The 112,132-nt window shown below is 57.7% G+C and carries 107 protein-coding genes, 2 tRNA genes, 1 pseudogene and 1 riboswitch (1 of these 111 only partly in view); of the genes and pseudogenes, 53 read left to right on the forward strand and 57 right to left on the reverse strand.

Annotated elements, in window-relative coordinates; genetic code table 11:
• Positions 1-405, forward strand: the 3' portion of a protein-coding gene (kdsB, locus tag L362_RS19465; RefSeq protein WP_023343686.1) for a 3-deoxy-manno-octulosonate cytidylyltransferase. Its footprint begins 342 nt before the window's first position; the window shows 405 of its 747 coding nt (coding positions 343-747); the start codon falls outside the window, past its left edge; its stop codon occupies positions 403-405.
• A gap of 142 nt (positions 406-547) precedes the next feature.
• Positions 548-1,441, forward strand: a complete 894-nt coding sequence (locus tag L362_RS19460; protein WP_008499958.1) for a YcbJ family phosphotransferase — start codon at positions 548-550, stop codon at positions 1,439-1,441.
• On the opposite strand, the gene elyC is transcribed toward L362_RS19460, so the two are convergent.
• On the reverse strand, positions 1,418-2,197 hold the full coding sequence (gene elyC / locus L362_RS19455) for an envelope biogenesis factor ElyC (RefSeq protein WP_023343687.1): 780 nt from the start codon (positions 2,195-2,197) through the stop codon (positions 1,418-1,420). The two genes, L362_RS19460 and elyC, sit on opposite strands and share 24 nt — an antisense overlap.
• Positions 2,198-2,321: 124 nt before the next feature.
• Here elyC and cmoM point away from each other — a divergent pair, with 124 nt between their 5' ends.
• From cmoM to L362_RS19420, 7 genes are all read left to right on the forward strand, one after another.
• On the forward strand, positions 2,322-3,101 hold the full coding sequence (gene cmoM / locus L362_RS19450; RefSeq protein WP_008499956.1) for a tRNA uridine 5-oxyacetic acid(34) methyltransferase CmoM: 780 nt from the start codon (positions 2,322-2,324) through the stop codon (positions 3,099-3,101).
• Between the two features lie 3 nt (positions 3,102-3,104).
• Entirely contained in the window at positions 3,105-4,427 is a 1,323-nt protein-coding gene (gene mukF, locus L362_RS19445; RefSeq protein WP_008499955.1) for a chromosome partition protein MukF, read from the forward strand.
• Positions 4,408-5,112 (forward strand): chromosome partition protein MukE, encoded by a 705-nt coding sequence (gene mukE, locus L362_RS19440; protein ID WP_008499954.1) that lies wholly within the window; start codon positions 4,408-4,410, stop codon positions 5,110-5,112. The genes mukF and mukE overlap by 20 nt, the downstream gene beginning before the upstream one ends.
• Positions 5,112-9,563 (forward strand): chromosome partition protein MukB, encoded by a 4,452-nt coding sequence (gene mukB, locus L362_RS19435; protein ID WP_023343688.1) that lies wholly within the window; start codon positions 5,112-5,114, stop codon positions 9,561-9,563. The genes mukE and mukB overlap by 1 nt, the downstream gene beginning before the upstream one ends.
• A gap of 178 nt (positions 9,564-9,741) precedes the next feature.
• A complete protein-coding gene (ldtD, locus tag L362_RS19430; protein ID WP_023343689.1) occupies positions 9,742-11,565 on the forward strand; it encodes a L,D-transpeptidase in 1,824 nt (607 codons plus the stop codon).
• A gap of 174 nt (positions 11,566-11,739) precedes the next feature.
• Complete coding sequence (locus L362_RS19425; RefSeq protein ID WP_008499951.1) at positions 11,740-12,291, forward strand: peptidoglycan L,D-endopeptidase MepK; 552 nt, start codon at positions 11,740-11,742, stop codon at positions 12,289-12,291.
• Positions 12,292-12,311: 20 nt separating this feature from the next.
• A complete protein-coding gene (locus L362_RS19420; RefSeq protein ID WP_008499950.1) occupies positions 12,312-12,959 on the forward strand; it encodes an MBL fold metallo-hydrolase in 648 nt (215 codons plus the stop codon).
• Positions 12,960-13,007: 48 nt separating this feature from the next.
• On the opposite strand, the gene L362_RS19415 is transcribed toward L362_RS19420, so the two are convergent.
• The 4 genes from L362_RS19415 to pncB form a co-directional block, all read right to left on the reverse strand.
• Positions 13,008-14,198, reverse strand: coding sequence for an amino acid aminotransferase (locus L362_RS19415; RefSeq protein ID WP_023343690.1), 1,191 nt, complete (start codon positions 14,196-14,198; stop codon positions 13,008-13,010).
• Positions 14,199-14,382: 184 nt separating this feature from the next.
• Positions 14,383-15,441 (reverse strand): porin OmpF, encoded by a 1,059-nt coding sequence (gene ompF / locus L362_RS19410; protein ID WP_023343691.1) that lies wholly within the window; start codon positions 15,439-15,441, stop codon positions 14,383-14,385.
• Positions 15,442-16,047: 606 nt separating this feature from the next.
• On the reverse strand, positions 16,048-17,448 hold the full coding sequence (gene asnS / locus L362_RS19405; RefSeq protein WP_021240867.1) for an asparagine--tRNA ligase: 1,401 nt from the start codon (positions 17,446-17,448) through the stop codon (positions 16,048-16,050).
• A 166-nt stretch (positions 17,449-17,614) separates the two neighbouring features.
• Entirely contained in the window at positions 17,615-18,817 is a 1,203-nt protein-coding gene (gene pncB / locus L362_RS19400; RefSeq protein ID WP_023343692.1) for a nicotinate phosphoribosyltransferase, read from the reverse strand.
• Positions 18,818-19,071: 254 nt separating this feature from the next.
• Between pncB and pepN the strand changes: the two genes are divergently transcribed.
• A complete protein-coding gene (pepN, locus tag L362_RS19395) occupies positions 19,072-21,684 on the forward strand; it encodes an aminopeptidase N (RefSeq protein WP_023343693.1) in 2,613 nt (870 codons plus the stop codon).
• A 50-nt stretch (positions 21,685-21,734) separates the two neighbouring features.
• Here the strand turns inward: pepN and ssuB are convergent, their stop codons facing one another.
• The 5 genes from ssuB to ssuE are packed head-to-tail and all read right to left on the reverse strand — an operon-like array spanning position 21,735 to position 25,975.
• Positions 21,735-22,505 (reverse strand): aliphatic sulfonates ABC transporter ATP-binding protein, encoded by a 771-nt coding sequence (gene ssuB, locus L362_RS19390; protein WP_008499944.1) that lies wholly within the window; start codon positions 22,503-22,505, stop codon positions 21,735-21,737.
• Positions 22,502-23,293, reverse strand: a complete 792-nt coding sequence (gene ssuC / locus L362_RS19385) for an aliphatic sulfonate ABC transporter permease SsuC (protein ID WP_023343694.1) — start codon at positions 23,291-23,293, stop codon at positions 22,502-22,504. The genes ssuB and ssuC overlap by 4 nt, the downstream gene beginning before the upstream one ends.
• Positions 23,294-23,302: 9 nt before the next feature.
• Positions 23,303-24,448 (reverse strand): FMNH2-dependent alkanesulfonate monooxygenase, encoded by a 1,146-nt coding sequence (gene ssuD, locus L362_RS19380; protein WP_023343695.1) that lies wholly within the window; start codon positions 24,446-24,448, stop codon positions 23,303-23,305.
• A complete protein-coding gene (locus L362_RS19375; protein WP_023343696.1) occupies positions 24,445-25,407 on the reverse strand; it encodes a sulfonate ABC transporter substrate-binding protein in 963 nt (320 codons plus the stop codon). The genes ssuD and L362_RS19375 overlap by 4 nt, the downstream gene beginning before the upstream one ends.
• Positions 25,400-25,975: an NADPH-dependent FMN reductase gene (gene ssuE / locus L362_RS19370; RefSeq protein WP_008499940.1), complete on the reverse strand. Its 576-nt coding sequence runs from the start codon at positions 25,973-25,975 to the stop codon at positions 25,400-25,402. Before ssuE ends, L362_RS19375 begins: the two co-directional genes overlap by 8 nt.
• 249 nt (positions 25,976-26,224) lie before the next feature.
• Between ssuE and pyrD the strand changes: the two genes are divergently transcribed.
• Positions 26,225-27,235, forward strand: coding sequence for a quinone-dependent dihydroorotate dehydrogenase (gene pyrD, locus L362_RS19365; protein ID WP_008499939.1), 1,011 nt, complete (start codon positions 26,225-26,227; stop codon positions 27,233-27,235).
• Between the two features lie 166 nt (positions 27,236-27,401).
• Positions 27,402-27,944 (forward strand): cell division protein ZapC, encoded by a 543-nt coding sequence (gene zapC, locus L362_RS19360; RefSeq protein ID WP_021240861.1) that lies wholly within the window; start codon positions 27,402-27,404, stop codon positions 27,942-27,944.
• On the opposite strand, the gene L362_RS19355 is transcribed toward zapC, so the two are convergent.
• The gene (locus L362_RS19355) at positions 27,941-29,050 is read right to left on the reverse strand and encodes a YcbX family protein (protein WP_008499937.1); all 1,110 of its coding nucleotides are present in this window, start codon (positions 29,048-29,050) and stop codon (positions 27,941-27,943) included. The two genes, zapC and L362_RS19355, sit on opposite strands and share 4 nt — an antisense overlap.
• A 98-nt stretch (positions 29,051-29,148) precedes the next feature.
• On the opposite strand from L362_RS19355, the gene rlmKL reads away from it, so the two are divergent.
• The 6 genes from rlmKL (at position 29,149) to rmf (ending at position 37,075) form a co-directional block, all read left to right on the forward strand.
• Positions 29,149-31,257 carry a bifunctional 23S rRNA (guanine(2069)-N(7))-methyltransferase RlmK/23S rRNA (guanine(2445)-N(2))-methyltransferase RlmL gene (gene rlmKL, locus L362_RS19350; RefSeq protein WP_021240859.1) on the forward strand — a complete coding sequence of 703 codons (2,109 nt, stop codon included), beginning with the start codon at positions 29,149-29,151 and terminating at the stop codon, positions 31,255-31,257.
• A gap of 12 nt (positions 31,258-31,269) precedes the next feature.
• Positions 31,270-33,177: an ABC transporter ATP-binding protein gene (locus L362_RS19345; protein ID WP_008499935.1), complete on the forward strand. Its 1,908-nt coding sequence runs from the start codon at positions 31,270-31,272 to the stop codon at positions 33,175-33,177.
• 13 nt (positions 33,178-33,190) lie between these two features.
• A complete protein-coding gene (gene pqiA / locus L362_RS19340; protein WP_008499934.1) occupies positions 33,191-34,444 on the forward strand; it encodes a membrane integrity-associated transporter subunit PqiA in 1,254 nt (417 codons plus the stop codon).
• Between the two features lie 4 nt (positions 34,445-34,448).
• A complete protein-coding gene (gene pqiB, locus L362_RS19335; RefSeq protein WP_008499933.1) occupies positions 34,449-36,089 on the forward strand; it encodes an intermembrane transport protein PqiB in 1,641 nt (546 codons plus the stop codon).
• A complete protein-coding gene (gene pqiC / locus L362_RS19330) occupies positions 36,086-36,652 on the forward strand; it encodes a membrane integrity-associated transporter subunit PqiC (protein ID WP_008499932.1) in 567 nt (188 codons plus the stop codon). Before pqiB ends, pqiC begins: the two co-directional genes overlap by 4 nt.
• 255 nt (positions 36,653-36,907) lie before the next feature.
• Positions 36,908-37,075: a ribosome modulation factor gene (rmf, locus tag L362_RS0122705; protein WP_013097261.1), complete on the forward strand. Its 168-nt coding sequence runs from the start codon at positions 36,908-36,910 to the stop codon at positions 37,073-37,075.
• 70 nt (positions 37,076-37,145) lie between these two features.
• Here the strand turns inward: rmf and fabA are convergent, their stop codons facing one another.
• Both fabA and L362_RS19320 read right to left on the reverse strand, forming a co-directional pair.
• A complete protein-coding gene (fabA, locus tag L362_RS19325) occupies positions 37,146-37,664 on the reverse strand; it encodes a 3-hydroxyacyl-[acyl-carrier-protein] dehydratase FabA (protein ID WP_008499931.1) in 519 nt (172 codons plus the stop codon).
• 68 nt (positions 37,665-37,732) lie between these two features.
• A complete protein-coding gene (locus L362_RS19320) occupies positions 37,733-39,493 on the reverse strand; it encodes an AAA family ATPase (RefSeq protein WP_023343697.1) in 1,761 nt (586 codons plus the stop codon).
• A 186-nt stretch (positions 39,494-39,679) separates the two neighbouring features.
• Between L362_RS19320 and matP the strand changes: the two genes are divergently transcribed.
• On the forward strand, positions 39,680-40,132 hold the full coding sequence (gene matP / locus L362_RS19315; RefSeq protein WP_008499929.1) for a macrodomain Ter protein MatP: 453 nt from the start codon (positions 39,680-39,682) through the stop codon (positions 40,130-40,132).
• A 65-nt stretch (positions 40,133-40,197) separates the two neighbouring features.
• Here matP and ompA read toward each other — a convergent pair whose 3' ends face one another.
• The gene (gene ompA / locus L362_RS19310; RefSeq protein WP_008499928.1) at positions 40,198-41,253 is read right to left on the reverse strand and encodes a porin OmpA; all 1,056 of its coding nucleotides are present in this window, start codon (positions 41,251-41,253) and stop codon (positions 40,198-40,200) included.
• A 354-nt stretch (positions 41,254-41,607) separates the two neighbouring features.
• Complete coding sequence (gene sulA / locus L362_RS19305; RefSeq protein ID WP_032637628.1) at positions 41,608-42,117, reverse strand: SOS-induced cell division inhibitor SulA; 510 nt, start codon at positions 42,115-42,117, stop codon at positions 41,608-41,610.
• Between the two features lie 217 nt (positions 42,118-42,334).
• Here sulA and L362_RS19300 point away from each other — a divergent pair, with 217 nt between their 5' ends.
• Complete coding sequence (locus L362_RS19300; protein WP_023343699.1) at positions 42,335-42,961, forward strand: TfoX/Sxy family DNA transformation protein; 627 nt, start codon at positions 42,335-42,337, stop codon at positions 42,959-42,961.
• Here the strand turns inward: L362_RS19300 and yccS are convergent.
• Positions 42,918-45,080 (reverse strand): YccS family putative transporter, encoded by a 2,163-nt coding sequence (gene yccS, locus L362_RS19295; protein ID WP_023343700.1) that lies wholly within the window; start codon positions 45,078-45,080, stop codon positions 42,918-42,920. The genes L362_RS19300 and yccS overlap by 44 nt on opposite strands.
• A 19-nt stretch (positions 45,081-45,099) precedes the next feature.
• Positions 45,100-45,546, reverse strand: a complete 447-nt coding sequence (locus L362_RS19290; protein ID WP_023343701.1) for a YccF domain-containing protein — start codon at positions 45,544-45,546, stop codon at positions 45,100-45,102.
• Between the two features lie 123 nt (positions 45,547-45,669).
• On the opposite strand from L362_RS19290, the gene helD reads away from it, so the two are divergent.
• Positions 45,670-47,724, forward strand: coding sequence for a DNA helicase IV (helD, locus tag L362_RS19285; RefSeq protein WP_023343702.1), 2,055 nt, complete (start codon positions 45,670-45,672; stop codon positions 47,722-47,724).
• 59 nt (positions 47,725-47,783) lie between these two features.
• On the opposite strand, the gene mgsA is transcribed toward helD, so the two are convergent.
• Both mgsA and L362_RS19275 read right to left on the reverse strand, forming a co-directional pair.
• Positions 47,784-48,242, reverse strand: a complete 459-nt coding sequence (mgsA, locus tag L362_RS19280) for a methylglyoxal synthase (RefSeq protein ID WP_008499922.1) — start codon at positions 48,240-48,242, stop codon at positions 47,784-47,786.
• Between the two features lie 80 nt (positions 48,243-48,322).
• Complete coding sequence (locus L362_RS19275) at positions 48,323-48,985, reverse strand: curli synthesis inhibitor (protein ID WP_008499921.1); 663 nt, start codon at positions 48,983-48,985, stop codon at positions 48,323-48,325.
• A 173-nt stretch (positions 48,986-49,158) separates the two neighbouring features.
• On the opposite strand from L362_RS19275, the gene L362_RS19270 reads away from it, so the two are divergent.
• Complete coding sequence (locus L362_RS19270; protein ID WP_008499920.1) at positions 49,159-49,572, forward strand: CoA-binding protein; 414 nt, start codon at positions 49,159-49,161, stop codon at positions 49,570-49,572.
• Between the two features lie 36 nt (positions 49,573-49,608).
• Here the strand turns inward: L362_RS19270 and hspQ are convergent, their stop codons facing one another.
• Together hspQ and rlmI are read right to left on the reverse strand one after the other, a co-directional pair.
• A complete protein-coding gene (gene hspQ, locus L362_RS19265; RefSeq protein ID WP_008499919.1) occupies positions 49,609-49,926 on the reverse strand; it encodes a heat shock protein HspQ in 318 nt (105 codons plus the stop codon).
• A 60-nt stretch (positions 49,927-49,986) separates the two neighbouring features.
• Entirely contained in the window at positions 49,987-51,177 is a 1,191-nt protein-coding gene (rlmI, locus tag L362_RS19260) for a 23S rRNA (cytosine(1962)-C(5))-methyltransferase RlmI (RefSeq protein ID WP_023343703.1), read from the reverse strand.
• Positions 51,178-51,350: 173 nt separating this feature from the next.
• Between rlmI and L362_RS19255 the strand changes: the two genes are divergently transcribed.
• Genes L362_RS19255 through yccX form a run of 3 tightly spaced genes read left to right on the forward strand, consistent with a single transcriptional unit; the run spans position 51,351 to position 53,000 of the window.
• A complete protein-coding gene (locus L362_RS19255) occupies positions 51,351-51,908 on the forward strand; it encodes a kinase inhibitor (protein WP_023343704.1) in 558 nt (185 codons plus the stop codon).
• Positions 51,909-51,918: 10 nt separating this feature from the next.
• Positions 51,919-52,707, forward strand: coding sequence for an AraC family transcriptional regulator (locus tag L362_RS19250; protein WP_021240851.1), 789 nt, complete (start codon positions 51,919-51,921; stop codon positions 52,705-52,707).
• A gap of 11 nt (positions 52,708-52,718) precedes the next feature.
• On the forward strand, positions 52,719-53,000 hold the full coding sequence (yccX, locus tag L362_RS19245; RefSeq protein ID WP_008499914.1) for an acylphosphatase: 282 nt from the start codon (positions 52,719-52,721) through the stop codon (positions 52,998-53,000).
• Here yccX and tusE read toward each other — a convergent pair.
• The 6 genes from tusE to L362_RS19215 all read right to left on the reverse strand — a co-directional run bounded on the left by tusE (position 52,997) and on the right by L362_RS19215 (position 59,231).
• Entirely contained in the window at positions 52,997-53,326 is a 330-nt protein-coding gene (gene tusE, locus L362_RS19240) for a sulfurtransferase TusE (protein ID WP_008499913.1), read from the reverse strand. The genes yccX and tusE overlap by 4 nt on opposite strands.
• A 68-nt stretch (positions 53,327-53,394) precedes the next feature.
• Positions 53,395-53,946 carry a LuxR C-terminal-related transcriptional regulator gene (locus L362_RS19235; RefSeq protein ID WP_008499912.1) on the reverse strand — a complete coding sequence of 184 codons (552 nt, stop codon included), beginning with the start codon at positions 53,944-53,946 and terminating at the stop codon, positions 53,395-53,397.
• A 10-nt stretch (positions 53,947-53,956) separates the two neighbouring features.
• The gene (locus L362_RS19230) at positions 53,957-55,114 is read right to left on the reverse strand and encodes a CfaE/CblD family pilus tip adhesin (RefSeq protein ID WP_023343705.1); all 1,158 of its coding nucleotides are present in this window, start codon (positions 55,112-55,114) and stop codon (positions 53,957-53,959) included.
• A 1-nt stretch (position 55,115) separates the two neighbouring features.
• Positions 55,116-57,833, reverse strand: a complete 2,718-nt coding sequence (locus L362_RS19225) for a TcfC E-set like domain-containing protein (protein ID WP_023343706.1) — start codon at positions 57,831-57,833, stop codon at positions 55,116-55,118.
• 72 nt (positions 57,834-57,905) lie between these two features.
• Positions 57,906-58,412, reverse strand: coding sequence for a CS1 type fimbrial major subunit (locus L362_RS19220; RefSeq protein WP_021240847.1), 507 nt, complete (start codon positions 58,410-58,412; stop codon positions 57,906-57,908).
• 75 nt (positions 58,413-58,487) lie between these two features.
• Entirely contained in the window at positions 58,488-59,231 is a 744-nt protein-coding gene (locus L362_RS19215) for a hypothetical protein (RefSeq protein ID WP_023292856.1), read from the reverse strand.
• A gap of 308 nt (positions 59,232-59,539) precedes the next feature.
• Between L362_RS19215 and L362_RS19210 the strand changes: the two genes are divergently transcribed.
• Entirely contained in the window at positions 59,540-60,292 is a 753-nt protein-coding gene (locus tag L362_RS19210; RefSeq protein ID WP_008499907.1) for a winged helix-turn-helix domain-containing protein, read from the forward strand.
• Complete coding sequence (locus tag L362_RS19205; protein ID WP_008499906.1) at positions 60,289-60,765, forward strand: hypothetical protein; 477 nt, start codon at positions 60,289-60,291, stop codon at positions 60,763-60,765. Before L362_RS19210 ends, L362_RS19205 begins: the two co-directional genes overlap by 4 nt.
• 56 nt (positions 60,766-60,821) lie before the next feature.
• On the opposite strand, the gene yccA is transcribed toward L362_RS19205, so the two are convergent.
• Complete coding sequence (gene yccA, locus L362_RS19200; protein WP_021240844.1) at positions 60,822-61,481, reverse strand: FtsH protease modulator YccA; 660 nt, start codon at positions 61,479-61,481, stop codon at positions 60,822-60,824.
• 270 nt (positions 61,482-61,751) lie between these two features.
• Here yccA and L362_RS19195 point away from each other — a divergent pair, with 270 nt between their 5' ends.
• From L362_RS19195 to L362_RS19185, 3 genes are all read left to right on the forward strand, one after another.
• Positions 61,752-63,380 (forward strand): ABC transporter substrate-binding protein, encoded by a 1,629-nt coding sequence (locus L362_RS19195; RefSeq protein WP_023343707.1) that lies wholly within the window; start codon positions 61,752-61,754, stop codon positions 63,378-63,380.
• Positions 63,381-63,510: 130 nt separating this feature from the next.
• A tRNA-Ser gene (locus L362_RS19190) sits at positions 63,511-63,598 on the forward strand.
• Between the two features lie 290 nt (positions 63,599-63,888).
• The gene (locus L362_RS19185; RefSeq protein WP_023343708.1) at positions 63,889-64,146 is read left to right on the forward strand and encodes a YjhX family toxin; all 258 of its coding nucleotides are present in this window, start codon (positions 63,889-63,891) and stop codon (positions 64,144-64,146) included.
• Between the two features lie 106 nt (positions 64,147-64,252).
• On the opposite strand, the gene L362_RS19180 is transcribed toward L362_RS19185, so the two are convergent.
• The 5 genes from L362_RS19180 to L362_RS19160 all read right to left on the reverse strand — a co-directional run bounded on the left by L362_RS19180 (position 64,253) and on the right by L362_RS19160 (position 69,294).
• Positions 64,253-65,089 (reverse strand): alpha/beta fold hydrolase, encoded by an 837-nt coding sequence (locus L362_RS19180; protein ID WP_023343709.1) that lies wholly within the window; start codon positions 65,087-65,089, stop codon positions 64,253-64,255.
• 155 nt (positions 65,090-65,244) lie between these two features.
• Entirely contained in the window at positions 65,245-65,463 is a 219-nt protein-coding gene (locus L362_RS19175; protein ID WP_008499867.1) for an acyl carrier protein, read from the reverse strand.
• 17 nt (positions 65,464-65,480) lie between these two features.
• Complete coding sequence (locus tag L362_RS19170) at positions 65,481-66,914, reverse strand: AMP-binding protein (RefSeq protein WP_023343710.1); 1,434 nt, start codon at positions 66,912-66,914, stop codon at positions 65,481-65,483.
• A complete protein-coding gene (locus tag L362_RS19165) occupies positions 66,911-68,029 on the reverse strand; it encodes an MBOAT family O-acyltransferase (RefSeq protein ID WP_023343711.1) in 1,119 nt (372 codons plus the stop codon). Before L362_RS19165 ends, L362_RS19170 begins: the two co-directional genes overlap by 4 nt.
• A 128-nt stretch (positions 68,030-68,157) precedes the next feature.
• Entirely contained in the window at positions 68,158-69,294 is a 1,137-nt protein-coding gene (locus L362_RS19160; protein ID WP_032637971.1) for a D-alanyl-lipoteichoic acid biosynthesis protein DltD, read from the reverse strand.
• A 279-nt stretch (positions 69,295-69,573) separates the two neighbouring features.
• Here L362_RS19160 and L362_RS19155 point away from each other — a divergent pair.
• Positions 69,574-69,661 (forward strand) — tRNA-Ser (locus L362_RS19155).
• A gap of 44 nt (positions 69,662-69,705) precedes the next feature.
• On the opposite strand, the gene L362_RS19150 is transcribed toward L362_RS19155, so the two are convergent.
• The 3 genes from L362_RS19150 to hpxO are packed head-to-tail and all read right to left on the reverse strand — an operon-like array spanning position 69,706 to position 72,859.
• Positions 69,706-70,641, reverse strand: a complete 936-nt coding sequence (locus L362_RS19150) for a PDR/VanB family oxidoreductase (RefSeq protein ID WP_023343713.1) — start codon at positions 70,639-70,641, stop codon at positions 69,706-69,708.
• Between the two features lie 11 nt (positions 70,642-70,652).
• Positions 70,653-71,687: a molybdenum cofactor-independent xanthine hydroxylase subunit HpxD gene (gene hpxD / locus L362_RS19145; RefSeq protein ID WP_023343714.1), complete on the reverse strand. Its 1,035-nt coding sequence runs from the start codon at positions 71,685-71,687 to the stop codon at positions 70,653-70,655.
• A gap of 17 nt (positions 71,688-71,704) precedes the next feature.
• Entirely contained in the window at positions 71,705-72,859 is a 1,155-nt protein-coding gene (gene hpxO, locus L362_RS19140) for an FAD-dependent urate hydroxylase HpxO (protein ID WP_021240834.1), read from the reverse strand.
• Between the two features lie 239 nt (positions 72,860-73,098).
• On the opposite strand from hpxO, the gene uraD reads away from it, so the two are divergent.
• A complete protein-coding gene (uraD, locus tag L362_RS19135) occupies positions 73,099-73,599 on the forward strand; it encodes a 2-oxo-4-hydroxy-4-carboxy-5-ureidoimidazoline decarboxylase (RefSeq protein ID WP_023343715.1) in 501 nt (166 codons plus the stop codon).
• Positions 73,596-73,919: a hydroxyisourate hydrolase gene (uraH, locus tag L362_RS19130; protein ID WP_008499857.1), complete on the forward strand. Its 324-nt coding sequence runs from the start codon at positions 73,596-73,598 to the stop codon at positions 73,917-73,919. The genes uraD and uraH overlap by 4 nt, the downstream gene beginning before the upstream one ends.
• On the opposite strand, the gene guaD is transcribed toward uraH, so the two are convergent.
• Entirely contained in the window at positions 73,899-75,215 is a 1,317-nt protein-coding gene (guaD, locus tag L362_RS19125) for a guanine deaminase (RefSeq protein WP_023343716.1), read from the reverse strand. The two genes, uraH and guaD, sit on opposite strands and share 21 nt — an antisense overlap.
• Positions 75,216-75,317: 102 nt before the next feature.
• Positions 75,318-76,814, reverse strand: coding sequence for an NCS1 family nucleobase:cation symporter-1 (locus L362_RS19120; protein WP_023343717.1), 1,497 nt, complete (start codon positions 76,812-76,814; stop codon positions 75,318-75,320).
• Positions 76,815-76,957: 143 nt separating this feature from the next.
• On the opposite strand from L362_RS19120, the gene L362_RS19115 reads away from it, so the two are divergent.
• The 3 genes and pseudogenes from L362_RS19115 to puuE all read left to right on the forward strand — a co-directional run bounded on the left by L362_RS19115 (position 76,958) and on the right by puuE (position 79,362).
• Positions 76,958-77,674, forward strand: coding sequence for a GntR family transcriptional regulator (locus L362_RS19115; RefSeq protein WP_023343718.1), 717 nt, complete (start codon positions 76,958-76,960; stop codon positions 77,672-77,674).
• Positions 77,674-78,545: pseudogene (gene hpxA, locus L362_RS19110) on the forward strand (allantoin racemase). The gene L362_RS19115 and the pseudogene hpxA overlap by 1 nt, the downstream one beginning before the upstream one ends.
• The gene (gene puuE, locus L362_RS19105) at positions 78,430-79,362 is read left to right on the forward strand and encodes an allantoinase PuuE (RefSeq protein ID WP_023343720.1); all 933 of its coding nucleotides are present in this window, start codon (positions 78,430-78,432) and stop codon (positions 79,360-79,362) included. Before hpxA ends, puuE begins: the two are co-directional and overlap by 116 nt.
• A 115-nt stretch (positions 79,363-79,477) precedes the next feature.
• On the opposite strand, the gene hpxZ is transcribed toward puuE, so the two are convergent.
• Genes hpxZ through hpxW form a run of 4 tightly spaced genes read right to left on the reverse strand, consistent with a single transcriptional unit; the run spans position 79,478 to position 83,037 of the window.
• Positions 79,478-79,864, reverse strand: coding sequence for an oxalurate catabolism protein HpxZ (gene hpxZ, locus L362_RS19100; RefSeq protein ID WP_008499851.1), 387 nt, complete (start codon positions 79,862-79,864; stop codon positions 79,478-79,480).
• Positions 79,861-81,258, reverse strand: coding sequence for an AtzE family amidohydrolase (locus tag L362_RS19095; protein ID WP_023343721.1), 1,398 nt, complete (start codon positions 81,256-81,258; stop codon positions 79,861-79,863). The genes hpxZ and L362_RS19095 overlap by 4 nt, the downstream gene beginning before the upstream one ends.
• Positions 81,255-81,443, reverse strand: a complete 189-nt coding sequence (gene hpxX, locus L362_RS19090; protein ID WP_008499849.1) for an oxalurate catabolism protein HpxX — start codon at positions 81,441-81,443, stop codon at positions 81,255-81,257. Before hpxX ends, L362_RS19095 begins: the two co-directional genes overlap by 4 nt.
• A 10-nt stretch (positions 81,444-81,453) precedes the next feature.
• A complete protein-coding gene (hpxW, locus tag L362_RS19085) occupies positions 81,454-83,037 on the reverse strand; it encodes an oxamate amidohydrolase (RefSeq protein WP_023343722.1) in 1,584 nt (527 codons plus the stop codon).
• A gap of 142 nt (positions 83,038-83,179) precedes the next feature.
• Here hpxW and hpxU point away from each other — a divergent pair, with 142 nt between their 5' ends.
• The 7 genes from hpxU (at position 83,180) to hpxK (ending at position 89,518) form a co-directional block, all read left to right on the forward strand.
• Entirely contained in the window at positions 83,180-84,019 is an 840-nt protein-coding gene (gene hpxU, locus L362_RS19080) for a MurR/RpiR family transcriptional regulator HpxU (RefSeq protein ID WP_023343723.1), read from the forward strand.
• 191 nt (positions 84,020-84,210) lie between these two features.
• Positions 84,211-84,993: a transporter substrate-binding domain-containing protein gene (locus L362_RS19075; RefSeq protein WP_008499846.1), complete on the forward strand. Its 783-nt coding sequence runs from the start codon at positions 84,211-84,213 to the stop codon at positions 84,991-84,993.
• Between the two features lie 4 nt (positions 84,994-84,997).
• On the forward strand, positions 84,998-85,663 hold the full coding sequence (locus L362_RS19070; protein WP_023343724.1) for an amino acid ABC transporter permease: 666 nt from the start codon (positions 84,998-85,000) through the stop codon (positions 85,661-85,663).
• Positions 85,663-86,319: an amino acid ABC transporter permease gene (locus L362_RS19065; RefSeq protein ID WP_071530936.1), complete on the forward strand. Its 657-nt coding sequence runs from the start codon at positions 85,663-85,665 to the stop codon at positions 86,317-86,319. The genes L362_RS19070 and L362_RS19065 overlap by 1 nt, the downstream gene beginning before the upstream one ends.
• Entirely contained in the window at positions 86,300-87,037 is a 738-nt protein-coding gene (locus L362_RS19060) for an amino acid ABC transporter ATP-binding protein (RefSeq protein WP_008499843.1), read from the forward strand. Before L362_RS19065 ends, L362_RS19060 begins: the two co-directional genes overlap by 20 nt.
• Positions 87,038-87,050: 13 nt before the next feature.
• The gene (locus tag L362_RS19055) at positions 87,051-88,292 is read left to right on the forward strand and encodes a pyridoxal-phosphate-dependent aminotransferase family protein (protein ID WP_023343726.1); all 1,242 of its coding nucleotides are present in this window, start codon (positions 87,051-87,053) and stop codon (positions 88,290-88,292) included.
• Positions 88,289-89,518, forward strand: coding sequence for an allantoate amidohydrolase (gene hpxK, locus L362_RS19050; RefSeq protein ID WP_023343727.1), 1,230 nt, complete (start codon positions 88,289-88,291; stop codon positions 89,516-89,518). The genes L362_RS19055 and hpxK overlap by 4 nt, the downstream gene beginning before the upstream one ends.
• Positions 89,519-89,602: 84 nt before the next feature.
• On the opposite strand, the gene L362_RS19045 is transcribed toward hpxK, so the two are convergent.
• Positions 89,603-90,604 carry a magnesium transporter gene (locus L362_RS19045; RefSeq protein ID WP_023292830.1) on the reverse strand — a complete coding sequence of 334 codons (1,002 nt, stop codon included), beginning with the start codon at positions 90,602-90,604 and terminating at the stop codon, positions 89,603-89,605.
• 60 nt (positions 90,605-90,664) lie between these two features.
• Positions 90,665-90,834: riboswitch (M-box (ykoK) riboswitch) on the reverse strand.
• 159 nt (positions 90,835-90,993) lie between these two features.
• On the opposite strand from L362_RS19045, the gene L362_RS19040 reads away from it, so the two are divergent.
• A complete protein-coding gene (locus tag L362_RS19040; RefSeq protein ID WP_023343728.1) occupies positions 90,994-91,497 on the forward strand; it encodes a DedA family protein in 504 nt (167 codons plus the stop codon).
• A gap of 1 nt (position 91,498) precedes the next feature.
• Here the strand turns inward: L362_RS19040 and L362_RS19035 are convergent, their stop codons facing one another.
• The gene (locus L362_RS19035) at positions 91,499-92,248 is read right to left on the reverse strand and encodes an SDR family oxidoreductase (protein WP_023343729.1); all 750 of its coding nucleotides are present in this window, start codon (positions 92,246-92,248) and stop codon (positions 91,499-91,501) included.
• Positions 92,249-92,348: 100 nt separating this feature from the next.
• On the opposite strand from L362_RS19035, the gene L362_RS19030 reads away from it, so the two are divergent.
• Positions 92,349-92,708, forward strand: coding sequence for a winged helix-turn-helix transcriptional regulator (locus L362_RS19030; protein ID WP_008499836.1), 360 nt, complete (start codon positions 92,349-92,351; stop codon positions 92,706-92,708).
• 1 nt (position 92,709) lies between these two features.
• Here L362_RS19030 and L362_RS19025 read toward each other — a convergent pair whose 3' ends face one another.
• Both L362_RS19025 and L362_RS19020 read right to left on the reverse strand, forming a co-directional pair.
• The gene (locus tag L362_RS19025) at positions 92,710-93,504 is read right to left on the reverse strand and encodes an SDR family NAD(P)-dependent oxidoreductase (RefSeq protein WP_023343730.1); all 795 of its coding nucleotides are present in this window, start codon (positions 93,502-93,504) and stop codon (positions 92,710-92,712) included.
• A 126-nt stretch (positions 93,505-93,630) separates the two neighbouring features.
• Positions 93,631-94,074, reverse strand: a complete 444-nt coding sequence (locus tag L362_RS19020) for a winged helix-turn-helix transcriptional regulator (protein ID WP_008499834.1) — start codon at positions 94,072-94,074, stop codon at positions 93,631-93,633.
• 152 nt (positions 94,075-94,226) lie between these two features.
• Here L362_RS19020 and agp point away from each other — a divergent pair, with 152 nt between their 5' ends.
• Positions 94,227-95,468, forward strand: a complete 1,242-nt coding sequence (gene agp, locus L362_RS19015) for a bifunctional glucose-1-phosphatase/inositol phosphatase (protein WP_023343731.1) — start codon at positions 94,227-94,229, stop codon at positions 95,466-95,468.
• 35 nt (positions 95,469-95,503) lie between these two features.
• On the opposite strand, the gene L362_RS19010 is transcribed toward agp, so the two are convergent.
• Entirely contained in the window at positions 95,504-95,731 is a 228-nt protein-coding gene (locus L362_RS19010) for a YccJ family protein (protein WP_008499832.1), read from the reverse strand.
• Between the two features lie 20 nt (positions 95,732-95,751).
• Positions 95,752-96,348, reverse strand: coding sequence for an NAD(P)H:quinone oxidoreductase (gene wrbA, locus L362_RS19005; protein WP_008499831.1), 597 nt, complete (start codon positions 96,346-96,348; stop codon positions 95,752-95,754).
• A gap of 391 nt (positions 96,349-96,739) precedes the next feature.
• On the opposite strand from wrbA, the gene L362_RS19000 reads away from it, so the two are divergent.
• The 4 genes from L362_RS19000 (at position 96,740) to L362_RS18985 (ending at position 98,805) form a co-directional block, all read left to right on the forward strand.
• On the forward strand, positions 96,740-96,910 hold the full coding sequence (locus L362_RS19000) for a con-10 family general stress protein (protein ID WP_013097201.1): 171 nt from the start codon (positions 96,740-96,742) through the stop codon (positions 96,908-96,910).
• A gap of 118 nt (positions 96,911-97,028) precedes the next feature.
• Positions 97,029-97,946 carry a DMT family transporter gene (locus L362_RS18995; RefSeq protein ID WP_023343732.1) on the forward strand — a complete coding sequence of 306 codons (918 nt, stop codon included), beginning with the start codon at positions 97,029-97,031 and terminating at the stop codon, positions 97,944-97,946.
• A 61-nt stretch (positions 97,947-98,007) separates the two neighbouring features.
• Positions 98,008-98,277, forward strand: a complete 270-nt coding sequence (locus L362_RS18990) for a type II toxin-antitoxin system TacA family antitoxin (RefSeq protein ID WP_008499829.1) — start codon at positions 98,008-98,010, stop codon at positions 98,275-98,277.
• Between the two features lie 6 nt (positions 98,278-98,283).
• Complete coding sequence (locus tag L362_RS18985) at positions 98,284-98,805, forward strand: GNAT family N-acetyltransferase (RefSeq protein ID WP_021240810.1); 522 nt, start codon at positions 98,284-98,286, stop codon at positions 98,803-98,805.
• A 73-nt stretch (positions 98,806-98,878) separates the two neighbouring features.
• Here the strand turns inward: L362_RS18985 and rutG are convergent, their stop codons facing one another.
• Genes rutG through rutA form a run of 7 tightly spaced genes read right to left on the reverse strand, consistent with a single transcriptional unit; the run spans position 98,879 to position 104,313 of the window.
• On the reverse strand, positions 98,879-100,201 hold the full coding sequence (gene rutG, locus L362_RS18980; RefSeq protein WP_023343733.1) for a pyrimidine utilization transport protein G: 1,323 nt from the start codon (positions 100,199-100,201) through the stop codon (positions 98,879-98,881).
• A 21-nt stretch (positions 100,202-100,222) separates the two neighbouring features.
• A complete protein-coding gene (gene rutF / locus L362_RS18975; protein ID WP_023292823.1) occupies positions 100,223-100,717 on the reverse strand; it encodes an NADH-dependent FMN reductase RutF in 495 nt (164 codons plus the stop codon).
• Positions 100,718-100,726: 9 nt separating this feature from the next.
• On the reverse strand, positions 100,727-101,317 hold the full coding sequence (locus L362_RS18970; RefSeq protein ID WP_023343734.1) for a malonic semialdehyde reductase: 591 nt from the start codon (positions 101,315-101,317) through the stop codon (positions 100,727-100,729).
• 9 nt (positions 101,318-101,326) lie between these two features.
• On the reverse strand, positions 101,327-102,127 hold the full coding sequence (gene rutD, locus L362_RS18965) for a pyrimidine utilization protein D (protein ID WP_023343735.1): 801 nt from the start codon (positions 102,125-102,127) through the stop codon (positions 101,327-101,329).
• Between the two features lie 7 nt (positions 102,128-102,134).
• Positions 102,135-102,521, reverse strand: a complete 387-nt coding sequence (gene rutC / locus L362_RS18960; RefSeq protein ID WP_008499822.1) for a pyrimidine utilization protein C — start codon at positions 102,519-102,521, stop codon at positions 102,135-102,137.
• Positions 102,522-102,532: 11 nt separating this feature from the next.
• Positions 102,533-103,222, reverse strand: coding sequence for a pyrimidine utilization protein B (rutB, locus tag L362_RS18955; RefSeq protein WP_021240806.1), 690 nt, complete (start codon positions 103,220-103,222; stop codon positions 102,533-102,535).
• The gene (gene rutA, locus L362_RS18950) at positions 103,222-104,313 is read right to left on the reverse strand and encodes a pyrimidine utilization protein A (RefSeq protein WP_021240805.1); all 1,092 of its coding nucleotides are present in this window, start codon (positions 104,311-104,313) and stop codon (positions 103,222-103,224) included. The genes rutB and rutA overlap by 1 nt, the downstream gene beginning before the upstream one ends.
• A gap of 245 nt (positions 104,314-104,558) precedes the next feature.
• Here rutA and rutR point away from each other — a divergent pair, with 245 nt between their 5' ends.
• A complete protein-coding gene (gene rutR / locus L362_RS18945) occupies positions 104,559-105,197 on the forward strand; it encodes an HTH-type transcriptional regulator RutR (RefSeq protein ID WP_008499819.1) in 639 nt (212 codons plus the stop codon).
• On the opposite strand, the gene L362_RS18940 is transcribed toward rutR, so the two are convergent.
• Both L362_RS18940 and putA read right to left on the reverse strand, forming a co-directional pair.
• Positions 105,194-105,589: a lysozyme inhibitor LprI family protein gene (locus tag L362_RS18940; RefSeq protein ID WP_021240804.1), complete on the reverse strand. Its 396-nt coding sequence runs from the start codon at positions 105,587-105,589 to the stop codon at positions 105,194-105,196. The two genes, rutR and L362_RS18940, sit on opposite strands and share 4 nt — an antisense overlap.
• 101 nt (positions 105,590-105,690) lie before the next feature.
• Positions 105,691-109,653 carry a trifunctional transcriptional regulator/proline dehydrogenase/L-glutamate gamma-semialdehyde dehydrogenase gene (gene putA, locus L362_RS18935; protein ID WP_023343736.1) on the reverse strand — a complete coding sequence of 1,321 codons (3,963 nt, stop codon included), beginning with the start codon at positions 109,651-109,653 and terminating at the stop codon, positions 105,691-105,693.
• A gap of 423 nt (positions 109,654-110,076) precedes the next feature.
• Between putA and putP the strand changes: the two genes are divergently transcribed.
• Complete coding sequence (gene putP, locus L362_RS18930) at positions 110,077-111,585, forward strand: sodium/proline symporter PutP (RefSeq protein WP_008499815.1); 1,509 nt, start codon at positions 110,077-110,079, stop codon at positions 111,583-111,585.
• Positions 111,586-111,701: 116 nt separating this feature from the next.
• Positions 111,702-112,121 carry a DUF3574 domain-containing protein gene (locus L362_RS18925; protein WP_008499814.1) on the forward strand — a complete coding sequence of 140 codons (420 nt, stop codon included), beginning with the start codon at positions 111,702-111,704 and terminating at the stop codon, positions 112,119-112,121.
• The last annotated feature ends 11 nt before the right edge of the window (positions 112,122-112,132 follow it).

Below are 112,132 nucleotides of genomic sequence, written 5' to 3' on the forward strand. Positions count from 1 at the left end.
AACCTGGCGCAGCGTCAGGTCGGAATGGCCACGCTGGCGGTACCCATTCATCATGCAGAAGAAGCTTTCAACCCGAATGCGGTGAAGGTCGTCATGGATGCGGAAGGCTATGCGCTCTATTTCTCCCGTGCCACGATCCCGTGGGATCGCGATCGCTTTGCGCTTTCTAAAGAGACCATCGGTGATACCTTCCTGCGTCATATTGGGATCTACGGCTATCGCGCCGGCTTTATTCGCCGCTATGTGGCCTGGGCGCCGAGCCCGCTGGAGCATATCGAAATGCTGGAGCAGCTCCGCGTGCTCTGGTACGGCGAGAAAATTCACGTTGCCGTTGCTGAGGAAGTTCCCGGCACGGGCGTAGACACCCCTGAAGATCTTGAGCGCGTCCGCGCCGAATTGCGTTAATCTTACCGGCATCTCTCCGCAGGGAGAGATGCACTCTCCGGTTTATTTTTCACTTTCTTTTTCCTGATTGATCTCTTCCGGGTGACATCTTCATTAAGGACGCTCATTATAAAAGCAGTAGTCTTAATGGGGGTAATCTCATATGGAACAGCTGCGTGCCGAACTTAGCCATCTGCTGGGTGAAAAGTTAAGCCGGGTCGAATGCGTGAGTGAAAAAGCCGATACCGCGCTCTGGTCGTTGTACGACAGTGAGGGTAACCCAATGCCGCTGATGGCACGGAGTTTCACGTCACCCGGCGTTGCCAGGCAGCTTGCATGGAAAATGTCGATGCTGGCGCGGGAGGGAACCGTGCGTATGCCGACGGTGTACGGCGTGATGACCCATGAGGAACACCCCGGCCCGGACGTACTGCTGATTGAACGTTTACGTGGTGTACCCGTTGAAGCGCCCGCGCGAACGCCGGAACGCTGGGAACAGCTAAAAGACCAGATTGTCGAGGCGCTGCTGGCGTGGCACCGTCAGGATAGCCGCGGACTTGTTGGGCCGGTCGACAGCACTCAGGAAAATCTCTGGCCGCTGTGGTATCGCCAGCGGGTTGAAGTGCTGTGGGGAACGCTTAACCAGTTCAACAATACCGGTTTAACCATGCAGGACAAACGTATTCTCTTTCGCACCCGGGAGTGTTTACCGGCGCTGTTCGAAGGTTTTAACGATAACTGTGTGTTGATCCACGGTAACTTCACCCTGCGGAGTATGCTAAAAGACCCCCGCAGCGATCAGCTTCTGGCGATGGTAGGGCCGGGGATCATGCTCTGGGCTCCGCGCGAATATGAGCTGTTCAGGCTCAGCGACAGCGGGGCGGCGGAAGGTTTACTGTGGCATTACCTTCAACGCGCCCCCGTTGCGGAAGCGTTTCTCTGGCGGCGCTGGCTCTACCTGCTCTGGGACGAAGTTGCGCAGCTGGTTAATACCGGACGCTTTAATCGCGCAAACTTCGATCTGGCGACCAAATCACTCTTGCCCTGGCTCGCCTGAGGAACCTTTCAGCCACTGCCAGAGGCGTCCGAGCATCTCATAACCAACGCGATCGCTATGCATCAGCCACATCGGGGAGGGGATTACCCGCTCCCACGGATTAAGCGGCGCGTCGATGGCCATCTGGTTCGCCGGTGCGGGAAGCGGGTGCAGGCCCTGTTTTTCAAAGAAAATCATCGCGCGTGGCAGGTGCGAGGCGGAGGTCACCAGTAAGAACGGGGCATCGCCAATCGCCTGCTTCACTGCGGCAGCTTCTTCTTCAGTATCTTTCGGGCTGTCCAGCGTGATGATTGAGGAGCGCGGTACGCCGAGTGATTCCGCGACCCGGGCGCCCGCTTCCGCCGTACTCACCGGGTTCGTTTTGGCCGCCGCGCCGGTGAAGATCATTTTTGATCCCGGATTCGCCAGCCAGAGGCGAATGCCTTCGTTTAGCCGCGGCAGGCTGTTGTTGATCAGGTTTGAGCTGGGGGCCCAGTCAGGATCCCAGGTATATCCGCCGCCCAGCACCACGATGTACGCCGCTTTCTGATTTCCCTGCCATGTCGGGTACCTGTTTTCGATGGGGCGTAACAGACCATCAGCCACCGGCTGCAGGCTCAGCAGCAGCAGGACCAACCAGCCGAACGTGATCAGCGTTTTGCCACTCTTCTGAAAGCGACTGAACCACACCAGCGCCAGCCCCAGCGCGATGATGATGAGCAGCAGCGGAAGGGGAAGCATCATCCCTCCAATGTATTTCTTAAGGGTAAAAAGCATCCTTTTTGGTTCCTTTTTTGACCATATAGCAGGTGATTGACGGTGATATTACACCAGAGAGGTTCATTCTCCGCGCGGGTGTGACAAAATAGCGGTTTTGCAGTTAGCGAGTGGAACTCTCCCAATGCGGGATCGCAATTTTGATGACATCGCGGAAAAGTTTTCGCGCAACATTTATGGCACCACGAAAGGGCAGCTCCGTCAGACGATCCTCTGGCAGGATCTGGACACCATTCTGGCTACCTTTGGTGGTCAAACGTTGCGCGTGCTGGATGCCGGAGGCGGTGAAGGGCAGACGGCCATAAAAATGGCGGAACGCGGTCATCACGTCACGCTTTGCGATCTTTCTGCTGAAATGGTCGCCCGCGCGACGCGTGCGGCAGAAGAGAAAGGTGTGAGCGACAACATGCATTTTATACAATGCGCCGCTCAGGACATCGCACAGCATTTGGAAACCCAGGTTGATCTGATATTGTTTCATGCGGTGCTGGAGTGGGTTGCCGATCCGCTAAGCGTGTTACAAACCCTGTGGTCGATGTTGCGCCCGGGCGGCACGCTGTCGTTGATGTTCTACAATGCTAACGGCTTCCTGATGCACAACATGGTTGCGGGAAACTTCGACTATGTTCAGGTCGGGATGCCCAAAAAGAAAAAACGCACGCTTTCCCCGGACTATCCGCGCGATCCACAGCAGGTCTATGGCTGGCTGGAAGCGATTGGCTGGCAGATTGTCGGGAAGACGGGCGTCAGGGTGTTTCATGATTATCTGCGTGAAAAACACAAACAGCGTGACTGTTTTGACACCTTAACAGAATTGGAAACGCGGTATTGCCGCCAGGAGCCTTTTGTCAGCCTTGGCCGCTATATTCACGTCACCGCGCACAAGCCGCAGATGCAAGGATAACCTATGAGTGAATTTTCCCAGACAGTCCCCGAACTGGTTGCCTGGGCCAGGAAAAACGATTTCTCCATCTCGCTGCCGGTAGACAGACTCTCTTTCCTGCTGGCGGTCGCCACGCTGAACGGCGAGCGGCTGGATGGGGAAATGAGCGAGGGTGAACTGGTGGACGCGTTCCGCCATGTCAGTGATGCGTTTGAGCAAACCAGCGAAACCATTAGCGTGCGTGCCAACAACGCAATCAACGATATGGTGCGTCAACGTCTGCTGAACCGCTTTACCAGCGAGCAGGCGGAAGGAAACGCCATCTATCGCCTGACGCCACTGGGCATCGGCATCACCGATTACTACATTCGCCAGCGCGAATTTTCCACGCTGCGTCTGTCCATGCAGCTGTCGATCGTGGCCGGTGAGCTTAAGCGCGCCGCCGATGCGGCAGATGAAGACGGTGACGAATTCCACTGGCACCGAAACGTCTATGCACCGCTGAAATACTCGGTGGCGGAAATCTTCGACAGTATCGATCTGACCCAGCGCCTGATGGACGAACAGCAGCAGCAGGTCAAAGACGATATCGCACAGCTGCTGAATAAAGACTGGCGTGCAGCCATCTCCAGCTGTGAACTTCTGCTGTCAGAAACCTCCGGTACGCTGCGTGAGCTGCAGGATACGCTGGAAGCCGCAGGGGATAAGCTGCAGGCGAACCTGCTGCGCATCCAGGACGCGACGCTGGCACACGACGATCTGCACTTTATCGATCGTTTAGTGTTCGACCTGCAGAGCAAACTGGACCGCATCATCAGCTGGGGCCAGCAGTCGATCGACCTGTGGATTGGCTACGACCGACACGTGCATAAATTTATTCGTACCGCGATCGATATGGATAAAAACCGCGTCTTTGCCCAGCGTCTGCGCCAGTCGGTGCAGACCTATTTCGATGCGCCATGGGCGCTGACCTACGCCAATGCCGATCGTCTGCTGGATATGCGCGACGAAGAGATGGCATTGCGTGATGAAGAGGTAACCGGTGAGCTGCCGCCGGATCTGGAATACGAAGAATTTAACGAAATTCGCGAGCAGCTTGCGGCGATGATCGAAGAACAGCTCGCGGTCTACAAAACCAGACAAGCTCCGCTGGATCTGGGGCTCGTGGTGCGCGACTATCTGGCGCAATATCCTCGCGCGCGCCACTTCGACGTTGCCCGCATTGTGGTAGACCAGGCTGTTCGCCTGGGTATCGCGCAAGCCGATTTCACCGGACTGCCGCCGAAGTGGCAGCCAATTAACGATTACGGAGCCAAGGTACAGGCGCATGTCATTGACAAATATTGAACAAGTGATGCCGGTTAAGCTGGCACAGGCGCTGGCGAATCCGTTATTTCCGGCGCTGGACAGCCAGCTGCGTGCCGGTCGTCACATTGGCTTAGACGAGCTGGATAATCACGCCTTTTTGATGGACTTCCAGGAGTACCTGGAAGAGTTTTACGCCCGCTACAACGTGGAGCTTATCCGCGCGCCGGAAGGGTTTTTCTACCTGCGCCCGCGCTCCACGACGCTGATTCCGCGTTCCGTGCTCTCCGAGCTGGATATGATGGTCGGCAAAATTCTCTGCTACCTCTACCTCAGCCCGGAACGTCTGGCGAATGAAGGGATCTTCACCCAGCAGGAACTTTACGACGAGCTGTTGACGCTGGCAGATGAGAGCAAGCTGCTCAAGCTGGTGAACAACCGCTCCACGGGGTCGGATCTCGACCGTCAGAAACTACAGGAAAAAGTCCGCTCTTCCCTGAACCGTCTGCGTCGTCTGGGGATGGTCTGGTTTATGGGTCACGACAGCAGCAAATTCCGCATTACGGAATCTGTCTTCCGCTTCGGCGCCGACGTGCGTGCGGGCGATGACGCGCGTGAAGCGCAGCTTCGCATGATCCGCGACGGTGAAGCGATGCCGGTGGAAAACCATTTGCAGCTCAATGATGAGCATGAAGAGAATCTGCCGGATAGCGGGGAGGAAGAGTAATGATTGAACGCGGTAAATTTCGCTCACTGACGCTGATTAACTGGAACGGCTTCTTTGCCCGAACGTTCGATCTGGATGAGCTGGTCACGACGCTCTCCGGCGGTAACGGGGCGGGTAAATCCACCACCATGGCGGCCTTTGTCACGGCGCTGATCCCTGACCTGACGCTGCTTCACTTCCGTAACACCACCGAAGCGGGGGCCACAAGCGGTTCCCGTGATAAAGGTCTGCACGGGAAGCTGAAGGCCGGCGTCTGTTATTCGGTTCTGGACGTCATTAACTCCCGCCATCAGCGCGTGGTGGTGGGCGTGCGCCTGCAGCAGGTTGCCGGTCGCGACCGTAAAGTCGACATTAAACCGTTCGCCATCCAGGGGCTGCCAACGTCTGTACAGCCGACGGCGCTGCTGACGGAAACCCTGAACGAGCGCCAGGCGCGCGTGCTGACGCTGCAGGAGCTGAAAGATAAGCTCGAAGCGATCGAAGGCGTGCAGTTCAAACAGTTCAACTCGATTACAGACTACCACTCGCTGATGTTCGATCTCGGCGTGGTGGCGCGTCGTCTGCGTACCGCATCAGACCGTAGCAAATACTACCGCCTGATCGAAGCGTCCCTGTACGGCGGTATCTCCAGCGCCATTACCCGCTCCCTGCGCGACTACCTCCTGCCGGAAAACAGCGGGGTGCGTAAGGCCTTCCAGGACATGGAGGCGGCGCTGCGTGAAAACCGCATGACGCTGGAAGCGATTCGCGTGACCCAGTCTGACCGCGATCTGTTTAAACACCTGATCAGCGAAGCCACTAACTACGTGGCGGCGGACTACATGCGCCACGCCAACGAGCGCCGCGTCCACCTCGATCAGGCATTAGAATACCGCCGCGAGCTGTTTACCTCCCGCAAACAGCTGGTGGCCGAGCAGTACAAGCACGTCGAAATGGCGCGCGAGCTCGGTGAGCACAACGGTGCTGAAGGTGACCTGGAAGCCGATTACCAGGCCGCCAGCGATCACCTGAACCTGGTGCAGACCGCGCTGCGTCAGCAGGAGAAAATCGAGCGCTATGAAGCGGACCTCGACGAGCTGCAAATTCGTCTTGAAGAGCAAAATGAAGTGGTGGCCGAAGCCGCCGAGATGCAGGAAGAGAACGAAGCCCGCGCCGAAGCGGCCGAGCTGGAAGTGGATGAGCTGAAAAGCCAGCTTGCCGATTACCAGCAGGCGCTGGACGTGCAGCAGACGCGTGCGATCCAGTACACCCAGGCACTGCAGGCCTTACAGCGCGCGAAAGAGCTGTGCCATCTGCCTGACCTGACGCCGGAAAGCGCCGACGAGTGGCTGGATACCTTCCAGGCCAAAGAGCAGGAAGCCACTGAGAAACTGCTGTCCCTCGAACAGAAAATGAGCGTCGCCCAAACGGCGCACAGCCAGTTTGAGCAGGCCTATCAGCTGGTTGTGGCGATTAACGGCCCGCTGGCGCGTAACGAAGCCTGGGACGTTGCCCGCGAGCTGCTGCGTGACGGCGTGAACCAGCGCCATCTGGCCGAGCAGGTTCAGCCGCTGCGTATGCGTCTGAACGAGCTGGAACAGCGCCTGCGCGAGCAGCAGGAGGCCGAGCGTCTGCTGGCCGAATTCTGCAAGCGTCAGGGCAAACATTACGATTTTGACGAGCTTGAGGCCCTGCATCAGGAGCTCGAGGCGCGTATCGCTGCGCTTTCAGACACAGTCTCCAGCGCCAGTGAACAGCGTATGACCCTGCGTCAGGAGCTGGAACAGCTGCAGTCCCGTTCGCAAGCGCTTCTGCAGCGTGCACCGGTCTGGCTGGCGGCCCAGAGCAGCCTTAACCAGCTCAGCGAACAGTGCGGCGAGCAGTTTGAATCCAGTCAGGAAGTGACCGAATACCTGCAGCAGCTGCTGGAGCGCGAGCGCGAAGCCATTGTTGAGCGTGATGAAGTCGGCACGCGCAAGCGTGAAGTCGACGAAGAAATTGAGCGCTTAAGCCAGCCGGGCGGTGCGGAAGACCCGCGTCTCAATGCCCTGGCGGAGCGTTTTGGTGGCGTACTGCTGTCTGAGATTTACGACGATGTCGGCCTGGACGATGCGCCTTACTTCTCGGCACTGTATGGCCCGTCGCGTAACGCGATCGTGGTGCCGGATTTGTCGCTGATTTCTGAGCAGCTTGCCGGTCTGGAAGATTGCCCGGAAGATCTCTACCTGATCGAAGGGGATCCGCAGTCGTTCGATGACAGCGTGTTCAGCGTCGACGAGCTGGAAAAAGCGGTGGTGGTGAAAATCGCCGACCGTCAGTGGCGCTATTCCCGCTTCCCGGAACTGCCGCTGTTTGGCCGCGCCGCGCGTGAAAGCCGCATCGAAAGCCTGCACGCCGAGCGTGAGACGCTGTCTGAACGTTTTGCGACGCTGTCGTTTGACGTGCAGAAAACCCAGCGCCTTCATCAGGCGTTTAGCCGCTTTATCGGCAGCCATCTGGCCGTGGCCTTCGAAGCCGACCCGGAAGCCGAAATTCGCAAGCTCAATACTCGCCGTGGCGAGCTGGAGCGGGCGATTGCCAGTCATGAAAGCGACAACCAGCAGAGTCGCGTCCAGTTCGAGCAGGCGAAAGAGGGCGTCGCGGCCCTTAACCGTATTCTGCCGCGCCTGAATCTGCTGGCAGACGACACGCTGGCCGACCGCGTGGATGAGATCCAGGAGCGTCTGGATGAAGCGCAGGAAGCCGCGCGCTTCGTGCAGCAGCACGGCAATCAGCTGGCGAAGCTGGAGCCGGTTGTCTCTGTCCTGCAGAGTGACCCGGAACAGTTCGAGCAGTTAAAAGAAGACTATGCCTGGTCGCAGCAGGTGCAGCGCGAAGCGCGTCAGCAGGCGTTTGCCCTGACGGAAGTGGTGCAGCGTCGCGCCCATTTCGGCTACTCCGATTCGGCGGAAATGCTGAGCGGTAACAGCGATCTGAATGAAAAGCTGCGTCAGCGCCTTGAGCAGGCGGAAGCGGAGCGTACCCGCGCCCGCGAAGCGATGCGCAGCCACTCCACTCAGCTGAACCAGTACAACCAGGTGCTGGCCTCGCTGAAAAGCTCCTTCGACACCAAGAAAGAGCTGTTAAACGACCTGCAGAAAGAGCTTCAGGACATCGGCGTTCGTGCCGACAGCGGGGCGGAAGAGCGCGCGCGCATTCGTCGTGACGAGCTGCATGCTCAGCTCAGCAACAACCGCGCGCGTCGCAATCAGCTGGAAAAAGCGCTCACCTTCTGCGAAGCAGAAATGGATAACCTGACCCGTCGCCTGCGCAAGCTGGAGCGCGACTACTTTGAGATGCGCGAGCAGGTCGTGACCGCGAAGGCGGGCTGGTGCGCGGTAATGCGCATGGTGAAAGACAATAACGTTGAGCGTCGTCTGCACCGTCGCGAGCTGGCGTATCTCTCTGCCGATGAGCTGCGTTCCATGTCGGATAAGGCGCTGGGTGCGCTGCGTCTGGCGGTGGCGGATAACGAACACCTGCGCGATGTCCTGCGTATGTCAGAAGATCCGAAACGCCCTGAACGTAAAATCCAGTTCTTCGTGGCGGTTTACCAGCACCTGCGCGAGCGTATTCGTCAGGACATTATCCGTACCGACGATCCGGTCGAAGCCATTGAGCAGATGGAAATCGAGCTGGGGCGCCTGACGGAAGAGCTGACTTCTCGCGAGCAGAAGCTGGCGATCAGCTCCCGCAGCGTGGCGAATATCATCCGCAAAACCATTCAGCGCGAGCAGAACCGTATCCGCCAGCTGAACCAGGGTCTGCAGAACGTGTCGTTTGGCCAGGTGAACAGCGTGCGCCTCAACGTCAACGTGCGTGAAGCCCACGCGACGCTGCTGGAAGTGCTGTCTGAGCAGCACGAGCAGCACCAGGATCTGTTCAACAGCAACCGTCTGACTTTCTCCGAAGCGCTGGCGAAACTGTATCAGCGCCTGAACCCGCAGATTGATATGGGACAGCGTACGCCGCAAACCATCGGGGAAGAGCTGCTGGATTACCGTAACTACCTGGAAATGGAGGTAGAGGTAAACCGTGGCTCCGACGGCTGGCTGCGTGCGGAATCCGGGGCGCTCTCTACCGGTGAAGCGATCGGTACCGGGATGTCAATTCTGGTGATGGTGGTACAGAGTTGGGAAGACGAAGCGCGCCGCCTGCGCGGCAAAGATATCTCCCCATGCCGACTGCTGTTCCTGGATGAGGCGGCGCGTCTTGATGCGCGCTCCATTGCCACGCTGTTTGAGCTCTGCGAACGTCTCGATATGCAGCTTATCATTGCCGCACCGGAGAACATCAGCCCTGAAAAAGGGACAACCTACAAGCTGGTGCGTAAAGTGTTCCAGAACAGCGAGCACGTTCACGTTGTCGGGCTGCGAGGCTTTGCGCCGCAGCCGCCGGAGTCACTGCCGGAAACCACGGCGGACGCTTCCTGAAGTGTCTTCTGACCCGAAGCGGCGCTCTGGCGCCGCTTTTTTTTTAAACTTAACTTGTGCTTAGGGCTGCGTTATCTTTAAACTTCTTTACATAAGGTAAGGCAACAGCTTAGCCGTCTACCTATAATGAAAGAAAGCCCCAACGTGATGGGCATGTCGTGAAAACAGGGGGCAAGGGATGTTGCTTAAGAAAAAATGTGGTCGTCAGCTGTCGGCGCTAAGTTTATGTCTGGCAGTGATGTTTGCTCCACTGTTAACCGCCCAGGCCGACGAGCCTGAAATTGTGCCAACTGACAGCTCGGCAACGACGGGCGCGCAGCCTACGTCGTTGTCCCAGCCGCTGGAGCAATCTCCGGCGACGGCGATCATGGCCGGTATTAAGCCGCTGCCGGAAGGCATCGACGCCGAATCGCTCAGCCAGCAGCTGCAGTCGGGGCTGCCGTCAGGCTACACGCCTGTCTATCTCAATCAGCTCACGCTGCTTTATGCTGCCCGCGATATGAAACCGATGTGGGAAAACCGCGATGCCGTGCGCGCCTTCCAGCAACAGCTGGCGGAGGTCGCAATTGCAGGGTTTCAGCCGCAGTTTACAAAGTGGGTTGAGCTGTTAACCGATCCTGCCGTAACAGGGCAGGCGAGAGATGTGGTGCTTTCCGATGCCATGATGGGTTACCTGCAGTTCGTGGCGGGTATTCCGGTCAATGGCAACCGCTGGCTTTACAGCGATAAGCCGTATAAGCTCGCGACGCCAGCGCTGTCGGTGATTAACCAGTGGCAGTTAGCCCTCGATAATGGCGAACTGCCGCGCTTTATTGCCAGCCTCGCACCGGCGCATCCACAATACGCCACGCTTCACCAGTCTCTCCTCGCGCTGGTGGGCGACTCGCGCCCATGGCCGCAGATGCGCGGCACCGCGACGCTGCGTCCGGGGCAGTGGAGTAGCGATGTGCCTGCTCTGCGCGAGATCCTGACGCGCTCGGGTCTTCTTGAAGGCGGGCCACATATCGCCCTGCCAGGCGACGATCCGCAAAACGCGGCGGTCAGCCCGTCAGCGCCCGTGAAAGAGAAAAAAGCGATTGCCGTCAGCAATAAACCCGCAGCATACGATCGCGAGCTGGTTGCGGCAGTGAAGCAATTCCAGGCCGCTCAGGGGCTGGGAGCCGATGGCGTCATTGGCCAGACGACGCGAGACTGGCTGAACGTATCGCCTGCGCAGCGGGCAGGGGTGCTGGCGCTCAATATCCAGCGTTTGCGCCTGCTGCCGGGAACCCTCTCTACCGGCATTATGGTTAACATTCCGGCGTATTCCCTGGTCTATTACCAGGACGGTAGCGAAAAACTGGCGTCGCGCGTGATTGTCGGGCGTCCGGATCGCAAAACACCGATGATGAGCAGCGCGCTCAATAACGTAGTCGTTAACCCGCCGTGGAACGTGCCGCCGACGCTGGCGCGTAAAGACATTCTGCCGAAGGTCTGGAACGATCCGGGTTATCTGGAACGTCATGGCTATACGGTGATGCGTGGATGGAACAGTAAAGAGGCTATCGATCCTTATATGGTCGACTGGTCGACAATCACGGCGTCAAACCTGCCGTTCCGTTTCCAGCAGGCACCGGGGGCGCATAACTCTTTAGGGCGTTACAAATTCAATATGCCGAGTTCTGACGCTATCTATCTGCACGATACGCCGAACCACAACCTGTTCCAGAAAGATACGCGCGCGCTGAGTTCTGGCTGCGTGCGCGTGAACAAAGCCTCGGAGCTGGCCAATATGCTGCTGCAGGATGCAGGGTGGAACGATACGCGCATTTCGGATGCCCTGAAACAAGGGGATACGCGTTACGTTAATATTCGGCACAATATTCCGGTCAATCTTTACTATATGACGGCGTTTGTGGGCGAAGACGGGCGGACTCAGTACCGTACAGATATTTACAATTATGATCTCACCGCGCGATCCGGCGCACAAATTTTGCCAAAAGCGGAACAATTAATCAGGTAAATGAAGCAGTTCGGGAAAAATGATTGTCGTAAGTTAGGGTGAATAAGGGGCTATATCGCTGCAAGCCGCGTATTCACTGGGGTTGGGCGCCTTGACGTACTCGGTTTTGCCAGTTAAGGTGCCCTTCGTGCGCTAAGCATATTACGATTTCTTTTACCTGTAGACCTGATTATCATGGACAAATTTGACGCTAATCGCCGCAAACTGCTGGCGTTAGGTGGTGTTGCGCTTGGCGCAGCGGCCATCTTGCCGACGCCAGCATTTGCCACCCTCTCGACACCTCGTCCGCGAGTTTTAACGCTCAACAATCTTCATACCGGTGAGTCGCTAAAAGCGGAGTTCTTCGATGGCAGAGGCTATATTCAGGATGAATTAGCAAGACTTAACCATTTTTTCCGTGATTTCCGCGCGAATAAAATAAAAGCCATCGATCCAGGACTGTTTGATCAGCTTTACCGCCTTCAGGGCCTGCTGGGCACCAGCAAGCCGGTGCAGCTTATTTCTGGTTATCGCTCTGTTGATACCAATAATGAACTGCGTGCCCACAGTCGTGGGGTAGCGAAAAAAAGCTATCACACGAAGGGACAGGCAATGGATTTCCATATTGAGGGCGTTTCGTTAGCCAATATTCGCAAAGCTGCGTTATCTATGCGCGCAGGTGGTGTAGGATATTACCCCAGCAGCAACTTTGTGCATATTGATACCGGTCCGGTTCGGCACTGGTAATAACGAAACACAGGAGCAGTATGAACTATCGTATTATTCCGGTTACCGCGTTCTCCCAGAATTGTTCACTCATCTGGTGCGAACAGACTAAACTGGCCGCGCTTGTCGATCCCGGCGGTGACGCTGAGAAGATCAAGCAGGAAGTCGCCGACAGCGGCGTGACGCTTATGCAGATTTTACTGACGCATGGTCACCTCGACCATGTGGGCGCAGCGGCTGAACTGGCTGAACACTACGGCGTGCCGATTGTCGGTCCGGAAAAAGAAGATGAGTTCTGGCTACAGGGGTTACCCGCCCAAAGCCGCATGTTTGGCCTGGATGAGTGTCAGCCCCTGACGCCCGATCGCTGGCTGAACGAAGGAGAGCGCGTTAGCATAGGGAATGTGACTTTACAGGTGTTGCATTGTCCTGGGCATACGCCAGGCCATATCGTCTTCTTTGATGACCAGTCTCGTCTGCTGATCTCCGGCGATGTGATTTTCAAAGGTGGCGTAGGACGCAGCGATTTTCCGCGCGGCGATCACGGGCAGCTGATTCAGTCGATAAAACAGAAGTTATTGCCGCTGGGTGATGATGTGACGTTTATCCCTGGGCACGGTCCGATGTCGACGCTGGGCTATGAACGGCTCCATAATCCGTTCCTTCAGGATGAGATGCCTGTCTGGTAACCCGAATAAAAAAAGCCTGCATAATGCAGGCTTTTTTATGGGCGCAAATTACAGTACGGCGACAATAGCTTCGCACAGCGGCGCCATGTTGTCAGGCGTCATGCCTGCAACGTTCACGCGGCCAGACGCCACGGCGTACACGCCGAATTCTTCACGCAGACGCAGAACCTGCTCTTTGGTCAGGCCGCTGAACGAGAACATGCCGTTCTGTTTGATGATAAAGCTGAAGTCGCGGTCCGCGCCTTTCTCCGCCAGGGTGTTCACAAACAGCAGGCGCATGCGCTGAATACGCTGACGCATATCGTTCAGCTCTTGTTCCCAGATGGCGCGCAGCGCATCGTTGCTCAGGATAGTCGCAACAACAGAGGCACCGTGTGCCGGCGGGTTAGAGTAGTTAGCGCGGATAACGGATTTCATCTGGCTGAACGCGCGATCGACGGTCTCATCGTTAGTCGCAACCAGCGTACAGGCACCTACACGCTCATTGTACAGACCAAAGTTCTTGGAGTAGGAGCTTGCAACGATCAGCTCCTGATGCACCGCGGCGAACGCGCGCAGGCCTTCGGCATCTTCTTCCAGACCACGGGCGAAGCCCTGGTAGGCAAAGTCAAACAGCGGCAGCCAGCCTTTTTCTACGGACAGCTTCGCCAGATGTTCCCACTGCTCAAGCGTTGGATCGATACCGGTTGGGTTGTGGCAGCAGCCGTGGAACAGCACCACGTCACCCGCCTGCGCTTCGCTCAGGCTTGCCAGCAGGCCGTCAAAGTCCAGAGAGTGGTTTGCTGCGTCGTAGTAGGCGTATTCACGCACTTCCAGACCCGCAGAGTTAAATACGCTCTTGTGGTTCGGCCAGCTTGGATTGCTTACCCAGACACGCTTCACAGAGGTGTTTTTCGCAAGGAAATCCGCCGCCACGCGCAGCGCGCCGGTACCGCCCGGGGTCTGTGCCGTACGGGCACGTTTGTCACTCACAATTGCACTGCCTTTACCGAACAGCAGCTCCTGGGTGCAGCGACCAAATTCAGGGATACCATCAATACCGAGGTAGTTTTTGGTGGTTTCGTTTTCCAGCAGATACTGCTCAGCTTTCTTAACGCTGGTCAGTACCGGAGTTTTGCCGGTTTCATCTTTATATACACCAATACCCAGGTTGATTTTGCCAGGGCGGTCGTCGGCACGAAACAGATCGGCCAGGCCCAGAATCGGGTCGGCAGGAGCGGCGGTAATGTTCTCAAACATGACGAAGTTCCATTGTGATTACAGAAGTGAAATCCGCTATCAGGTTAACGGTAGATTTACAAAATGCCAACCGTTTGCGACGAAAAGCGTGCGGCTTTTCAAAAGTCGCCATTATTTTCTGTCAGGCATAAAAAAACAGGGCCGAAGCCCTGTTCATTAAGCATATAACAAAGTGGTGTACTGATTAGAACTGGTAGACGAGACCCAGTGCTACAGTGTCATCGTTGTTGATGCCCAGTTTGTTGTCATCTTTCAGCTGGTTGATCTGGTAGTCAACATAGGTGGACATGTTTTTGTTGAAGTAGTAAGTCGCGCCAACTTCGATGTAGTTGATGAAATCTTCATCACCAATGCCTTCTACGTCTTTCGCTTTAGATTTGTAGTAAGCGATGGATGGACGCAGACCGAAGTCGAACTGATACTGAGCGACAACAGAGAAGTCCTGAGATTTGTTAGCGAAACCGTTGCTGCTCAAACGCGCGGCGTTGTGCATTTCGCCGTACAGCGCTGCCAGGTAGATGTTGTTTGCGTCATACTTCAGGCCAGTTGCCCACTGCTCAGCTTTATCGCCTTTACCCCAGTCCAGTTTTTGCTGGCTGTTGGTACGGTCAGCTGCGCCGTATGCACCCACAACGCCAAAGCCTTCGAAATCATAGCTGACTGAGGTTGCCCAGCCGTCACCGTTAGAACGTACTGCATCATCACGGTCATTTTTGCCCAGGTACTGAACGCCAAAGTTCAGACCGTCAACCAGGCCGAAGAAGCCGCTGTTACGGTAAGTCGCCAGACCACCATTACGGCTGGAGAAGAAGTTATCGCTCTTGCCAGTGTCGCCACCCCATTCTGGCAGCATATCGGTGATGCCGATTGCATCGTACACCAGGCCATAGTTACGACCGTAGTCGAAGGAGCCTGCATCACCGAATTTCAGACCTGCGAACGCCAGACGGGTTTTATTACCGCTCTGAGCATCGGCGCCTTCGGAGTTGTTACCCTGGAAGTTGTATTCCCACTGGCCATAACCGGTCAGCTGGTCGTTGATTTTCGTTTCGCCTTTGAAGCCCAGACGAGCGTAAGTCTGGTCGCCATCGTTGCCAGCATAGTCAGAGAAGTAATGCAGACCAACCGCTTTCCCGTAAAGATCCAGTTTATTAGAGTCTTTGTTATAGATTTCTGCAGCGTTGGCTGCACCGGCTACCAGCAGGGCAGGGATTACCACTGCCAGAATATTGCGCTTCATCATTATTTATTACCCTCATTGGTTTTTTTATGACACTCGCCACTGCCGTCAATAAATTCTGTCAATAAATATTTCCGGAACTATTGATGAGAGTTTGGTGTCTTTATGTATCTGACAGGCATCTTTCCATTCGCCGAAGCGTTTCGCTAGCCTGAAAGTGCTACAAATCTCAAGATTGAGTAACCAAAAGAAAATATATGTAACCAAATGTGTATTTTTGGGAACTTTGTGAACCACCTCAAACTTCAGAACGCCTTGGTGAATTAAGCGACAGCATCTATCCTATATATATGAATTCCTTATGATTAATTTGGATAAAGGCAATTCATATAAACAGACGATAAACGACTCGTTTTTTCTTATGACGCCGAAAAGCCTTCTGGATGGCTGTAAAATTGATTGAAATTTGTGCTATTGCTTGAGGATGTAATAAGCTCAATAAGAATGGGGTTTATTTTTTGTGGCTGGATATTTCGCGGAAACAAAACGTAACAGGTAGTGGTTGTGACGGGGTGAAGGTTTGAAGATGCTGACTTTACGCTGACGAAAAATGACAATACAGGATAAAATAATGGCCAGCACAGGCTGGCCATTTTAGTCTTTTACCGATTAGAAGCTGGCGTTACGTGGCGTACGTGGGAACGGAATCACGTCACGAACGTTCTGCACACCGGTCACGTAGGCGATCAGACGCTCAAAGCCCAGACCAAAACCGGCGTGCGGTACGGTACCGTAACGACGCAGATCGCGGTACCAGCTGTAGTCCGCAGGGTTAAGACCCATCTCTTCCATACGCGCGTCCAGCACGTCCAGACGCTCTTCACGCTGAGAGCCACCGATGATTTCACCGATGCCCGGCGCCAGGACGTCCATCGCTGCCACGGTTTTACCGTCTTCGTTAAGGCGCATATAGAAGGCCTTAATGTCTTTCGGGTAGTTTTTAACGACAACCGGCGCTTTGAAATGCTTCTCGGCCAGATAGCGCTCGTGCTCAGACGCCAGGTCTACGCCCCAGTAAACCGGGTTCTCGAACTTCTCACCGCATTTCTCGAGGATCGCCACCGCGTCGGTGTAGTCCACCTGCGCAAAATCGGCAGAGACGAAGCGCTCCAGGCGGGCTACCGCGTCGCTGTCTACGCGCTCGGCGAAGAATTTCATGTCGTCCGGACGCTCTTCCAGCACCGCTTTGAAGACATACTTCAGCATCGCTTCCGCCAGACCTGCAACATCGTCCAGGTTGGCGAACGCCACTTCAGGCTCCAGCATCCAGAATTCCGCCAGGTGACGGCTGGTGTTGGAGTTTTCGGCACGGAAGGTAGGGCCAAAGGTGTAGATTTTAGACAGCGCGCAGGCGTACGTTTCGCCGTTGAGCTGACCGGATACGGTCAGGAAGGCCTCTTTACCAAAGAAGTCTTTGTCATAGTCCACTTTACCTTCCGGGGTGCGCGGCAGGTTTTCGAGATCCAGCGTTGAGACGCGGAACATCTCACCGGCGCCTTCCGTATCGGACGCGGTGATCAGCGGGGTAGACACCCAGAAATAACCCTGCTCATCGAAGAAACGATGCAGCGCCTGCGCCAGCGTATGACGTACGCGAGCAACCGCACCAATCAGGTTGGTACGTGGACGAAGGTGCGCCACTTCACGCAGATACTCAATGCTGTGACGTTTAGCCGCCATCGGATAGGTATCCGGATCTTCAACCCAGCCGGTGACTTCAATGGCAGAAGCCTGAATTTCGAAACTCTGACCCTGGCCCGGGGATGCCACGACCACGCCGGTGACAATAACGGAACAGCCCGTCGTCAGGTGCAGAACGTCATCATTGTAATTGGGCAGAGAATTATTAATGACGGCCTGTACAGGATCAAAGCAGGAACCGTCATAGACGGCAAGGAAGGAGATGCCAGCTTTAGAATCTCGGCGGGTACGCACCCATCCGCGCACGGTGACTTCTGAGTCAACGGCGACACGGCCCTGGAGTACGTCGGCTACAGGCACAACGCTCATAATATTCTCTCTGTTAATAGTCGGAAAAAATAAACACTTGTCCACCCTTATGGGGGGATATCTATGTTACCTGCCATCCGCTATCAGACAAGTAAATTTCGCGGTCAAAAGGGAAGAATTGAGAAATAAATAAGAAGAGGGGAGCCATGAAGGCTCCCTTAAGCGCTTAACTGGCTTTTTTGATCTGGGGAAGATCGAAGGCTTTGCGCAACGCGCGGACAAACGCCTTGTCATGGCAGATGGTTTTGCCCGGGCTGTCGGAGAGTTTCGCCACCGGTTTGCCGTTACATTCCACCAGCTTTATCACGATATTCAGAGGTTTTACCTGAGGAATGTCGCAGGTTAACCGGGTACCGATCCCGAAGCTCAGGTTCACTCTGGCGTTGAAATGGCGATAGAGTTCGACGGCTTTCGCCAGATCGAGATTATCGGAGAAGACCAGCACCTTGCTCATCGGGTCAATGCCCAGTTTCTCGTAATGGGCAATCGCCTTCTCACCCCACTCAACCGGATCTCCGGAATCGTGGCGCAACCCCTGATAACGCTCCGCAAATTCAGGTCCAAAGTCGCGCAGGAAGGCATCCATCGTAATACAGTCCGTGAGGGCAATTCCGAGTTGACTCGGGTACTCCTCAAGCCATGCGGCCAGCGCTGCGCGCTGGCTGTTAGCCAGGTCAGGGCTAATTTGCTGATGCGCCTGGAACCACTCGTGCGCCTGGGTACCCATTGGCGTCAGATTGAGGCGACGGGCCAGATCGTAGTTACTGGTGCCCACGAACCACGGCTCCTGCTGCAGACGTTTAACGATGGCTTCCTGAACGTCACGCGAAAAACGGCGGCGGGTGCCAAAGTCCATCAGGCGGAAGCGGGACATGTCCAGCCCTGCGGTCAGCGTGGAGAAGTCAGCGAGTTTCTTTTCCAGCGAGGCCACCGCCTGCGCTACGCCCGTTTCCGGGGAACGGTAGCGGTGAGCCAGTTCACTGATTACCGCCAGAAGCGGCACTTCCCACATGATCACTTCCCGCCACGGACCTGCAAGGCGAATATCCAGCTTGCCGTTATCGTTAACCACGGTGACCTGCTCCGGCTTATAGCGGAAGTCGCGCAGCCAGTTCAGGTAGTCGGCTTTGAAGAAAGGCAGGCCAGAAAGCCACTGATATTCCTCGTCCTGCAGCGTCAGATGCTGCATAGCATTGACCTGTTCACGAATGGCGTCTGCGTAGATACCGAGCAAGTCGTCGCCACGGCAGCGGAATTCCGCCGCGACATGAACGTCATAGTAATGGTGGAAAACGGCTTGCTGCATGTGCAGTTTATACGCGTCGGTATCCAGCAACGTATGCAGAACTGGAGAAGCGAATTGAGTCATAGGTGCGCAGTAGCATCCTCTCACAGGAGCGTTTAGTACAATAAACAACTCCGGAGTATACCTTGTTTAGTGATTTATTGAACCCCGATCACAACATAAGCGCGTTTTATGGTCGAGGGCATTTTGTGCCCCGTGTTATACAAATGTAGCAAAAAAAGGTGTTGACCCTGAAAAGATGAACATTCTGCATAGCGCGTTTTGCGCAACAGGAATATATTGAAACGTTACTCGACAAACGATGCATAAGGTTTTCTATGACACAACAGCCACAAGCCAAATACCGCCACGACTACCGTGCGCCGGATTATCTGATTAGCGAAATCGATCTGACTTTTGACCTGGATGCCACTAAAACCGTTGTCACGGCGGTGAGTCAGGTGACGCGCCACAGCGCAACTGCTGTGCCGCTGCGTCTGGATGGCGAAGACCTGACGCTGGTCTCCCTGCATATTAATGATGAAGCCTGGTCAGACTATAAAGAAGAAAACAACCAGCTGGTCATCGACAACCTGCCGGAACAGTTTACGCTGCGCATCGTGAATGAAATCAGCCCGGCCGCCAACACCGCGCTGGAAGGGCTTTATCAGTCAGGCGTGGCGCTGTGTACCCAGTGTGAAGCGGAAGGGTTCCGCCACATTACCTGGTATCTCGACCGCCCGGACGTCCTCGCGCGCTTCACCACCAAAATCATCGCAGATAAAACCCTGTATCCCTTCCTGCTCTCCAACGGCAACCGCGTAGGCGAAGGCGAGCTGGAGAATGGCCGTCACTGGGTTCAGTGGCAGGATCCGTTCCCGAAACCGTGCTACCTGTTTGCGCTGGTGGCAGGGGACTTCGACGTGCTGCGCGACACCTTCAAAACGAGCTCAGGCCGCGAAGTGGCGCTGGAGCTGTTTGTTGACCGTGGTAACCTGGACCGCGCGCCGTGGGCGATGACCTCGCTCATCAACTCCATGAAGTGGGACGAAGAGCGCTTTGGCCTCGAATATGACCTCGACATCTATATGATCGTTGCCGTTGATTTCTTCAACATGGGCGCAATGGAGAACAAAGGCCTGAACGTCTTTAACTCCAAATACGTGCTGGCGCGCACCGATACCGCCACCGATAAAGATTATCTCGATATCGAACGCGTCATCGGCCACGAATATTTCCACAACTGGACCGGTAACCGCGTCACCTGCCGCGACTGGTTCCAGCTGAGCCTGAAAGAGGGCCTGACCGTCTTCCGTGACCAGGAGTTCAGCTCCGATCTGGGTTCACGCGCGGTGAACCGCATCAATAACGTGCGTACCATGCGCGGCCTGCAGTTCGCGGAAGATGCCAGCCCAATGGCGCACCCGATCCGTCCGGATAAAGTCATCGAAATGAACAACTTCTACACCCTGACGGTGTATGAGAAAGGCGCTGAAATTATCCGCATGATCCACACCCTGCTGGGTGAAGAGAACTTCCAGAAAGGGATGCAGCTCTACTTCGAGCGCCATGACGGCAGTGCGGCCACCTGCGACGATTTTGTGCAGGCAATGGAAGATGCTTCTAATGTTGATCTTTCCCACTTCCGCCGCTGGTACAGCCAGGCCGGTACGCCAGTTGTTACCGTCAAAGACGACTACAATCCGGAAACCGAGCAGTACACGCTGACCATCAGCCAGCGCACGCCGCCGACGGCAGAGCAGGAAGAGAAATACCCGCTGCATATTCCGTTCAGCATTGAGCTGTACGATAACGAGGGCAAAGTCATTCCATTGCAGAAGGGCGGCCACCCGGTACACCACGTGCTGAACGTGACCCAGGCCGAGCAGACCTTTATCTTCGATAACGTCTACTTCCAGCCGGTGCCTGCGCTGCTGTGTGAGTTCTCCGCGCCGGTGAAGCTGGAGTACAAGTGGAGCGATCAGCAGCTGACGTTCCTGATGCGTCACGCCCGCAACGACTTCTCCCGCTGGGATGCGGCGCAAAGCCTGCTGGCGACCTACATCAAGATCAACGTAAACCGTCACCAGCAGGGTCAGCCGCTGTCGCTGCCTGTTCACGTGGCTGACGCGTTCCGCGCGATCCTGCTGGATGAGAAGATTGACCCGGCGCTGGCCGCTGAAATTCTGACCCTGCCGTCAGCAACGGAAATCGCGGAGTTGTTCGAGATTATCGATCCGATCGCGATCGTGGCGGTGCGTGAAGCGCTGACCCGTACGCTGGCTGCTGAACTGGCTGACGAGTTCCTCGCCATTTATAACGCCAACAAGCTTGACGCTTATCGCGTTGAGCACGCGGACATTGGTAAACGTTCTCTGCGTAACACCTGCCTGCGCTATCTGGCGTTTGGTGAAACCGAGCTGGCGAACACCCTGGTGAGCAAGCAGTATCACGAGGCGGATAACATGACCGACGCGCTGGCCGCGCTGGGCGCAAGCGTTGCCGCCGAACTGCCGTGCCGCGATGCGCTGATGCAGGAGTATGACGACAAGTGGCATCAGGATGGTCTGGTAATGGATAAGTGGTTCATCCTGCAGGCGACCAGCCCGGCGGCCGATGCGCTCAGCAAGGTGCGCAGCCTGCTGAAGCATCGTTCCTTTACCCTGAGCAACCCAAACCGCGTACGCTCGCTGATTGGCGCGTTTGCCAGCAGCAACCCCGCCGCGTTCCACGCCGAAGACGGCAGCGGTTATCAGTTCATGGTGGAAATGCTGACCGAGCTGAACAGCCGTAACCCGCAGGTGGCGTCGCGTCTGATAGAGCCGCTAATCCGTCTGAAACGCTACGATGAGAAGCGTCAGGCGAAGATGCGTGCCGCGCTTGAGCAGCTGAAAGGGCTGGAAAACCTGTCTGGCGATCTGTACGAGAAGATTGCTAAAGCGTTAGCGTAATAAAAGTTTACCCTCCCTCTCCCTGTGGGAGAGGGCCGGGGGTGAGGGCATCAGGCATTAGCCTTAGCTCGCTGTAACTCCGTGCCCCCGCGTTTCATCACCCGATCCAGCACTTCTGCCTCCAGCTCCGCCAGTCTTGCCGAGCCCACGCGACGAGGCCGGGGAAGATCCACCGTCAGATCCAGACCGATTTTTCCTTCCTCTATTAACAGCACCCGATCGGCCATTGCGACGGCTTCGCTCACGTCATGCGTCACCAGCAGTACCGTAAAGCCGTGCGTCTGCCAGAGGGAACCAATCAAATCCTGCATTTCGATTCGCGTCAGGGCGTCGAGCGCGCCCAGTGGTTCATCGAGCAAGAGCAGGCCCGGACGGTGAATCAACGCCCGCGCCAGCGCAACGCGCTGCTTCTGTCCACCCGAGAGTGCGGCAGGCCATTCATCGGCGCGATTTTCCAGCCCAACGGCGGCCAGCGCCTGGCGGGCTTCATCCCGCCAGTTACCCTTAAGACCGAGCCCGACATTGTCGATAACCGATTTCCACGGCAGCAGGCGTGCATCCTGGAACATCATGCGGGTATCATCCTGAATATTCGAAAGCGGCGTCGTTCCTGCCAGAATGTCGCCGCCGTTGGGGGCTTCCAGTCCGGCCAGCAGCCGTAGCAGCGTACTCTTGCCGCCGCCGCTGCGCCCGACTACGGCCACAAACTGTCCGGCGGGAATATGCAAATCCAGCCCGTTAAGAATGGTGTTATCGCCGTAGCGTTTGGTGACACCGTTCAGCAGTAACGGGGTCCCCTGATTCAGTCGTGCAGTATTCATGCTTTCGCCTCCTGAAGAGTGTAGGCCGGGTTCCAGCGCAGCCAACTGCGCTCCAGCCACTGGGCGCTAACGTCAGCGAGTTTGCCGAGCAGGGCATAAAGAATAATGGCAACCACTACCACGTCCGTTTGCAGGAATTCGCGGGCATTCATCGCCAGATACCCGATGCCGGAGTTGGCCGATATAGTTTCCGCCACAATCAGGGTCAGCCACATCAGGCCGAGCGCAAAGCGCACCCCGACCATGATGGAGGGCAGGGCGCCCGGCAGGATCACGTGAGTAAAGAGAGAAAAACCCGACAAGCCGTAGCTTCGTGCCATCTCCACCAGACCACGATCGATATTGCGGATGCCGTGCCAGGTGTTGATGTAGATCGGGAACAGCGTGCCCAGCGCCACGAGGAAGATCTTGGCGCTTTCATCAATCCCAAACCATAAAATCACCAGCGGGATCAGCGCCAGATGCGGCACGTTCCGCAGCATCTGAATGGAGGTATCCAGCAGCCGCTCGCCCCAGCGTGAAAGGCCGCTCACCAAGCCCAGAACCAGCCCGATACTGCCGCCGATGGAAAACCCAATCACCGCGCGCCAGGAGCTGATTGCCAGATGCTGCCACAGCTCGCCGCTGACGCTCAGCGACCAGAACGCTTCGATAACGCCCTCGGGAGAGGGCAAAATGCGGCTCGACAGCCAGCCGGTGGACGACGCGAGCTGCCAGAGAGCCACGATGCCGACGGGCAAAAACCACGGTGCGGCGCGCAGCAGCCATTTTTGTGAAGTGGCAGACATGGTCACTCCTTAGCTCTGTGCGGCTTTGCGTGGAATAAACTCGTTTGCCACGGCTTCGTCCTGCAGCTGGAGCTGCTGCGGCTGCGGAACCTCCGGAATGGCGACATCAAGATGCGGGAACAACAGCTCGCCGACCTTGTACGCCTCTTCCAGGTGCGGATAACCGGAGAGAATAAAGCTGTCGATGCCCAGTTCGGCGTATTCATTGATGCGCGCGGCCACGGTCGGGCCGTCGCCGACCAGCGCCGTACCCGCACCGCCGCGCACCAGGCCGACGCCCGCCCACAGGTTCGGGCTGATCTCCAGATTCTCGCGCTTGCCGTTGTGCAGGGACGCCATCCGGTGCTGCCCGACGGAGTCGGTTTTGGCAAACGCGGCCTGCGCCTTTGCGATGGTCTCGTCGTCCAGATGGGAAATCAGGCGGTCAGCGGCCTGCCAGGCTTCTTCATTGGTTTCGCGCACAATCACGTGCAGGCGGATACCGAAGCGCACCTTGCGGCCATGGGCGGCCGCTTTCGCGCGAACCTGAGCGATTTTTTCTTTCACCAGCTCAGGCGGTTCGCCCCAGGTCAGATAGAGGTCGACCTGCTCCGCCGCCAGATCCTGGGCTACATCCGACGACCCGCCAAAATAGAGCGGCGGGCGCGGCTGCTGCACCGGCGGGAAGTAGAGCTTCGCGTCGCGAACGTGAATATGCTTACCTTCAAAGGTGACGGTTTCCCCTTCCAGCAGGCGTCGCCAGACGCGGGTGAACTCGGCGGAGGCCTCATAGCGTTCGGTATGGTCGAGGAACACGCCGTCGCCCGCCAGCTCCTGCGGATCGCTGCCCGTCACCAGGTTAAACAGGGCGCGGCCGTTGGACAGCCTGTCCAGCGTGGCCGCCTGACGTGCCGCCACGGTAGGGGAGACGACGCTCGGGCGTAACGCGACAAGGAACTTCAGGCGCTGTGTAACCGGGATCATCGACGCGGCGACCAGCCAGGCATCTTCACATGAGCGTCCGGTTGGGATCAGCACGCCGGTGAAGCCGATTCGGTCCGCCGCCTGTGCAATCTGCTGCAGGTAGCCATGGTCAACCGGGCGTGAACCCTCTTCTGTGCCAAGATAGTGTCCATCACCGTGGGTGGGTAAAAACCAGAAAAGATTCAGACTCATGATTTAGCTCCTTCTTTGCCTGCGGGTTGCCAGATGCGTTCGCGAATAGTGACCTGTTTTGGAACCAGGCGGTTTTGATAGAAGAGGTCAGCCGTTTGTTGCTGAAGTGCGGCGACGTGTGCGTCCACCGGCGTAATGGTGGTCGGCGGACGGTGGTTGAGATAGCTCGCGATCACCGGCTCAGGTAAGCCCATGGTTTTCGCCAGCAGGGCAATGCTCTCCTGACGTTGGCTCTGAGTCAGGGCATCGGCCTGGGTAAAGGTATCCAGCACGCCCTGAATAAATGCGCCGTTCTTTTCCGCATAAGGGCGCGCGGCCAGATAGAACGAGCCGGTCTGCTTCAGCGTGGTACCGTCTTTCAGCACGCGAACGCCGCCCTGCAGTAATGCGGCGGAGTAGTACGGATCCCAGATGGCCCAGGCATCAACGTTCTTCTGCTGGAACGCGGCGCGCGCGTCAGCGGGAGTCAGGTAAACAGGCTGAATGTCAGTGAACTTGAGCCCGGCCTCTTGCAGGGCACGCAGCAACAGGTTGTGTGAGCTGGAACCTTTCTGGAATGCGACCTTATGGCCTTTGAGATCGGCGACACTTTTGATATCGCTGTTTTCAGGCACCAGGATCACCTCGGCCTTCGGTTTGGGCGGCTCAACGCCTACATAGACGAGGTCCGCTCCCGCCGCCTGGGCAAATATCGGCGGAATATCGCCCGTGCTGCCGAGGTCGATACTGCCTACGTTAAGGGCCTCCAGCATCTGCGGGCCGGCCGGGAACTCCACCCAGGAGAATTTGGTGTCCGGGAAGCGTTTTTCCAGAAGCTGGTGGCTTTTTGCCAGCACCATGCTGACGCTGCCTTTCTGATACCCGATGCGTAAACTTTCCGGAGCCGTTTCTGCGGCATGGGCCAGCGAGGTAAGCGCCATCAAACCGGCCAGTCCGATGCGGGTTAACGTTTTAAACATGTGCGACTCCTTGAGGCTGACCAAACGCCGGGGCCTGGATATCTCTTCGGTGAAGGGCATGCCAGAACGTTTCCAGAGCGTTATCGAGGCGGGTTTGCAGGTTAGGCGTAAAGTGGGGTTTGTGTTGATAGTCGATGACCTGCGAGTCATCGGCGAAAACGCCGTGGAGGATCTCCTGCGCTTTCAACGCGTTCAGCACCGGCTTCAGGGCATAATCCACGGCCAGTAAATGGGCAACCGTACCGCCCGTTGCCAGCGGCAGCACCACCTTGCCGTCCAGCGCGCGTTCCGGAAGCAGATCGAGCAGGGTTTTCAGGGCCCCGGAAAAGGAGGCCTTATAGATGGGCGTTGCTACGATCAGGCCGTCCGCGCCGTTAAGTTGCTCAATGAGGGTTTTCAGCGCGGGGCTGTCGAAACGGGCGTAGAGCAAATCTTCAGGTTCGAAGTTATGCAGGTTCCAGTGGCACACTTCCACATCCAGAGCATTCAGTTTTTCACGGGCATATTCCAGCAGGGCGCTGGAGCGCGAAGGGAATCGTGGACTTCCGGCCAGGGTAATGACGCGCATACTTTCTCCTTATAACTAATTGTTTGCTTTTATCTAACATTCATAACAATTTTAAGGAGTGTGACACCGCGCGTTTATTCCACTAAATGATTTATCTGCAATTAAAATGCAAAAAAGTGCATAACAAATGGACGGGGAGGTAAACGATTGCGTTTTACGCGGTTTTTTTTGCCGCAGGTCAATTCCCTTTCGCGATGGGATCGCCCATAATCCCCTCCCGGTTTGCACACCGGGAATCCAGGAGAGTTCATGTACTACCCCTTCGTTCGTAAAGCCCTTTTCCAGCTCGACCCTGAGCGCGCTCATGAATTTACATTCCAGCAATTACGTCGTATTACCGGCACGCCTCTGGCCGCGCTGGTGCGCCAGCATGTGCCGGTAAAACCTGTGCAGTGCATGGGGCTGACTTTTAAAAATCCGCTGGGTCTGGCGGCCGGTCTGGACAAAAATGGCGAGTGCATTGATGCCCTGGGCGCGATGGGCTTTGGCTCCATTGAAATCGGTACCGTCACCCCGCGCCCGCAGCCGGGAAATGACAAACCGCGCCTGTTCCGACTGGTGGAAGCCGAAGGGCTGATCAACCGCATGGGCTTCAATAACCACGGTGTTGATCACCTGGTCGAGAACGTAAAAAAAGCCCACTTTGACGGAATACTGGGCATCAATATCGGCAAAAATAAAGACACGCCGGTCGAGCAGGGTAAAGATGACTATCTGATTTGTATGGAAAAAGTCTACGCCTATGCCGGTTATATTGCGGTGAATATTTCCTCACCCAATACCCCGGGCCTGCGATCCTTACAATATGGTGAAGCGCTGGACGATCTTCTGAGTGCCATTAAAAATAAGCAAAATGAACTCCAGGCGATCCACCACAAATATGTTCCGGTCGCGGTTAAGATCGCCCCGGATCTTTCTGCCGAAGAATTGATCCAGGTTGCCGACAGTTTGGTTCGCCATAATATTGATGGTGTAATTGCGACCAATACCACGCTCGATCGTTCCCTCGTGCAGGGAATGAAAAACTGTGACGAAGCGGGTGGGTTAAGTGGCCGTCCGGTGCAATTAAAAAGCACCGAAATTATTCGTGCCCTGTCTGCGGAATTAAATGGCCGCCTGCCGATTATTGGCGTCGGCGGCATTGACTCCGTGATTGCTGCGCGTGAGAAGATGGCGGCGGGTGCGTCACTGGTGCAAATCTATTCCGGCTTTATTTTTAAAGGACCGCCGCTGATTAAAGAAATCGTTACGCATATCTAATCTTTTCTCGTAATCAGACAACCGGGGCTTTATTTCCAGCCCTGGTTGTTTTATATTCCGTCACTGTTGCTTATTTAGACATTATAGTCTTTTATTAATGGTGTTATAAACGAAGCGGCAAACAGGACATTTTTAGTACAGGACGTTTCGGGGACGGGAGAGAAACATGCGAATTAAACCTGACGATAACTGGCGCTGGTATTTTTGCGACGAGCATGACCGAATGATGCTCGACTTAGCCAATGGCATGTTGTTTCGCTCTCGTTTTGCCCGCCGAATGTTAACCCCGGACGCTTTTTCCCCGTCAGGCTTTTGCGTTGATGACGCTGCGCTTTATTTCTCCTTTGAGGAAAAATGTCGCGATCTGATGCTCTCGAAAGAGCAGCGCGCCGAGCTGGTATTAAATGCGCTGGTGGCTATCCGTTTCCTGAAGCCGCAAATGCCAAAGAGCTGGCATTTCCTGCCGCACGGCATGAACTGGACCCCGGCAACGGGCGATGCGGCCAGCGTCAACCTGAGCGATACCGCAGAAGAGGTGAGCCTGCTGGTGGTAGAGCCAGGCGAAAATGCCGCGCTCTGCCTGCTGGCCCAGCCTGGCGTGACGATTGCCGGGCGGACGATGCAGCTCGGGGATGCCATTAAGGTCATGAACGACAGGCTGAAGCCCCAGCTTCGCGTGGATGCCTTCAGCCTCGAGCAGGCGGTTTAAGCTTCCAGCTGTACGGACGTTTTCGGGACGCAGCTACAGCACAGAATTGTGCCGTCATTTCCAATTGCCGACTTTTTCAACGCACTCACTTCGCCATCCACCAGTCTGATACGACAGCATCCGCAAATGCCCGCGCGGCAGGAATAGGGTATGCGGATCCCCGCTTGTTCCAGCTGCTCAAGCAGTACCTGCTGGTTGTTACCCCGGATGACGTTGCCCTGCCAGTGAATATCTACCGCAGAGGCGACGTTCGTCTCAACGTCGACAAACTCCTCCTCCTGACCCGAGCCGTACACTCTCGCTGGCCCACGAGCAAGAATTTCGACCTCATCGCCGACGCGGATCGCGCCGCTGGAGCGTGGGATCAGGTTCTGGCCGAAATCGACATCGCCATTATCCTGCGCGGTGCGGAATGATTGCAGGGTTTTCAACGGTTCGCCGGAAGGATGCTTCTGGCCTTTCTCCGGGCTCACCGTCGTGAAAATGCAGCGGCTGCACGGCTTCACAACGTCAAAAATGACGCTGCCGATGCGGATCACTTTCCAGGTATCTTCATCCCAGGCATCCGCGCCGGTGACGACCAAATTCGGTCGAAACTGTTCCATCTGCACGCTGGCTTTGCAGCGGCCTTGTAAATCACGCAGCGAGGCTTCGTTCGTCAGCAGGAACGGGAAGCCATCGGCGAAGGAGAGGGGAACGGCGTCGTGGCGCTTTACGCGACGCGTCAGTTCAGGCCCAACCCAGCGCAGCTGCACGTCGCGGGAGAAGAAGCCGCTCAGCCAGCGGTTAATCTCATCCGGGGCGATGCGCGCGGTAAAATGGTTTCCCCACACTTCCGTTGGCGCATCGACGGGCGCAAAATCAGCGAAGCGAATCACCGCGCTGGAACCGTCCGGCGCGGTAAGATGCAAACCGTCGTGAAGCGGGGAAGGGGTAAAGCGAACCATCTGAGGGAACTGGCGTGCGGTAATAAACGTACCGTCAGGCTCGGTGACCATAAAAATTCGATCGAAGGCGAATCCGCTCATGTCGGCCAGCGCGTGAGAGACGCCGATGCCGCGCATGGATTTCACCGGATGAATAAAAAGCCTGGATAACGTCGCCACTGCACACTCCCTCGAATGAAAATAAGCCTTCAACTTTATGACATACACGCCATATTAGCTATAATGCGCGACAATTTTCTAAGAGTAAAAGTGACGATATGAATTCTCTGTTTGCCAGTACGGCCCGTGGGCTGGAAGAGCTGTTAAAAACTGAACTGGAAAGCCTGGGCGCACAAGAGTGTCAGGTGGTTCAGGGTGGTGTCCATTTTGAGGGCGACACGCGGCTTATTTACCAGAGCCTGATGTGGAGCCGCCTGGCGTCGCGCATCATGCTGCCGATGAAGGAGTGCAAGGTTTATAGCGACCTTGACCTCTACACCGGCGTACAGATGATCGACTGGACAGAGATCTTCACCCCGAATGCCACCTTTGCGGTGCATTTCAACGGCGTGAACGACGAGATCCGCAACAGCCAGTACGGTGCCCTGCGCGTAAAAGACGCCATTGTGGACTGCTTTACGCGTAAAAATAAGGAACGTCCGAACGTCGATCGTGAAAACCCGGATCTGCGTATTAACGTCTGGCTGAACGGCGACACGGCGAGTATCTCTCTCGATCTGAGCGGTGCGGGCCTGCACCTGCGCGGCTACCGCGATCGCACCGGTATGGCGCCGATCAAAGAAACGCTGGCTGCCGCCATCGTAATGCGCTCCGGCTGGCAGCCGGGCACGCCGCTGCTCGACCCGATGTGCGGTTCCGGTACCCTGCTGATTGAAGCGGCCATGCTGGCCACCGACCGCGCCCCGGGGCTGCACCGCGGCCAGTGGGGCTTCAAAGGCTGGGCGCAGCACGATGAAGCGCTCTGGAAAGAAGTCAAAGATGACGCGCAGACCCGCGCACGTAAGGGGCTGGCGGAATATACCTCTCATTTCTACGGCTCCGATAGCGACCCTCGCGTCATTGAGCGCGCGCGCAGCAACGCCCGCCGTGCCGGTATCGGCGAGCTGGTCACCTTCGAAGTGAAAGACGTGGCGAACCTGACCAACCCGCTGCCAAAAGGCCCGTACGGTACGGTGATCAGCAACCCGCCATACGGCGAACGTCTCGACAGCGAACCGGCGTTGATTGCCCTGCACAGCCTGCTGGGCCGCAACATGAAGGACCACTTCGGCGGCTGGAACCTGTCTCTGTTCAGCGCCTCGCCGGAACTGCTGAGCTGCCTGCAGCTGCGCGCCGACCGCCAGTTTAAGGCGAAAAACGGCCCGCTGGACTGCGTGCAGAAAAACTACCATCTGGCGGAGAAGGCGGCCGACAGTAAGCCGTCCGGCGTGGCGGAAGATTACGCTAACCGTCTGCGCAAGAACCTGAAGAAATTTGAGAAGTGGGCGAAGCAGGAGGGCATTGAATGCTACCGCCTGTATGATGCCGACCTGCCGGAGTACAACGTGGCGGTTGACCGCTACGCGGACTGGGTGGTGATTCAGGAATATGCGCCGCCGAAAACCATTGATGCGCAAAAAGCGCGTCAGCGCATGCTGGACGTTATTGCCGCCACCATCGCCGTGCTGGGTATTGCGCCAAACAAGCTGGTGCTGAAAACCCGCGAACGTCAGAAAGGTAAAAATCAGTACCAGAAGATGGGCGAGAAGGGCGACTTTATCGAAGTGGGCGAATATAACGCCCGCCTGTGGGTCAACCTGACCGACTATCTGGATACCGGCCTGTTCCTCGACCACCGTATCGCCCGCCGCATGCTGGGCCAGATGAGCAAGGGCAAGGACTTCCTGAATCTCTTCTCCTATACCGGCAGCGCCAGCGTGCATGCTGGTCTGGGCGGCGCGCGCAGCACCACCACGGTGGACATGTCCCGCACCTATCTGGAGTGGGCGGAGCGCAACCTGCGTCTTAACGGCTTAACCGGGCGTCAGCATCGCCTGATGCAGGCTGACGTGCTGGGCTGGCTGCGCGACACCGACGAGCAGTTCGACCTGATCTTTATCGATCCGCCGACCTTCTCCAACTCCAAGCGTATGGAAGATAGCTTTGACGTTCAACGCGATCACCTGCGCCTGATGACCGACCTGAAGCGCCTGCTGCGTAAAGGCGGCACCATTATGTTCTCGAACAACAAACGCGGCTTCCGTATGGATCATGACGGCTTAGCAGCCCTGGGACTGAAAGCACAAGAAATCAGCCAAAAAACGCTGTCTCAGGACTTTGCCCGTAACCGTCAAATCCATAACTGCTGGTTGATTACCGCGGTCTGAAAGGAAAAATAAATGTCTTTAATTAGTATGCACGGCGCGTGGCTCTCTTTCAGCGACTCACCGCTTCTCGACAATGCAGAGCTGCACATCGAAGATAACGAGCGCGTCTGTCTGGTGGGCCGTAACGGCGCGGGTAAATCCACGCTGATGAAAATCCTTAACCGCGAACAGGGCCTGGATGACGGGCGCATTGTTTACGAACAGGATCTGATTGTCTCCCGCCTGCAGCAGGATCCACCGCGTCACGTGACCGGCAGCGTGTACGATTTCGTGGCGGAAGGGATCTCCGAGCAGGCTGAATACCTGAAGCGCTATCACGAGATTTCGCATCTGGTGATGACCGATCCGAGCGACAAAAACCTCAACGAACTGGCAAAAGTGCAGGAGATGCTCGATCACCACGGTCTGTGGCAGCTTGAAAACCGCATTAATGAAGTGCTGGCGCAGCTCGGGCTGGAACCCGACATGGAGCTGTCGGCGCTCTCCGGCGGCTGGCTGCGTAAAGCGGCTCTTGGCCGCGCGCTGGTTAGCGGGCCGAAGGTGCTGCTGCTGGACGAACCGACGAACCACCTGGATATCGAGGCGATCGACTGGCTGGAAGGCTTCCTGAAAACCTTCAGCGGCACCATCATCTTTATCTCGCACGACCGTTCGTTTATTCGCAATATGGCGACGCGTATTGTCGACCTCGACCGCGGCAAGCTGGTGACCTATCCCGGCGATTACGACACCTATCTGCTGGAGAAAGAAGAAAACCTGCGCGTGGAAGAGCTGCAGAATGCGGAGTTTGACCGCAAGCTGGCGCAGGAAGAAGTCTGGATCCGCCAGGGCATCAAAGCCCGCCGTACCCGTAACGAAGGCCGCGTGCGCGCCCTGAAGGCGATGCGTCGCGAGCGCAGCGAACGCCGTGAAGTGATGGGCAGCGCCAAAATGCAGGTGGAAGAGGCGTCCCGTTCCGGCAAGATTGTCTTTGAAATGGAAAACGTTAACTATCAGGTTGACGGTAAAGTGCTGGTGAAAGACTTCTCGGCACAGGTTCAGCGCGGCGACAAAATCGCCCTGATTGGCCCGAACGGCTGCGGTAAAACCACGCTGCTGAAACTGATGCTCGGCCAGCTGCAGGCCGACAGCGGCCGCATTCACTGCGGGACCAAGCTGGAGGTCGCCTACTTCGACCAGCATCGCGCGGAGCTGGATCCGGACCGTACGGTGATGGACAACCTCGCCGAAGGCAAGCAGGAAGTGATGGTGAACGGCAAGCCGCGCCACGTGCTGGGTTACCTGCAGGATTTCCTGTTCCATCCGAAGCGCGCCATGACGCCGGTGCGCGCGCTGTCGGGCGGTGAGCGCAACCGTCTTCTGCTGGCGCGCCTGTTCCTGAAGCCAAGCAACCTGCTGATCCTCGATGAACCGACCAACGATCTGGATGTCGAAACGCTGGAACTGCTGGAAGAGCTGATTGACGGTTATCAGGGTACCGTGATGCTGGTCAGCCACGATCGTCAGTTCGTTGACAACACCGTGACCGAGTGCTGGATCTTCGAAGGTGAAGGGCGAATTGGTCAATATGTCGGCGGTTATCACGATGCAAAAGGGCAGCAGGCACAGTCGCTGGCGACGAAGCAGTCAAAGTCCAAAATAAGTTCTGAACCTGCTGTAACAAAAGCAGAAACTGTCAAGAAAACCTCGGCTAAACTAAGCTATAACCTGCAGCGCGAACTGGAGGGGCTGCCGCAGCGTCTTGAAGAGCTGGAGGCTGCGCTTGAGGATCTGCAAAAACAGGTTGCTGATGCGTCATTCTTTACCCAATCGCATGACTATACTCAGAAAGTATTGGCTGAAATGTCCGCGGCTGAAAAAGCCCTGGAAGACGCCTTTGAGCGCTGGGAGTACCTTGAGTCTCTGAAAAACGGCGCATAAACAGGGATAACATATGTGTGACCAGCACCATGCCGACAGGCATATTTTATGCTCGCAATGCGATATGCTCGTGGCGTTGCCAGAGCTTGGTCACGGACATAAAGCCCTGTGTCCACGCTGTGGCGCGACGTTGACAACCGAGTGGGACGCGCCGCGGCAGCGTCCCACTGCTTACGCGCTGGCAGCACTGTTCATGCTGCTGCTCTCTAATCTCTTCCCCTTCATCTATATGAAGGTGGGGGGGATCACCAGTCAGGTGGATCTGCTTGAAATCCCGGGCGTGATGTTCTCGGAAGATTACGCCAGCCTGGGGACCTTCTTTCTCCTGTTTGTCCAGATAGTCCCGGCTTTTTGCCTGGTCGTCATCCTTTTGCTGGTGAACCGCGTCAGGATGCCGGCACCGCTGAAAATCCGACTTGCGCGTATTCTGTTTCAGCTCAAAAGCTGGGGGATGGCGGAGATCTTTCTGGCGGGGATCCTGGTCAGTTTCGTGAAGCTGATGGCGTACGGCGACGTGGGGATTGGCAGCAGCTTTATTCCCTGGTGTCTGTACTGCGTCCTGCAGCTGCGCGCTTTCCAGTGCGTGGACAGACGCTGGGCGTGGGATGATATCGCCCCGGCACCGACGCTTGCGCAGACGGTGAAGGTCGGCGTGCCCGGCATTCGTCAGGGGCTGCGTTCCTGCCCGTGCTGCACCGCCGTGCTGCCCGCCGATCTCGACGTTTGTCCGCGCTGCGAAACAAAGGGGCACGTACGCCGTAAAAATAGCCTGCAGTGGACGATGGCGCTGCTGGTCACGTCCGTCATGCTGTATCTGCCAGCCAATATTCTGCCAATCATGATCACCGATTTGCTCGGCGACAAAATGCCCTCGACGATCCTGGCCGGGGTGATACTGCTCTGGGGTGAAGGTTCCTATCCGGTCGCTGGCGTCATCTTTATCGCCAGTATTATGGTGCCCACCTTAAAAATGATCGCCATCGCCTGGCTCTGTTGGGATGCGAAAGGTCATGGGAAACGCGACAGCGAACGCATGCACCTGATTTATGAAGTGGTCGAGTTTGTCGGACGCTGGTCAATGATTGACGTGTTTGTCATCGCCGTTCTCTCTGCGCTGGTGCGGATGGGCGGTTTGATGAGTATTTATCCTGCGATGGGGGCTTTAATGTTTGCACTGGTCGTGATCATGACCATGTTTGCGGCCATGACCTTCGACCCTCGTTTATCGTGGGATCGTGAGCCTGAATCAAGCCATGAGGAAGAGTAAGAGCATGGAAAATAAGAGTGGAGAGGCGAAAGTGCAGAAGGTCAAAAACTGGTCTCCGGTGTGGATTTTTCCCATCGTGACTGCGCTGATCGGTGCCTGGATCCTGTTTTATCATTACAGCCATCAGGGGCCGGAAGTGACGCTGATAACCACCAATGCCGAGGGGATTGAGGGCGGTAAAACGACCATCAAAAGCCGTAGCGTGGATGTGGGCGTGGTGGAAAGCGCAACCCTGACCGACGATTTAACCCATGTGGAAATTAAGGCGCGCCTGAATGCCGGCATGGAAAAACTGCTGCACGGCGATTCCGTTTTCTGGGTCGTTAAGCCGCAGGTGGGGCGTGAAGGGATCAGCGGCCTGGGGACGCTGCTCTCGGGTGCCTACATTGAGCTGCAGCCGGGCGCTAAGGGTAACCAGCCGGCCCAATACCAGCTTCTGGATTCACCGCCGCTAGCACCGCCTGATGCCAAGGGCATCCGCGTGATCCTCGACAGCAAAAAAGCGGGTCAGCTCACGGCGGGCGACCCGGTTCTGTTCCGCGGCTACCGCGTCGGTTCGGTTGAGAAAAGCACGTTTGATCCACAGAAACGCGCGATCAGCTATCAGCTCTTCATTAATGCGCCAAACGATCGCCTGGTCACCAGCAACGTCCGCTTCTGGAAAGACAGCGGGATCGCGGTAGATCTGACTTCGGCAGGCATGCGCGTTGAAATGGGTTCGCTGACCACGCTGTTTGGTGGCGGCGTGAGCTTTGACGTGCCGGAGGGCCTGGATTTAGGGCAGCCGGTCGCAGAGAACACCGCTTTCCGTCTCTTTGACGATCAAAAAAGCATTCAGGATGCGCTCTATACCGATCACGTTGACTTCCTGATGTTCTTTAAAGACTCCGTTCGCGGCCTGCAGCCGGGGGCGCCTGTTGAGTTCCGCGGCATTCGTCTCGGTACGGTTGGGCAAGTGCCGTTCTTCGTTCCGGGCCTTCAGCAGGTGCTGGATGATGATTACCGCATTCCGGTACTGATCCGCATTGAACCAGAGCGTCTGCTTAATCAGATTGGTGAAAATCAGGATATCGCGACTCATATCACCCAGCTGATGGAACGCGGTCTGCGCGGGTCGCTGAAAACCGGCAACCTGGTAACCGGTGCGCTGTATGTGGATATGGACTTCTACCCGAAAGCACCGCCGATTACCGGTATCCGTGAATTCGGTGGCTACAAGATCATCCCAACGGTGAGCAGCGGTCTGGCGCAGATCCAGCAGCGTCTGATGGAGACGCTGGATAAGATCAACAATCTGCCACTGAATCCGATGATTGAAGCGGCAACAAACTCGCTGAGCGAAAGCCAGGCAACGATGCGCCGTCTGCAAACCACGCTGGATAACATCAACAAGATTACGGCGAGCCAGAGCATGCAGCAGCTGCCGCAGGACATGCAGAAAACGCTGCGTGAGCTGAACCGCAGTATGCAGGGCTTCCAGCCGGGATCAGCGGCCTATAACAAGATGGTGGCAGATATGCAGCGTCTTGATCAGGTCCTGCGTGAACTGCAGCCGGTGCTGAAAACGCTCAACGAGAAGAGCAATGCGCTGGTGTTCGAAGCGAAAGATAAAAAGGATCCTGAGCCGAAGAGGGCAAAAGAATGAAAAAATGGCTATTGATGGTTGGCGCTCTGCTGTTAACGGCGTGCAGTTCAGGGGGAGATAATAAAAGCTATTATCAGCTGCCTGTGGCAACCCACAGCGGTGGGCAAAGCACGGCCAGTCAGGGAAACCGCCAGCTGTGGGTTGAGCAAGTCGCCGTGCCGGATTATCTGGCAGGAAACGGCGTGGTCTATCAGACCAGCGACGTGAAATACGTGATTGCAACCAACAACCTGTGGGCCAGCCCGCTGGATCAGCAGCTGCGCAACACGCTGGTGGCCAATCTGGGCAGCCAGCTTCCGGGGTGGGTAGTCGCATCGCAGCCGCTGGGTAACGATCAGGATACGCTGAACGTCACCGTAACGGGCTTCCACGGCCGTTATGACGGTGCGGTGGTCATCAGCGGGGAGTGGTTGCTGAACCATCAGGGGCAGCTGATTAAGCGTCCTTTCCATCTGGAGCTGAAGCAGCAGAAAGATGGCTATGACGAAATGGTGAAAGTCCTGGCTCAGGGATGGGCGCAGGAGTCGGCCAGTATCGCGAGAGAGATTTCCCGGCTGCCATAAGTAAAATTCATCATCAGAAACCGCAATCGGTCTGTCGCTGATTGCGGTTTTTTTTCGTTTTCAACTCAGGTTGTTACTTGTGCCACGTCACAATTTTTGTACAAATGAACTTCCAGCTAGCTCACAAATATGACACCCGTATGAATTTTGAACATTGACGATGCGACTAATTCGGGGTATTCGTTATCTGTGCCTGTGCAGATAGTGCAGACACTGTTTTCTTTCCACCAGACAAAAGAATGAGGGAAACGAGGCATGAAGAGACAGAAACGAGATCGCCTGGAACGGGCTCATCAACGTGGTTATCAGGCCGGCATCGCTGGACGTTCTAAAGAAATGTGTCCTTATCAGACGATAAATCAAAGGTCACAATGGCTTGGAGGCTGGCGAGAAGCCATCGGCGACAGGGCACTCATAGCCTGATAACGTCTCTTTCAAAAAAGAAACCTCCGCAATGCGGAGGTTTCGCCTTTCTGGAGGTGCGAAAGCACGATCAGAACGCGGACGTGTCCTGGAACAGGCCAACCTTCAGGTCGCTTGCGCTATAGATCAGACGACCGTCTACCAGCACTTCGCCATCTGCCAGGCCCATAATCAGGCGGCGGTTAACGATGCGCTTGAAGTGAATACGATAGGTCACTTTCTTCGCCGTAGGCAGAACCTGGCCGGTGAATTTTACTTCGCCTACGCCCAGCGCGCGGCCTTTACCTTCACCACCCAGCCAGCCCAGATAGAAGCCAACCAGCTGCCACATGGCATCCAGACCCAGACAGCCAGGCATTACCGGATCGCCAATAAAGTGGCAGCCGAAGAACCACAGGTCCGGGTTGATATCGAGTTCTGCTTCTACGTAACCCTTATCGAAGTTGCCGCCGGTTTCGGTCATTTTCACGACACGGTCCATCATCAGCATGTTCGGGGCCGGTAACTGTGGGCCTTTCGCGCCAAACAGTTCACCGCGACCAGAGGCAAGAAGATCTTCTTTTGTATAGGATTCGCGTTTATCTACCATGTTCTCAGTAAGCCTTATTTTAGTGAAGGACGCAGGATAGCTAACACGTGTACGCTGAACAAGTCCGATCAGTTCGAACTAAACCAGCCCAGCCAGCGTAACGGCCATGGATAACGGTGACGAGCATCCTGCTGTGTTGCCTGAGCAATGCGCTCCTGGATAGTCTGCATCAGGGTGGTTTGCCCTTCGCCATCCCATACCAGGTTTGTCAGTAAGGGTAGTGCATCCTCAATCCCTTCGATGGCCCAGATAGCGAACTGCTCTTGTTCAACCGCATCCAGAATCTCCTGGCTGAGGCTTAAATGGCGTGCGTTGGGAGCCGGAATAATCACACCCTGCTTGCCGTTTAAACCGCGCTGCTGACAGATAGAGAAGAAGCCTTCAATTTTTTCGTTGAGGCCACCCACAGGCTGCGCACGACCGAATTGATCCACCGAACCGGTGATCGCGATGTTCTGATTGATGGGCACTTCCGCCAGGGCGCTGATTAAGGCACACAGTTCAGCCATAGAGGCGCTATCGCCATCCACTTCGCTGTAGGACTGCTCAAACGTCAGCGAGGCGGAGAAGGGGATCTGCTGCTCAAGCTGCAGTTCAGACATCAAAAACGCCTGCATGATCATCATGCCTTTGGCGTGAATGTTTCCGCCCAGCTCGGCTTTGCGTTCGATGTCGGTAAACTCGCCATCGCCAATATGCACAACGCAGCTAATACGGGACGGCTCCCCGAACGCGCGCGGATGGCCAGGGAATTCAATCACCGACAGGGCGTTGATCTGTCCGACGCGTTCGCCTTCGGTTTCCACCAGAATTTGTTCCAGCAGAATTTCATCCTGCATACGGTCAGCAAGATAGCCTTCCCGCCACTCACGCTGAGCCAGCATCTGGGTGAGCTGCTCCCCGGTGAACGCACCGCTACCGCTCACCACGCCCACTTCACGCAGCTGTTTGCCGATCCAGAGCGGGCAGAGTGGCAGCGTTTCCTGGTCACCGGTATAACGCACCGCTTCGCGGATCAGGCCTGGCCATGCGTCAGCCGCAGGCGTTGGCAGTGCAAAACGTTCAGCAACGGCCATCACCCACTGGCACCACTGCGCCATATCGTCGGCATCGGCAATCTGGATATTGTCTTCGTATTCGCTATACACCGCCTGTTCAGCCAGTTCAGGCTCCATTTCCTGGAAGTCTGCCAGCGATTCACGGTCGCCCGTCAGCACGACGGTTAATGACAGCGGCATAGACGGAACCGAGACAGGCAGAGGACGAGACTCATCGTAGCCGACCCAGTCGAAACGCTGCTGATGCACGATGGTTTTCAGACGCATCCACAGCAGCGGCTGCGAGAGCAGGGTACGCAGCGAGATGATCAGGACACCACCATTTGCGCGATGTACCAGCCCAGGCTGCAGCGAAAGCTCGCCGTTAAACTGGCGCAGACAACCAAAGAGTTGTTCAGCCTCGACCCAGTTCGCGGTAATCACCTCGCCCTTAGCGGCAAAAAGGCCGTCGGCCTGCGCCGCCGGTTCGAAAGTAACATCATGTCCAGCGATACGATACTGGCCGCCAAAAACGGCGTTCGCTTCCGGCTTTAGCTGACGCACGGCATCCCCGAACAACGTCAGGTATTCCGCTTCTTCCGGGGCTTTGAGCAGCATGAAAGGCGCAGTTGCCCAGGGGCTTAATACCTGCTCCAGCGCATAATGCAAACGGGGCTGCGTATCGCTAAGGATGAATTCGTGTTCTTTTGCGAGATCTGGCTGTGCAAACAGTTCCTGATAACTTTCGGTATCCGGAACAAGGTCACGCCATGCAAGTTTCGTAATGGTCAAAGTTGATGTTTTTTAGTCAGATGTAAAAGCGTGGAGTATACCGTAAGCGGGGGGCTCTACCCAAGCAGGATTGGGGATTTCGACAAGGTGATTGGCTGCATTCACTCACAGGATATGATTTCTTTTCAGCAGATTGCTAAAAAACTGATATTCTGAACAGAGTTACGTGGTAACACTGAGATCGCAATGAAATATCAACAACTGGAAAATCTCGAAAGCGGCTGGAAATGGAAGTACCTGGTCAAAAAGCACCGTGAAGGGGAGCTGATCACCTGCTACATCGAAGCCAGCGCTGCGCAAGAAGCCGTGGATATTTTGCTGACCCTCGAAAACGAACCGGTACAGGTCAACGGCTGGATTGAGAAACACATTAATCCTGCGTTGTTAAACCGGATGAAGCAAACTATCCGCGCGCGACGCAAACGGCATTTTAATGCTGAGCACCAGCACACTCGCAAAAAATCAATCGACCTGGAATTTGTTGTCTGGCAGCGCCTGGCCGGGCTGGCACAACGACGGGGTAAAACGCTGTCGGAAACCATCGTGCAGTTGATTGAGGATGCAGAACATAAAGAGAAGTACGCCAACCAGATGTCGACACTGAAGAATGACCTTCAGGCGCTGTTGGGTAAAAAGTAGTTTTTTTACTTTTCTTCAGACAATAAAAAACCCCGCATTGCGGGGTTTTTTTATAAGACGATAACTTATGCCGCTGGCTGAGTTACAACGTCTTTGATGCCTTTAACTTCGATCTCTACGCGACGATCTGGAGCCAGGCAGTCGATCAGTGCAGCGCGAGCTTTCACGTTGTCACAGGTGTTGCCAGTAACTGGGTTAGATTCGCCCATACCACGTGGGGAGATCTTGTTAGCTGGGATACCTTTAGAGATCAGGTAATCAACAACAGACTGAGCACGTTTCTCAGACAGTTTCTGGTTGTAAGCGTCAGAACCGATACGGTCGGTGAAGCCCAGAACCACTACAGAACCGTCTTTAGGATCCAGGTTGCTCAGCTGGGTGTACAGCTGATCCAGTGCCTGCTGGCCTTCTGGTTTCAGAGTCGCTTTGTTGAAGTTGAACAGAACGTCAGACTTCAGAGTGAAGTGCTTGGTCTGTACTTCTGGAGCTGGAGCCGGCGCTGGAGCAACAACTGGTGCTGCTTCTTCCTGCTGGCCGAAACGGTAGGAAACACCTACGCTCAGCATGCCGTTGTCTGGACGAACACCAACGGTGTTGCCGTCGCCGATGTTGTTAACCCACTGGTATTCCAGACGGGTAGCGATGTCACGGGTCATAGCCCACTCAACGCCACCAGCGAATACTGGGGAAACACCGGTGTCATGGTCGTCGCCAGCGATGCTGTTGCTGGAGTCAGCGCGCCATACCATGCCGCCCAGACGGGTGTACACGTCCAGATCGTCAGTTACTGGGTAACCCAGTTTAGCGGTCAGCTGAACGCCCTGTGCTTTGAAAGCGCCGTTTACGGTGTCGCCTTTGTATGGCATACGACCTAACCAGTCGTAACCCATTTCAAAACCAACATACGGGTTAACCTGATAGCCACCGAACGCACCTGCACCAAGCTGGCTCTCGTGAGTTGGGCCATCATTGTTCAGGCTGCTGTTGTACCAGCCGGTGTCGTGGAACTGAGACCAGCCCAGTTTACCACCTGCATACCAGGTATTATCTTTCGGAGCGGCCTGCGCTACGGTAGCGAAGCCAGCCAGTGCCACTGCAATCGCGATAGCTGTCTTTTTCATTTTTTGCGCCTCGTTATCATCCAAAATTCGCCATGAAAGTCTCAAGAGAGAATCACGGTTAAATCCTTCACCGGGGGGCGTGGTCAAATATAAATCTACCGATATCTTCGGCTTAGGCCGAGCACCCCTGGCGATGTAAAGTCTACAACGTAGCTGAAAACTTACAAGTGTGAAGTCCGTCAGGCATATGAAAAAAAAAGTTCCGTATACCGATTATTTAACATTTTTTGAACGAATTTTGTGCAATAAAATTAAGGAGAACCGCACCAGACAAGCCTTGCCGCAATTTTAAGGCCGGGAACTAAAATCCCATCTTGCGGTCAAAAAAAATTCCAGGAAAAATCTTAATTTCACTCAATGATACAAATTTGAGTGAATTTTTAGCCCAGAAAGTTGTCCTCTGCGGTAAGAATCCGATCGAACCGGACGCATAATGAACCCGATCGCATTCCCTTCTTCAGCGGCTTCAGTCAGTCGGAAATGTTCCTCTTCCGTCAATTCTTCCGGTAACCAGCCAATCACCACGCTGTAATTTCCTGTGCGTAACGCGCGGATCATCGACTCAACGGTATCGCAAGGCGAAAGTTGATTAATCTGCATGACCTTGGTCAGCGGAAGGCCTGCGGATTGAACCCACTCGCGACTCAGCTTTTGCTGAGGCGTGAGCCAAAGCTGCCAGCGCGATTGCTGACCGAGCTGTTGTAATAATGGCAGTAAAAGAAGTTGCGTTAACAAGGGCTGGTCTTCACGATAAACCACTTCACTGATAAGCCCTGTGGAAACACGCTCGACGGAATTCTGCGCGACATTGCCTGCAGCAGAAGAGAGAGAGATTGCGCGATTTGCATAGCCTGAAGTGTGCATATTCATTCCAGCCCTGTAGTTACTGTATGGATATACAGTAACCCCTGTATACCCAAAGATCAACCTCATTTTCGGAAAGCGACTCGCAAAATTCATTCAATCTTGATGCCCCTCGAAAAATCATCTTGCTCAACGACGATAAGTTGCCTATTTTCCTGCTAACGGATCCGCTAGTAAGAAATTTCGTTGTTAGCCTATGATTTTGAAGGGAAACATCATGAAAAAGATATCTTATGAACAGATTTATAAATCCCAGGAATACCTCTCTCCGTTGGGCGAGATTCATCATCGCGCGCTGTTTGGCGGTTACACCCTGGCAGTGGATGATGCGGTCTTTGCCATGGTGTCCGATGGCGAACTTTACCTTCGCGCGTGTGAAGAGAGTGCAAAATACTGTGTAAAAAATGCTTCCTCCTTCTTGACGTTGATGAAGCGAGGCCGCCCGGTGCTGCTCAACTACTATCGTGTGGATGACGGATTATGGCAGGACAGGGAGCGGTTGCTTCAGCTCTCCTCGTTTGCACTCAGTGCGGCAAGGAAAGAGCGCTACCAGCGTCATCAACGAACCCGTCTTAAGGATCTGCCGAACCTGACCTTTCAGCTTGAAGTCTTGCTCTATGAAGCCGGTATCACCAATGAAGAAACGCTGCGGGCGCTGGGCGCCAGAGCGAGCTGGCTGAAGATGCGGGCAAAGAATAAAGCACTCAGTATAAAAGTGCTCTTTGCGCTGGAAGGGGCAATCGAAGGGCTGCATGAGGCGGCACTCCCGGCAGGTATCCGCCGGGAGCTGACGGAGTGGTTTAATGCGCTGCCTGAGCCGCAGGAGAGTCGTTCCTCCAGGTAGCGATGTGCTGTTGCAGCCGGCAAATTTCAGGCAGCAGAGCGATAAGCAGGCCTATCTGCTGAAGAACCAGCGGCGCTTTGCTGTCGTTTCCCGGGTCAAGATGCGCAATGCGTTGAGCCAGTTCATCCAGAGCCTGTCGAACGCGCGGTTCATCGGCCGGGCGGTGATGAAGCGCATCATCGACATAGCAGACGGCGTCATCGAGGAGGTTGAGAACCGCCGGGTTAGTGAGCTTCTCGCGGTGGGCCCCCAGCGTCGAAATATAGCTGGTGAAGGTATGGTTCAGGCAGAGCAGGCGGAACGCTGTCTCACGAATCTCAGCCGTGGCGCGCGGCTCCGTTGACATGTTAGAGACAACGGAGGCCAGTTCAGCATCACTGTTGTGCGCGTCGCGACGTGCTATCCGGTAAGCCAGACGGTTATCGCGGCCCTGGTGGTACTGCTCCAGAATTGCGTCAAGGTAACGACAGTTGGCATTCATCGCCCTGTCTACCACGCGCGGCAAATTGCGAAAACGCCAGTCCGGCCAGATAAAGCTGACCGCGGCCCAGGCAATCGCGCAGCCAATCAGCGTATCAATCACGCGTGGCAGGGCGACTTCAAACCCTTCACCCAGCAGATTAAAGCAGAGCAGCACCAGCAGCGTGATGAACATGGTGGCATGGGCGTACTGCACGTTGCGAAACGCGAAAAACAGCACGCCGGTGATCACGATCAGAATCAGCTGCCCTTCGACGGAAGGCACGAAATAAAGCACCGGCAGGCCGATTGCGACGCCGACCAGCGTGCCGATAATACGCAGCGCCAGGCGGTGTCGGGTGGCGTTATAGTTCGGCTGGCAGACGAACAGGCTGGTCAGCAGGATCCAGTAGCCATGATGCAGCCCGGTTATCTGGATAAAGGCATAACCCACGCACAGCACCAGCGACATTCTCACCGCGTGGCGGAAGAGAGCCGACTCCGGGGTAAAGTTGCGGCTCAGGCGTAGCCACATATCGCTAACACTGTGCACGCTGTCATCAGCAAGCTGATTGTCGACCTCACTGCCCGGAAGCGCCATCGCCTGCTCGGACTCAATGGTCGCCAGCTGTGCGTCAATCGCCCGCAGGTTGTTCAGCAGAAAGCCCAGCGCTTTGATGTGTTCCGGTGACGTTCCGCTGGCCTGAACGCGGTCGAGCGCTGCGTCAAGATGGCTAAATACGCGTTCAAAACGTGGATCATGCTGATAGGGTGTGCGCAGCAGAATGGAGCGCGAGAGCTGCTGGCACGCCTGGGACTGCATGGAGAGCAGGCGCTGGAAGCGGAACATCACGTCGCTGTAGCGGAACTTCTCGCGCAGGGCGGCATACTGGACGTGCGAGGAGCTGGCGCGTTCATGAATGTCCTGGGCGGCAAAATAGTAGTGTAAGGTTCTTCGCGTTCCGCGCTGACCGCGATCGCCGCGCAGACGGGTCAGCAGAGAGGCTTTTGTCTGGTTAAGGGTGGCGACCAGTTGACCATTTGCCAGCGCCAGATCGTAGAGCGGCGCCTGGCTTTCTTCCTCGATATCCGGGTCGAACAGCCGGGATTTCAGTTCCAGATAGTGGGCTAGCTGCTCAAAGCTGCGGGCAAGGTTGTCCTGCAGAGGACGAACAGGGAAGATCAGATGACCGGTTAAGGTCAGCAGGTTATACCAGATGGCGCCGAGCAACAGCAGAACCGGCTGCTGGTACCACTGGTCGTAGAGGGATGCGCCCAACATGGTATAGATGGCGATCAGCAGGGCGCCAAACGCGATAGTGGCATAGCGCTGCCCAAGGCCGCCCAGCAAAATAAACCCGCTGGTTGAGAGCGTCAGACCCAGGGCAAACAGCCAGGGCCAGGGGAAAAGTAACTCAACGGACGCTGACGCAATAAAAAAGCAGACGAGCGTGATGACCAGGTTGCGTAAACGCCCGGCCAGACGATCGTCCAGGTCCGCCAGCGCCCCGGCCACGACGCCCAGCGTGAGCGGGATGGTGAGCTTGACGTCATTCAGCCACCAGGGCAGGGCAACCGTGCCGCAAAGTGCGATAAATATCCTGACGTTATAAAGCCAGGTGCTGTTCCAGGTATAACGGCGAAGCAGTGGGCTTAGCATAAACGCGGCCAGTCCTTAGTTACTGAAAACGACGACGCGCATTGGCTTCACGCGCCGCCTGGGCCACTTCGACCGGAACAACCCTGCGCCCGACGGGCCAAAGAGCGATAGCGGCGATCTTAAAGTTCGCGATCCCCACCGGAATACCAATAATCGTGATGCACTGCGCAATACCCGCAAAAATATGCATGATGCAGAGCCACCAGCCGAAGAAAATCAGCCACAGAATGTTAAGCAGGGTACCCCCCGTATTCATCAGGGCGTTTTTGTTCTCCGGATTCAGCTCGTCAACGTGGATGGCTTCATTCCCGTAGGGGACGAAGGAGAGTTTTGTGATTTCCCAGCAGGAGCGAGTCAGGGGGAGCGTAAAAATCAGGACGATGCTCACCAGCGTGGCAAAAAGCCAGGAAAGGGTGGTGGCAAAACCGCCCAGCACAAAATTCAACACATTCAGAACGGTACGCATAAACCCTCACTTCCTTTCGATAAAATTAACGCCCAATGATTGTAACGTTTTTTTAGGCTGGAGCACCTTAAAACTGGCAGTTACACTGTCAGGTAAATTATCTCTTCGTGGATTTGGCGGAACATGGAACTGAAAGCAACGTCGTTAGGCAAACGTCTGGCGCAACACCCTTACGACCGGGTGGTTCTCCTCAATGCCGGGGTAAAAGTCTCTGGAGAACGCCACGAATACCTTATTCCGTTTAATCAGCTTCTGGCTATCCACTGCAAACGCGGGCTGGTGTGGGGCGAACTCGAGTTCGTACTGCCTGACGATAAAGTCGTGCGTCTTCACGGCACCGAGTGGGCAGAAACCCAGCGTTTCCATCATCACCTGAACGCGCTCTGGCAGCAGTGGAGTCAGGATATGAGCGTGATTGCCGCCGGAGTGCTTCAAAAGGTGCTGGACGATATCGCGCAAAGCAACGCGCAGCATTCGTGGCTCACCCGTCAGCAGACCGCCGGGCTACAGCAAAAAATCCGGCAGGCACTCTCGGCGCTGCCGTTATCCGTGGCGCGTCTTGAGGAGTTTGACAATTGTCGCGACGCCTGGCGCCAGTGCCAGGCCTGGCTGAATGATAAGGATAAGAGCCGACTCGCCCATAACCAGGCCTGGACGGACGCCATGCTCACCCAATACGCCGACTTTTTCAGTACGGTGGAGTCCTCTCCGCTTAATCCGGCTCAGGCGCGCGCGGTGGTCAACGGCGAGCAGTCGCTGCTGGTTCTTGCGGGGGCCGGTAGCGGTAAAACGTCGGTGCTGGTCGCGCGTGCCGGCTGGCTGCTGACGACCGGGGAAGCGGTCGCCGATCAAATTCTGCTTCTGGCCTTTGGCCGCAAGGCGGCCCAGGAGATGGACGAACGGATCCAGGAACGTCTGCATACCCGGGATATCACGGCCAGAACCTTCCATGCCCTTGCCCTGCATATTATTCAGCAGGGCAGTAAAAAAGTGCCTGCTATCAGTAAGCTGGAAAACGACGCGCAGGCGCGCCAGGCGCTGTTTATCAAAACGTGGCGCCAGCAGTGCAGTGAGAAAAAGGCGCAGGCGAAAGGGTGGCGCCAGTGGCTCGAGGAGGAGCTCGACTGGGACGTGCCGGAGGGCAGCTTCTGGCAGGATGACAAACTGGCGCGTCGGCTGGGTTCACGGCTTGACCGCTGGGTCAGCCTGATGCGAATGCACGGCGGAACGCAGGCAGAGATGATTGAAAGCGCGCCGGAGGCGATCCGCGATCTGTTTTCGAAGCGGGTCAAGCTGATGGCGCCGCTGCTGAAGGCCTGGAAAACCGCGCTGAAAGCGGAAAATGCCGTCGATTTTTCCGGCCTAATCCACCAGGCCATCATCATTCTTGAGAAGGGGCGCTTTGTCAGCCCGTGGAAACATATTCTGGTGGATGAGTTTCAGGACATATCTCCGCAGCGCGCAGCGCTGCTTTCGGCGCTACGGGCGCAAAATAAGCATACTTCGCTGTTTGCGGTGGGTGACGACTGGCAGGCCATCTATCGCTTCAGCGGGGCGCAGCTTTCGCTGACGACCGCATTCCACGACTATTTTGGCGAAGGCGATCGCAGCGATCTGGACACCACCTACCGCTTCAATTCACGGATTGGTGAAATCGCCAACCGCTTTATCCAGCAGAACCCGCATCAGCTGGCAAAGCCGCTCAATAGCCTGCGGGCAGGGGATAAAAAAGCCGTGACCCTGCTGGCGGAAGACCAGCTGGAACCGCTGCTGGACAAGCTCAGCGGCTACGCGAAGCCTGATGAACGTATCCTGGTGCTGGCACGATACCATCACCTCAAACCCGAGGCGCTGGAAAAGGCGGCCACCCGCTGGCCGAAGCTGCAGCTTGAATTTATGACGATTCACGCCAGCAAAGGGCAGCAGGCCGACTATGTGATTGTCATGGGGCTGAAAGAGGGGAGCGACGGTTTCCCGGCCCCGGCCCGCGAGTCGGTCATGGAGCAGGCCCTGCTGCCGGTGCCGGAAGACTTTCCGGATGCCGAAGAGCGGCGTTTGCTGTATGTGGCGATGACCCGCGCGCGCCATCGCGTGTGGCTGCTGTTCAATAAAGAGGATCCATCCGTGTTTGTCGATATTTTGAAGAGTATTGATGTGCCGGTGGCGAGGAAGCCATAACGACGAAGGGTAAGGATGGGTAGGCCGGGTAAGGCGTAGCCGCCACCCGGCAAAAAAAGCTACTTCAATCTCTCTGAAAGATAACGCTGATAGTCCGGAATAAGGATATCTACCGGCGAGTTAAACTGCGGCGATTCGATGATGAAATCCGCCGTCGAGAGGTTTGTCGCCACCGGAATATTCCACACCGTCGCCAGGCGCAGCAGGGCCTTGACGTCCGGGTCGTGCGGAACCGCGTTTAGCGGGTCCCAGAAGAAGATCAGCACATCAATTTTCCCTTCGGAAATCTGTGCGCCGACCTGCTGATCGCCGCCCATCGGGCCGCTCAGCATGGCGTTTACCTCCAGACCCGTTTCGCGCTGGATCAGGTTACCGGTGGTGCCGGTCGCCGACAGGGCGTGCTTTTCCAGCAAAGACTGATGGCGGCGAACCCAGTTAAGCAGCATTTGTTTACAGTGATCGTGCGCTACCAGAGCAATGTGTTTGCGTTCCGGGAGCGTGCGTGTTGTCAGTTCCATAATCATATCCATCAGGTTAACTGCCTACACGATGACGGGAACCGTCTAACGCTGCAAGAGAAAGGCGTAAAAAATGTGGCTTATGATGAAGGTTGTTGTTTTGCCCATTGTAAAAACCGGGCCCGCGTGTCGGCATCGGCCTGCTGGAACCAGAATTTAAGGCGCTGTTCCGTCAGGGCCTGGGACTGGGGTGGAATGACGTCCAGTTCAGAGACGCCGGAAAGCAGCGTACTGTCGTCGGCCATCATGGTGGCAAACTGAGGAAGCGACGCGCGTTTACCGGCTTTGTTATAGGTCTGCGTCGCGGCCTCGTAGTCCGGACCTTTCGGTGAAGTCGTCAGCGCCAGAATATCCAGCTTCGCCGGAATCGGCATCGCATCCCCGTCCAGCAGTTCAATGCGGGGAGACGCGTCGAAGGCCGCTGATTCCTTCTCCGTTTCAAGGCGTGGCAGGGTAATATTCACCTGACTGATTTGTCGGGTATTAAAGCTGACGATCAGCGGCGGGGAGATGTACATCCGTTGCTCGTGATTGGCCAGACCGATCGATTTTTCTACTCGGAATACCAGCTGATGCGGTCCGTTATCCAGCTCGATACTGTCCGCACCGCGCAATAACGAACTGGAGACCTTTTTTCCGTCCAGTACCAGGAGATCAATATCGGTAGAGAGCCGGAGCGTGGTCGCAAAAACGCAGACCGGCATCACTAACGCAATCAGAGCAGTGGCAATACCGGTTTTCATAGAAGGCTCCCGTCAGAAATCCTGTCGCCGCATTAATGTATCTAAATTTTTCGATAATCACGTTTACTAACATATAGACATATTTGGCCGTTTTGCCCTCATGCATCGGTATGGGATGGATGGTTGAGATGTGCGGTTTGGCGTACACTTTTAAAAAAGCCAGGAGAAAAACCATGAAAGAGAACGATATTGCCGAGATTCTGACATCCACGCGTACCATTGCGCTGGTGGGCGCGAGCGATAAACCCGATCGTCCCAGCTATCGGGTGATGAAATACCTTCTCGATCAGGGCTATCACGTCATCCCGGTCTCGCCAAAAGTGGCCGGGAAAACCTTACTGGGCCAGCAGGGTTATGCCACGCTCGCTGACGTGCCGGAAAAAATTGATATGGTCGATGTCTTCCGTAATTCCGAGGCGGCGTGGGAAGTGGCGCAGGACGCTATCGCCGTCGGGGCGAAAACGCTGTGGATGCAGCTGGGCGTGATTAACGAGCAGGCTGCCGTGCTGGCGCGGGATGCGGGGCTGAACGTCGTCATGGATCGCTGTCCGGCGATTGACATCCCCCGTCTGGGGCTGGCGAAGTAATAAAAAAAGCCCGTTCATCGGGCTTTTTTTACACGCTTAGTTCCGCAGGCGCGGAGCCTGTAACTGTTTGCGGATAGTCTGAGCAAGTTCATCCATAGTGGGTTGCTCCGGATGCTCTTCCTGCAGCTCGCTGCTTAGCTGCGCTTCGGCAAGGTAGGTGTGGACGGGTTGCCCGTCGTCACCTTCCATCACCACATGGTACCAGGGTGCAGCGCGAAGCTCTGCGTTCACCGCCAGCTCGTCTGCTGACGGCTCATCAAGGGAATACTCCGGGTCGATATCCACGACCACACCCAAATACCCGAGCAAAGTGTGGCGGACCTGCTGGCCGATACCGAATTTGCTGGCAATCATAGTCACCTCCCGGGAAATACGACTTACACGTTATGTGCGGGCAATATTTCTCTTTTCAAGTTACATGACGCGACAGGCAAACCCTTTCAGATACAGTCCTTCCGGGTAGGTAGCAATCACGGGGTGATCGGCTGCCTGACGGAACTGCTCTATAAATTGTACATCACGACCAGCATCTATTGCGGCATCAGCGATGATTTTCTGAAATAAATCTGTGGTCATCAGGCCGGAGCAGGAGAAGGTGAGCAAAACTCCGCCCGGATTCAGCAGCTGGATAGCCAGCATGTTGATATCTTTATATCCGCGGCAGGCGCCCATCAGTTGGCTTTTGTTCTCCACAAACTTTGGCGGATCCATCACGATGACGTCGAACTTCTCGCCCTGATCGCGGTATTTACGCAGCAGCTTGAAGACGTCGTCGCGTATAAATTCGGCTTTGCTCAAGTCCAGTTTGTTCAGCTCGACGTTCTGTTTTGCCACGTCCAGCGCTTCCTGCGAGGTATCCACGCTAACCACCTGGGCACAGCCGCCCATCAGCGCCGAAACGGCAAACCCACCGGTGTAGGAGAAGCAGTTGAGCACGCGTTTGTCGGCAACGTACTGACGCGTCGCGAGACGGCTGTCGCGCTGGTCAAGGTAGTAACCCGTTTTGTGCCCGCCCTGAATATCCACCAGCAGCTTCATGCCGTGCTCTTCAATTGGCAGCAGGGCAGGCGGCAGTTCACCCGTGACCGGCCCCTGAGTCAGCTCCATGCCTTCTTTTTTGCGCACCGCCACATCGCTGCGGTCGTAAATGGCGCACTGCGGGAACTGCGTTTGCAGGGCGCTAATCAGCGCAGCGCGCTGGTATTCCGCCCCGGCGCTCAGGAGCTGCAGCACCAGGAAGTTACCGAAGCGATCGATGGTCACGCCCGGCAGGCCGTCAGATTCACCGGCAATCAGGCGGTAGCTGTCCAGCCCGTCGCGTTTAGCCAGCCAGTCGCGCCACTGCTGCGCCTGCTGCAGACGACGCACGAAGAAGTCGATGTCAATGGTTTCGTCTTTATCGAAGGTCCAGACGCGCGCGCGGATCTGGGAGGCTGGCGAGTAGGCGCCTCGCGCTAACCATTTCCCCTGGTGGTCCACGATATCAATGGTTTCACCGAGGCTGGCTTTGCCTTCCATACGGGCAACCGCGCCGGAAAAGACCCAGGGATGACGGCGCAGTAAGGATTTCTCGCGCCCTTTGGCTAACACTAAACGTACACTCATAATTTGCTGTTCTGTCGATTTCAGGGAAATGGCGCGTAGAGTAGCACATTCAGCAAGGCGCAATCATCTGCGGATGCCGTTGAGCGTTTCGGCACAAAATCAAATCGCTTAAGCACATTACGGCACTGCGGCGGGATATACAGTGGGATTCCGGTTCAGCAAAGGAAATACCCATGAAAAAGCGCAGTGTCATCACAATAGCCGCTCTGACGGCAATGAGTTTTCAGGTTTTAGCCGCAACGCCTTTCAGCATGACCAGCCGGGATATTTCCGGCGACCGGCGGTTAGCGCCACAGCAGGTGTTTGAGGGATTTGGCTGCCACGGTGGTAACCAGTCCCCGCAGCTGGCGTGGACAAATCCGCCCACGGGTGCGAAAAGTTTTGCCATTACGGTCTATGACCCGGATGCGCCTACCGGCAGCGGCTGGTGGCACTGGACAGTAGCCAACATTCCCGTGAAGACAGTGACGCTGCCCGCTGATGCCGGTAACCCAAATGGCGAAAAATTACCTGCTGGCGCTGTGCAGGGGCGTAATGATTTCGGTTATTCTGGATTCGGCGGCGCATGTCCGCCCGCAGGCGATAAGCCTCACCGCTATCAGATGACCGTCTGGGCGCTGGACGTGGATACCCTGCCCATCGACAACAATGCGAGCGGCGCGCTGGTCGGCTTTATGCTCAATAGTCACGTTCTGGCAAAGGCTCAGTTAACCGCAACCTACAGCAGATAAGGATGAACCGGTGCAGGAGTTCCATTTTCGACATAAACATCTCACGGCGGGTGAAGTGAGTGCCAGCAAAATGCATCGCCTGCACCAGGTTAAGCTCTTTTTCCCGGCGATTTGCCATATCACTCACGGCAGCAAGGTGATTGTGCAGGACGATAACCGCCTGGTGGCCACCCGGGATGAACTCATCATTATCCCTGCCAATACGGCAATGGAGATCATCAATCAGCCTGCAAACGGCCTGTTTCACTCGGACTTGCTGATGTTATCGCCGGAAATCGTTGCCGAGTTTAAAGCGCATTACCTGAAATCCTGGCCGCGCACGACGCTGCATTCGCTCTGCGCTCCGCTGAGCGAGGGGCTGGCGTTTATGTGGGATAACCTGCTGCACGCCGTGCGTCAGGAGTTACCGGAGGCGCTGCAAAAACATCAGGCCTTCGGTCTGTTGCTGGCATTGCTGCATGACGGCGTGGCAGGTCCGCTGCTTATCGAGCGAAGCAATAACCTGACCGAGCAGGTGCGACAGTTCATTATGCTGTCGCCCGCCAGAGCCTGGACCGCGCAGGACGTCGCCAGCCGTCTGGCCCTGAGCGTGCCGACGCTGCGCAGACGGTTACGCGAGGAGTCACAGAGTTTTCGCCAGATTGTCGAGGAGGTGAGGATGGCCGTGGCTTTGTCACAGTTACAGTCAACCCGATTACCGATCGGCGAAATCGCATTACAATGTGGGTATCTGTCCAGCTCTCGTTTCACCGCCCGTTTCCGGCAGCACTACGGTTGTTTGCCGAAAACGCTACGTTAAGGAGAAGAAGAATGTCTAAAGTCTGCACTATTGCCTGGGTTCACGGCGTCGTTCAGGGCGTGGGTTTCCGCTACAGTACCCAGCGCGAAGCGATTGAGCTTGGGCTAACGGGATACGCGCGCAACATGGATGACGGCAGCGTTGAGGTGGTCGCCTGTGGCGAAGCAGAGCAGGTTGACAAGCTGGTGGCGTGGCTGAAAGCGGGTGGGCCGCGCAGCGCGCGGGTTGATAAGGTCTTAACGGAACCCCATCAACCGGGGCGCGAATACGTCAACTTCGGTATTCGGTATTAAATACACTTCACCGGCTTAGGCAGGCCGGCAATTTTGGTGGCCTGTTTTGCCGGACCTTTCGGGAACAGACGATAGAGATAGCGGCTGTTGCCTTTCTCTTCACCGAACTTATTGGCCATCGCCTTGACCAGCATGCGGATGGCCGGAGAGGTGTTGAATTCAAGGTAAAACTCGCGGACAAAACGCACCACCTCCCAGTGTTCGGGGGAGAGGGTAATGCCTTCGTTTTCCGCAATTTTCTCCGCCAGCGGTTCGCTCCAGAGCGTTGTATCTTTCAGATAGCCTTCGCTATCGGTCTCAATTTCCTGGCCTGCAAAAATGAACATAATCTTCTGTCGTAGGTGAAAAATCGGCAACAGTGTAGCAAAAAAGCGGGCTCAGGATAAACCGTGACCTACAGGAGCAGCTGAAGCAGATTGTTGGCATTGAGCTTCTTCAGCGCGTTGCATTTATGGGTTGAAACCTGTTTCTCCGACATGTGCGTCACGATGGCAATGTGGCGGACCGGCAACCCGGTCAGCATCAGATCGAGCACGTTGAATTCAGGTACGGTCAGGCAGCAGTCCAGGCTTCGAACGCGACGCGGCTCTTTTGCCAGCAAATACGCCGCATCGGCAACGGCGATCCGGTCGTCGATGATATAAAGCGTTAGCGTACTGAAACGCTTGCGTAAATGCGTCGCCAGCGCCCACCCCTTTTCGTTGCAGACCAGATAAAGACTGCCTTTCCAGCGGGCGGCTTCCAGCCTGAGCAAAATATTGATCAGCGCCTGATGCGTCGCCGCCACGGAAAAACGGCAGCGGACGACAATCACGCGGCGGGTAAGCAGCGTTGGCTGCCATTGTACGGTATCGCTCTGGACCTCTAACTGAACGCCCCGACGCAGCAGCGCATAGCGCAGTCCTTCGGCGTAAAATCGATTATTGTCGAGAATGGCGTAACTCACGGTGACCTCGTTATAACGTGCTGGGCGTATAGATGACGCGCAGCGTGCCGGTATAGTCGCCCGCGTTTTTGCTGCTGGCGGCGAACGCGGGGGTTTTCAGGATAATTGGCGCAGGAATGCACAGTACGCTCTCGCGTCCGCCGGGCAGCACGACCTGACGCAGATACTGCGGATCGTTAGTGCCTTGCCAGACTACGGTTTTACCGTTCGCGGCGGTTTCGGTTGCGCCTGTGACGGGATGGGTAACGGAGACCTGATAGTCGAGACGGTCCCGCGCATCCGTCTGGCTTCCACCGCGCCGCCGGATAGAAAACGCGCCTTCGGCACGTCCCGCTGAGGGAAGCCCGTCATCTTCAAAACGAAGATAGGCGCGGGTGCTGGTGCTGTTTTTGCCGTCGTACAGGCACATATCCAGCGTGTTTTCCCCCTTGATCTCGCTGCCCCCGGGGCGCCCCGGGAAGTTGGTCAGGTTGAGGTTAACGATGGGCGTGGAGTGCGGAAAGGCTGGCAGATAAATCTGCTGGTTTCCCGGGTCGACCACCTCAATGCGAATATTTGCCTGCCATTTGGCGATGGTGAGATAGCCAGGACAGCCGACATTCACGTCATTGAAGTTGCCGCCGCAGTCGGCGCTTCCCCACTGGCGCAGGTTCTGCTTCAGCGTGGCGGTCCAGATCCCCGGCAGGGCGAGCTTATCCAGTTCGCTTTTCACGATATAGAAATCGAAGTAGGGCTCTCTGTTCCAGTTAGCAATTTCCGTCGTCCCTCCCGTGACAAAGCTGGCAAAGGTGAACACTTTATTGTTGATAAACATGTAGTGATCGCCATACACCTTGATATTCACCGTCTTGCCGGTAAGGGAATGGGTAAACGCTAAATTGATGGCATAAGGCGCGGCCGGGTTCGCCGAGAACCAGACCGGTGAGTTCATGCAGGCGCCGTTCGTGGTATCGGTACGGGACTGACAGGTCAGGGTATTGCGCCCCCACTTTTGCGGATCGGCGGCGTCAAAGCCGCCCGATTCATGAAACCAGATGTCAAAACGCGCGGGCGGCGCGGTGCGATCGAAGCTGATCCCTACGCTGGTATTTCGTCCCGCGGGAGAGCCTGCCAGCGTCTGGCTGGCCCACAGGCTTAAGAACAGAAAAATAAAGAGGCACTTAATCACATCATTTCCCTTTAGTGAGGCTATCGGTGTTCATGGCAGTCGGTCCAGCAGGGACCGACCGTCCGGCCAGCATCAGCTGTGCCTGCTGCTGGACGGCATCTGGCAGGGCGGAGAAGGTTAACTCCTTACAGGGGATCGACCCGACGTAACGCACCACGTCGCGCATACTCTTCACGTTCAGCGCACACTGATAAAACTGCTGCTGACGCACCAGGTAGAGGTGATGCAGCAGGGCGTCGCTTTGGGCGCTAAACCCGCCGTTGCCAAGGTCGCTCCAGCCGTTCACGTTCAGCGGCACGCCGCCGATAAACGGCGAATGACGCTCGTCGGTTAACTGGCCGAGCCAGGTGTAGCTTGCGGTGGTTTGCACGTCCCGGCGCAGCAGTTTGCCAGGCACCATAAACAGCGTTCTGCTGCCCGATCCTTGCGTGATTTCACTGCTGGCTCCTCGTGAGACATCCAGCGATTCGTTAACCGTCAACGTTGTCTGCTGATAGCCCGGCACCGCGAAGAGGGCGCGGCTATTGCCTGGAATATCGGCACTGCCGCCGTTATCCAGCGACACGGCGACGCGCGGATCCTGAGCATCTTCCGGCGTGGTCACGTTCACCGCGACGGCGGAAGCAGGGCGACCGTCACTCCAGCGGCCCAGCCACAGGCCAGAGCGGGACAGCGCAAACGTCGAGCTGTAGTTGCCGCTGCTGCTCAGCGTATGGCGACGATCCTGACGATCCCAGGCGTCGCTGACGGTCAGACTCCCGTTGCCATATCGTCCGCCCTGGCGCGTATAGGCTGAGGTATTCAGCGAGTCGCTGTTAATGCCCGACGCGCTGAGGCCGTACTCATTTTCGCCGCGGGCATCGGCATACCAGTTATGCGCCACGTTGTAGCTCAGCTGGTTTTTTTCACGTTGCTGGTGCTGCCATGTCGCGCCCAGAGAGGTGTAGCTTGACGCATCGCCCTGGCGGTTATGCGCCATGGACAGGCTCACGCTCAGGTAGCCGCCTTTATCCCTGCCTTCCCGGGCGTCATCGTTACGCATGAACAGGTTAATGCTGCTGTTAATATTCAGGCCATGGGTGCTGAAGGCATTGCTCAGGCCAGCCTGCCAGGCCCGCGTGCGCGAGCGGGTCATATAGACCGATTCCCACGGCAAACCCGCATCGTGGCGATCGTCACTGTCCGGCAGCTCCCGGCGTGAAACGTACCGGCCTTCGTTGCGGTTATCCGAATACCCCAGGCTCGCATACCAGGCGCCGACCGGGACGGAGAACATCACCGAGAGGGTGCGATAACAGCCGTTCACGGCGTCAAATCCCGCGCTTTGGGTGTTGCAGTTTTCAGCGGATAACGCGTTGCGATAGACGCTCAAAGAAAAACCGTCGTTGTAGCTGATTTGCTGAATATTGCCGCGCTGGCCTTCGCTGCCGTAGAGGTAGCTAAACCGGGTACTCAGCACGCCATCGATCGGGCCCGCGTTGAAGCCCCGGCTCCAGTCGAGCGCGTTCTCCAGGAAACGCTGGTTTTTCTTGAACGTTGCGCCGCTGGTCAGCGCCAGCGTCGGGGTGACGGGCAGACGAATGCCCGCCTGCGCAACCGCGCGGCGCTCTTCGTTTTGATCGCTATTATCGGTTTCACCCGCCTGAAGGAACCACTCGATGCGGTCGAATGGCGTAATGCCGGTTCGGGTAAACGGCACCTGCTCGGTGCGCGTCAGCCGGTTATTTTCATAGATGGAGAGCGTCACGGTGTAGCTCCCGTCCGGGAACGATCGCGTGTCCAGGGTTTGCGCCCCGGCATTCAGATAGAAGCTCGCCAGCAGCTGATTGCCCCGGCGGGCGTCGATACGCGCGTCATGGGAAAGCAGCACGGTAACAGGGGTTCCCTTCGACTGCTGAACCGGGTTCATCCACGCCCGTGTTGAACCCGTGCGCAGGCCGCGAATTTTGCCCAGCGGCAGCTGGCTGAGGGTGATATTTCCGCCAGCGTTACTGAACAGATCGCGGGTATCCATCTCGCCTGCCTGGACGTAGTACTGACGCAGGATATCCTGGCGGAACCAGGCGTTGTTGACGGTGACCTCCTGCTGCTGCTGGTGCCGTGAACGCTGCCCCAGCCAGGTCCAGTCGAGATTCACATAGCCGTCCTGGGTGAGCGCCAGCGCGCCGTTGCCCTGCACGGTGGCCGACTGATAATCCCTGTCGGCAACGAAGTTAATGTTTTGTTGATGGATCAGCGCATTTTCGGTGCCGTGCGTGGGCTGATACCATGCGTTCTCTGCCGTCTGCTTAGGCAGAAATTTCTTGTCCAGGAACAGGTTAATGCGGGCGTTATTCTCGTCATAAATAATGGCCGCGCGATCGGTATCGATGTAATCGCAGCCCGCTGCGGAGCCGTTGCTGCTGCAGGCCAGGTTGCCGTTACGGGCAAGCGGAACGGCCAGCGCGGCAGAGACGGTGGCAACGAGGGATGGGGCGTCATTAAACCGGCGTTTGATGGCCGCTACCACGGTCTCAGGTGCGACAAAGCTCACCGTTTCAAGCGTGATATCCGTTTCAAAAAGGCCCAGCGATTCGCCGTAGAGGTTCACCTCTGTCCACAGGCGCTGCGTCTTTGCCAGATCTTCAAAACCTGGTGGGACGGCCAGCCCGGCGCAGGCGAGTTGGATGGAAGCGGGTAACAAAGCAACAAAGAGGAGAGTATTTCTGTGAAACGCCATGAACGAGCCTCGACATCATCCTGACGTCAGAGGGTGGGCACCCTCTGACGTTATTCCTTAGGTGCTGTGGTGTTACGCACCGCCTTCCGTGGTCGTCGCCTGCGTCAGCATCAGGCTGACAACGCCGCTGTACTGACCGGTTTTCAGAATGCCTTTGGTGGTCTGGGAAATGGTCAGCGGCAGTACCGCAGAACCGTTTTCAATGCTCCCCGGGAACAGTTCGGTACCGGTGTATTCAACATCTGCGGTAGAGAGGGTTTTATCGCCCAGCTTCACCGTCATAGGGATGGTTTCAGCACCGTCGGCATTCGCCAGCTTCGCGGCGCTCACCAGACGGACTTTCACATTGCTGGTGGCGGAGTTAGACCACACCTTGGTATTCAGACGGTAGCTTTCCAGACCGCGGCCAGGCAGGTACTGCATATCGATGCTTGCCGGCAGCGGCGTGTTATCGGCCTGGGTCATATCCAGCTGTGAATCAACGCTGGCGTTGACGGTAATATCTTTTTGAATCGCCAGCGCGCTAACGGACGTGGTCATCGCGGCAACAATCATCAGAGGTTTAAAGTACTTACGCATTGATATCTCCATATTTACAAATGAGCACCCTGGCTCTTTAAACAAACCCTGTGGGGTTTTTACGGTGGCGTCGTGTTATTGCACGACGGGTAAATCAGCTTCTTCAGCGCTTTTATTCAGCCAGTTGAAGTAGCGGAATTTATATTTCTGGCCTTGTACCTTCGTGAGCGTTTTTAATTTCCGTTCGGTGTCCGGATAAATCGTCGCGTCTTCTTTAATCCATCTACACGATGAATCCGCATCACAAACACCGATCTCCCTGAGCGGCACGCGCAACGTGCCGTTGTTTTTTAACGTTCCCCTGAGAGGGTCAATCGTCAGTGAAACCACGCTTTTTTCCGGTGCGAGATGGATCAGGGCGCCCCAGATCACATTGACGCCCAGTCTTGCCGTCGCCGCAGGGCTTTCTGCCTTGCCCGGAATAATGCTGTCAGGCTGCTTTACGCCTTCAAAATAGACGCGCCAGGTCGTCTCTTTTTCCGGTGGTGCAAGCGATACCAGGCGAACCACGCGCATTGCGCCTGCCGCAAGGGCGAATTTTTCCGGTGTGACAACCACGCCACCTTCTTTCCACGAGGCCACATCAATCTCTTTTTCCTGGGGCGTGCCGGGATTAAGAATTTTCTTTTGCCTCACCCGAATGAACTGAATATCATCCGTTTTTGACGCCACCTTAATTTGCGCCGCACCGGACTTATCCACGTTAAGTTCCATGGGATAGACGCTCATATTGGCCAGTGCCATTTCTGAGAAAAATGGCAATGACAGCGCGGCGATATAAAAGGCAGTTGTCTTATTCACACTATTTTTCTGTTTCACTTTCGGTCCGCCTGCGTTGAGTTCATTCCCGGCGCATTCACAACGGGACACCCTCTGCTAACGTATTGCTTCAGGGCAGGGAAACTTTAACCAGAACAGCGGTTTGTGAAAATTTGTATTAATTAACTCGTTATATACAGTTTTTTATCCTGCTTTCCTGGCTTTAAGGTTGTATAGTTAAGCGAAAATACCGCGACCCGGGATGGGGAGAAAACTCCTTCTGATGAAAAAACAATCAGTTCAGGAGGCGGTTTTCTTGTCGTTGTATCAGGGATTAAAAAGCATGCGGTAACAGCCGAGAATAAAAGATGTTTTTTATATGCAATAATTCGTTGTTATTCGATCCTGAAGCACATGCAATAAGTATTGTTGGGCAACCCGAGTCTGTATTAACGCTTTCGGCTCCGGCCGTTCGTCTTTTACAGGAGTTTATTCGTCATAAAGGGCGCGACCTGAGCCGGGAAGAGTTGATCACTCGCGTGTGGGAGGAGTTCGGCTTTACGCCGTCGGGAAATAACCTCAATAAGGCGGTAAGTGAATTACGCAAAAGCTTCCACGCCCTGGGCGACAGCCACGACTATATCGTGACCGTGCCCCGGTTTGGATTCCGCTTTGACGCCGACGTTATTTTTAAGCCCGCAGAGAGCGTTACGCCCGAAGTATCTCAGCCGTCCGTTGAGCAGCCGTCAGGATATAAGCGTTTATCCAAAAAGTGGTGGCTGGTTTTAGCGGTATTAACGACGTCAGTCGTGGGGTTTAGCCTGTTTTTTAGCCGACAGCTTGAGATAACCGTACCCGCAACACTCAAACCCGTTAAGGAAAAAATAGCTGGCTGTCGGCTCTGGGTGATCAACGATCATGGCCGACCGCTGGTGTTATCAAAATTGGCCGAGCTGCTGAAGAAAAATAACGTCGCGTGCGAGCGCGAGGAGTACAACATTTATTATTTCAGCGCCCGCTTTTCGCTTGCCGCCGCCGATGAGGTTTTCATCGGCGCCTGCCCGGTGAGTGAAGCCAGCCTGTGTAAAACTATTCGCTATAAAAGCGGGGCGGAAGAATGAAAAACAGACTTCTGTTCGGACTGGGTGGCGCAGTCGTTGGCGGGGCGTTTGCGCTCTTTATCTACACCGGCGGAGCCTATAAGCGCGATGCGCTGGCCTGCAGCACCGAGTTTAATTTTACGCGCAATCAAGGAAAGGCAAATGAAGTGAAGGTCAATGCCGTTGCCCAGTTCTATTTTCATCGTAACGGCACCGGCTTGACCACCTACAAAGGCGCTGCAAAGGCTGAAGGTAAGAGCCTGATCGTTGACAGGGACGTGGATTTTACGTGGGAGCGACGGGACGATGATAAGGTAATTGTCCTGAGCTACACCAAGACCTGGCGTCGACACAATGACAACACCCCTGATGCCCAGTGGGGAAGCTTTGCCAGCCCGACCGCACGCTACTATCTCACGATCTCTGAACTCTCGCCTTCCGTATGGCTGATTCAGGACCGGCGTTACCCCACCTATATTTGCCGGGGTGATTAAGGCATAAAAAAAGGAGAATGCCGGGGGCATTCTCCTTTTTGTTTCAGCAGGTCAGCTTAATCGCGGCTGGCGAAGCCCAGGATGCTCAGCAGGCTGACGAAGATGTTGTACAGCGACACATACAGGCTCACGGTGGCGCGGATATAGTTCGTCTCACCGCCGCGAATGATGTTGCTGGTTTCAAACAGGATCGCGCCGGAAGAGATCAGAATAAATACGGCGCTGATCGCCAGGTGCAGGGCAGGCAGCTGCAGGAAGATGTTGGCCACCATACCCACCAGCACCACCACAACACCCGCCATCAGCATGCCGCCGAGGAAGGACATGTCCTTACGCGTGGTCAGCACGTAGGCCGAGCAGCAGAAGAACACCAGCGCGGTGCCGCCCAGCGCCATACCAATCACATCGCCCATTCCGGCGGACAGATACGCGTTCAGGATTGGCCCCAGGATGTAGCCCAGGAAGCCGGTGAAGGCAAACGCGGACAGAATACCGACCGGTTTGTCAGCGGTTTTGTAGGTCAGGAACATCAAACCATACATACCCACCAGGGTCAGGATCAGCCCCGGAGACGGCAGCATCAGCACGGTGCTGGCGGTGGCGGTGATCGCCGAAAACGCCAGCGTCAGGCTGAGCATGAAATAGGTATTGCGCAGCACCTTGTGGGTGCTGAGTAGCGATGTGCGGTCGCGTGAGGAAGTAATTATACGATCCATGAGTCACTCTCTTATGACAGATGTAATTAACGGAAAGAATAGGAAACGGCGCGTCACTCTCAAAGTGGTTTTACCCATCTTTACTCAGCAGGTTAGCGCGGGACCTGGTTGTTTCTTCTGCATAAATACGTTTCACCAGTATGAACAGCGGTTTGACGCGATTAATCAGATCAACCTCTTATAGGTTACTGAAAATTATTGCGTTATTACCATAAGGCCGCTAAGAGTTATTTCCGGATCGTCACAAAAACAGACAATAAGGCGAAGGACATGAAACCACAAACACGCACGCGCTTTACGCTCTCTTTACTTACCGCCGGGATCCTGTGCGCCAGCACGGCGACCTGGGCGGCTAACGTGCCGGCAGGAACCGCGCTGGCCGATAAACAGGAACTGGTCAGGAATAATGGCAGTGAACCGGCTTCGCTCGACCCGCATAAAGTCGAAAGCGACATCGAATTCAATATTATCAGTGATTTATTCGAAGGTCTGGTGAGCGTTTCCCCGTCGGGTGACGTCCAGCCCCGGCTGGCGGAAAAATGGGAGAACAAGGACAACACCGTCTGGACGTTCCATCTGCGTCCGGGCATCACCTGGAGCGACGGCACGGCGATTACCGCAGAGGATGTGGTCTGGAGCTGGCAGCGCCTGATTGACCCGAAAACGGCGTCACCATACGCGAGCTATCCGGGCAACATGCATATCGCCAACGCGGCCGATATCGCTCAGGGGAAAAAATCCCCCGACACGCTGGGCGTGAAAGCCATTAACGACACCACGCTGGAAGTGACGCTCACCCAGCCAAACGCGGCGTTCCTCGCCATGCTGGCGCACCCGTCGCTGGTGCCGGTGGATAAAGTGCTGATTGGCCGTTTCGGCGAAAAGTGGACCAAGCCTGAGCACTTCGTCAGCAGCGGGGCGTATAAGCTGTCGCAGTGGGTGGTCAACGAACGCATCGTGGCGGAGCGCAACCCGCGCTACTGGGATAACGCGCATACCGTGATTAACAAGGTCACCTACCTGCCCATCACGTCCGAGGCCGCGGATGTGAACCGCTATAAAGCGGGCGAAATCGATATTGTCTACACGGTGCCGATTAACCAGTTTGCTCAGTTGAAAAACACGCTGGGCAGCCTGCTGGATGTTTCCCCGCAGCTGGCGACCTATTACTACGAATTCAATACCACCCGACCGCCGTTCAACGACGCCCGCGTGCGCAAGGCGCTGAACATGGCGCTCGATAAAGACATCATTGCCGGAAAAGTATTAGGGCAGGGGCAGCGCCCGGCGTGGCTCATCAGCCAGCCGGACATCGGCGGCGTCAAGCTCCAGAACCCGGATTACGCCAGCTGGCCGCTGGACAAGCGCATCGCCGAGGCGAAAAAACTGCTGAACGAGGCCGGATATAACGAAAGCCATCCTCTGAGCTTCAACCTGCTCTATAACACTTCTGAATCGCACCAGCGCATCGCGATTGCCGCCAGCTCCATGTGGAAGAAAAACCTCGGCGTGGACGCGAAGCTGCAAAATCAGGAGTGGAAAACCATGCTGGATACCATGCACACCCACAACTTTGACGCGGTGCGTTACGCCTGGATTGCCGACTACGACGACGCGGCGACGTTCCTGAACAACTTCCGCACCGGCGACAGCGAAAACACCAGCCAGTACAGCAATCCGGAATACGACCAGGCGCTGGTGAATGCCGCAAAAGCCAAAACAACGGAAGAGCGAGGTAAGTTCTACCAGCAGGCGGAAGATCTGCTGGGACGCGATGTGCCGGCCATTCCGGTGTATCACTACGTCCGTACTCACCTGGTTAAACCGTGGGTGGGCGGATTTACGCCGGATAAGCTGGGGTACTATTACACGAAAGACATGTACATCAAAAAACACTAGGCCTGTGCTGATAAAATCGTCGATGTGTTGTCAGTTCAACCGATTAAACACGTTTTGACTATTTTTAAAGCGAACGATTGCTGGCACTCTTTACAGCACGCGGTGAGGTGTTTATAGTTCGCCTCACTCAGGAAGTGTGGCCGAGCGGTTGAAGGCACCGGTCTTGAAAACCGGCGACCCGAAAGGGTTCCAGAGTTCGAATCTCTGCGCTTCCGCCAGATATAAACCCCAGGTTACTCGTTGACCTGGGGTTTTTCTTTTGGATTAGCCGATCCGCCTCACATTTTTAAGACCCGGTTATTTCCCTGTAAAACCCCGGCGTTATCATTCACCCCGTAAATACCTTTTCATCGCTTACCGAGGCTTTGATGCTGGAGAATGTTTTCATCAGATAATCAGCTTCCCGCCCTTTTCAGGACGGACTGGTTATCGCTGCGCTTAAACCTTACGCACGCACCTGCGGGTGTGGGCTCGTTTTTACGCATGATGATTACACAGGTTTTCCAGTATGAATTTATCCCGTCAGGAACAACGTACCTTACACGTTCTCGCCAAAGGTGGGCGTATCGTGCACGTCCGCGACAGTTCCGGCCGCGTTACGTCCGTAGAATGCTATACCCGTGAAGGGCTGATACTGAGCGACTGCACGCTGAACGTCTTCAAAAAACTCCGCACCAAAAAGCTCATCCGCTCCGTGAACGGGCAGCCTTACCGCATCAACACCACCGGGCTGAACAACGTTCGCGCCCAGCTGGATAATCGCTAAGCAGAATAAACAACGCCACCCTCGGGTGGCGTGTATGCATTGAATGGAATATCGTAGCGGAATGTAGGCCGGGTAAGCGCAGCGCCACCCGGCAAGAAACGCGGCGTTATGAGCGAATAAAAGCCAGAATGTCCGCGTTGATAGTATCCGCATGGGTGGTATGCATCCCGTGCGGGAAGCCCGGATAAATTTTCAGCACGCTGTTCGCCAGCAGCTTGTCCTGGAGAAGGGCGGCATTCTTATACGGCACAACCTGATCGTCATCGCCCTGCAGCACCAGAACGGGAACCGTGATGGTTTTCAAATCTTCCGTCTGGTCGGTCTCTGAAAACGCCTTAATCCCCTCATAGTGGGCTTTGGCGCTTCCGATCATACCCTGTCGCCACCAGTTCTGGATCGTACCTTGCGAAACCTCGGCGCCATCGCGATTAAAACCGTAGAAAGGACCGCTGGCAACGTCGAGATAAAACTGGGCGCGGTTAGCCGCCAGCGCTTTGCGGAAGCCGTCGAAAACCTCGATCGGCGTTCCGCCGGGATTCGTCTCCGTTTTGACCATCAGAGGCGGGACGGCGCTGACGAGCACCGCTTTGGCGACGCGCCCCTGCGGCTGGCCGTACTTCGCAACATAGCGGGCGACCTGGCCGCCGCCGGTGGAGTGACCGACGTGCACGGCATTGCGCAGATCCAGGCTTTCAACCACGGCTGACGCATCGGCCGCATAATGATCCATATCGTGGCCTTCACTCACCTGGTCCGATCGTCCATGTCCGCGGCGATCGATAGCGATAACGCGATAGCCTTCTGCCAGGAAGAAGAGCATCTGGTTATCCCAGTCATCGGCACTCAACGGCCAGCCGTGGTGGAAGACAATAGGCTGAGCCTCTTTCGGACCCCAGTCTTTGTAGTAAATGTTGACGCCGTCTTTCGTGGTTACGAATGCCATACCGCAGACTCCTCTGTTAAGAACAACACGACCCCTAAAGTGTAGGAGAAATCCCAAAAGCGGTTGGTTTAATTCCGGTGAAGGATATTCATTTTGCGTCTGGGCCCTGGCGCGATGCGCCAGGGCCTTCAGGGCAGGATTAACAGCAGGGGCGTTTAGCGGTTTTCTTCAATATAGCGGGCCAGGTCCGCCGGGGTTTTCAGCACCGTCGCCACGTCTGTCGGCGGGATCATGCAGCCGTAAACGTCCTGCACTTCCAGAACCATATCGACCGCCAGGATGGAGTCGAGAATGTCGGATTCAATCAGCTCATCGTGAAAGCCCACCTTACGGGATAACACTTTTTCGAACAGGGCGAGAATTTCTTGTTCCATAATTTTTCCTGGAGTCATTAATTTGTGCGGGCGTAAGCGTCCAGCAGCTTGCGGTCAATTTTGCCGTTAGGATTCAGCGGCAAAGCGTCTTTTACGATAATTTGTGACGGCACCATATAGTGGGGGACTACCTTCGAGAGCGAGGTTTTGATGGTATCCGGCGCCAGTTCCGTCACGCAGAACGCGGCAATGCGCAGCACGCTGCCGCAGGGTTTCATCAGTGGCATCACCACCGCTTCGTTAATCCCGGACATCGCCAGCAGGCGGTTTTCAATTTCGTTGATTTCAATACGGTAGCCATTCAGTTTGACCTGGCTGTCGTTGCGTCCCTGGCAGTAGATAAGCCCCGCTTCATAGCCCAGATCGCCGGTCCGGTAGCCGCGAAATGCTTCATTTTCCCGACGGAGTAATTTTTCTGCGTTCTCCTGCGGCAGGCCGAGGTAGCCGCGCATGACGTTTTTACCCCAGATAATCAGCTCGCCCTCGGCGGAAATTTCCATTCTGCTCTCAGGCATCATGACCCCCACCGGCAGCACGGCGCTGTCGCTGTTCATGATCGCATCCGTGATCTCGACCACGGTGGTCGCGATGGTCGCTTCCGTTGGGCCATAGGAGTTAATAATTTTGGCCTGCGGGAAACGGCGGCGAAGCTGTTTAACCAGCGCTTTATTCAACACTTCACCAATGAAGATAAAGACGTTGAGTTCAGGTAAATACTCGCTGTTGAACTGCGGGGAAAGCAGCTGCTGGTAAGCAAAAGAGGGGGTGGAAACCCAGGCGGAGACGGCGTTGCTTTTCAGTCGCTCCAGCCAGTTCGCTTTCTGAATATCGTCTTTGGCGTTCAGCACGATGTGTCCACCCATCGCCAGATTTGCCAGTAAAGGGATCAGGGAGAGGTCAAAACTGAACACCGCGTGGTTCATCAGGACCGGTTTTTCCGGCAGCGAAAAGTCATTGCTGACCCATTTCATGAAGTGCCACACGCTTTCACGCCCAATCTGCACCCCTTTAGGCTTGCCGGTGCTGCCGGAGGTAAACATGATGTAGGCCAGATCCTGCTCCTCCAGCACCTTGCCCGGTTCACCCGTGGCGATGAACTGCCGGGTCGCGACGTCGTAATAGTGAGGGGCGCTGGCCAGGTGGCAGATCTCCCGGAGGCGCTCCTGCGGGTATATGCAGTCCACCGGAATGTACGGAATGTTGTGCCGCAGGCAGCTATAAATCGCCACGGCGAACTCGGCCTGCTGGTGTCCGTACAAGACGACCGGCGTACCGGCAACAGGCTGGCTACGCTGATAGCGCTGCGCCCAGTCCGTCACGGCAGCGGAAAGCTGCAGCCAGCTTAAGGCTTCGTCGCTGCCGCTGATGGCCAGCTGCTGCGGGGAGGCGGGATCGCATAATGCCGCACGCAAGAAATCCTGCAGTTCCTGAAGATCGGAGAGATTTTTCATAGAGGTGACATTCCACTAAAGATGTAAAGGGCGCCCGCGGCGCTTCCCAGCGTCAGAATGCGCCCTAAAAACGCAACAGCCGGATACTGCAACCCGCGATGTAACGCCGGGCTGCGTTTGGCTGACCACAGCAGCATGTTGTGCGCGACAGAAATGGCGCCAAACAGCGCGCCGCTGATGACGTAATGGCGTTCCAGGCCATTCCATGCCCCCATGCAAAACAGGGTGCAGAAAATACCGATATTTTGCGCCAGCGTTTTGTTCTGACGGAAAAAGTTAAACTTCATCAGGTTCATATAAACGGGCATAAAGACCACATCGCGCAGCCATTCAGACAGGCTAATGTGGAAGCGGCGCCAGAAATCCTGCGGGTTCTTTGCCAGAAGCGGCATATTGAAGTTTGCCGGGATGTTGAGCCCAAACAGGCGGCCCGCACCGATGGCCATATTGCTGTAGCCCGCAAAATCAAAGTAGAGGTAGGCGCTATAGGCAATCGACATCACCACGCCCACGGTCAGCGTAAACGGCTTATGGCTCCAGGGCTGTACGACCAGCGAATCAACCAGCATGGCAAACAGGAACTTCTGGATAATGCCGGTAATGATTTGCTCCAGCGCCACTAAAAACTGTTCGCGGTTAAGGGCAAAGACGGGCTTGCTGACGTCGTTCATCCATGTCCGCCAGCGGTACATTGGGCCTGCCAGAATAATAAAGGGCATAAACAGATAGCAGAAATAGTGCAGGAAATTCTGCCCTTCTTTTTTACTGCGATAGAGCAGCACGTCCACCGCGCGGAATGTCATAAAAGAGAGGCCGATCATGCCGAGATGATGATTAAGGTGCAATTTCACCAAAAATAAAGGAAGCAGCGTTAACACAATCGCCTGCCAGGTTTTTAACCATCCTTTTTCTTTTAACGCGGCGACTAGATAAAAACTGATAAAAACGACCGCGGGAACACGGTAATCACCCTGAAAAATATAGCCCCAGCCTAATGCGGCCATGACGGATAATGCCGATAAATACGTCAGGCGATGGCGTAATAGGCGATTGACCAGCGCAAACGCCAGGGCGGATGAAAACAAACAGACAAAAAACATTCCTGAGCTATACATCATTCGGCCTCAGAACTTTTGATATTCAAAATGCAGCTGCATACTCATACTGTCATCGACAGAGGTCCACGCGACGATGGTGATCGCCAGCAGGAGATAAAGGAAAAAAAGACGGATCGCGATTTTCATTATTTAAAGCTCTGTGCAATAAAGCGAATCATAGGAACCCAGGCCAGCTCGGAAGGGTGCAAACGATCCCAGTTCCAGCCATTCTGATAAGGCATGGCGTACATATCTAAATACGGGATCTGGTTCTTTTCCAGAATGGTTTTAATTTGCTTATCCACCGGGCGGAAGGTATCGGTGTTGTAAAGCGCCCAGTGGTTAACCGGGTCGACGATAGCAATCACCTGCACGTGGTGTTCTTTAAGCAGCTGGACGGTTTTACTGAAGGCGGCGATTTGCGCAGGCACGACCGGCGTGTCATCCCACTGCTGCCGCGTACCGTCCTCCTCGTAAATCGTTTTGTCCATCCACAGGGTGGCCGCGCTCTGCTGGCGTTTTTTATTTAACTCGCGGGCATTCGCCAGCTCTTTATCCCAGTCAGGGGCAATGTGGGTGGTCGGCTGTGGCGGCCACGGCTGTTCCGTCCGGGGCGTGACGTGAAGCAGCGCCAGCCAGTCGTTTTTTATCAGGGTGCAGACGTTGGCAAACTGGAAGCTCAGCTCCTCCCAGATCAGATCGGGATGCCAGCCAAAGACGTGCATTTGGCCAAAGGTTAAATGGCTTATTTCTTTACTATCAATATGCTTTAAATAATTAACCAGCAGCGGGCGCGCCTGCGGATCCTTCATCAGTGGATTAAAAATAGAGCCGGGGAAATTATCGGCATAAATAGCCGGTGGCAGCCCTTTTGAGTAAAAGCTGTCAGGCGCCAGCAGCAAAACAACTTTACTGTTTGCGTTAAGGCTATTTTTAAAACGTGAGAACAGTAAAAACTGCGTTTCGTCATCGACAAACGCATCGCCATACGCCACGACGGGTTTGTGCAATTGCTTATTAAAGTAATTATAGACAGCGTAATGTTCATCTTCTGACGTCGCAACTTCAGACGCACCAATGAAGAAAATTGCATTCCCTTCTAAGGCATGAGAAATAGTGGCAATTTTTTCCGCCTGTTCTTTAGGCGTGCCCGCCATTGATCTAATCAGCGGCTGGAAGGTAAGCGGCGGATCGAAGCTCGCCACCAGCGGGTGAAGACAAAGAAACAAAATGGCCAGAAACGCCATCAGAAAATGTAAGCAAAGCGTATTTTTGATTTTCATCATCAACCAGTAACACTGCATGGCAGTAATGTCTTAAATCTGCGGAAATTCAGATTAATAACAATTACACAACAAATGGCCGTCTATTTTTGTGGCATTCTATACCAGAGCGATTTAAAAAGATGAGCGTTGCTGTGTTACGGTATGTACAAGGTCGCGGAGAGTGAGGGGGATGTCAGCGTTTGGGTGACTTTTTGCGCAGTCAAACGCCCGTGCGGAAAAATCGAAAAATTCCTGCTTTACAAGGCGCTAATAGATGTTTATAGTGCGCCTCACTTTGGAAGCGTGGCCGAGCGGTTGAAGGCACCGGTCTTGAAAACCGGCGACCCGAAAGGGTTCTAGAGTTCGAATCTCTACGCTTCCGCCAAATTCGAAAACCCTGCGATAGCAATATCGCAGGGTTTTTTCGTTTTACAGCCCAATCACCAGCTCCCCGGAATAGCTTCGCGAACAGCACAGCGCCACCTGCTGGTCCATCGCGCCTTTTTCCGCCTCCGACTGCACGCTATCCCGATGATCCACCACGCCATCAATCACCGGCGTCAGGCAGGCGCCGCAGATCCCCATCTCACAGGAAAGCGGGACCGCCACGCCATTTTCCTGCAGCACCTGGGCGATGGTTTTATCCGCAGGCACCGGCCAGCGCTCCCCGGTGGAGGCCAGTTTGACCGTGAAGATCTCCCCGGCTTCACCGCCTGCGGCGGGCGCAACGGGCTGAAACGCCTCGCTGTGAAGATGGGCGTCATCCCATCCCTTTGCCGCCGCCACCTCACGCACTTTTTCCATAAAACCTGCCGGACCACAGACCCAGGCGTGAAGGCCCGATTCGGCCACCGGGAGATGTGCCGCCAGCGCTGTGCGCGGGCTGGCGGTATGAATGAGGCACTCACCGAGCCGGGAGAGTTCGCGCCCAAACGCCGCGCTTTCACGGTTTCTGACGTAATAATGCAGCGTGAACGGCGTTCCGGTCGCCTTCAGCTGCAGGGCCATCGCATACAGCGGCGTAATGCCAATCCCCGCCGCCAGCAGCAAAACCCGCTCTGCCTGCTGCAGCGGAAACAGGTTGCGCGGAGCCGATATCATCAGCTTCTGCCCGGGACGCAGCGTCTCGTGAACGTAACGCGACCCGCCGCGCGAGGCGGTTTCACGCCCCACGCAAATAAGATAGCTCTCGTCCCCACATGCTCCGGTCAGGGAATACGGGCGCACCACGCCGCAGGGCAGGTGGACATCAACGTGCGCCCCGGGCTGCCACGGCGGCAGCGCGTCGCCGTTATCAGCCACCAGCCTGACGGCGAGGCTTTTGTCGCCCTCGCGCCACAGCCCGTCAACAATCACGCTCAGCATATTGGCCTCCGTCATACCAGGAAAAACTCGCCAAAGCCCATTTTCTTCAGCCCCCGACGGTAGGCAATCGAGCTTTTATCGGCGGGGATATGCGCTTCCAGCGTCAGGTCCAGCGGCAGGCTTTCCGGGCGCTGGGTTTCCACCATCAGACGGTCCTCTTCAAAAATCCGCAGGTTGAAGGCATGTACATCCTCCACCGGAATATGCAGGTCAAAATTGCGGGCAATAGGGGCGAACATGTGGGTCACGCGCGATGACACCGGCGACGCGGCGTTCATGATCACCAGCCGCGATTCACCCGGAAAGTGAATCGTCAGGGTGGCGGTGAACGGCAGGTGCATTTCAAAATGGCGCAGCCACTGGAACCCTTCCGGAGCCTGCACGGGGGAACTGGCGGGATAGTTGCTCACGGCGCTCCAGTAATCCGCCACGAAGCCGAACGGCGTCTCCTGTGGCTGATAGGCAGGCACAAGCTGATTATTGGGGTCGGCAAAGGTTTCGGTGTGGATCCACGCAAAGTGCGCCACGTCCAGAAAACCCTCTACCTGACGTCCGGCGAAGCCGTTCACCTCAAACGCCGGGCAGTTAATCTGCTGAAATCCGTCGTCATCCCAGTGCGGCATGGTGGGCAGCGGCGCGGGTTTTTCCGGATCATAGGCCAGGCAGGCCCAGATCAGCCCGAACCGCTCTTCAACCGCGTAGTTAATCAGGTTCAGCTTCGCCGGAACGGGCTGATCGGGGCTGGAGGGAATACGGTTGCAGCGCCCGTCCTCCCCAAAGCGTAAGCCATGATAGGGGCAGATAATCCCGTGCTCGTCGTGAAAGCCGAGCGTCAGCGGCACGCCGCGGTGCGGGCACACGTCACGGGCGACCACGACCTGGTCGTTAATGCGGTAAATCACCAGCTGCTCATCCAGCAGCGTCGCTTTGACCGGCGCCGGACCGACGTCGCAGGCGCGCGCGACCGGATGCCAGCATTTCGCCAGACGCAGCCAGTCCTCTGGCTCAAACGTACAGTGGGCGGGTGGGGTCGGTTCTCTTTTCATCGTTGTCCCTCATGCGTTCAGCCTAACGGGCCGCCCTGAATGGTCTCGCACAGACCGTTGATGATGCGCTCTCCGGTCTCCTCTTTGAGCTCCTGATACCAGGCCTGCGTCAACGCCATATCTTTGCCGTGGGTGACGTCGCAGCGCTTGCGCGCCTTCAGCACCAGGTCGCGTACGCGGTCGCAGCGCAGCGCCTCGTACTGCCGCAGCGCCAGCGTGATGTTGTGGTTTTCACGCAGGCATTCCCCCAGCACCACGGCATCTTCCATCGCCGCGCAGCCGCCCTGGCCGATATCCGGCGTGGTGCTGTGCCCGGCATCGCCCAGCAGCGCGACGTTGCCGCGCACCAGGCTGTCGAACGGCTCAATGTCGTGGATTTCAATCCGATTGGTCGTTTCAGGATCCAGCGCCGCGATAAGCTTCTGCACCGGCGGCGCCCAGCCGCGGAAGTAGCCCGTGAGATCGGCGCGCAGGGTGGTGCGATCCTCCGCCAGGCCTGCGGGCAGCGGCACGTCAAAAAAGAAATAGAAGCGTCCGCCGGAGACGGGCATCAGCGACACGCGTTTGCCTTCGCCAACGAAGGTGGTCCACTGGTGCGCCGGGGCGATCTCTTCGTCAATCTTCACCAGCCCGTTCCAGTTCACATAGCCCGCGTAGCGGCGCTCCGGGGTGTATCCCAGCACGTACGGGCGAACCGCCGAGTGGCTGCCGTCGGCGGCAATCAGGAAATCCCCGGCGGCGGTGGTGCCATCGGTGAAGGTCACGCTCACGCCCGCGTCGTCTTCATGGACGCCTTCGACGCGCTTGCCGAACTGCACCTTGTCGCGACCCCAGAAGTCCAGCATTTCGCGCTGAAGCTCAGCGCGCGAGACGGGGCAGGGGCGCCCGCCGGTACGCTCAACCAGTGGGGCAAGGCTAAAGCGGGTCAGGGTATCGCCGCGCCGGTAATCCTTGTAGGCCATAAAACGCATCGGCCCGCCCCAGGTCTCGATGATGTCGCCCATGCCGAGGTGCTGCATGCATTTCACGCCGTTAGGCCAGATGGAGATGGCCGCCCCGACGGGCCTGATCTCCTTTACGGCTTCAAACACGGTACAGTCGATGCCCGCTTTCTTCAGCGCGACGGCGGCGCTCAGGCCGCCAATACCCGCGCCAATAACGATTGCTTTCATGCTTCTCTCCTTTTGCAGGGTGTAAAGACAGTCAGCAATTTGCGTACCAGGCTGCAGCATGGCGAAAACGGCGTTGTAAGGGAGACGTTTGCACTGCTAAGGTGCGTAAACGCGGTGAGCGTGCCTTTTTATGAATCAAAAATTTCCTGGTCGACCTTGTGGAATCGACTGTTTCACGCCTGTGCTCAGGGTGGCGTGGTTTGTGCAATAGCCTGGAGAAGGACAATAAAGGAGACACTATGATCGCACTGCACGACTTCAATCATCTTCCCCATGAACAGGCGTTAGCGCTGATTCACCCCTGCGTGGCGCTTCCCCGCTGGGCCGATGCGCTGGTTCACGGGCGGCCTTACGCCAGCCGGGACGAATTGTTCAGTACGGCGAAATCGCTGATGCAAAACTGGGACGAAGCGGCGCTGGCGCAAGCCCTGAGCGCCCATCCGCGCATCGGGGAAAAACCAGCGGGTTCAGCGGCGGAGGCGGCGCTGTCGCGCCAGGAGCAGGGGGCGGTGAATGACCGCGATGATGCTCTTGCCCGGGCGCTGCGTGAAGGCAACGCCCGCTACGAAGCCCGCTTTGGACGCGTCTTTCTGATCCGCGCGAAGGGCCGCAGCGGCGAGGAGATATTGCAGGCCCTGCACGCGCGGCTGGAGAACAGCGACGCGCAGGAAATCCATGCTGCGCTGGAACAGCTGCGGGAAATTACGCTGCTGCGCCTGGAAGGAGTCATCCACGAATGAGCACACTCAGCACCCATATTCTCGATATTTCGACGGGCAAGCCCGCGGAAGGCGTGACGGTTCATCTGCAACAGGACGGGAAGACGCTCGCCACGGGCGTGACCAACGCCCAGGGGCGCATCGCCGCGTTCGTTCCCTCTCTGCCCGCGGGCCGCTATCGGCTGGTGGCGGAGATCGGGGCGTGGTTTAGCGATACCGGCCGGAAGACGATCTATCCCTGCGCGCACATTGAGTTTGTCACGGGAGAAACGGCAGACGAACACTTCCATCTGCCGTTTGTGATTGCCCCCGGCGGATGGTCAACCTATCGGGGCAGCTGACCATACCCGCTCGCCGTTGACCCAGGTCTCGCTGATGTTGCGCTCGTCGCCCAGGGTCATCAGCACGAAAAGCTGCTCGTAGATATCCTGACAGCGCCGATTGCGCAGGCGCTGCAGCGGCGTGACGTTGGGGTCGATAACCACAAAATCCGCCTCTTTGCCTGCCGCGAAGTTACCAATCTTGTCGTCCAGCCGGAGGGCGTGCGCGCCGCCCAGCGTGGCGTGATAAAACGCCTCGCTGGCGCGCAGGCGATAGCTCTGAAGCTGCCCGACCTTGTAGGCCTCTCCCAGGGTGCGCAGCATGCTGAAGGTGGTGCCCGCGCCGACGTCGGTGCCGATGCCCATCCTCACCCTGTGCTGCCAGCAGGCGGGCAGGCGAAACAGCCCGCTGCCGAGAAACAGGTTCGAAGTGGGACAAAACGCCACCGCCGAGCCGGTGTCATGCAGGCACTGCCACTCGCTGTGGTGCAAATGGATCGCGTGGGCAAACACGCTGCGCTCGCCGGTCAGGCCGTAGTGGTGATACACGTCCAGATAGCGCTCATGCTCCGGCCAGAGATCGCTCACCCAGGCCACTTCGTTGGGGTTTTCGCTCAGGTGGGTCTGCAGCCAGGTGTCCGGGAACTCCTCTCTGAGCAGGCTGACCGCCGCAAGCAGCTCGGGTGATGAGGTCGGGGCAAAGCGCGGCGTTATCGCATAACCCAGCCGCCCACGGTGATGCCAGCGCTGAATCAGCGCCCGCGTCTGCCGGTAGCTCTGCTTCGCGTCTTCGCTCAGGTAGTCCGGCGCGTGTCGGTCCATCATCACCTTTCCGGCGATAAGGCGCATATTGAGGCGCAGGGCTTCGGTAAACAGCGCTTCGACCGATTCCGGATGCAGCGTGCAAAACACCAGCGCGGTGGTGGTGCCGTTGCTCACAAGCTGCTGAATGAAAAATTCGGCGATCTCTTTCGCGTAGGCCTCATCGGCAAACTGGCTCTCCACCGGGAAGGTGTAGGTGGTCAGCCACTCCAGCAGCTGTTCGCCAAAGGCGCCGATCATCTCCGTTTGCGGGTAATGGACGTGGGTGTCGACAAAGCCGGGCAGCAGCAGCCTGCCGCGCAGGTCGGTGTAGCCCTTGTGGGGGTCAAGATACTGCTCGCCCTCCTGCCACGGCATCTGCGCCAGAATTTTTCCGTTCCGGATAAACAGCAGGCCGTCCTCAAGGTAGCGCGCGTGCCGGGCAATGGCGTCTGCGCTGTCGCAGACCCGGGCAATATCAAAAAATGCACCGCGTATCGCAGTCTGGTATTCCATCATGGTTCCTGCCTTAGTGTGTGCGTAGCGGGGTGGGAAAGCTCAGCAAGAACGGTGCCAGAATGAACGGGCCGCAGATACGCTGCGGCCAGAGGGAAGGGATTACTCTTTTTGCGTCGCCACGCGGGAGCCAAACGACGTCGCGCCAGCCGTCTCGCGCTCTTCCCGCGCCAGCCAGCGGTAGGTGACGCCGCCGAGGAAGACGCCGATAAACCAGCTGAAGTTTGCCACCTCATGCAGGGCCGGGATAAAGCTGATGACCAGGCCCACGGCAACGGACGGGATCAGCGCGCCAATGGCTTTCGGGTTAAAGCCGTTGCGGTACCAGTATTTGCCCTTTGGCGTGTCGTCGAACAGATCGTCAACCGACACCTTGCCGCGCTTAATCAGGTAGAAATCGGCAATCAGAATGCCGAACAGCGGGCCGATAAACGCCCCGAGCACGTCCAGGGTGTAGTGGATAAGCTCCGGCGAGTTGAACAGGTTCCACGGGGTGAGCAGGATCGAACCGACGGCGGCGATCATGCCCCCGGTGCGGAAGCTGATTTTCTGCGGCGAGCAGTTAGAGAAATCAAACGCCGGGGAGACGAAGTTCGCGACGATGTTGATCCCGATGGTGGCGGTGATCATCGTCAGCAGGCCTATCGCCACGGCCAGATCGTTACCCACGCGGCTGACGGTTTCGATCGGGTCGGTGATCATGCGGCCAAACAGCGACTGGGTGCCGGAGACAATGACCACGGTGACGATGGAGAACAGCAGGAAGTTAAACGGCAGCCCCCAGCGGTTGCCGCGGCGGATCTCGCCCATGCTTTTGCCGTAGCGGGAGAAATCGCCAAAGTTGAGCAGCGGGCCGGAGAAGTAGGAGACCACCAGCGCGGTCGCGGTGATCATCTGCCAGGTCTGCTCGCCCACGCTCAGGGATTTGCTGGCGAGGGTAAAGGAGATCCCGTCAAAACCGGTCTTGTATACAATCCAGCCGGCGAGGGCCAGCATTACCACATAGACCGCCGGACCGGCGATATCAATAAAGCGCTTGATGGCGCTCATGCCGTGCCAGAAGACCATCGCCTGCAGGACCCACATAATGGCAAAGCAGATCCAGCCCAGATGCGACAGGCCCAGGAATGCGCCGGTAGTGAGTGAAGAGAGCGATGGCCAGAACTTCAGCGCCACCAGCATCAGGGCGTTGGCGGCGAGATAGGTCTGAATCCCGTACCACGCGAAGGCAATCAGCCCGCGGATCACCGCCGGGATATTGGCCCCGAACACGCCGAACGCCTGACGGCTGATCACCGCATAGGGCACGCCCGCCATCTGGCTCGGTTTGGCCACCAGGTTGGCGCACAGCTGCACGATGCAAATCCCCACCAGCAGGCAGAGCAGCACCTGCCAGCTTGCCAGCCCGAGCGTAAAGAAGCTCGCGGCGACCACATACCCCCCCATGCTGTGAACGTCTGACATCCAGAACGAAAAGATGTTGTACCAGCTCCAGTTCTGGTCACGCGTCGGTGCCAGATCCTCATTGCAAAGACGTGGGCTGTAAACCGCACCGGAATCAGCGGCCGTACCCTGCTGCGCGTTTTGACTGTTTGGCATGAAACCTGCTCCTGTGAATGAAAACCCGTTGAGTGGGAGTGCAAACGGTGTTGCAGGATCCAGGCCAAAATAATAAATCTTGTATGCAATATTTTATTTTTATGTATACGATTCGATAACGGAAAGTAAATTCGGAGTGGTGAATGAACAACATAAACGCCCTGCAGACCGCGTCAGACCTGCATGACAAAGACGAAACCATCTTCCAGGCATTGATGACCGCGATTGTCGAACACCAGCTGCTGCCGGGGAGCAAATTGCCGGAAGAGGCGCTGGCAGAGGTCTTTAGCGTGAGCCGCACGGGCATCCGCAAGGTGCTTCAACGACTCGCCGCTGTGCAAATGGTCACCCTGACGCCCAAGCGTGGTGCACACGTCGCCAGCCCGACGGTGGAAGAGGCGCGGCACATCTTCCGCACCCGCGCGCTGCTGGAGGTCGCTAACCTGCCGGACGTGCTGGCGCACTGTCAGCCGCCGCACCTTGCCGCGCTGGAGGCCATCATTCGCCAGGAGCAGCAGGCGCACGAGGCCTATGACGGCCCGGCGGCGATTCGCCACTCCGCCAATTTCCACATTCAGCTGCAGGCTATCTCCGGCAACCAGGTGCTCACGGAGTTGGTGACCGGCCTGAGCCAGCGTTCTTCGCTGGTGATTGCCACCTGGGGCGCGCCGTGGCGTCAGGGCTGCCGCTGCAACGATCACGAACAGCTTGTGGATCTGCTGCGCCAGAAGGCGCTTGAGCCACTAAGCGATGCCCTCATGCACCATTTTGAACATATCGTCGCCAGCCTCTGCTTCGAGCGGGCGGGCGAGTGCCTGCCTGATTTTGCCCGGCTGTTTGCCGGCCACAAGGAGTCGTAATGTCTGTCTGTATACAAGTGATCAACCCCAACACCAGCCTCGCCATGACGGAAACCATCGGCGCGGCGGCCCGCGCGGTGGCGGCGCCGGGGACGGAGATCCTCGCGGTCTGCCCGAGCGCGGGCGTGCCGTCCATAGAAGGCCACTTCGATGAGGCCATCGCCGCCGTCGGTGTCCTGGAACAGATCAAAAAAGGCAGGGAGCAGGGCGTGGATGGTCACGTCATCGCCTGCTTTGGCGATCCGGGCCTGCTGGCGGCGCGCGAGCTGGCGCAGGGGCCGGTAGTCGGCATTGCGGAAGCCGCCATGCATATGGCGACGCTGGTGGCGACGCGCTTTTCGGTAGTTACCACGCTGCCGCGCACGCTGATCATTGCCCGTCATCTGCTGCACCAGTATGGCTTTCAGGACCATTGCGCGGCGCTGCACGCTATCGATCTCCCGGTGCTGGCGCTGGAAGACGGCAGCGGACTGGCGCAGGAGAAAGTACGCGCGCGCTGTACACAGGCGCTGCAAGAGGATGGCTGCGGTGCCATCGTGCTGGGCTGCGGCGGCATGGCGACCCTGGCGCAGGAGCTGACCCGCGAACTGCGCGTGCCGGTGATCGACGGCGTCAGCGCGGCGGTGAAGATGGTGGAATCGCTGGTGGCGCTGGGGCTGTCGACCAGCAAGCACGGCGATCTGGCGTTCCCGGAGAACAAAGCGTTAAGCGGACAATTTCAGGCATTGAATCCATTTTAATTTTTGGGGGTGGCAATGGGGCTTTTCGAACAGGATTATCCGCGGGATCTGCGCGGCTACGCGGGCAACCCGCCGCACGCGCGGTGGCCGAATCAGGCACGCATCGCCGTGCAGTTTGTGCTCAACTATGAGGAAGGGGCGGAAAACCACGTTCTGCACGGCGATGCCGGATCCGAGCAGTTCCTGTCGGACATCATCGGCGCGGCCAGCTACCCGGACAAACACATGTCGATGGACTCCCTCTACGAATACGGCAGCCGCGCCGGGTTCTGGCGGATCCACAATGAATTTCAGAAACGCGGCCTGCCGCTGACGGTCTTTGGCGTGGCGATGGCGCTGGCGCGTCACCCGGAGATTGTGGAGGCGATCAAAGCGGCGGATTACGACGTGGTCAGCCACGGCTGGCGCTGGATCCACTATCAGAATATGGACATCAGCCAGGAGCGCGAACACCTGCACAAGGCGGTGCACGTTCTGACCGACCTGTTCGGCAAGCCGCCAACCGGCTGGTACACCGGGCGCGACAGCCCCAACACGCGCCAGCTGGTGGTGGAGCACGGTGGTTTTGACTACGACAGCGACTACTACGGCGACGATTTGCCCTTCTGGACGGAAGTGGCCTGCAGCGACGGCTCCCGCAAGCCGCACCTGATCGTGCCGTATACGCTGGATGCGAACGACATGCGCTTTGCGACCGCGCAGGGATTTAACACCGCCGAGCAGTTTTATACGTATCTGAAGGACAGTTTTGACGTGCTGTACGAAGAGGGGGAAAGCGCGCCGAAGATGATGTCCATCGGCATGCACTGCCGCCTGCTCGGGCGTCCGGGCCGTTTTCGGGCGCTGCAGCGGTTCCTGGATTATGTGCAGCAGCACGAGCGGGTGTGGGTCTGTACCCGCCAGCAGATCGCCGACCACTGGCGGGAGGTACATCCGTTTCAGAAGTAAGTGTGCGATGTTTTGCCGGGTGGCGGCTGCGCCTTACCCGGCCTACAGGGCCCACAGGGCATACGGGACATCGTAGGCCCGGTAAGCGCAGCGCCACCGGGCAGGTTTTTCAGCGTTACACCATCAAACTCACCTGCGCCGCCACAATGCGCCACCCGTAGGCAAACCGCACCCACGTCTGCTGCTGGCGGCCAATGCGTTCCGTGCTCTCGCGGGTAAATTCGGTGCTGCATACGGCATAATCCTCCCCGAAGGTGGTGATGACGGTGTGGCGCAACGTCCGCTGCAGCCCGGCGGCGGGGCGCGCCGCACGAAAGGCGCGGATTTCATCGATCCCGTAGAGATTTTCACCTGCCCCCAGCCGCACCGTGTTTTTGTCGTGCCAGAACAGCTCGTCCAGCACCGCAACGTTGTTGCTCACCAGCGCGTCCTCATAGCGGTAAAACGCGGCCGTCACCTCGGCAACCACCCACGGGAGGTTAATGTCATCGTGATTCATCATGCTGCTATCTCCGCCGGGCGGGCATCGGTGATGCCGCTCTCTTCCAGAACCCGCGCGACGCGCAGGCAGGCCTGCTCGTTAAACGGCGCGGCAATCAGCTGCAGGCCAATGGGCGCGCCCTGCGCGGTGCGCAGCGGAACGGTGGTCACGGGCAGGCCTAAAAACGAAATCGGCTGGGTCAGCATCCCCATGCTGGCGCGGATGGGAAGCGGCTGACCGTTAATCTCCATGGTCTGCTCGCCGATCCGCGTGGCGCTGCGCGGCGTTGCCGGGGCAATCAGCACGTCGGCCCGTGCAAACAGCGCGTGAAACGCCTGCCGTGCCTGCGCGCGAAACCGCTGGGCCTGAATGTACCAGGCGGAAGGGATCATCGCCCCGGCCAGCAGGCGTTCGCGGGAGTGCGGCTCAAAACGCTCGGGCTCCCGGCGAAGCGCGGGCAGGTACTGATTTCCCCCTTCGGAGGCGCTGATGATAAACGCCGCCGAACGCGCCAGCTCGGCGTCAGGGAACTGCAGCTCATCCTGCACGTCGAGCGCTTTCGCTACCCGCGCCACGGCGGCTCTGGCGTCTGCGTCGCACCAGGTGGTGAAGTAGCCGCCGAGCACCGCGCAGCGCAGGCCGTCAAGCCCGCGGTCAAGCAGGGGGCGCGTCTGTTCGCGCGAGCTCTCTGCCTGAAAACCGTCGCTGGTGTCCCGGCCCTGCAGCGCGTCGTACACGGACGCCAGGTCGCATACGCGGCGCGCAAAGGGCCCTATATGATCCAGGCTCGCGACAAACGGATGGCTGCCGGATCGCGACAGGCGGCCAAAGGTGGGCTTCAGGCCGTAGATGCCGCACAGGGAGGCCGGAACGCGAATCGAGCCGTTGGTGTCGGTGCCGAGCGAAAAGTGCACCAGCCCGGCGGCCACCGCGGCGGCTGAACCGCCGGACGACCCGCCCGCAATGCGCGTCAGATCGTGCGGGTTACGCGTCGCGCCGTAGTGGCTGTTCTCGGTGGTAAAGCCGTAGGCGTAGGCGTCCATATTGACCATCCCGGTCAGCAGCCCGCCCGCGCTGCGCAGCTGGCGCACGGCGAAGCTGTCGGCGGCGGCAGCGGGGCGCTGGCTGAACAGCTCGGCCCCGGCGAGGGTGGTGTGACCGGCAACGTCGAACAGATTTTTTACCGCGTAGGGCACGCCCGCCAGCGGCGGCAGGGGGCGCTTTTCCCGTCGCAGGGTATCGATATTGTCGGCTTCGGCGAGCATGCGTGCTTCCGTCACGGCGGTCCAGGCGCCGATCTGCGGGTTAACGCGCGCAATCCCCTCCAGCGTCTGGCGGGCGATCTCGCGAGCGCTCAGCTCCCCAGCGCTCAGCGCCTGCTGAATAGCGCTGATACTCATCTCGTGTAGCGTCATGCTTTATACACTCCTGCGATCTCCAGACGGTCGTCGAGCGGCAGCGCCATCAGCGGGGCGGCCATGCTGGCTATGCGGCTGAACTGCAGCTGCAGCTCGGCCCGGCGGGCGTCATCCAGCGTCACGCCGAGTACGGTTTCCATCTGCGCAAGATACGCCTGCCAGTCGGGTTGGTGTGTCGTCATTGTTTTCTCCTCAGAATCCGGCGGCCGCGCCGTTGCTGCGCGGGTCAAATGCCCCTTCAAACAGCCCGTTGGGGTGGCGAACAATGGCGCCCGCGTGGCCCATGGCTTCACTAAAGTCAGGGAATAGCTCCACCTCGTGACCGAGTGCCCGCAGGCGCGCGACCGTCTCGGGTGAAAAACGCCCTTCAAGCTTTAAGGTGTCTGAGGTTTGCCCCCAGGTGCGCCCCAGCAGCCAGCGTGGGCGGGTGATGCTCTCCTGCAGGGGGATGCCCTGGACAACGTAGCGGGTAAAGAGCGCGGCCTGGGTTTGCGGCTGTCCGTCGCCGCCCATCGAGCCGTAGACCATCACGCGCCCGTCCTTCAGACGCGCCGCCGCCGGGTTCAGGGTGTGGAACGGCTGTTTGCCCGGCGCGAGGGCCAGAAGATGGGCGGGATCGAGGCTGAAGGATGCGCCCCGGTTCTGCCAGACGATGCCGGTATCGGGCAGGACAACGCCGCTGCCGAACTCGTGATAAAGGCTCTGGATAAACGAGACGGCAAGCCCGCTGCTGTCCATCACCCCCATCCACACCGTATCGCCGGGGCCTTTTCCGGTTCCCCACGGCGCCGCGCGACTGTCGTCAACCCTGTCGGCAAGCGCCTGCAGGGCGGCGGGATCCAGCAGCTGCTGAACATCGGTTTTCAGCGCGCGCGGGTCGGTGATGTGGGCATCGCGCAGGCCAAAGGCCAGCTTGGTGGCTTCCACGATGCGGTGCAGGGTGTCGGCGTCGTCGGCCTCCGCCATGTTCAGGCGGTCGGTGATGCCGAGTATCGCCAGCGAGACCAGCCCCTGCGTTGGCGGGGCGTGGTTAAAGATCTCTCCCTGCTGATGCTCCAGCTTCAGCGGCGTGGTGCGCCGGGCCGCGTGGGCGTTGAGATCGGCCAGCGTTACGGGGAGACCCAGCGTCTCCATGCCGTGCGCCAGGACTTCCGCCAGCGGGCCGCGATAAAAGCTGTCGAGACCCTCTTCCGCCAGGCGCGTCAGGGTCGTGGCCATGGCGGGCTGGTAAAAGCGGCTCCCGACCTGCGGCGGCTTACCGTCCACCAGCCAGGTTTCCGCGAAGCCGGGGATGGCCTTCAGCTCGTCGAACTTGCTGGCCGTGGCGTGGGCCTGAGAGGCCGTGACCGGGGTGCCGTTCTGCGCATAGTCAATGGCGTCGGCCAGCAGGCGGGCCAGCGGCAGCGTTTTGCCGGTCATTTCGCGCGAGACCTTCAGCGCCTCGTCCCAACCGCTTACCGTGCCGGCGACGGTCAGCGCCGCACGGGGCCCGCGATGGGGGATATGCGCCAGACCGTCGTAGGCGGCAAGCGTGGCGCGCGAGCCCGCCGCGCCGCTGGCGTCGATGGCGATGGGGTCGCCTTCCGGCGGCACGATAAGCCAGAAGCCATCGCCGCCCAGCCCGTTCATATGCGGGTAAACCACGGCGATGGTGGCCGCTGCCGCGACCATCGCCTCTATCGCGCTGCCGCCTTCGCGCAGCACCGCCAGCGCGCTCTGGCTGGCAAGATTGTGGGGCGCAACGGCCATGCCGTGCGTGGAGACATTACTTTGCATGAAGCGTCCTCGTAACCCTGAAAGTCACAAGGTGCTGCAAAAGCTGTTCCAGTTCTGAAAGAAAAGTTTCAGTAAACTGGCACGTATAATGAATACATACAAAAAAGGTACAATGTAATGAAACAAAAGTTACAGAGGCGCTATGGAAAAGTTAGATGAACGTCTGAAAGCACAATACCCGTCGCTGTCGCCGCAGGAGCAGCGGGTGGCGGACTTTATATTCGACCATTTTGACGATCTGATTAGCTACAACAGCGCCGAGCTTGCGCAGCTGAGCGGGGTGTCGAAAGCCACGGTGAGCCGTCTGTTTAAGCGGCTGGGCTATGAGAAATATAAGGACATGCGCGACGAGCTGCGCACCCTGCGCCAGAGCGGAATGCCGCTCACCGATAATCGCGACGCGGTGCAGGGCAACACGCTGCTGGCGCGCCACTATAAGCAGGAGATGGCGAACCTGACCCAGTGGGTCAATGCCCTCGACGCGCAGCAGTTTGCCGACGCCATAGCCTGCATGGTGAAGGCGCGGCGCATCGTCATTATCGGCATGCGTAACGCTTATCCGGCGGCGCTGCACCTGCGCCAGCAGCTGCTGCAGGCGCGCGGTCAGGTGCTGGTCCTGCCGCAGCCGGGGCAGAGCCTGAGCGAGGAGCTGGTGGACTTAACGCCGGACGATCTGGTGGTGATGATGGCCTTTCGCCGTCGCCCGCGCATCATCCGCCCGCTGCTGCAGCAGCTTCAGAGCAGCGGTATTCCGGTGCTGCTGATGTGCGAGCTGCAGGCCCACAGCCTGTTTCCGCTGGCGAGCTGGCAGCTCTGCACCCCGCTGGACAGCGTCTCCGCCTATGACAGCTATTCGTCGGTTAACAGCCTGATCAACCTGCTGGCGAACGCCTTCCTGCATGAGATCCTCGATAAAGGCCGTCCGCGCATTCACGAGATCGCCTCCCTCTACCAGCAGTTGGACGAACTCGAACAGCGATAATGGGGCATCAGGCTGGTGCTTTGCATTAAAATGGTGCATAACGGCGGGGCGAAAATGGAGAGCGTTTTCGCCCCGCCCGCGTTTTATAAGGCTTTATTAGAAAAATCCCCGCTTCGCGTTATCTGGCACATTAGTTGCAAAATCAAATTCAAAGAATCTTTTGTTTCATGTTAACGTTACGGGGAAGCACCATGAAAAAACTGTTAATTGCACTGGCCGGGGCCGCATGCCTCTTCACACAGCTGCCGGCAAAGGCTGACCAGCTTCAGGATATTGAGAAGCGCGGCACCATCCGCATTGCCGTTCCGCAGGATTTCCCGCCGTTTGGCTCGGTGGGAACCGATCTGCAGCCGCAGGGCTACGACATCGACATGGCGCGCTATCTCGCTAAACAGATGAAGCTCAAGCTGCAGCTGGTGCCGGTGACCAGCGCCAACCGCGTGCCGTACCTGCAAACCGACAAGGTGGATCTGGTCATTTCCAGCCTCGGTAAAAACCCGGAGCGCGAGAAGGTAATCGACTTCAGCCGCGCCTACGCGCCGTTCTTCCTCGGCGTGTTTGGTCCGAAAGGGGCTGAACTGAAGGACGCCGCCGCGCTGAGCGGAAAAACCATCGGCGTGACGCGCGGGGCGGTGGAGGACATGGTGCTGACCGGCCTGGCGCCGAAAGACGCGGACGTGAAGCGCTACGAAGACAATAACACCACGCTCTCCGCCTACCTCTCTGGCCAGGTGCAGTACGTGGCAACAGGCAACCTCGTGGTGGCGGCCATTTCGCGCCAGAACGCGGCGAAAGCCCCAGTGCCGAGCTTTATGCTGAAAGATTCGCCGTGCTTTATCGGCCTGAAGAAAAACGAACCGGCCCTGAAGGCAAAAGTGGACGCGCTGATCGAGCAGGGCATTAAGGACGGCACGCTGAACGGCCTGTCCGAGCAGTGGCTGAAGGCCCCGCTGCCGGCAAACCTTGGCGCCTGAGCCGATGACGGAGCAACTTGATTTTTCAGCCCTCTGGCCGCACTGGCCGGCGCTGCTGGCGGGATTGTGGGTCACCGTTCAGCTGACGGTAATGGCCACCGTCGGCGGGCTGGCAATCGGGATTTTCGGGGCGGCGATCCGCAGCGGACGCACCACCTGGTTCAGCCGTATCTGGGGCGCGTACGTGGAAATCATCCGCAACACGCCGTTTGTGGTGCAGCTGTTTTTCATCGTCTTCGGCCTGCCGAATCTCGGGCTGAAGATGACGGCGGGGGAAGCGGCGCTGCTGGCCATGGTGGTGAACCTGGGCGCGTACAGCACCGAGATTATCCGCGCCGGCATCCAGGTCACGCCGAAAGGCCAATGGGAGGCCGGGCGCGTGCTGGGGCTTACCCGGCTGCAGACCTTTATCCGCGTGGTGCTGCCGCCCGCGCTGCAGCGCATTTACCCGGCGCTGGTGAGCCAGTGCATCATCGTGATGCTCGGCTCGTCGGTGGTGTCGCAGGTCTCGTATGAAGAGCTGACCTTCGCCGCCAACCTGATCCAGTCCAGAACGTTTTTAAGCTTTGAGGTTTATCTGGTGACAACCGGCATTTACCTGGCGCTGTCGATTACCCTGCGCCAGCTGATGATGGCGGCAGGACGCAAATGGCTGGGGGTGCAGGCATGATGACCACCTTTACCGACTGGGACATTATTCGCAACCTGCTGCTGGCCGGACGCTGGACGGTGCTGCTGTCGCTGGTGGCGTTTGTCGGCGGGGCGGCGGTGACGCTGCCGCTCCTGCTGCTGCGCCTTACCGGCGGGCGCACGGTGAAGCGCATCATCCGCGGCTATATTGAGCTGTTTCAGGGCACGCCGCTGCTGATGCAGCTGTTCCTGGCCTTCTTCGGCGTGGCGCTGTTCGGCATCGACGTCTCGCCGTGGACCGCCGCCTCGCTGGCGCTGACGTTTTACACCAGCGCGTTTCTGCTCGATATCTGGTACGGCAGCATTCGCGCGCTGCCGAAGGGGCAGTGGGAAGCGTCGCGCTGTCTGGGGCTGACCTTTGGACAGACCCTGTTTCGCGTGGTCGCTCCGCAGGCGCTGCGCATCGGCATTGCGCCGACGGTCGGCTTTGCCGTGCAGGTGATCAAAGGCACCGCGCTGGCGTCGATCATCGGCTTTGTCGAGCTGACCAAGGCCGGGACCATGCTGACCAACGTGACCTATCAGCCGTTTAAGGTCTTTGCGCTGGTGGCGCTGGGCTACTTTATTCTGTGTTATCCGCTGTCGCGCTACAGCCGCTATCTGGAGACGAAATTCAATGCCTCTCATCACCATTAATCAGGTGCAGAAGTACTACGGCGATAACCACGTGCTCAAGGGCGTCGATCTGGATATCGACATGGGCCAGGTGATCTCCATCATCGGGCGCAGCGGATCGGGCAAAAGCACGCTGCTGCGCTGCATCAACGGCCTGGAAGGCTATCAGGACGGCAGCATCAAGCTGGGCGGCATGACCATTACCGACCGGGATTCCCAGGCGCGCGAAATCAGCCGCTCGGTGGGGATGGTGTTCCAGAGCTTTAACCTGTTCCCGCACATGACGGCGCTGGAGAACGTGATGCTCGCCCCGCGTCGGGTGCTGAAGAAAAGCGCCGCCGAATGCCGCGAATTGGCCCAGCGCATGCTGGAGAAAGTGGGGCTTGGCGATCGTCTGGATTACTACCCGTCGAGCCTCTCCGGCGGCCAGCAGCAGCGCGTGGCGATTGCCCGCGCGCTGGCGATGTCGCCGAAAGTGTTACTCTGCGACGAGATCACCTCCGCCCTCGACCCGGAGCTGGTGGGCGAAGTGCTCAAGGTGCTGGAGCAGCTGGCGGCCGAGGGGATGACGCTCATACTGGTTACCCATGAAATGAATTTTGCCCGCGAAGTGGGCGACCGCGTGGTGTTTATGCACCAGGGGAAAGTCTGGGAGCAGGGCGACAGCAAAACGCTGTTCGCTAACCCGCAGACCACGGAACTGAAGCAGTTCATCTCCTCCGTGCGCGGCCTCAACTGATAAGGACTGAACAATGGATATCGCACACTTTCCGCAAATCAACCCGCCGCAGCGCCTGCTGATGGGGCCGGGCCCGATCAACGCCGACCCGCGCGTGCTGCGCGCCATGTCGAGCCAGCTGATCGGCCAGTACGATCCGGCCATGACACACTACATGAACGAGGTGATGGCGCTCTATCGCGGCGTGTTCCGCACCGAAAACCGCTGGACGATGCTGGTGGACGGCACCTCCCGCGCGGGGATTGAAGCCATTCTGGTCTCCGCCATTCGCCCGGGCGATAAGGTGCTGGTGCCGGTCTTTGGCCGCTTTGGTCACCTGCTGTGCGAAATTGCCCGCCGCTGCCGCGCGGAGGTGCATACCATCGAAGTACCGTGGGGCGAGGTGTTTACCCCGGACCAGGTGGAGGATGCGATTAAGCGTATTCGTCCACGCCTGCTGCTGACCGTGCAGGGCGACACCTCCACCACCATGCTGCAGCCGCTCGCCGAGCTTGGCGCGATCTGCCGCCGCTACGACGTGCTGTTTTACACCGATGCCACCGCGTCGCTCGGCGGTAACGCGCTGGAGACCGACGCCTGGGGGCTGGATGCCGTCTCGGCCGGGATGCAGAAGTGCCTCGGCGGCCCGTCCGGCACGTCGCCGATCACCCTGAGCGAGCGGATGGAAGAGGCAATCCGTCGCCGCAAGTGCGTGGAGGAGGGCATTCGCACCGACGCCCACCGCGACGGCGACGAGGAGATGGTCTACTCCAACTACTTCGATCTCGGCATGGTGATGGACTACTGGGGGCCGGAGCGGCTGAACCACCACACCGAAGCGACCACCGCGCTGTTTGGCGCTCGCGAATGCGCGCGGCTGATCCTGCAGGAGGGGCTGGATAACGGCATCGCCCGCCACAGGCTGCACGGCGATGCGCTGCTGAAGGGCATTCAGGCGATGGGGCTTGAGACCTTCGGCGACCTGAAGCACAAGATGAACAACGTGCTGGGCGTGGTCATCCCGCAGGGGATCAACGGCGACCTGGTGCGTAAGCTGATGCTGGAAGATTTCGGGATTGAAATCGGCACCTCGTTTGGCCCGCTGCACGGCAGGGTGTGGCGCATTGGCACCATGGGCTACAACGCGCGCAAGGACTGCGTGATGACCACCCTGAGCGCGCTGGAGTCGGTGCTGAACTACCTCAAATTCACCACCACCCAGGGGGCCGCCATGCAGGCCGCGTGGGACCACTATCGTCGCGAGACGCCGCAATGAGCCCGGCGGCAGAGCGGGTGATGGCGCGCGCCGACGCGCTGGCCGCCATCAGCGAAACCCCGGACGGCCTGACGCGGGTCTATCTCTCCACGCAGCATCTCCAGGCCAACCAGCTGGTTGGGGAGTGGATGCGCCAGGCGGGCATGACCGTCTGGCAGGACAGCGTGGGCAATATCTGTGGACGCTACGAGGGCGCGCAGGAGGGGGCGCAGGCGGTGCTGCTTGGCTCGCATCTGGACACCGTACGCAACGCCGGGCGCTACGACGGCATGCTCGGGGTGCTCACCGCCATCGAAGTGGTGGATAGCCTGCACCAGCAGGGGCGGCATCTGGCGCAGGCCATCGAGATTGTCGGCTTTGGCGACGAAGAGGGAACCCGTTTTGGCATCACCCTGCTGGGCAGCCGTGGTCTGACGGGCACCTGGCCGCAGGGCTGGCTGGAGACGTGCGATGCCCAGGGCATCAGCGTGGCGCAGGCGATGGTGCAGGCGGGGCTCGATCCCGCTCGCGTGGCGCTCGCGGCACGCCATCAGGAGGATTTCAGCGCCTGTCTGGAACTGCATATCGAACAGGGACCGTGTCTGGAGCAGGAAGGGCTGGCGCTGGGCGTGGTGGAAGCCATCAACGGCGCGCGCCGCCTCAACTGCCGCTTCACCGGCGAGGCCGGGCACGCCGGTACCGTGCCGATGAACCATCGTAAGGATGCTCTGGCCGCCGCCGCCGAGTGGATGGTGCTGATTGAAAACACCACCCGGCAGCAGGGCGGCAACCGGGTGGCAACGGTCGGAGAACTGCGCTGCCTGCCCGGCGCGGTCAACGTCATCCCCGGTGAGGTTGCGCTCTCGCTGGATATTCGCGGCCCGCAGGATGCCCCGCTGGACGCGCTGCTCGCTGAACTGCTGGCGCAGGCGCAGGCGATCGCCGCCCGTCGCGGGCTGAGCTTCAGCGCCGAGGAGTTTTACCGGATCGCCGCCACGCCGTGCGATGCGCGTTTGCAGCGCCTGCTGGGCGACGCGGTTGAATCGGTGCAGGGGCGCTCGTTATCTCTGCCCAGCGGCGCCGGGCATGACACCATCGCCCTGGCGGAACGCTGGCCGGTGGGGATGCTGTTTGTGCGCTGTAAGGGCGGGATCAGCCACCATCCGGCGGAATCGGTGATGGCTGAGGATGTTGCCCTGGCGATTGAGGCATTTAGGCAGGCGGTGAGAGCGCTTGGTGCGATCTGATTGTTGCCCGGCGCGCTGCGCTTGCACGGGCCTACGGGATGGGTAGGCCGGGTAAGCGGCAGCGCCACCCGGCAAGGAATCACATCACTCCAGCCCCAGCGTATATTGCGCGATCTTAAAGTAGATAATCAGCCCGGTACCGTCGATCAGCGTCGCGATAAACGGCGCGGAGACGACCGCCGGGTCAATGCCGCAGCGCTTGAGCACCATCGGAATGACGGACGAGACAATCGCACTCCACAGCGTAATGCACACCAGCGTCAGGCTGACGATGAGCGTAATCTCCAGCCCGATCCCCATCATCCAGGCGCGAATGCACCCGGCAATGCCGAGCGTCACGGCAATCATCAGCGAGGTGGTCATCTCTTTGCGCAGCACGCGGCCCACGTCGCGCAGATGAACTTCACCCAGCGCCATGGCGCGCACCAGCGTGGAGGTGATCTGCGTCCCGCTGTTGCCGCCCGTGCCGATCAGCAGCGGAATAAAGAATGCCAGCGCGATGGCGGACTCCAGCGCCTCTTCAAAATGCTGAATGACCGAGCTGGTGTAGGCTTCGGCGACAAACAGCAGCAGCAGCCAGACGGAGCGTTTCTTCCACAGGCTGAAGGCGCTGGTTTCCAGATAGGGCTTCTCCAGCGGCAGCGTCGCCCCCTGAAGCTGGGCATCTTCGGTGACGTCATCTTCCAGCAGATGGGCAATTTCCCGCTCGGTCAGGCAGCCGACGAGTTTGCCGTGGGTCACCACAGGCACGACATCTGCGTCGCCGTGCGCCAGCAGCCCTGCAACATCGGCACGTTCATCCTCCGGTTTGACCTGCAAAAACTGCGAAATCATCAGGCTTTTAATTGGCTGTACGGTATCTGTGGTCTGTAGCAGCTTGCGCACGGCAACCATCCCCGCAAGGCGGCCATTGTCTTCAATAAAAATATGCGACGGAATATCATCGTCTTTTAATTTTTTGAAGAATTGCTCGCGTGCCAGCGCCACGCATAATGCAATATCGAGGACGACAAAATCGGTATTCATATATTGCGCGACCGCGCTGTCATTGAATGCCAGGTTTTGGTTGTGAATAGCGTAAGACATAGTGAATTCCCTTTGAATAATAACATCTCTCAGGGGCGAGCAAGACAGGGCATGTCGAAGAGGAGATCCCCACGTCCTGGGTTCAGCACTGTACACCGTATCCCGCAAGGGAAGTTATACTGACAAAGCCTTGATTCGACAGTGCCTGTTTTACCCTGTGCCGGTTCTCTCGAACCTACCAGAGCGATAACGTGTATTTGTACAGGAGCCTCGCCATAACGAGATCGTTGTAAAACGAGAGGGATAATACGCCTGTTTAAATTTAGCGCTCAGAAAATTAAATAATGTTTAAGAACGGTTTAGATAAATATTATTAATAAAATGTTGAGGGTTTATTTAAGGTTATTCATTTTAAATGGAGAATTAAATAATTAACGGGGGAGAGGAAAATGGCGTGGCTTGATAATCTGCTGAATCATTTTGCGCTGTATCCGGCACATCTGTTCGCGCTGTTATTCGTGATGGCGCTGAGCAAATCGACGGTGCTGATCTCCTCCGTGCTGCCTCCCGCCTCGGTGATGCTGCTGGCGGGCATCGGCGTCAGCCAGGGGAGCATGCATCCTACCCTGGCGTGGCTGGCCGTGGTGATGGGGGCGACGGCAGGTTCGATGCTGAATTACCATATCGGCCAGCTGATGGGGCACACCCGGCTGGTCACGCGCTTCACGTCAAAGCATGCCGCTACATTTTTACGGGTCCAGCATCAGCTGCAAAAAAACGGCGTCATCGCCCTGTTTACGTCGCGCTTTCTGGCGGTGTTGCGTTATGTCGTGCCGCTGGCGGCGGGTATGCTCAGGCTTAACGCCGTCAAAGTCTACGCCGTCAGCCTGCTTTCCGCCTGCGCGTGGGCGGCGCTGTATGTCGGCGCGGTCACCGGCATCAGCGCCTTTTGAATTACAGACTTCCCATGCCGCCGTCCACCAGCAGCTCCGTTCCCACCGTGTAGCTCGACTCGTCGGAGGCCAGATAGAGCGCGGCTTTTGCCAGCTCCGTCGTCGAGCCCATTCTGCCGAGCGGCACCAGCTTGATGATTTCCGCCATCATCGCGTTAAGCGCCTCGTCGCTTAAGCCCGTTTTCGTAAACGCCGGGGTCTCCACCGGACCGGGGCTCAGGCCGTTGACGCGGATCCCGCGCGGCAGCAGCTCTGCCGACAGCGTGCGCGCCAGCGACAGCAGGGCGGCCTTGCTCGCGGCATACACGCTGCTGGTGGGCAGGCCGATGCGCGCGCTCACGGAGCCGCAGAGGATTATCGAGGACGGGTTATTCAGCAGCGGCAGCAGCGCCTGGATTAAAAAGAACGGCCCCTTCAGGTTGATGTTCATCAGACGGTCCCAGGCCTCTTCCTGCCAGGCTTCCAGCGGCGCGTGCGTCACGTCGCCGGCGTTGAGAAACACCGCGTCCAGGCGCGGCCAGCGGGCGGCGAGGGTTTCCGCCAGCGCTTTTTGCGAGGCGATATCGCCCGCATCGGTCGGGATCACCCAGGCCTTATCGCCCAGAATGCGCTCAGCTTCAGCGAGGGTGTCCGGGTTGCGTCCGGTCACGGCGACGCGGGCGCCTTCGGCGATAAACGCCTGCGCGGTGGCAAGACCGATGCCGCTGGTGCCGCCGGTAATCAACGTATACTTATCGGTTAAACGACCCATGTTCTTCTCCTGAAATGTCACTGGAGAAAGCACTATAGAAACGTTAGTATCGAAAGGAAACCAGGTACCAAATGGATACTAACGAGGCAAGAGGTGTGCTATGGCAGAAATGCTGGGTGAGTGCTGTGAAAAAAAATCTGAGGCCTATACCTGCCCGATGACGCAGTTTGTAAACCTGATTTCCGGCAAATGGGCAATCCCGATCCTTTATCGTCTTATTGTGATTAACACGCCTGTCCGCTTTGGCGATCTGCTGCGGGCGGCTGCACCCATCACCCAGAAAGAGCTGACGAAGCAGCTGCGCCTGTTTGAACAGCGCGGGCTGGTGACGCGGACTGTCTACCCGGAGATCCCGCCGCGCGTGGAGTATCAGATTACCGGGCTGGGGTTAACCCTGCAGGATGCACTCTCTCCGCTGGCTGCCTGGATGAGCGAGTACGGCGACCAGCTGGAGCGTTAGGCTACTGCTTTACGTAGCGCGGAGCCGGGATGCCGGTGCGCGCGCTGTTAAACAGCTCGAGGCGCGCCGCTTCGTAGCGGTCCCACAGGCTGACGTCATGCATCGGCGGGATGGTGATCGGTTCGCCCTGATCCAGACCCGCCAGTGACGCATCCACCATATCGTCGGTGGTCATCACCGATCCTTCCGGCAGATCGTCCACCGTGACGCCAGAATGGCTCCAGATCTCCGTCGCGGTCGCGGCGGGCAGCACGGCCTGAATGCGCACGCTGCTGTCGGCAAATTCTTCCTGCAGTCCGCGGGTAAAGCTCAGTACCCAGGCCTTGGTGGCGCTGTAGAGCGCGCTGCCCGCACGGACATGGAGCGATAACACCGAGGCGATATTGATCAGCGTGCCGCGATTGTTCCGCGCTAGTCGCGGGAGAATGGCGTAGGTCAGCCGCATCAGCGCCGTGGTGTTGAGGGTATTGATGGCCTGATGCTGCGCCACCTCGCCCGCGAGGAACGGCGCCATCTGCGCGGTGCCCGCGTTGTTAACCAGCGTATCAATGGCGGTATTGCTGCGCAGTTCCTCTTCCACCGCGCGGATCCCGGCTTCATCGGTGAGATCGGCCACCAGAATATCGACGGCCACGCCGTAGCGCGCGCGCAGGTCGGCGGCGAGGGTTTTCAGGCGATCCTCGCGGCGGGCGACCAGGACCAGGTTGGCACCGCGCGCGGCAAGGCGATCGGCATAGACGGCACCGATCCCGGAAGAGGCACCCGTGATCAGGGCGGTGGTGATTTGCGTAGTCATAATGCATTACCTCAGGCAAAGTGGGTTATATTGGTTTCAATATGAAACTGAATTAACTCTCTGTCATTTGGTTTTATAATGCAACCACATTGGCGAGATTTTTTTGCTTTTGCCTGGCGGGTGGGCTCAGGAGGGGAGTTTGGCCACGATCTCTTCAGGCGTCAGTTCGCGCCCGTCGTCGGCGATAAGCATCAGTTTTCGCAGCGGTTTGCGCTGTTCGCTATCGACGAGAACGGTGCCGCATTCGTTTTCCGCGAACAAAAATTCATTGCCCCACTGGGACAAGGCAACCAGCACGGTTTGCAGGGCGCGTCCCTTGTCGGTCAGGACATATTCCTGCCAGGCGCTGCCGTCGGAGGCGGGCTGAAGCCGGAGGATGCCTTCGTCCACCAGCAGCTTGAGCCGCGTGGTCAGCATGTTTTTCGCGATACCGAGGCTTTTCTGAAACTCGCCGAAGCGTTTAATACCGCGAAGCGCGTCTCGAACGATCAGCAGCGACCACCAGTCGCCGATGATATCCAGCGAACGGGCGACGGGGCAGGTGCTCTCTTCAAGGCGGGTACGTTTCACAGCGAATTCTCCGGTGGGGTGTGGTTTTATTATAAAACTAATTGGCACACTCCGTAAGCACGTTAATCATCAGTTTGAGAAATGCTTCCCGGAAAATTGTGACGAACCTGTCACACTGAACGCGACATTTTAAAACGAGTGAGGAATTAGGGATGAGAAAAGCACTACTCGCGCTGGCAGTCGCCGGTTCCATTTCAGCAACGTTTGGCGTACAGGCGCAAGAGACGCCGGAAGGGTATCAACTGGAGCAAGTTTTAATCATGAGCCGTCACAACTTGCGCGCGCCGCTGGCCAATAACGGCAGCGTGCTGGAGCAGTCCACGCCGAAGCAGTGGCCGGAGTGGGAGGTGCCGGGCGGCCAGCTCACCACCAAAGGTGGCGTGCTGGAGGTGTATATGGGGCACTACATGCGCGAGTGGCTGGCGCAGCAGGGGATGGTGAAGACGGGAGAATGTCCACCGGCGGATAGCGTTTATGCTTACGCCAACAGCCTGCAGCGCACCGTCGCCACCGCGCAGTTCTTCATTACCGGCGCGTTCCCGGGCTGCGATGTGCCCGTGCACCATCAGGAAAAAATGGGCACCATGGACCCGACATTCAATCCGGTGATTACCGATAACTCGCCGGAATTCCGCGAAAAAGCGCTCAAGGCGATGGAGTCCGAGCGGGAGAAAATGCAGCTTGGTGAAAGCTACAAGCTGCTGGAGCAGATGACCAACTACGCCGACTCGCCGTCCTGCAAAGAGAAAAAGGTCTGCTCGCTGGCGGACGCGAAAGATACCTTCAGCGCCGACTATGAAAAAGAGCCCGGCGTTTCCGGGCCGCTGAAGGTGGGTAACTCGCTGGTGGACGCGTTCACGCTGCAGTATTACGAAGGCTTCCCGGCCGACCAGGTCGCCTGGGGTGAAATCAAAACCGACCAGCAGTGGCGCGTGCTGTCGAAGCTGAAAAACGGCTATCAGGACTCGCTGTTTACCTCTACCGAGGTGGCGCAAAACGTGGCGAAACCGCTGGTGAAGTATATCGATAAAACGCTGGTCACCGAGCAGGCGAAAGCGCCAAAGATCACCCTGCTGGTGGGGCATGATTCGAACATTGCTTCCCTGCTCACCGCCCTCGATTTCAAACCGTACCAGCTGCACGACCAGCAGGAGCGCACCCCGATTGGCGGCAAGATTGTCTTCCAGCGCTGGCATGACAAAAATGCCAACCAGGAGCTGATGAAAATTGAGTATGTCTATCAGAGCTCAGAGCAGCTGCGCAACGCCAGCGTGCTGTCGCTGCAGTCTCCGGCGCAGCGCGTGACGCTGGAGCTGAAGGGCTGCCCGGTGGATGCGAACGGCTTCTGTCCTGTCGATAAATTCAATGCGGTGATGAATAACGCGGCGAAGTAAGAGAGAACCCCCCGCGTGATGGCGGGGGGAAACGCTTAAACGTTTTTACGTTCGATGGTTTGCTCACCCCAGAAGAGCGAGTCTTTGTCCGTTTTTTCGAAGGCGCGCACCAGCACTTCATCGTTGCCTTCTTCCCAAATCTGCTCGGCCAGCTTTTCATCGTATTTCGCGACTTCAAAGATAGCTTCGGCAATCTCCGGAGAGGTGTTGCGTAAACTTGCCCATTCGCCCACGTGGTGAGCTTTGGATTCTTGAGTTGGCATGCTTGTCCTCCTGTTGGGTGTTAGCCGTTGAGTTTTTTGGCCAGACCCGCGACGTATTCACCCTGATAGCGGGCGATAGACAGTTCTTCATTGCTTGGCTGGCGTGAACCATCCCCACCGGCAATGGTGGTTGCACCGTACGGCGTACCGCCGCGCACCTGGGAAATATCAAACAGCTCCTGCGCGCCGTAGCCAATTGGCACAATCACCATCCCGTGATGAGCAAGGGTAGTCCAGGTTGAGGTAATCGTCTGCTCCTGACCGCCGCCGGTCCCGGTAGAGCTGAATACGCTGGCGAGTTTGCCGTAGAGCGCCCCGGATGCCCAAAGTCCGCCGGTTTGATCGAGGAAGGTGCGCATCTGGCCTGACATATTGCCGAAGCGGGTTGGGGTGCCGAAGATAATGGCATCATAATCCGCCAGCTCCTGCGGGGTGGCGACCGGGGCGTTTTGTGTTTTTCCCCCGGCTTTCGCGAAGGCTTCCGCCTGCATGGTTTCCGGTACGCGTTTCACCACAACCTCAACGCCGTCAACCCTGTTTGCACCTTCTGCTACCGCGTGAGCCATGGTTTCAATGTGTCCATACATGGAATAATAGAGCACCAGAACTTTTGCCATTTTGCTTCACTCCTCGTTGGTTTCTCTGACAGCGGATCGCTGCGCTCTTTTAAAGATATGTCATCACAGCCAGACTGCAAAAATGAACGCCATTTATTTGATTTATAACAACATGAGGAGAAAAATGGCTTTGTAGCAAAATGATACAACTTTCCCGGTGCGGATTTTTAAAATGATAAGAAAGGCTTATGAATTACCGCCGCGTCATCTCACCCGAAAGACTGAGATCATGTTGCAGGATATTACCTTCGGCTTGCCGGATAACCTCATTCCACTAAGCTTAGTTTCACGCGGCACAGATAAAGGCGTTGTCCTTGAGCCGCGAGGTGAAAGAATCCTCTTTTACTGAATGCAATATGATGTCTAATGTTTCACACTCTGGAGGTTAGAGATGGCAAACCATCGTGGTGGTTCAGGTAATTTCGCAGAAGACCGTGAAAGAGCATCAGAAGCAGGCCGTAAAGGTGGCCAGCATAGCGGGGGGAATTTTAAAAATGACCCTCAGCGCGCATCTGAGGCTGGCAAGAAAGGGGGGAAAAACAGCCATGGCGGCAATAAGTAATTCGCCAGGTTGACTCCCTGCCGCCGGGTTTCCCCCGGCGGTTTTTTTATTTCTGCAACATTGAACTGTAACCAAAGGCAACGCACACTACAGAATTGTTCTCATTTGCTGGTGCCGCATGTCTGTCTCACGCTTTAAGTTCTCCGTAAAACCACAGGAAGCCATCCTCATTCTCATCACCATGTTTTGGGGCGGGACGTTTCTGGCCGTTCAGTACGCGGTGACCCTCAGCGATCCGTTCTTCTTTGTCGGCCTTCGCTTTGCGACGGCGGCGTTAGCCGTGGGGCTAATATCCCTTAAAACGCTGCGGGGTCTGACGCTGAAAGAGCTTAAGGCGGGCGTGGCGATTGGGATGGCGATAGCCATGGGCTACAGCCTGCAGACGTGGGGATTGCAGACCATCTCCAGCAGCAAATCCGCGTTTATCACTGCCATGTATGTGCCGCTGGTGCCGCTACTGCAATGGCTGTGCCTGGGGCGGCTGCCGGGTCTGATGTCCTGTATTGGCATCGTGCTGGCGTTTATCGGCCTGATCTTACTGGCCGGGCCGGAAAACAATCTTCTGGCGCTGGGGCCGGGCGAGATCATTACCCTGATTGGGGCGATTGCCATTGCGGCGGAGATTATTCTCATCAGCGCGTGGGCGGGCAAGGTCGACGTCAAACGGGTGACGGTGGTGCAGCTCGCCACGGCCTCGCTGGTGGCCTTTGCGACGATGGTGCCGGCAGGGGAGTCCGTGCCGCCGATGTCCACCGGCCTGGTCGTGGTGGCGCTGGGGTTGGGGATTTTCAGCGCCATTATTCAGGTCACCATGAACTGGGCGCAGCGCAGCGTATCGCCAACGCGGGCAACGGTCATCTACACCGGCGAGCCGGTCTGGGCAGGCATTTTTGGGCGACTCGCCGGGGAACGTCTGCCGCTGCTGGCCCTGGTGGGCGCGGCGTTTATTGTCGCCGGGGTGCTGGTGAGCGAGTTGAAGCTCAGAAAGCGTCGGAACCCGGTGAGCGACATGACTGCTGAAGAAGGTTTAGATTGAAAAAACAGACGGGTTTATCTACGATGTGTACGGATAAATACCGTACACGGTGAAGTAAACCATGCCAGCACTGAAAAAACAGCGTATCGATCTTCGCTTAACGGACGAAGATAAAACAATGATTGAAGAAGCGGCAGCGATGACGAATCAAACGATCACCCAGTTTATGGTGAACAGTGCGTCAGAGCGGGCAGCGGAAGTCATCGAGCAGCACCGCCGTCTCGTATTAAACGAAGCATCCTGGAATGCGGTGATGGATGCCATCGACAATCCACCAGAGCCAAATGAACGCCTGAAGCGAGCGGCGAAACGTCTTCGAAACATGGAGTGAAGCGTCGTGGACAATCTCACGATCGAAATGTTTTCAGAGGGAAAAGACTATGATTTCAGGGACTTCGATTGTGGTGAACCCTCTCTAAATGTCTTCCTCACAGAACATCTGGTGCGTCAGCACAATGGGCGTATTTTACGAGGCTATTTGCTTAAAGATCGCGATGGTCCGCGAGTCCTGGGCTATTACACGTTGTCTGGTAGTTGCTTTGAAAAAGCGATGCTGCCTTCTAAGACTCAGCAGCGTCGGATCCCTTATAGCAACGTACCGAGCGTAACGCTGGGACGTCTGGCGATACATAAAGACTTACAGGGGCTGGAGTGGGGAACGACGCTCGTCGCACATGCCATGCGGGTTGTCTATCTGGCATCGCAGGCGGTGGGCGTACACGGAATATTTGTTGATGCACTCAACGACCAGGCAAAACAATTTTATCTGAAGCAGGGCTTTATACCGCTGACGGATGAAAACAGCCATTCTCTTTTCTTTCCTACAAAATCTATCGAACGACTGTTTGAGCAGGCGTGATTGCCTGACATAAAGGTGTTCTTAGCGAACATAAAGGTCGGGTAAGGCATCGCCGTCACCCGACATTCAGATTTCACGACTCCTGACGCACCACCTCGCCCTGCGGCGCAGCGGCCATCCGGCGGCTCAGCAGGGCGTTAAGCAGGATCGCGCCGAAGGTCGCCGTGCCAATCCCGCCGATCGTAAACCCGCCCAGCGTCAGGGCAAAATCGCCCGCGCCCAGCACCAGCGTGACCGCCACCATAATCAGGTTGCCATTCTGACTAAGGTCGACGCGATGCTGCACCCAGATGCGCGCCCCGGCCACGGCGATCAGCCCAAACACCACGATTGATGCCCCGCCGATGACCGGTGACGGAATGGTATGGATCAGCGCGCCGAATTTCGGCGAGAAGCCGAGCAGCATCGCCATCACTGCCGCCGCCACGAAGACCAGCGTCGAATAGACTTTGGTCACCGCCATCACGCCGATATTCTCGGCATAGGTGGTAACGCCGCTGCCGCCCACGGAACCGGAGAGCATGGTCGCCAGCCCGTCGCCGACGAACGCGCGGCCCATGTACGGGTCCATGCTGCGTCCGGTCATTCCCGCGACCGCCTTCAGGTGGCCCAGGTTTTCCGCCACCAGGATAACGGCGACGGGGGCGATAAGCATCATCGCCTGGGTGTTAAAGGTGGGGGAGGTCACCTTCGGCAGGCCGAACCAGGCGGCCTGATGCAGCAGCGTAAAATCAACCGGCTTGCCGAGACCAAAAACGTTTGCCAGCAGGGCATATACCAGACAGGCGACAATCAACCCGACCAGGATCAGCAGCCGCTGGATCATGCCCCGCGTAAAGACCGCCACCAGACCGATGCACAGCACGGTCACGACGGCCATCCAGCTTTCAAAGGGCGAGCCGGAGACGCTTTTCACCGCAATCGGCGCAAGGTTCAGACCGATCGCCATTACTACCGCGCCGGTGACGACGGGGGGCATCATGCGTTCGATCCAGCGCGTGCCGATCTTCATCACCACCAGACCAATCAGGGTATACACCAGACCGCAGGCGATGATGCCGCCGAGGGCCGCGCTCAGGTTGGGGTTGATTCCCTGGCCGTTAAACCCGGTGGTGGCGATGACCACCCCGACAAAGGCGGCGCTGGAGCCGAGATAGCTGGGCACGCGCCCGCCGGTGACAAAAAAGAACAGCAGGGTGCCGATACCCGACATCAGAATCGAGAGGTTGGGATCGAGTCCCATCAGCATCGGCATCAGCACCGTGGCGCCAAACATGGCGACCGCGTGCTGGACGCCCATCACCATCGTCTGCCCGAGCGGGAGGCGTTCATCCGGCGCGACCACGCCAGCGTCTGTGGAGGTCGATTTCAACTGCCAGTGGGGAAATCCGAACATGGTCTGTCTCCTTAGAGCGCCTTAACAGGCGGGTCGCATTAGCGCGTGGTAGCCGCGGTCAAACCACACCAGCCCTTGCGGCGCCGGGTGGCGAATAATCGAAACGATGTCGCAGAACAAAATGTCATGGGTGCCGACGCTCACCACCTGGCTGATGCGGCAGTCAAACGAGGCCAGCGCATCCTCCAGACGCGGACATCCGGTGTCGCCCGTCTGCCAGCGGGCGGCGGCGAAGCGTTCTTCCATTGGCGTTTTGCCGCCAAACAGGTTTGAGAGCGGCTCCTGTCCGGCGCTGAGGGTATTCACGCAAAGGGTGCGGTTTTCGCTGAACGTCGGCCAGACGGACGCGCCGCGGTTCAGGCACACCAGCAGGGTGGGCGGTGAATCCGTAACGCTGCACACCGCGCTGGCGGTGAAGCCTGCCAGCCCCGCCGGGCCGTCGGTAGTGATGATGTTCACCGCCGCGCCAACGCAGGCCATGGCGTCGCGAAAGGTTTGCTTATCCGGTGTCGTCATGATCGCTCCTTACGCCAGCCCGCAGGCATCGTCGAAGGACAGGCGCGGCAGGCGCCCGTAAAGTTTGCCCGGGTCGCCGTAGCCAATGTTGATAAGAAGATTGCTTTTAAGCGTCGTGCCGGTGAAAAAGGCCTCGTCGACCTTTTGGCGGTCAAAGCCCGACATCGGGCCGGTGTCCAGCCCCAGCGCGCGACAGGCGAAAATCATGTAGGCGGCCTGCAGCGAGCTGTTGCGAAAAGCCGTCTCTTCCGCCAGCGCGGGGCTTGCGGTAAACCAGCTTCTGGCATCGCCGTGCGGGAACAGTTCAGGCAGGCGCTCGTAGAATTCACTGTCCCAGGCCACGATCGCCGTAACCGGGGCGGTGAGCGTTTTCTCCAGGTTGCCGCTGGAGAGCGCCGGGCGCAGCTTCTCTTTTCCCTCCGCGCTTCGCACAAACACAATCCGTGCAGGGGAGCAGTTGGCCGAGGTTGGCCCCCATTTCATCAGGTCGTAGATTTCGCGCAGCGTCTCGTCGCTGACGGCAATATCCTGCCAGCCGTTATGGGTGCGGGCGCCGGTGAACAGCGTTTCCAGCGCGGTGGGATTAATGGCTTCGCTCATTACATCTCCTTATAAAGCGTGTTCATGACTGTGCAGCAGGCTGGCCAGCCCGTTCAGCAGCAGGGTGTTGAAGGTGTCCGGCTCGGTGACGTTGCAGGCATGGCCGCCCTGACGCATCACCGCGCTGTGGCTGTGCGGGATGGCCGCCTGCAGCTCAGACGAGCAGACAGAGGGCACCAGCATGTCGTCGGCGGAACAAATGATCTGGACCGGGCAGCGGATGCGCGCGGCGTGGCGGCTGAAGTCGGCCTTTTTCAGGGCGCTGAGCCGGTGCAGCAGGTTGGCTTTGCCCTGGAAATGGGCCAGCGCCAGCGCTTCTTCGGCCTCCAGACGGGGGGCGCGAGCGGCCATCCAGTCTGCCGGGTAGAGAAACAGCGGCTGCGCCTCAACCCACGCCTGCGGGCCGCCGTAATGCAGCAGGCGCTCGCGGATCTGAAAGCAGCGGCGGGTATGCGCGTTGAGGGTCAACCAGCCATTGACGCACACCAGCGCGGTGAGGGCGTCGGGGCGGTCGAGGGCCAACTGCAGGCCGACCAGCGCCCCCAGCGCGTGGCCGACGATGCTGTAGCGCGCGATCCCGGCCTCAGCCAGCGCCTGGGCCAGTTCGTCCGCCATCTGTGCCAGGCTGTAGCCTTCCGGCAGGGCGTCGGGGTTAGTGCCCGTTCCGCGCTGGTCATAGCACACCACCTGATACTCCGGCTCCAGCGCGGCCAGCTGGGGCAGCCAGTAGCTGCCGCTGCCGCCGAGACCGGCAATAAGGACCACCACGGGCGCACCCTCATACGGGGGCGGTGAGACGGAGAGTTTCATGCCTGCCTCACTTCGCGATGTGCGCAACGGTGGCGATCTCAACCAGCGCGTCCGGCTTCACCAGCCCGCACTGAATGCAGAACCGGGCCGGCTTATCGCCGGGGAAGAACTCGGCGTAGATTTCGTTAATCGCGGCGTAGTTTTTCCAGTCGGTAATAAAGATGCTGTTGAAGGTCACGTCTTCCATCGTGCCACCCGCCGTTTCGATCACGGTTTTGATCGTCTCCAGCACGTGGCGGGTTTGCGCCTTTGGGTCGTTGATAAACACCACGTTGTTGTCTTTATCAAACGGCAGCGTGCCGGAGACATACACCACGCCGTCGGCAAGGGTGCCGGGGACAAACGGGGCGATGGGCGTGCTGGTGCCCGGTGGGATGATTACGGATTTCGGCATCGTGCGTCTCCTCAGGCGATACGGGCGAGCGGGGGATTCAGGGCGTCGCAGAACTCGGCAACGCTGCTGACCCAGCCAAAAAAGGTTTCGATATTGAACAGGGCCGCCTTCTGGGCGAAATCCGGCCCGGCCTGATGGGTCGCGTCTTCCAGCACTACGCCGAAATACTCGAGGAAAAAGCCGTCGCGCAGGGTCGACTCCACGCAGACGTTGGTGGCAATGCCGGTGAAGACCAGGTGGCGAATGCCCCGGCTGCGCAGCAGGCTGTCGAGCGGCGTGTTGAAAAAGCCGCTGTAGCGCGGTTTCGGCAGGACAATATCACCCGCCTGCGGGACCAGCTCATCCACCAGTTGATAATCCCAGCCACCTTTTGCCAGCAGCTTGCCCTGCAGTTCGGGCCGCTTGCGCATGGTTTTCAGGGCGTTCGACTTGTGGAAGTTCGGTGAACCGGGGCCACCGGCCTCAACGTACTGGTCATCCCAGCCGTTCTGGAACCATATGATAAGCATGCCCGCAGCGCGCGCGGCGGCGACGGCGGTTTTGGTATTCGCTATCACAGGCTGCGTAGCGGAGACGTCGAAGCCCGCCAGATCAAGATAACCACCGGGGCTGGCGTAGGCGTTTTGCATGTCCACCACGATCAGCGCGCTCTGCTGCGGCGCAAAGGTGATGGCTTCCGGGCGTGCGTTAAGTGTCGTCATTACGCCACCTCCTTCGTGACGGCAGGGATGTGGGCGCGGCACTGCATCAGCGGCTGGATGCGTTCGCCGAAGGTCTCCACGCCGGTGAGGAAATCGTCGAAGGTCAGCAGAACGCCTTCCGCACCGGGAACGGCTGCCACTTCATCGAGCATCCTGGCGACGCTGGCGTACGAGCCGACCAGCGTGCCCATGTTGATATTGACGGCGGAGGTCGGGTCGGCCATCTGGCGAACGTTGGTATCCGCCCCGGAGCGGGTATCCTTCTGGCTCTGCTCGGTGAGCCAGCTCAGGGCCTCCTCGTCGGCGCCCTCCTTATAGCGCACCCATTTCGCGCGTGCGGCCTCGTCGGTTTCGTCGGCAATGACCATAAACAGCACGTAGGAGCCCACGTCGCGCCCGGTTTTGTCGGCGGCCTCTTTCATGCGCGCGGCGGTCGGGGCGAAGGCGGCAGGCGTGTTAACCCCTTTACCGAAGCAGAAGTTGAAGTCGGCGTATTTCGCCGAGAACTCCATTCCCGCGTCGCTCTGCCCGGCGCAAATCACCTTCATCGGCACCGAGGGCTGCGGGCTGACGCGGCAGTCGTTCATGGTGAAGAAGTCGCCCTTGAAATCGCTTTTGCCGGTACCCCACAGGTCGCGGAGGACCTGCACGTACTCGGTCAGGTAGTCGTAGCGGCGAGAGAAGTAATCGTCGCCCGGCCAGAGACCCATCTGCTCGTACTCCGGTTTTTGCCAGCCGGTCACCAGGTTGACGCCAAAGCGTCCGCCGGAGATGGAGTCGATGGTGGAGGCCATGCGTGCCACGATCGCCGGGGGCAGGGTGAGGGTGGCTGCGGTGGCGTAGATCTGGATCCGCGAGGTGACCGCGGCCAGCCCGGCCATCAGGGTGAAGGACTCCAGGTTGTGATCCCAGAATTCGGTTTTGCCGCCGAAGCCGCGCAGCTTGATCATCGAAAGCGCAAAGTCGAAATGGTAGTGCTCCGCTTTCTGCACGATGGCTTTATTCAGCTCAAAGGTCGGCATGTATTGCGGTGCAGTGGTCGAGATAAGCCAGCCGTTGTTGCCGATGGGTACAAATACGCCAATTTTCATCACGAACCTCTCTTCATTACGTCGCAGGTGTAACGGTGTTTTTGCAAAGGCAGTGCCAGTTTTGAAAATGGCAGTGTTATTAATGTGTTAATAAGAGGTTGGTGGTTTGATGTAATTAAATGTGGACTAACTGGTCAAAAACATTGCACAGAAAACAGGCATTCATGCGCGATCGGGGTGCAGGATGTCGTGGCGAGACGGGGGTTTTGCTATGCTGAGGGCAACGCAGAATAAGGAGAGCGGGAATGACACAAGGCGCAGTGAAAACACCAGGTAAACGTTCGCAGGCGGTGAGCGCCAAGAAGCAGGCGATCCTCAGCGCGGCCCTGGAGACCTTTTCGCAGTTTGGCATTCACGGCACGCGCCTGGAGCAGGTGGCGGAGCAGTCTGGGGTATCCAAAACCAATCTGCTCTACTATTACCCGTCGAAAGAGGCGCTCTATGTCGCGGTGATGCAGCAGATCCTCGATATCTGGCTGGCTCCGCTGAAAGCGTTCCGCGAGGAGCTGGCCCCGCTGGTGGCGATCAAAGAGTACATACGCCTGAAGCTGGAGGTGTCGCGCGATTACCCGCAGGCATCAAGGCTGTTCTGCCTCGAGATGCTGCAGGGCGCGCCGCTGTTGCAGGCGGAGCTGACCGGAGATTTAAAGCAGCTGGTGGACGATAAGTCGGCCATTATCGCCGGATGGGTGGCCAGCGGAAAGTTGGCCCCGGTCGATCCGCATCATCTGATCTTTATGATTTGGGCCTCCACCCAGCATTACGCTGACTTTGCGGCCCAGGTCGAGGCGGTGACCGGAAAAACGCTCCAGGACGAAGCGTTTTTCCACAGCACCCTGGAAAACGTGCAGCGGATGATTATCGAAGGGATCCGCTTGCGCTAGTTCCCCGGTGGGAGAGGGCAGCTTAAGTCGCCCTCTTCACACTGCATCAGCGAGGCCAGAAACGCCTCGCGCTCCACGGTTTTCTCCGCCAGGCACTGATTCACGATCATCGGCTGAACGCTGCCGCCTTCCGTCCCCGAACCGATAAACGCACAGTCCGCGTCGCGCAGGGCAATCCAGGCCTGCTGCGCCTTTTTCAGCAGCTCGCGCTGAGGGGCTTCCGCACGCTTGACGGCGGCCTGATAGGTCTGGTTGAGCTTTTTGTCGGCAGCCTGGTACTGCTGCGCGCTGCAGGTATTCAGCTCAAGCTGGGTGGTCGCTTTGTCGCACTCGTCGGCCAGCGCGCTGGCGCTCAGCAGCAGCGCTGCACCTGCGAGAAATACTCTTTTCATCATCCCCTCCGTGTAAAAAAGCCGGATGCGCTGCGCTTATCCGGCCTACGGTTGTTTTGTAGCCCCGGTAAGCGTAGCGCCACCGGGGAAAGTTTACACGATTAACCGATGGTCATCAGGCTGGCGTTACCGCCTGCCGCCGCGGTATTGACGCTGAGCGAGCGCTCCACGTACAGACGCTCCAGCAGCAGGTTGGTCTCCCCGCGCGCGAAGCCCTGCACCGAAACAATCGCCCCGCTGCGGGCCGCAACCTGCTCGCACAGCTCGCGCAGCTGGTCAGAATCACCGTGATAAATCACGGCATCAAACGGCTGCGTCAGCAGCGCATCGGCTTTCGCGAAGTGAATACGGGCCGAGACCGCTTTCGGCAGCTGTTTGGTGAGATCGCGATGCAGCGCATCGTCGGGCCACAGCACTTCACACCCGGTGGCCATCGCGGCGGCCAGCTGTACCAGCGCGTCCTGCTCGTTATCCGCCACGCACAGTACGCGCTCGCGCGGCATCAGCGTCCAGGTATTGCGCTCGCCGGTCGGCCCCGGCAGCAGACGCTGCGTACCGGCCTGTGCCAGCTCGCCGTACTGCTGCGCAATCGCACGCAGCTCTGGACGATTATCAGCCCACTTAATCAGCGCGTCCAGCGGCTGGGTCAGCACGGTTTTCAGCTGCGCATCCACCGGATACTCCGCATCCTGACGCGCCAGGGTGACGCCCAGCGCGTTCTCAGGACGGTTCGCCAGCAGACGGTACAGGTAGAGCGGACCGCCCGCTTTCGGACCGGTGCCGGAGAGGCCTTCACCGCCGAACGGCTGCACGCCAACGACCGCACCCACCATGTTGCGGTTAACGTACAGGTTGCCCACTTTGGCGCTGCCGGTCACCTGCGCGATGGTCTCGTCGATACGGGTATGCACGCCGAGCGTCAGGCCATAGCCGGAGGCGTTGATCTGCTCAACCAGCTCGTTGAGGTTGTTACGGTTGTAGCGCACCACGTGCAGCACCGGACCGAAGACCTCTTTTTTCAGCTCGTCGAAGCTCGCCAGCTCGATAAGCGTAGGCGGCACAAAGGTGCCGGAACGCCACTCGCGGGCATCTTCGCTGTTGTCTCGCACCGCCTGGAACACCGGACGGCCTTTCGCGCGCATGGCCTGAATGTGGTTTTCAATATTGGCTTTCGCTTCCGCGTCGATCACCGGCCCGATGTCGGTGGTGAGACGGCCCGGGTTGCCCATGCGGCATTCGGCCATCGCGCCGCGAAGCATCTTCAGCGTGTGGTCTGCAACGTCATCCTGCAGGCACAGCACGCGCAGGGCGGAGCAGCGCTGACCGGCGCTGTCGAAGGCGGAGGCCAGCACGTCAACCACCACCTGCTCGGTGAGGGCGGAGGAGTCGACGATCATGGCGTTCATGCCGCCGGTTTCCGCGATGAGCGGCGTAGGACGACCCTGCGCATCCAGACGGGTGGCAATATTGCGCTGCAGCAGCGAGGCCACTTCGGTCGAACCGGTAAACATCACGCCGCGCACGCGGTTATCGGAGGTCAGTTTGGCGCCCACGGTTTCACCGCGGCCCGGCAGCAGCTGGACCACGCCCGCCGGTACGCCGGCTTCCAGAAGAATGTTGATGCCCTGTGCGGCAATCAGCGGGGTCTGCTCTGCCGGTTTTGCCAGCACGCTGTTGCCAGCGGCCAGGGCGGCGGCAATCTGGCCGGTGAAGATCGCCAGCGGGAAGTTCCACGGGCTGATACAGACGACCGGGCCGAGCGGACGGTGGGTTTCGTTGTCGAAATCATCGCGCACCTGACCGGCGTAGTAGTGCAGGAAGTCGACCGCCTCGCGCACTTCGGCGATGGCGTTGCTGAAGGTTTTACCCGCTTCGCGCACCAGAATGCCGATGAGCGACTGCATCTGGTCTTCCATCAGCACCGCCGCGCGTTCCAGAATGGCGGCGCGCTCCTGCGGCGGGGTGGCGAACCAGATAGGGGCGTTATTCACCGCGCTGTCCAGCGCCTGATCCACTTCCGCATCGGTGGCTTCACGCACGTAGCCGACGATATCTTTTGGCTCCGCCGGGTTGATGACCGGCTGCATGTCGCCGTCAGCAACGGGCTGCTCCAGCATCGGTTTCGCCTGCCACTTCTGCAGCGCGCTGTTGAGCAGGGCAGAGGAGAGGGACGCCAGACGGTGTTCGTTGGCGAGATCCAGCCCCGCCGAGTTGACGCGACCCTTGCCGTACAGCTCGCGCGGCAGGGCAATCTTCGGATGCGGCAGGCCAATCTGGCCTTCCTGCGCCGCCATCTTCTCAACGGCCTGCACCGGATCGGCGACCAGCTCGTCGAGCGGCAGCGTGGTGTCGGCGATGCGGTTAACGAAGGAGGTGTTCGCGCCGTTTTCCAGCAGGCGACGCACCAGATATGCCAGCAGGGTTTCGTGGGTGCCCACCGGGGCGTAAATGCGGCACGGGCGGTTAAGCTTGCCGTCCGCCACTTTACCGGTCACCTGCTCGTACAGCGGTTCACCCATGCCGTGCAGGCACTGGAATTCGTACTGGCCCGGGTAGTAGTTCTGCCCGGCCAGGCTGTAAATGGCCGCCAGGGTGTGGGCGTTGTGGGTGGCGAACTGCGGATAAATCAGGTTCGGCACGCCGAGCAGCTTTTTCGCGCAGGCGAGGTAAGAGACGTCGGTATAGACCTTGCGGGTGTAGACCGGATAGCCTTCCAGCCCTTCCATCTGGGCGCGTTTGATTTCGCTGTCCCAGTAGGCCCCTTTCACCAGGCGGATCATCAGGCGACGGCGGCTGCGGCTGGCCAGATCAATCAGGTAATCAATGACGAACGGGCAGCGCTTCTGGTAGGCCTGGATCACGAAGCCAATGCCGTTCCAGCCCGCCAGCTCCGGTTCGAAGCACAGTTTTTCCAGCAGATCGAGGGAGATCTCCAGACGGTCGGCCTCTTCGGCGTCGATGTTGATGCCGATATCATACTGGCGCGCCAGCAGGGTCAGGGACTTCAGGCGCGGGTAGAGCTCTTCCATTACCCGATCGTACTGCGCGCGGCTGTAGCGCGGGTGCAGGGCGGAGAGCTTAATGGAGATGCCCGGGCCTTCATAAATACCGCGACCGTTGGACGCTTTACCGATGGCGTGGATCGCCTGCTGGTAAGAAACCATGTAGGCCTGCGCGTCGGCGGCGGTCAGCGCCGCTTCGCCCAGCATGTCGTAGGAGTAGCGGAAACCTTTATCTTCCAGCTTACGGGCGTTCGCCAGCGCTTCGGCAATGGTTTCCCCGGTGACGAACTGCTCGCCCATCAGGCGCATCGCCATGTCCACGCCCTTGCGGATCAGCGGCTCGCCGCTCTTGCCGATGATGCGGTTCAGGGAGCGGGACAGGTTGGCTTCGTTATGGGTCGAGACCAGTTTGCCGGTGAACAGCAGGCCCCATGTCGCGGCGTTGACGAACAGCGACGGGCTGCGGCCAATGTGCGAATGCCAGTTGCCGTTGCTGATCTTGTCGCGGATCAGCGCGTCGCGGGTGGCTTTATCCGGAATACGCAGCAGCGCTTCCGCCAGGCACATCAGCGCCACGCCTTCCTGTGAGGAGAGGGAAAACTCCTGCAGCAGACCCTGAACCATCCCGGCGCGGCCGGTGGCGGTTTTCTGGTTACGCAGTTTGTCAGCCAGCTGGTACGCCAGGCTGTGCGCCTGTGCGGCAATAGCTTCCGGCAGACGGGCCTGCTCCAGCAGCATCGGTACGGCGTCGGTTTCGGCGCGACGGTACGCACCGGTGATGGCGGCACGGCTGACGGACTGCGGCAGGATCTGCTCGGCGAATTCGAGGAACGGCTGATGGCTTTCATCGCCAGCGGCAGGCGCGTCTTCGCTTTCATTGGCGGCACCGGCGAGCAGGGCAGGCAGCTCCGGCAGGCCCTCGTCGCTCTCGAGTCTTTCGAGATAGTTAAAAATCGCCTGCTTAATTAACCAGTGCGGCGTGCGATCAATGCGGGTTGCTGCGGTCTTAATCCGTTCGCGGGTCGCGTCATCCAGCTTAACCCCCATGGTGGTCATACCCATGCCAAAGCTCCTGTTGTGCTTTCATCGTGTTTGGTCGTTAGCGTGAAATATCCACCATGTTGCAACTTTGTGCAACCGTGTTAAATGTGACCTGGTTTGCAACCCAGAAAATGAATGGATTGTTAACGAATGGTTAGCTGGAAAAACGTGCTGGCTTTGTCGCGGAAAGCCTGGTTTTATGCGGGAGTTAACACTTTTCAAAGGTGCAACCCGTAAAAGCGTGAGCGAGTGCAACCTATAGGAAACTCGTATCAAACCGGGGATGAAATTGATGTAAATGCAGTGTTAAATCGTTTGTCAGCGGAGGGCGCATACGGCAGGATAGCGCGCCCAACCGAAACACAAGATACCGTCACCTCGTTCCGGTGATCATATAACAAGGCAACCCGGATGGTTGTCGCTCGACACTTTTGGAGAATTTGAATGGCAATTAGCACACCGATGCTGGTGACATTTCTCGTTTATATTTTTGGCATGATCCTGATAGGGTTTTTGGCGTGGCGTTCCACGAAAAACTTTGACGACTACATTCTGGGCGGACGCAGTTTAGGCCCGATGGTGACCGCACTCTCCGCGGGCGCATCGGACATGAGCGGATGGCTGCTGATGGGTCTGCCGGGTGCGATTTTTATCTCCGGTATCTCGGAAAGCTGGATCGCCATCGGTCTGACCGTGGGCGCGTGGATCAACTGGAAGCTGGTGGCGGGCCGTCTGCGCGTGCATACCGAGGCTAACAATAATGCCCTGACGCTGCCGGACTACTTCACCGGACGCTTTGAAGATAACAGCCGCATTCTGCGCATTATCTCTGCCGTGGTTATCCTCCTGTTCTTTACCATCTACTGTGCCTCCGGCATCGTGGCGGGCGCGCGCCTGTTCGAAAGCACCTTCGGCATGAGCTACGAAACCGCCCTGTGGGCCGGTGCGGCGGCGACCATCCTCTATACCTTCGTGGGCGGGTTCCTGGCGGTAAGCTGGACCGACACCGTGCAGGCAAGTCTGATGATCTTTGCCCTGATCCTGACCCCGGTGATTGTGATTTTCACCGTTGGCGGCTTTGGCGAATCGCTGGAAGTGATCAAGCAGAAGAGCATTGAAAACGTCGACATGCTGAAAGGGCTGAACTTTGTCGCCATCGTCTCCCTGATGGGCTGGGGTCTGGGCTACTTCGGTCAGCCGCACATTCTGGCGCGCTTTATGGCGGCAGATTCTCATCACACCATCGTTCATGCGCGTCGCATCAGCATGACGTGGATGATTTTGTGTCTGGCGGGCGCGTGTGCGGTCGGTTTCTTCGGTATCGCCTACTTTAATAACAACCCGGCGCAGGCGGGCGCGGTGAACCAGAACGCCGAGCGCGTGTTCATCGAACTGGCGCAGATTCTGTTTAACCCGTGGATTGCCGGTATTCTGCTCTCTGCGATCCTGGCGGCGGTGATGTCCACCCTGAGCTGTCAGCTGCTGGTCTGCTCCAGTGCAATCACCGAAGACCTCTATAAGGCCTTCCTGCGTAAAAACGCGAGCCAGAAAGAGCTGGTGTGGGTAGGGCGCTTTATGGTGCTGCTGGTGGCGCTGGTGGCGATTGCGCTGGCGGCCAACCCGGAAAACCGCGTGCTGGGTCTCGTGAGCTACGCGTGGGCGGGCTTCGGTGCGGCGTTTGGTCCGGTCGTCCTGTTCTCCGTCATGTGGTCCCGTATGACCCGTAACGGCGCGCTGGCGGGGATGATTATCGGTGCGGTGACCGTTATCGTCTGGAAACAGTTCGCCTGGCTGGGCCTGTACGAAATCATTCCTGGCTTCATCTTCGGCAGCATCGGTATCGTGGTCTTCAGCCTGCTGGGTAAAGCACCGTCTGCCTCCATGCAGAAACGCTTTGCGGAAGCCGACGCGCATTACCACTCCGCGCCGCCGTCTAAGCTGCAGCCGGAATAATTTTTCCCACGGAAAACCGTAGGCCGGGTAAGCGCAAGCGCACCCGGCTTTTTTCTTGCCAAAATCCGTCTTTTCCTGTGATATCCCTGTGCTTATAACAATGAGGATAGCGAAGCATGACAATCAAAACAGGGTTAATGGCGGCGGCATTATTGATGCTGGCGGGCTGCAGCGCGCCATCGCAACACGCGGCGGTGGAGACCTGCAAAGCGGATAGCCAGATGCAGCAAACCACGCTCTATTTCGGCTTGAACCGTCCTGCCGGGGCGCAGATTACCCCCAACGAGTGGCAGCAGTTTGTTGACCAGGACGTGACGCCGCGCTTTCGCGATGGCTTAACGGTGTTTGATGCCCGCGGGCAGTGGCTGGGGAACGACGGAAAAGTGGCGCGCGAGCCGAGCAAGGCGCTGATGCTGATCCACGGTAAAGATGCGCAGAGCGAGAAGAACATCGAAGCGTTACGCGGGATTTATAAGTCCCGCTTCGCGCAGGAGTCGGTGATGCGTGTCGATCAGCCGGTGTGCGTGCAGTTTTAATGAAAACGGCG

Origin of the sequence: Enterobacter sp. MGH 16, from assembly GCF_000493175.1 — a bacterium.
Lineage (GTDB): Bacteria > Pseudomonadota > Gammaproteobacteria > Enterobacterales > Enterobacteriaceae > Enterobacter > Enterobacter roggenkampii.

What these genes read in the sequence shown, in the direction of transcription:
- ssuC (WP_023343694.1), bottom strand. Translation starts at nt 23,293, where the DNA reads ATGTCTGCCACTTCACAAAAATGGCTGCTGCGCGCCGCACCGTGGTTT.
- L362_RS18990 (WP_008499829.1), top strand. Translation starts at nt 98,008, where the DNA reads ATGCCAGCACTGAAAAAACAGCGTATCGATCTTCGCTTAACGGACGAA.
- rutC (WP_008499822.1), bottom strand. Translation starts at nt 102,521, where the DNA reads ATGCCGAAATCCGTAATCATCCCACCGGGCACCAGCACGCCCATCGCC.
- L362_RS19115 (WP_023343718.1), top strand. Translation starts at nt 76,958, where the DNA reads ATGAACAACATAAACGCCCTGCAGACCGCGTCAGACCTGCATGACAAA.
- uraH (WP_008499857.1), top strand. Translation starts at nt 73,596, where the DNA reads ATGAGCACACTCAGCACCCATATTCTCGATATTTCGACGGGCAAGCCC.
- L362_RS18995 (WP_023343732.1), top strand. Translation starts at nt 97,029, where the DNA reads ATGTCTGTCTCACGCTTTAAGTTCTCCGTAAAACCACAGGAAGCCATC.
- L362_RS19195 (WP_023343707.1), top strand. Translation starts at nt 61,752, where the DNA reads ATGAAACCACAAACACGCACGCGCTTTACGCTCTCTTTACTTACCGCC.
- L362_RS19205 (WP_008499906.1), top strand. Translation starts at nt 60,289, where the DNA reads ATGAAAAACAGACTTCTGTTCGGACTGGGTGGCGCAGTCGTTGGCGGG.
- L362_RS19065 (WP_071530936.1), top strand. Translation starts at nt 85,663, where the DNA reads ATGACCACCTTTACCGACTGGGACATTATTCGCAACCTGCTGCTGGCC.
- ssuD (WP_023343695.1), bottom strand. Translation starts at nt 24,448, where the DNA reads ATGAGTCTGAATCTTTTCTGGTTTTTACCCACCCACGGTGATGGACAC.
- rutR (WP_008499819.1), top strand. Translation starts at nt 104,559, where the DNA reads ATGACACAAGGCGCAGTGAAAACACCAGGTAAACGTTCGCAGGCGGTG.
- L362_RS19345 (WP_008499935.1), top strand. Translation starts at nt 31,270, where the DNA reads ATGTCTTTAATTAGTATGCACGGCGCGTGGCTCTCTTTCAGCGACTCA.
- zapC (WP_021240861.1), top strand. Translation starts at nt 27,402, where the DNA reads ATGCGAATTAAACCTGACGATAACTGGCGCTGGTATTTTTGCGACGAG.
- rutA (WP_021240805.1), bottom strand. Translation starts at nt 104,313, where the DNA reads ATGAAAATTGGCGTATTTGTACCCATCGGCAACAACGGCTGGCTTATC.
- yccS (WP_023343700.1), bottom strand. Translation starts at nt 45,080, where the DNA reads ATGCTAAGCCCACTGCTTCGCCGTTATACCTGGAACAGCACCTGGCTT.
- pyrD (WP_008499939.1), top strand. Translation starts at nt 26,225, where the DNA reads ATGTACTACCCCTTCGTTCGTAAAGCCCTTTTCCAGCTCGACCCTGAG.
- pqiB (WP_008499933.1), top strand. Translation starts at nt 34,449, where the DNA reads ATGGAAAATAAGAGTGGAGAGGCGAAAGTGCAGAAGGTCAAAAACTGG.
- L362_RS18970 (WP_023343734.1), bottom strand. Translation starts at nt 101,317, where the DNA reads ATGAGCGAAGCCATTAATCCCACCGCGCTGGAAACGCTGTTCACCGGC.
- rlmKL (WP_021240859.1), top strand. Translation starts at nt 29,149, where the DNA reads ATGAATTCTCTGTTTGCCAGTACGGCCCGTGGGCTGGAAGAGCTGTTA.
- rutG (WP_023343733.1), bottom strand. Translation starts at nt 100,201, where the DNA reads ATGTTCGGATTTCCCCACTGGCAGTTGAAATCGACCTCCACAGACGCT.
- fabA (WP_008499931.1), bottom strand. Translation starts at nt 37,664, where the DNA reads ATGGTAGATAAACGCGAATCCTATACAAAAGAAGATCTTCTTGCCTCT.
- hpxX (WP_008499849.1), bottom strand. Translation starts at nt 81,443, where the DNA reads ATGACGACACACCAACCCGACTGGCAGGCGTATCTTGCGCAGATGGAA.
- ssuB (WP_008499944.1), bottom strand. Translation starts at nt 22,505, where the DNA reads ATGAATACTGCACGACTGAATCAGGGGACCCCGTTACTGCTGAACGGT.
- L362_RS19375 (WP_023343696.1), bottom strand. Translation starts at nt 25,407, where the DNA reads ATGTTTAAAACGTTAACCCGCATCGGACTGGCCGGTTTGATGGCGCTT.
- L362_RS19045 (WP_023292830.1), bottom strand. Translation starts at nt 90,604, where the DNA reads ATGTCTTACGCTATTCACAACCAAAACCTGGCATTCAATGACAGCGCG.
- L362_RS19120 (WP_023343717.1), bottom strand. Translation starts at nt 76,814, where the DNA reads ATGCCAAACAGTCAAAACGCGCAGCAGGGTACGGCCGCTGATTCCGGT.
- L362_RS19000 (WP_013097201.1), top strand. Translation starts at nt 96,740, where the DNA reads ATGGCAAACCATCGTGGTGGTTCAGGTAATTTCGCAGAAGACCGTGAA.
- L362_RS19150 (WP_023343713.1), bottom strand. Translation starts at nt 70,641, where the DNA reads ATGCTGAGCGTGATTGTTGACGGGCTGTGGCGCGAGGGCGACAAAAGC.
- mukB (WP_023343688.1), top strand. Translation starts at nt 5,112, where the DNA reads ATGATTGAACGCGGTAAATTTCGCTCACTGACGCTGATTAACTGGAAC.
- wrbA (WP_008499831.1), bottom strand. Translation starts at nt 96,348, where the DNA reads ATGGCAAAAGTTCTGGTGCTCTATTATTCCATGTATGGACACATTGAA.
- L362_RS19290 (WP_023343701.1), bottom strand. Translation starts at nt 45,546, where the DNA reads ATGCGTACCGTTCTGAATGTGTTGAATTTTGTGCTGGGCGGTTTTGCC.
- L362_RS19035 (WP_023343729.1), bottom strand. Translation starts at nt 92,248, where the DNA reads ATGGGTCGTTTAACCGATAAGTATACGTTGATTACCGGCGGCACCAGC.
- L362_RS19175 (WP_008499867.1), bottom strand. Translation starts at nt 65,463, where the DNA reads ATGGAACAAGAAATTCTCGCCCTGTTCGAAAAAGTGTTATCCCGTAAG.
- mukE (WP_008499954.1), top strand. Translation starts at nt 4,408, where the DNA reads ATGTCATTGACAAATATTGAACAAGTGATGCCGGTTAAGCTGGCACAG.
- L362_RS19415 (WP_023343690.1), bottom strand. Translation starts at nt 14,198, where the DNA reads ATGTTTGAGAACATTACCGCCGCTCCTGCCGACCCGATTCTGGGCCTG.
- asnS (WP_021240867.1), bottom strand. Translation starts at nt 17,448, where the DNA reads ATGAGCGTTGTGCCTGTAGCCGACGTACTCCAGGGCCGTGTCGCCGTT.
- pqiA (WP_008499934.1), top strand. Translation starts at nt 33,191, where the DNA reads ATGTGTGACCAGCACCATGCCGACAGGCATATTTTATGCTCGCAATGC.
- hspQ (WP_008499919.1), bottom strand. Translation starts at nt 49,926, where the DNA reads ATGATTGCCAGCAAATTCGGTATCGGCCAGCAGGTCCGCCACACTTTG.
- pncB (WP_023343692.1), bottom strand. Translation starts at nt 18,817, where the DNA reads ATGACTCAATTCGCTTCTCCAGTTCTGCATACGTTGCTGGATACCGAC.
- L362_RS19275 (WP_008499921.1), bottom strand. Translation starts at nt 48,985, where the DNA reads ATGAAAACCGGTATTGCCACTGCTCTGATTGCGTTAGTGATGCCGGTC.
- hpxD (WP_023343714.1), bottom strand. Translation starts at nt 71,687, where the DNA reads ATGAAAAGAGAACCGACCCCACCCGCCCACTGTACGTTTGAGCCAGAG.
- elyC (WP_023343687.1), bottom strand. Translation starts at nt 2,197, where the DNA reads ATGCTTTTTACCCTTAAGAAATACATTGGAGGGATGATGCTTCCCCTT.
- L362_RS19095 (WP_023343721.1), bottom strand. Translation starts at nt 81,258, where the DNA reads ATGACGCTACACGAGATGAGTATCAGCGCTATTCAGCAGGCGCTGAGC.
- L362_RS19025 (WP_023343730.1), bottom strand. Translation starts at nt 93,504, where the DNA reads ATGACTACGCAAATCACCACCGCCCTGATCACGGGTGCCTCTTCCGGG.
- L362_RS19225 (WP_023343706.1), bottom strand. Translation starts at nt 57,833, where the DNA reads ATGGCGTTTCACAGAAATACTCTCCTCTTTGTTGCTTTGTTACCCGCT.
- mukF (WP_008499955.1), top strand. Translation starts at nt 3,105, where the DNA reads ATGAGTGAATTTTCCCAGACAGTCCCCGAACTGGTTGCCTGGGCCAGG.
- uraD (WP_023343715.1), top strand. Translation starts at nt 73,099, where the DNA reads ATGATCGCACTGCACGACTTCAATCATCTTCCCCATGAACAGGCGTTA.
- ldtD (WP_023343689.1), top strand. Translation starts at nt 9,742, where the DNA reads ATGTTGCTTAAGAAAAAATGTGGTCGTCAGCTGTCGGCGCTAAGTTTA.
- L362_RS19420 (WP_008499950.1), top strand. Translation starts at nt 12,312, where the DNA reads ATGAACTATCGTATTATTCCGGTTACCGCGTTCTCCCAGAATTGTTCA.
- L362_RS19060 (WP_008499843.1), top strand. Translation starts at nt 86,300, where the DNA reads ATGCCTCTCATCACCATTAATCAGGTGCAGAAGTACTACGGCGATAAC.
- L362_RS19425 (WP_008499951.1), top strand. Translation starts at nt 11,740, where the DNA reads ATGGACAAATTTGACGCTAATCGCCGCAAACTGCTGGCGTTAGGTGGT.
- L362_RS19270 (WP_008499920.1), top strand. Translation starts at nt 49,159, where the DNA reads ATGAAAGAGAACGATATTGCCGAGATTCTGACATCCACGCGTACCATT.
- L362_RS19210 (WP_008499907.1), top strand. Translation starts at nt 59,540, where the DNA reads ATGTTTTTTATATGCAATAATTCGTTGTTATTCGATCCTGAAGCACAT.
- guaD (WP_023343716.1), bottom strand. Translation starts at nt 75,215, where the DNA reads ATGGAATACCAGACTGCGATACGCGGTGCATTTTTTGATATTGCCCGG.
- L362_RS19055 (WP_023343726.1), top strand. Translation starts at nt 87,051, where the DNA reads ATGGATATCGCACACTTTCCGCAAATCAACCCGCCGCAGCGCCTGCTG.
- L362_RS19170 (WP_023343710.1), bottom strand. Translation starts at nt 66,914, where the DNA reads ATGAAAAATCTCTCCGATCTTCAGGAACTGCAGGATTTCTTGCGTGCG.
- L362_RS19165 (WP_023343711.1), bottom strand. Translation starts at nt 68,029, where the DNA reads ATGTATAGCTCAGGAATGTTTTTTGTCTGTTTGTTTTCATCCGCCCTG.
- L362_RS19180 (WP_023343709.1), bottom strand. Translation starts at nt 65,089, where the DNA reads ATGGCATTCGTAACCACGAAAGACGGCGTCAACATTTACTACAAAGAC.
- L362_RS18925 (WP_008499814.1), top strand. Translation starts at nt 111,702, where the DNA reads ATGACAATCAAAACAGGGTTAATGGCGGCGGCATTATTGATGCTGGCG.
- L362_RS19075 (WP_008499846.1), top strand. Translation starts at nt 84,211, where the DNA reads ATGAAAAAACTGTTAATTGCACTGGCCGGGGCCGCATGCCTCTTCACA.
- L362_RS19220 (WP_021240847.1), bottom strand. Translation starts at nt 58,412, where the DNA reads ATGCGTAAGTACTTTAAACCTCTGATGATTGTTGCCGCGATGACCACG.
- sulA (WP_032637628.1), bottom strand. Translation starts at nt 42,117, where the DNA reads ATGCACACTTCAGGCTATGCAAATCGCGCAATCTCTCTCTCTTCTGCT.
- hpxZ (WP_008499851.1), bottom strand. Translation starts at nt 79,864, where the DNA reads ATGATGAATCACGATGACATTAACCTCCCGTGGGTGGTTGCCGAGGTG.
- hpxU (WP_023343723.1), top strand. Translation starts at nt 83,180, where the DNA reads ATGGAAAAGTTAGATGAACGTCTGAAAGCACAATACCCGTCGCTGTCG.
- rlmI (WP_023343703.1), bottom strand. Translation starts at nt 51,177, where the DNA reads ATGAGTGTACGTTTAGTGTTAGCCAAAGGGCGCGAGAAATCCTTACTG.
- yccA (WP_021240844.1), bottom strand. Translation starts at nt 61,481, where the DNA reads ATGGATCGTATAATTACTTCCTCACGCGACCGCACATCGCTACTCAGC.
- ompA (WP_008499928.1), bottom strand. Translation starts at nt 41,253, where the DNA reads ATGAAAAAGACAGCTATCGCGATTGCAGTGGCACTGGCTGGCTTCGCT.
- tusE (WP_008499913.1), bottom strand. Translation starts at nt 53,326, where the DNA reads ATGTTCATTTTTGCAGGCCAGGAAATTGAGACCGATAGCGAAGGCTAT.
- L362_RS19030 (WP_008499836.1), top strand. Translation starts at nt 92,349, where the DNA reads ATGGCAGAAATGCTGGGTGAGTGCTGTGAAAAAAAATCTGAGGCCTAT.
- L362_RS19070 (WP_023343724.1), top strand. Translation starts at nt 84,998, where the DNA reads ATGACGGAGCAACTTGATTTTTCAGCCCTCTGGCCGCACTGGCCGGCG.
- yccX (WP_008499914.1), top strand. Translation starts at nt 52,719, where the DNA reads ATGTCTAAAGTCTGCACTATTGCCTGGGTTCACGGCGTCGTTCAGGGC.
- L362_RS19300 (WP_023343699.1), top strand. Translation starts at nt 42,335, where the DNA reads ATGAAAAAGATATCTTATGAACAGATTTATAAATCCCAGGAATACCTC.
- rutF (WP_023292823.1), bottom strand. Translation starts at nt 100,717, where the DNA reads ATGACGACACCGGATAAGCAAACCTTTCGCGACGCCATGGCCTGCGTT.
- rutB (WP_021240806.1), bottom strand. Translation starts at nt 103,222, where the DNA reads ATGACGACACTTAACGCACGCCCGGAAGCCATCACCTTTGCGCCGCAG.
- cmoM (WP_008499956.1), top strand. Translation starts at nt 2,322, where the DNA reads ATGCGGGATCGCAATTTTGATGACATCGCGGAAAAGTTTTCGCGCAAC.
- L362_RS18940 (WP_021240804.1), bottom strand. Translation starts at nt 105,589, where the DNA reads ATGAAAAGAGTATTTCTCGCAGGTGCAGCGCTGCTGCTGAGCGCCAGC.
- putA (WP_023343736.1), bottom strand. Translation starts at nt 109,653, where the DNA reads ATGGGTATGACCACCATGGGGGTTAAGCTGGATGACGCGACCCGCGAA.
- mgsA (WP_008499922.1), bottom strand. Translation starts at nt 48,242, where the DNA reads ATGGAACTGACAACACGCACGCTCCCGGAACGCAAACACATTGCTCTG.
- agp (WP_023343731.1), top strand. Translation starts at nt 94,227, where the DNA reads ATGAGAAAAGCACTACTCGCGCTGGCAGTCGCCGGTTCCATTTCAGCA.
- L362_RS19460 (WP_008499958.1), top strand. Translation starts at nt 548, where the DNA reads ATGGAACAGCTGCGTGCCGAACTTAGCCATCTGCTGGGTGAAAAGTTA.
- ompF (WP_023343691.1), bottom strand. Translation starts at nt 15,441, where the DNA reads ATGATGAAGCGCAATATTCTGGCAGTGGTAATCCCTGCCCTGCTGGTA.
- rutD (WP_023343735.1), bottom strand. Translation starts at nt 102,127, where the DNA reads ATGAAACTCTCCGTCTCACCGCCCCCGTATGAGGGTGCGCCCGTGGTG.
- L362_RS19010 (WP_008499832.1), bottom strand. Translation starts at nt 95,731, where the DNA reads ATGCCAACTCAAGAATCCAAAGCTCACCACGTGGGCGAATGGGCAAGT.
- hpxW (WP_023343722.1), bottom strand. Translation starts at nt 83,037, where the DNA reads ATGCAAAGTAATGTCTCCACGCACGGCATGGCCGTTGCGCCCCACAAT.
- pqiC (WP_008499932.1), top strand. Translation starts at nt 36,086, where the DNA reads ATGAAAAAATGGCTATTGATGGTTGGCGCTCTGCTGTTAACGGCGTGC.
- pepN (WP_023343693.1), top strand. Translation starts at nt 19,072, where the DNA reads ATGACACAACAGCCACAAGCCAAATACCGCCACGACTACCGTGCGCCG.
- L362_RS19160 (WP_032637971.1), bottom strand. Translation starts at nt 69,294, where the DNA reads ATGAAAATCAAAAATACGCTTTGCTTACATTTTCTGATGGCGTTTCTG.
- puuE (WP_023343720.1), top strand. Translation starts at nt 78,430, where the DNA reads ATGGGGCTTTTCGAACAGGATTATCCGCGGGATCTGCGCGGCTACGCG.
- hpxO (WP_021240834.1), bottom strand. Translation starts at nt 72,859, where the DNA reads ATGAAAGCAATCGTTATTGGCGCGGGTATTGGCGGCCTGAGCGCCGCC.
- rmf (WP_013097261.1), top strand. Translation starts at nt 36,908, where the DNA reads ATGAAGAGACAGAAACGAGATCGCCTGGAACGGGCTCATCAACGTGGT.
- putP (WP_008499815.1), top strand. Translation starts at nt 110,077, where the DNA reads ATGGCAATTAGCACACCGATGCTGGTGACATTTCTCGTTTATATTTTT.
- L362_RS19040 (WP_023343728.1), top strand. Translation starts at nt 90,994, where the DNA reads ATGGCGTGGCTTGATAATCTGCTGAATCATTTTGCGCTGTATCCGGCA.
- L362_RS19255 (WP_023343704.1), top strand. Translation starts at nt 51,351, where the DNA reads ATGAAAAAGCGCAGTGTCATCACAATAGCCGCTCTGACGGCAATGAGT.
- ssuE (WP_008499940.1), bottom strand. Translation starts at nt 25,975, where the DNA reads ATGCGCGTCATTACCCTGGCCGGAAGTCCACGATTCCCTTCGCGCTCC.
- hpxK (WP_023343727.1), top strand. Translation starts at nt 88,289, where the DNA reads ATGAGCCCGGCGGCAGAGCGGGTGATGGCGCGCGCCGACGCGCTGGCC.
- helD (WP_023343702.1), top strand. Translation starts at nt 45,670, where the DNA reads ATGGAACTGAAAGCAACGTCGTTAGGCAAACGTCTGGCGCAACACCCT.
- L362_RS19185 (WP_023343708.1), top strand. Translation starts at nt 63,889, where the DNA reads ATGAATTTATCCCGTCAGGAACAACGTACCTTACACGTTCTCGCCAAA.
- matP (WP_008499929.1), top strand. Translation starts at nt 39,680, where the DNA reads ATGAAATATCAACAACTGGAAAATCTCGAAAGCGGCTGGAAATGGAAG.